This is a genomic window from Janthinobacterium sp. SUN137 (assembly GCF_030587265.1).
GTDB classification, from domain to species: Bacteria; Pseudomonadota; Gammaproteobacteria; order Burkholderiales; family Burkholderiaceae_D; genus Janthinobacterium; species Janthinobacterium kumbetense.
In genome coordinates this window covers 1,538,079-1,652,135 of record NZ_JAPWHZ010000001.1, presented here as the reverse complement: position 1 = coordinate 1,652,135, position 114,057 = coordinate 1,538,079, and the positions used below count along the sequence as shown (strand labels likewise).

Here is a 114,057-nt window from a genome sequence, read left to right as displayed (position 1 = left end):
ACATCCGCATTGCCGAGGAACACGCGCAGATGGCCTTGCCGGAAGCGTCCGTCGGCTTGCTGCCGTGCGCGGGCGGCACGCAGCATTTGCCATGGCTGGTGGGCGAAGGCTGGGCCAAGCGCATGATTTTGTGCGGCGAGCGGGTCGACGCGGCCAAGGCCCTGGCCATCGGCCTCGTGGAGGAAGTCGTGCCAACCGGCAAGGCTGCCGCCACGGCGCTGGCCCTGGCCGCCAAGGTGGCCCGCCAAAGCCCCAGCAGCGTGACGGCGTGCAAGACCCTGATCCAGGGCGCGCGCAGCCATCCGCTCGTCGCTTCCCTGCCCGATGAACGCACCCTGTTCCTCGGCCTGTTCGATACGCAAGACCAGAAAGAAGGCGTGCAAGCGTTCCTGGAAAAACGTCCGGCGGAGTGGAAGAATGGCTGAAAATACTGTGGCTGAAACCTTGGTTGAGACCGTCAAGATAGAGGAACGCGACTGTCCCGGCGGCATGAAGCTGGGCGTCATCACCCTCGATGCGCCAAAATCCTTGCACGCGCTGACCCTGGACATGATACGCGCCATCGATGGCGCCCTCGTGCGCTGGGCCGGTGACGACGCCATCGCCTGCGTGGTGCTGCAATCGTCGACCGACAAGGCCTTCTGCGCGGGCGGCGACGTGCGCAGCCTGCGTTCGGCCGTCGTCGAGCAAGCGGGTGTCGTGCCGAATCCGCAGGCGCTGGCCTTCTTTGCCGAGGAATACCGGCTCGACCACCGCATCCACACGTATGCGAAACCGCTGCTGGTGTGGGGCGGCGGCATCGTCATGGGCGGCGGCCTGGGCCTGATGGCGGGCGCCAGCCACCGCGTCGTGACGGAAGGCACGCGCATCGCCATGCCGGAAATCACGATTGGCTTGTTCCCGGACGTGGGCGGCAGCTGGTTCCTGGGCCGCATGCCGGGTCGCAGCGGCCTGTTCCTGGGGCTGACGGGGGCACCGCTGAACGCGGCTGACGCCTTGTTTGCGGGCCTGGGCGACTATTTCCTGCGCCAGGAAGAGCGGAACATGGTGCTCGACGCGCTGGCGCTGACGCAATGGCAAGCCAGCCCGCAGGCGAACAGCGAGCAGCTGGACCGCCTGCTGCGCGGCTTTTCGGCTCCTGCGTCCTTGCTGCCCGTGTCCGAAGTGCGCGCCAACTTCGACGCCATCGCCGCGCTGACGCAAGCGCCCACCTTGCCCGAAGTGGTGGCCGCCATCGCCGCGTATGACGGCGATTCGGCCTGGCTGCGAAAGGCGGCCCACTCGCTGCACAAGGGCGCGCCCAGTTCCGCCGCCCTGGTCTGGGCCATGCGCGAACGCACGCGTCACATGAGTTTGGCGCAAGTGTTCCAGCTGGAATTGATCGTTGCCGTGCAGTGCTGCGCCCATGCGGACTTCAGCGAAGGCGTGCGCGCCTTGCTGATCGACAAGGACAACGCGCCGCAGTGGCAGCCAGCCAGCCTGGCCGACGTCGGCGACGCGTATCTCAATGGGTATTTCACGGCGCCGTGGGATAGCCATCCTTTGCGCGACCTACATTAAAAGAACAACAGGAGACTTCAAAAATGCAACATATCGCTTTCATCGGCTTGGGCAACATGGGCGCGCCGATGGCCCGCAATCTGGTGGCCGCCGGCTTCCACGTATCCGTATTCGACCTGACGCCGGCGGCAGTGGCGTCGCTCGTCGAGGCGGGCGCCACGGCGGCCGCGTCCGCCAGCGCGGCCGTGCAGACGGCCGACGCCGTCATCACCATGTTGCCAGCCAACAAGCATGTGCAGGAGCTGTACCTGGCGGCGGGCGGCGTACTGGACTCGGCCAAGCCCGGCGCCCTGTTCATCGATTGCAGCACCATCGCCGCCGATGTGGCGCGGCAGGTGGCACAGGCGGCCAGCGAACGGGGCTTTACCATGATCGATGCGCCCGTCTCGGGCGGCACGGCGGGCGCGGCAGCCGGCACCCTGACCTTTATCGTCGGCGGCAGCGAAGCGGCCTTGCAGCAGGCACGTCCCCTGCTGGAAAAGATGGGCAAGAACATCTTTCATGCGGGCGAGGCGGGCGCGGGCCAGGTGGCGAAGATTTGTAACAACATGCTGCTGGGCATCTTGATGGCCGGGACGGCCGAAGCGCTGAACCTGGGCGTGGCGCATGGCCTGGACCCGAAAGTGTTGTCCGACATCATGGCCAAGAGTTCGGGCCGCAACTGGACCCTGGAAGTGTACAACCCGTGGCCCGGCGTCATGGACGGTACGCCCGCGTCGCGCAATTACACGGGCGGCTTTGGCACGGCGCTGATGCTGAAAGACCTGGGACTGGCGCAGCAATCGGCCCTGTCGGCGAACGCGCCCACGCCCTTGGGCGGCCTGGTGCGTCAGATGTACCAGATGCATGCGCAAGCCGGTTATGCGCAGCAGGATTTCTCCAGCATCGTGCAGATGTTGCAGCCGGGCTTGAATAAACCCGCGTGAGAAATTCTGGGCAAAAAAAAGCCCGCTGGTAAAAGCGGGCTAAATCCAATTCTTGGAAGAGTTGGAGGAGACAGATGCATTATGCTGCATCGCCACATATAACTCCAATTTATCTTTGGAATATCAATTATAGATTTCCGTGATATCTCTTCCCGGTAGCCGCCTGGCGGCTACCGTTGCCGCAACTCAGACGGGTTTGCAGGCGATCTTCAGCGCCGTTACATTCCCTTCGCCCATGGTGCCTTTTTCAGTACCTGGCGCCAGCTCGCACTGCAGACCCTTCGGCTGAGCGGAGACGCTGATGGCATAGGTTTCGCCATAGGCGACAAAGCCGCCTATGGTAAAGGTCGTGGCATCCTTGAGCAGCGGTGTTAGTGTACTACCGTTAATCAGTACCAGGCCATCCACGGTCAGGCCGGAAATCGTGCCGCCCACGGTATATCTGTTTTGCGAGCAAGTAACAGCGGCGCTGATATTGATGTAATGACCAGCCGAGCCGGAACCGCCGCTGATGCCGCAAGTCATGTGGGCCGGTTGTTGCTTGACGGTGATGTCATACGCGGTGCCGTAGTCGATGCGCTTGGCAAAGGTGAAGTTTGTTTTCCCCGCAGGAACCGGCAGGGGGTCGCCGCCATTGGCCAGGATCAATCCTTCATTGTTCAAGCCTGAGATCGTGCCGCTGACCTCATACGAGGCCTTGCCGCCGCAAGCGGCCAGTCCCAGGGTCAGCAGCAGCGCGGCGAGTGGGCGCAAGCAGGATAACTTCATGTAATTCTCCAAAAAATAGGTGACGGATCGCAAGGATTACTGCGGCGTGCAGTCAAGTGTGGCCGCGGTCGTGGCGGCAGAGCCCATCGTGCCGACCGTATCGCTGGCGTCGGCACTCTTTGAACCCTGGAAGCGGCACGTCAGGCCCGTTGGCTGAGCCAGTATGGAAATACCGTACGGGGCGCCGTCAGCTACCGATTCGAATGTGTAGGCGGTGGCGCCAGCCGACAGGGTGATGCCGGTGGAGCCCATCACCAGGCGCAAGTTGCCGGCGGTCAGGCCCGTGATCGTGCCTGTCAGCGGGTAGGTGTTGGTCTTGCAGCTCACCACGGCCGTGGTCACGGAGTAGCTCGATGCCTTGCCAACGCCATTGATGATGGTGCAAACGGCGCCCTTGGGCTGTTCCGCGATGGTGATATTGTAGCGATCATCGGTCTTCACCAGCTTGGTGAAGGCAACGTTGGTCTGGCCCGCAGTAACCGGCAAGCGTTCGCCGTCATTCTGGAGAATCAGGCCATCCTTGGCCAGGTCGCTGACTGAGACTTGCAGATACAGGTTGCCGCCGCTGCCGCCGCAGGCTGCCAGTGTGACGGCGCAAGCCGCCGCCAGCATCGAGCGCAGGTACAAATTTTTCATACATTCTCCAAAACGAATTAGGTTGGGTAGCGCAACGCGGACGCTGGCGCCGCATTGGAATGGCGCCTATTTTAGTCTATCTGGCAAGCTCGATGACCTTGCCTTGTATCACCCTGTAACAATTTTTCGCCAGGAAGCGCTGGCCCGGCCCCATTTCACGGGGGCGCAGCCATGCCGGCGGCGGCGATCGGTGCGACAATAGGCGCACCCTGCGCACCGTGACGCAGCATCCCATTGTGAGTCCCATGTCTCTTGCCCCCGTAAAACCCGCCGTGCCGCCCAAGGCCATCCTGTTCGACCTCGACGATACCTTGTGGCCCATCGCGCCCGTGATTGCCGCCGCGGAAACCCTGCTGCACGATTGGCTGGCCACGCATGCGCCCAAGGTGGCGCAGCAGTTTTCCATCGAGGTGCTGCGCCAGCACCGCCTGGCCATGCTCAATGAACAACCGCATTTCCATGGCAACCTGATCGAGTTGCGCCGCGCGGGCTTGCTGGCCGCCTTCGAGGCTGCCGGCGAGGATCCCGCCCTGGTCGACGGCGCTATCCTGCAATTCCTGGCCGCGCGCAACCGCGTCCAGCCCTATGACGACGTCTTGCCGGGCCTGGCCTGGATGCGCCAGCGCATGCTGGTCGGTTCGATCTCGAATGGCAATGCGGACCTTGACATTATCGGCCTGGCGCAGCATTTCAAGGTATCGATCGCCGCCAGCGCTTTTGGCGTGGCCAAGCCCGACGCCAGCATCTTCCTGGCAGCTTGCGCCGCGCTGGACGTCGCGCCCCATGAAGCCGTGTATGTGGGCGACGACCTGTATTTCGACGTGACGGGAGCGCAGGGGGCGGGCATGCGCGCCGTCTGGATGAACCGCAAGGGCAGCGATGCGCACCTGGCCGCCGGCGTGCAGCCCGACGCCATCTGCGCCAACTTTGATGAATTGTTGCTGTGGCTGCAAGGGCAACTGGAAGATTGATCGCCGCAGGCCGGGCGAACGTGCATAATAGGCGCTGTTGATGCACGTTCGGCCGCTTTCGTTGCCGCTTGCTTAACAAAATACTTGCCTAAATAAAACACCATGCAACTCGATACACGTGCCCAAACACTGCTGAAAGCCCTGGTCGAGCGATATATCGCCGACGGCCTGCCGGTCGGTTCGCGCGCCTTGTCGAAAATTTCCGGCCTGGACCTGTCGCCGGCCACGATCCGCAACATCATGGCCGACCTGGAAGAGCTCGGTTATGTGTCCAGTCCGCATACCTCGGCCGGACGCATCCCCACGCCGCGCGGCTACCGCATCTTTGTCGACACCTTGCTGACCGTGCGGCACCTGGACGAGCACCTGGTGGAATCGCGCATGCGCCTGCAGACGCCGCAACCGCAAAAAACCATCGCCAACGCGGCGCAGATGCTGTCGTCGCTGTCGCAGTTTGCCGGCGTCGTGCTCAGTCCGCGCCGCGAATCCGTGTTCCAGCAAATCGAATTCCTGCGTCTGTCGGAAAAACGCATCCTGCTCGTCATCGTCGCCCCAGGCGGCGACGTGCAGAACCGTTTATTGCTGACGGAGGCCGACTATACGCCGGCGCAACTGGTGCAATCGGCCAATTACATCAACCAGAATTATGGCGGCCTGTCCTTCGACGCCGTGCGCGTGCGCCTGCAGGGCGAATTGCGCCAGTTGCGCGACGATATGGGCAGTTTGATGCAGGCGGCCGTGGAAGCGGGCAGCGAAGCGATGGCCGACCATAGCGACGACATGGTGATTTCCGGCGAGCGCAACTTGCTCAGCGTGAGCGATCTGTCGTCGAACATGCATTCGCTGCGCCAGATGTTCGACATGTTCGAGCAAAAAACGGGCTTGATGCAGTTGCTCGACGTGTCGAGCAAGGCGACGGGCGTGCAGATTTTTATCGGCGGCGAATCGAACCTGGTGCCGATGGATGAGATGAGCGTGGTGACGGCGCCGTATGAAGTCAACGGCAAGATCGTGGGAACGTTGGGAGTGATCGGGCCGACGCGCATGGCTTACGAGCGCGTCATCCCGATCGTCGATATCACGGCCAAGCTGCTGTCAAGCGCGCTGAGCCATCATTGATCGTACTGCCTGACGCGCCGGCCGGTCCCTTGCGGAAACGGCCGGCTTGGGTCAGGCGGTTTTGTGCGGGCAAGCCGTCTTGATGCAGTTGCCATAGATGGCCAAAGCGTGTTCGGCGATCTTGAAGCCGCGCTCTTCGGCCACTTTTTGCTGGCGCACTTCGATGTCTTCGTCGAAGAATTCTTCGACCCGGCCACAGTCGAGGCACACCAGATGGTCGTGGTGGGAGCCTTCGTTGAGCTCGAAAATCGCCTTGCCGGTTTCAAAATGGTTGCGATTGAGCAAGCCGGCCTGTTCGAATTGCGTGAGGACGCGGTAGACAGTTGCTAAACCGACATCCATATTGTCGGCCAGCAGAATCTTGTAGACGTCTTCCGCGGTCAGGTGGCGTACCGGGCTACTCTGGAAGATATCGAGTATCTTCAGCCGTGGCAGGGTGGCTTTCAGGCCGCTTGCCTTGAGATCACTAGGATTGTTACTCATGTTTGTTGCTCGTATGTGGGTCAGGTGCTTTATCATATAGCGTTTTGTCGGGGAGTGCCAAAATATGCTTTTTTTTGGCGGGCCGGTCACTCCTGGCGTTTTGTTCATCCAATTGAGGTCATTTATGCGCGTAACACCGGCTGTATTGCCATCTCTCTGGCACCGTATTCCATTTCGAGCACCAGTCTTGGCAGGCATGGTCTGTGTCGCGCTGGCCATGTCCGGCTGCGCCAACCGTGGCATCCTGGGCGAAAAGCCGGCAGCTGCTCAAAAAGAAGGCAAGGAACTGGTTCCCGAACAGGGCGCACAAACGACCACCATTACGCCGCTGCAAAAATTCATGTGGTTTTTCTCGCCCTACCGTCCTGACATTCAACAAGGCAACTTTGTCTCCGAAGAGATGCTGGCCCAGTTGAAAGTGGGCATGACGCGCGATCAGGTGCGTTTCGTCCTCGGCACCTCGCTGCTGACCGATATCTTCCATGCCGACCGCTGGGATTATCCATTCCGCCTGGCACGGGGCAGTGGCGAAACCACCAGCAGCCGCGTGGTCGTGTACTTCGGCAAGGATGGCAAGGTTGAACGTTTCGAAGGCGGTAACTTGCCGACGGAGAAAGAATACATCGACCGCATCGCCGGTCCGTCGCCGTTCGCCAAGGTCGCCAAGGCCGACGCGCCAGCCGCCGCCGTGCCGTCGCCCGTGGCGCCGAGCGCCGTGCCTGTGCCGGCCGATGCCGCCCCTGCCATTCCTGTGAGCAAGCCGGAAGTGACGCCTGCCGCCGAGCCTGCACCTGCACCTGCTGCCGAACCCACCAAATAAGTTGCTGTAAGAGAATAAAATGACTGAACTGAAAATTGCCATCGCTGGCGCCAGCGGCCGCATGGGCCATATCCTGATCGAAGCGGTCAGCAATGCGCCCGACGCCGTGCTGGCCGGCGCGCTCGACCGTGCCGGTTCGCCGTCGATCGGACAGGATGCGGCCGCCTTCCTCGGCAAGCCGGCCGGCGTGCTGACGGAGTCCGACCTGGCGAAGGGCCTGGCGAACGCCGACTTCCTGATCGATTTCACGCGCCCTGAAGGCACTTTGCAGCACCTGGCATATTGCGCCGAGCACGGCATCAAGATGATCATCGGCACCACCGGTTTCGATGACGCTGGCAAGGCCGCCATTGCCGCCGCCGCCGAAAAGACGGCCATCATGTTCGCGCCGAACATGAGCGTGGGCGTGAATGTCACCATGAAACTGCTGGAACTGGCTGCGAAAAGCCTGTCCGAAGGCTACGACATTGAAATTATCGAAGCCCATCACCGCTTCAAGGTCGATGCGCCATCGGGCACGGCCCTGCAAATGGGTGAAGTGGTGGCCGGCGCTCTGGGACGCGACTTGAAGGAATGCGCCGTGTACGGCCGCGAAGGCGTGACGGGCGAACGCGACCCGTCGACCATCGGCTTTGCCACCATCCGCGGCGGCGATATCGTGGGCGACCATACGGTGTTGTTTGCCGGCATCGGCGAGCGCATCGAGATCAGCCACAAGTCGAGCAGCCGCGTCACCTACGCCCACGGCGCCCTGCGCGCCGCGCGTTTCCTGGCCGACAAGCCCACCGGCCTGTTCGACATGCAGGATGTGCTGTCGCTGAAGAACTGAGGAAGACCATGGCCACTGCCATCCTGAATGGAAAAGACATCACCGACGCAGCGAGCTTTCACGCGCAATGCGTGCAAGCCTTCGGTTTCCCCGAGTTTTACGGCAACAGCATGGATGCCTGGGTCGATTGCCTCAGCTACCTGCGCGACGACGAAAACATGACGCAGTTCCGTTTGAAACCGAACGAAGTGCTGGACATCGTGGTGCAGGACGCCGAAAGCATGAAGGCGCAAGTGCCTGATTTACTGGAAGAAATCACGTTTTGTATCGCCGGCATCAACGAGCGCTATGAAGATTACGGTGAAAAGCCGGCGCTGAAACTGGTGCTGAAATAAGGCTGAATCAATAAAAAACGCCGGACAGTGTTGCCACTGCCCGGCGTTTTTCTTTAGACGACCTTGCGTTCGCGCAAGCCGTCGATCTGGCCGCCATCGAGGCCCAGCCACTGCTGCAGCACCTCCTGGGTATGCTGTCCCAGCAATGGCGGCGGCAAGCGGTACTGCACCGGCGAGCCCGACAGGCGCACGGGATTGGCCACCAGCGCCACCGTGCCCGCCGTCGGGTGCGGCATCTCCACTTTCAAGCCACGCGCCACCACTTGCGGGTCGGCAAAGACCTGGTCGATGCGGTTGACGGGGCCGCACGGCACGGCTTGCGCCTCGAAGGCGCTGATCCACTCGGCCGTCGTGCGCATGACCGTGGCCTGGCGCATCAGCGGAATCAGGATCGCCCGGTGCACCACGCGCTGCGGATTGGTGGCGAAACGTTCGTCCTGCGCCCATTCCGGATGGCCGGCGACGGCGCAAAAGCGCGAAAACTGCCCATCGTTGCCGATCGCCAGAATCATGTCGCCATCGGCCGTGGGAAAGTCTTGATATGGAACAATGTTCGGATGCGCATTGCCCATGCGCTGGGGCACCTTGCCGCCGCACAGGTAATTGGCGGCCTGGTTGCCCAGCGCGGCCACTTGCACGTCGAGCAAGGCCAGGTCGATATGCTGGCCCAGGCCCGAGCGTTCCCGTTCTGCCAGCGCCGCCTGCACGGCGATGGTGGCGTACAAGCCCGTCAGGATGTCCGTCTGCGCCACACCCACTTTTTGCGGCCCGGCGCCCGGCTGGCCATCGGGCACGCCCGTGATGCTCATCAAGCCGCCCATGCCCTGGATCAAAAAGTCATAGCCGGCGCGCGCCGCGTACGGCCCATCCTGGCCGAAGCCGGTAATCGAGCAGTAGACGAGGCGCGGGTTGAGTTCCAGCAAGCTGGCCGCGTCCAAGCCGTATTGCTTCAAGCCACCCAGTTTGAAATTTTCCAGAAGCACGTCCGCCTCGGCCGCCAGCCGGCGCACCAGGGCTTGCCCTTCCGGGGCGGCCAGGTCGATGCACAGGGAGCGCTTGTTGCGGTTGGCGCATTGGAAATAGGCGGCCTCGGCGGTGTCGCGGCCATCCTCGTCTTTCAGATACGGCGGTCCCCAGGAGCGCGTGTCGTCGCCGCGGCCTGGTTGTTCAACCTTGACCACGTCGGCGCCCAGGTCGGCCAGCATTTGTCCGGCCCACGGCCCGGCCAGCACGCGCGACAGGTCCAGCACGCGCAAGCCGGTCAGCGGCGCGGGCCGCAAGGTGGAAGCCAAGGCGTCCATTAGTTGAACGCGGCGATGCCGGTGATGGCGCGGCCGATGATCAGCGCGTGCACATCGTGCGTGCCTTCGTAGGTGTTGACCACTTCCAGGTTGACCAGGTGGCGGATGACGCCGAACTCGTCGGAAATGCCGTTGCCACCCATCATGTCGCGCGCCACGCGGGCAATGTCCAGCGCCTTGCCGCAGCTGTTGCGTTTCATGATGGACGTGATTTCCACGGCGGGCGAGCCTTCATCCTTCATGCGACCGAGGCGCAAGCAGCCTTGCAAGCCCATGGTGATTTCCGTCAACATGTCGGCCAGTTTCTTTTGCACCAGTTGATTTGCAGCAAGAGGGCGGCCGAATTGCTGGCGGTCCATCGTGTACTGGCGTGCCTTCAGGTAGCAGTCTTCGGCCGCGCCCAGTGCGCCCCAGGCGATGCCGTAGCGGGCGCTGTTCAAGCAAGTGAACGGGCCTTTCAAGCCGCGCACGTCCGGGAAGGCGTTTTCTTCCGGGCAAAATACTTCATCCATGACGATTTCGCCCGTGATGCTGGTGCGCAAGCCCACCTTGCCGTGGATTTCCGGCGCCGACAGGCCTTTCCAGCCTTTTTCCAGCACGAAGCCGCGGATCGCGCCTTCATCGTCCTTGGCCCAGACGACGAACACGTCGGCAATCGGGCTGTTGGTGATCCACATCTTGGCGCCGGAGAGACTATAGCCGCCCGGCACCTTGCGCGCGCGCGTGACCATGCTGCCAGGGTCGGAGCCGTGATTCGGTTCCGTCAGGCCGAAGCAGCCGATGTATTCGCCCGTCGCCAGTTTCGGCAGGTATTTCTGTTTGGTTTCTTCGTTGCCGAAAGCGTTGATCGGCACCATCACCAGCGACGATTGCACGCTCATCATCGAGCGGTAGCCGGAGTCAACGCGCTCGACTTCGCGCGCCGCCAGGCCGTAGCAGACGTAGTTCAGGCCGGCACCGCCGTATTCCTCGGGAATGGTCGTGCCCAGCAAGCCCAGTTCGCCCATTTCGCGGAAGATGGCAGCGTCCGTGCGGCCATGGCGGAACGATTCAAGCACGCGCGGCACCAGGCTGCCCTGGCAATAGTCGCGGGCCGCTTCCAGCACGGCGCGTTCGTCGCCCGTCAGTTGTTCTTCCAGCAGCAGGGGGGAATTCCAGTCGAATACGGTTTTGCTCATCACAGGCCTCGCAGGTGAGCGCCGGTGATCGGCGCAAGATTGAATATGACTCATGGTAGGTTTTTGCCTAGCCTTGCGCAAACGATTTTTTCGCACCCAGACATGCGTGTTGCGCATATCTTGCGGCATACTGGCGTTCTTTTACCGGCTGGATATTCCCATGTCACGCAAAATCCCCATGCTGCAAGCGCTGAACTGCTTCGAGGCGGCCGCGCGGCACCAGAGCTACACGCACGCGGCGCGCGAACTGTCGCTGACGCAAAGCGCGGTGTCGCGTCAGATTTCATCCCTAGAAACTTTTCTTGGCGTGCAACTTTTCCAGCGCATGCGCCACGGCGTGCTGCTGACCAGCGCCGGCGCCGCGTATGCGCGGCAGATCGCTGCCCGCCTCGATGGCCTGGAGCGCGACACGCTCGACACCATGGCGCGCCAGGGCGGCGGCGGCGCCTTGCAGCTCGCTTCCGTGCCCACGTTTGCCACGCGCTGGCTGATGCCGCGGCTGTCTTCGCTGGCGGACTTGCATCCGGACATCGTCGTGCATATCGATGCGTATACAAAACCGTTTATGTTTGCCGATACGGAATACGATGGCGCCCTGTACGCGGGCACGCCCGAGCAACTGGCGCGCTGGCCCGGCACGCGCGCCACCTTGCTCATGCACGAAGAAATCGTGCCCGTCGCCAGCCCCCGCCTGCTGGCGGCGCGCAGCGACTGGCAGCCGCAGGATTTATTGGAATTAACTTTGTTGCAACAAAGTACGCGCCCGGGCGCCTGGCGCCAGTGGTTTGACGCCATGCAGGTCGAGGGCGAGGGGCGCGACGGGGCGCACTACGGCGCCCGCTATGAACTGTTTTCCATGCTGGCCATGGCGGCCGTGCAAGGGCAGGGCGTGGTCTTGCTGCCACGCATGCTGGTCGAAGCGGAACTGGCGCGCGGCGAATTGCAGATCGCATGCGAGCGCCCACTGCGCGGCCAGCGCGCGTATTACCTGATCACGCCCGAAACGGCACATGAAAAGACGGCCTTGCAGCAGTTCCGGCTATGGCTGCAGGGCGAAGCCGCCTGAGGCAATTCAAACCACCTTGGCCGTGTCGAAATGGGGATTGTCGATCAGGCCGATCTGGTTGCCGAACGGGTCGAGCAATTCCACCGTGCGGATGCCGTCGCCCACGTCCGTGATCGGGTGGTGCAGGGTGCCGCCCAGCGCAACGATGCGCTCGACTTCCTGCTCGATGCCGTCCACGCCCCAATACGTCACGCTGCCCTGCGTGCCCGCTTCGCCGCCCGGCAGCAGGCCCAGCTCGAAGCCGCCGATGGCAAAGCCGACATAGAACGGCTGGTCGAAATACGGCGCCGTGCCAAATACCTGGCTGTACCAGGCCTTGGCTTTGTCCAGGTCGGGGACGGGATAGGTGACGGTGCGCAAGCCCTTGATCATGTTCTGCTCCTGTTGGTTGAAATAGTCGGCGAAATACCTGGCGCCATGATGCCACCGGCGCGCGCCGCGCGATTGGAAAAATGGAAGGTGGTCATGCACGCCGGCCCGACAGCCACGCCTCGGGCGAGCTGCGGGCGAAATCCTGGAAGTCGTGGATCAGGTGCGACTGGTCGAAATAACCATATTGCAAGGCCACTTGCGCCCAGTCCGGCTGTCCCGCCAGGCTTGTCAGGCCCTGGCTGGCGGCGCGAAAACGGCAGATGCGGGCAAACAGCTTCGGGCTGATGCCGACTTGCTGGCGAAATTGCAGCGCCAGGTGCTGGCGCGACACGCCCAGTTGCTGCGCCAGGCCCTCCACGCGCACCTGGCCGGATGCGCGCTCGATGGCCGCGATGGCATGTTCGGCCGCGCCAGCCTGGCGCCGTGGCGGCGCGGTGCGCAGGCGCAGCAGCAGATAATCTTGCAAAATAGAAACTCTTTGCGTATTGGACAAGGGCCCGCTCCACAGGGCGTCACCGAGGCGCGCCGCCAGCTCGCGGCCCCACAGTTGCTGCAAGCCCGTGCGGCCATCGTTGAGTTCGCACAAGGGCAGCTGGAAAAAGCGTGCGGCCGCGCCCGGCTTGAAGCGGGCCGCCACCGTCTGCACGAGACCCTGGCTGACGACGGCAATCGGCGCCGTCATCATGCCGACGGCAAAGCTGGCGTCCTGCTGGTCCTGGCACAGGATGTCGATGCAATTGTCCGGCAAGACCTGGTGCGTGAGGGGCGTGGCGCCCGTCTGCACGCGGCACGTCCAGACGCAGTCCAGCCACGGCCGAAGGGCGGGGATGGGCGGATATTCCTGGTAGACGATCATGGCCGGCGTTGATGCAAAGAACAAGATTGTGGCATATGTATTGTTGCATACGACATAGCATAATTGTGCGCCGGCCGAAATATGCGAGACCGGGCCGCCGGCGCGCCGCGCTATCGGGCGGCGACAACCAGTATAATGCTCGGTTCATATCCACTATTGGCCGCACATCATGCAAGATAAATATAGTCCCGCCGACGTCGAACAAGCCGCCCAATCGCACTGGAAGGCGATCGACGCCTATAAAGCCGTCGAACACGACCCGCGTTTCCCAAAAGGCAAGTATTTTGCCTGCTCGATGCTGCCTTACCCTTCGGGCAAGCTGCACATGGGTCACGTGCGCAACTATACGATCAATGACGTGATGTACCGCTACCTGCGCATGAACGGCTACAACGTGCTGATGCCGATGGGCTGGGATGCGTTCGGCATGCCGGCGGAAAACGCGGCCATGGCCAACAACGTGCCGCCCGCGCAATGGACGTATTCGAACATCGCCCACATGAAGCAGCAGATGGAATCGATGGGTCTGGCCATCGACTGGTCGCGCGAAATGACCGCCTGCAAGCCCGAATACTACAAATGGAACCAGTGGATGTTCCTCAAGATGCTGGAAAAAGGCATCATCTACAAGAAGACCGGTACCGTGAACTGGGACCCGATCGACCAGACCGTGCTGGCCAATGAACAAGTGGTCGACGGCCGCGGTTGGCGTTCGGGCGCGCTGATCGAAAAGCGCGAAATTCCCATGTACTACGCGCGCATCACCGATTATGCGGAAGAATTGCTGGCGTATGTGGATGATAAGCTGCCGGGCTGGCCCGAGCGCGTGCGCACCATGCAGACCAACTGGATCGGCAAGTCGACAGGCGTGCGCTTCGCCTTCCCGCATGACATCAAGGACGCGAATGGCGCCCTGATCGGCGACGGCAAGCTGTATGTGTTTACTACCCGTCCGGACACCGTCATGGGCGTGACCTTCTGCGCCGTGGCCGCCGAGCATCCGCTGGCCATCCACGCCGCGCAAAGCAATCCTGCGCTGGCCGCCTTCAACGCCGAATGCAAGCTCGGTTCCGTGATCGAAGCGGACATGGCAACGATGGAGAAGAAGGGCATGCCGACCGGCCTGTTCGTCACCCATCCGCTGACGGGCGCGCAGGTGGAAGTCTGGGTCGGCAACTACGTGCTGATCACCTACGGCGATGGCGCCGTGATGGGCGTGCCGGCGCACGATGAACGCGATTTCGGCTTTGCCAAGAAATACGACCTGCCGATCAAGCAAGTCATCGAAGTCAAGGGCCAGGAATTCTCGACGGACGCCTGGCAGGAATCGTATGGTAGCAAGGATGGCGTCTGCGTCGCTTCCGGCAAATACGACGGCCTGCATTTCGCCTCCGCCGTCGATGCGGTGGCTGCCGACCTGGCCGAACTGGGCCTGGGCGAGAAGAAAACCACGTTCCGCCTGCGCGACTGGGGCATTTCGCGCCAGCGCTACTGGGGCACGCCGATCCCGATGATCCATTGCGCCGATTGCGGCGTGGTGCCGGTGCCGGAAAAAGACTTGCCGGTGGTGCTGCCGGAAGACTGCGTGCCGGACGGCACGGGCAATCCGCTGAACAAGTACGAAGCCTTCCTGCAGTGCGACTGCCCGCAGTGCGGCAAGCCGGCGCGCCGTGAGACGGACACCATGGATACTTTTGTGGATTCGTCGTGGTATTACATGCGCTATACCTCGCCAGGCTCGAACGATGCCATGGTCGACGCGCGCAACGATTACTGGATGCCGATGGACCAGTACATCGGCGGCATCGAACACGCCGTCATGCATTTGCTGTACGCGCGCTTCTGGACCAAGATCATGCGCGATTTCGGCCTGGTCAAGTTCGACGAGCCATTCGTCAACCTGCTGACGCAGGGCATGGTGCTCAACGAAACCTACTTCCGCAAGGATGCCGCGGGCAAGACCACCTGGTTCAACCCGGACGACGTGCGCCTGTCGCTCGATGACAAGGGCCGTCCGCAATCCGCCATCCTGGTGGCCGACGGCCAGCCGGTGGAAATCGGCGGCACGGAAAAGATGTCGAAGTCGAAGAACAACGGCATCGACCCGCAAGCGCAGATCGAGCAGTACGGCGCCGACACGGCCCGTTTGTTTACCATGTTCGCTTCGCCGCCGGAACAGACGCTGGAATGGTCGGGCAGCGGCGTCGAAGGCGCGAACCGCTTCCTGCGCCGCGTGTGGAACTTCGGCTACGCCCAGTCGGCGACGATTCAAGCCGCGCTGGCCGGCGGCGCCGCACCGGCGACGGGCGACGCGCAGAAAAACCTGCGCCGCGAATTGCACAAGCTGCTGCAGCAAGCCGATTACGACTTGAAGCGCATCCAGTACAACACCGTCGTGTCGGCCTGCATGAAGATGCTCAACACGCTGGAATCGGCCAAGCTGGACGATAGCGCGCAGTCGAAGGCGCTGATCGCCGAAGGTTTCTCCATCTTCCTGCGCCTGCTCAATCCCGTCGCGCCGCACATCACCCATGTGCTGTGGCAGGAACTGGGCTACGCGGGCGTGCACGGCGACCTGCTCAACGTCGCCTGGCCGCAAGTCGACCCGGCCGCATTGGAACAGTCCGAGATCGAGATGATGATCCAGGTGAACGGCAAGCTGCGCGGCTCGATCACGGTGTCCAAGGATGCGGACAAGGCGAGCATCGAAGCGGCCGCGCTGGCGTGCGAAAGTGTACAGAAGTATGTCGAGACCACGCCGAAGAAGATCATCGTCGTGCCAGGCAAGTTAATCAGCATCGTGGTGTAATCATGACGACTTCCTCTTCCGTATCGCTGTTGGGCCGCCGCGCCGTGCTGGCCTTGGGCCTGACTGTTTTGCTGTCGGCCTGCGGCTTTCATTTGCGCGGTTCGAACGGCAGTTTCATGCTGCCGTTCGCGACGATGTACATCGGCTTGCCCGACACGTCGCCGCTGGCGATCGGCCTGAAACGCTATATCCGCGCCATCGGCAGCACGGAAGTGGTGAACACCAGGGATGGCGCCGACGCCGTCCTTGAAGTGCTCAGCGACCCGGAGAGGAATCAGACCAAGACCATTTTGTCGCTGAACAAAAATGGCCGGGTACAAGAGTATCAACTTGGCTATTCGATCAATTTCCGCGTGGTGGACAAGGCCGGCAACCAGTTGCTGGCGCCGACGACCATCAGCCTGGTGCGTCCGATTACCTTCGATGAATCGCAGGTACTGGCCAAGGAAACGGAAGAAGCGGCGCTGTACCGCGACATGCGCAACGACCTGGTGCAGCAGATCATGCGCCGCCTGGCCGCCATCAAGCCGGTGCTGCCGGCCATGTCGGTGGCGCCAGTGGCGCCCGTGACGCCGGTCGCGCCGGCAGCCCCGCAGCAGTAACGGGGACGCCATGCAATTGCGGATAGACGCGCTCGATGGGCATGTGGCCAAGCCGCTGGCGCAGCTGTATGTGATCACCAGCGACGAACACCTGCTGGCGCTGGAAGCGGCCGACAAGATCCGCCGCGCGGCGCGCGCGCAGGGTTACTCCGAGCGCGACGTGCTGACGGTGGAGCGCAGCTTCAAGTGGGGCGAACTGCTGGCGGCGAACCAGGAGCTGTCGCTGTTCGGTGACAAGAAAATGATCGAGTTGCGCATCCCCACCGGCAAGCCGGGCAAGGATGGCGGCGCGGCGCTGCAAAGCTACGCGAAAAACCTCAGTCCAGACAACCTGACCCTGATCACCTTGCCCAAGCTGGATTGGGCCACGCAGAAGGCGGCCTGGGTCGCCAGCCTGCAGCAGGCGGCCGTGTATATCGACATTCCGAATGTGGAACGGGCGCAGTTGCCGGCCTGGATATCCCAGCGCCTGGCCGCGCAGGGACAAAGCGCCGAACGGGCCAGCATCGACTTCATCGCTGAACGGGTGGAAGGCAACTTGCTGGCGGCGCACCAGGAAATCCAGAAACTGGGCTTGCTGCATGCCGCGGGCAAGCTGACATACGAACAAGTGCAGGACGCGGTGTTGAACGTGGCCCGCTATGATGTCTTCAAGCTGTCCGAAGCCATGCTGGCCGGCGACCCGGCGCGCCTGGTGCGCATGCTCGAGGGCTTGAAAGGCGAGGGCGAGGCGCTGCCGCTGGTCTTGTGGGCCGTCTCCGAAGAAATCCGCACGCTGTTAAAATTGAAGGCGGGCATGGCGCAAGGGCGTCCATTGGGCGCGCTGCTGAAGGAATACCGCATCTGGGGGCCGCGCGAGCGGATGATGGAACCGGCCCTGCGGCGCATTTCGCTACCCGTGCTGGAAGCGGCGCTGCAGCAGGCGGCGCAGGTGGACAAGATGATCAAGGGCTTGCGCGCCAAGGGCTACGCGGGCGATGCCTGGGATGCCATGCTGCAGTTGGGCCTGAAGATCGCCCGAGGCTAGTTTTTTACTATATGGATACGAGCATGGACATCACAGAATATATGCAGGACGTGGGCACGCGCGCGCGCGCCGCCTCGCGCGCCATGGCGCGTGCCGACAGCGCCACGCGTAACCGCGCCTTGAGCCTGATTGCCGCCGCCATCGTGCGCGATGCCGACCTGCTGCGCGCGGCCAACCAGCGCGACCTCGATGCGGCGGCCGCCGCCGGCCTGGCGCCGGCCATGCTCGACCGCCTGACGCTATCCGACGCTGCCATTGCCACCATGGTCGAAGGTTTGACGCAGATCGTGTCGCTGGCCGATCCGATCGGCGAAATCTCGAACATGAAGTTCCGCCCGACGGGTATCCAGGTGGGCCAGATGCGCGTGCCGCTGGGCGTCATCGGCATCATCTATGAAGCGCGTCCGAACGTGACGGTGGACGCGGCCGGCCTGTGCATCAAGAGCGGCAACGCGACGATCTTGCGCGGCGGCTCGGAAGCGATTCACTGCAACCGCGCGCTGGCCAAGCTGGTGGCGGAGGGCTTGCAGGGGGCCGGCTTGCCGGCCGATGCCGTGCAAGTCATCGACACCACCGACCGCGCCGCCGTCGGCGCCTTGATCACCATGCCGCAGTACGTGGACGTCATCGTGCCGCGCGGCGGCAAGGGCCTGATCGCGCGCCTGATGGACGAGGCCACCGTGCCGATGATCAAGCACCTCGATGGCATTTGCCACGTCTATATCGACGCCAAGGCCGATATCAGGAAGGCGATCGATATCGGCTTCAACGCGAAGTGCCACCGCTACGGCACCTGCAACACCATGGAAACGCTGCTGGTGTCGCGTGCCGTCGCCGCGACCGTGCTGCCGCAGCTGGCCGAACTGTACCTGACCAAGCAGGTGGAACTACGCGCCGATCCGGAAAGCCATGCGATCCTGGCCGCCGCAGCCTATCCGCACCTTGTGCCCGCCACCGAGGAAGACTGGCGCACCGAATACCTGGCGGCGATCCTGTCGGTGAAGGTCGTCGACGGCATCGACGAAGCGATGGACCACATCAACCAGTATTCATCGAAGCACACGGAATCGATCATCACGGAAGACTACAGCGATGCGCTGCGCTTCCTGCGCGAAGTCGATTCCGCTTCGGTGATGGTGAACGCGTCGACGCGTTTTGCCGACGGTTTTGAATATGGCCTTGGCGCCGAGATCGGCATCTCGAACGACAAGCTGCACGCACGCGGCCCGGTGGGACTGGAAGGCCTGACCTCGCTCAAGTACGTGGTCTTTGGCCACGGCGAAGTACGCAAATAGTCTTTTTCACGGGCTACCCACAAGGCGGTCCGCGCTCTCGTTTCTCTCCACTTCTGACACTGGGAACCCCATGCTCTTTCTCTGGACCAAAGCCTTCCACATCATCTTCGTCATGTCCTGGTTTGCCGGCCTGTTTTATTTGCCGCGCATCTTCGTGAATTTGGCGATGGAGACGGAAACGGTGGCCACCGAGCGCCTGCTGCTGATGGCGCGCAAGCTGTACCGCTTCATGTCCCTGCTGGCGCTGCCGGCCATGGTGCTGGGGCTGGCGTTGATGTGGATGCTGTACGGTGGCGGCGAAGGCCGCATGAAGATGCCGGGCTGGATGCACGCCAAGCTGACGTTCGTGGTGCTGCTGCTCGGTTATCACCATGCCTGCGGCGCCATCCTGCGCAAGTTTGAAAAAGGTCTCAACAAGCGCAGCCACACCTGGTTCCGCTGGTTTAATGAAGTGCCGGTGGTGATGCTGCTGGCCGTCGTCGTGCTGGTCGTGGTCAAGCCTTTCTAAGGGAATCGAGATGAGTGCAAGTCAGAACAAAGTCGTGCAGTATTTCTTCGCGCCCCACTCGCCATGGACTTACCTGGGGCACGCACGCCTGATGGCCATCGCCGCGAGGACGGGCGCACAGATCGACGTGCGGCCCTTCGACTTGGGCAAGGTTTTTAGCGTCTCGGGCGGCCTGCCGCTGGCCAAGCGCGCACCGCAGCGCCAGGCGTATCGCCTGGCCGAACTGGCGCGCTGGTCGGCCTTTTTGCAAGTTCCCCTGACCTTGCAGCCCAAGTTTTTTCCCGTGTCGCCGGAAGCGTCGGCCAAGCTGATTATCGCCACGCGCCTGGCGCACGGCGTGGAGGCATCGCTGAACCTGGCGCACGCCATCATGCGCGGACTGTGGGCCGAAGAGCGCAACATCGGCGACGAGGAAACCTTGGTGCAGATCGCACTCGATGCCGGTTTTGATGGCCGCCAGTTGCTGAAAACGTCGGAGACGGCCAGCGTGCAGGCCGAATACGACGCCAACACGGAGGCAGCGACCGCCGCTTCCGTGTTCGGCTCGCCGTGGTACGTCGTCGATGGTGAAGGGTACTGGGGCCAGGACCGCCTCGATTTTGTCGAACGCGCGCTGGCAGGGTAGTCAAGAAAAAGCAGTTTTTTAAACGTCGTATTTTTTAACGTAGTAAGCAGCGCCTGTAATTTAGCGGGCGTTTAACACAATGGAATAAGGGTACACCAACCATGGCTTCATATTTTTGCCCATGCCCGCGCGGCATGGAAGCGGCGCTGGCCGAGGAACTGGGCGAGATCGCCCAGGATAGTTCGACCATGAAGGTCCATAACCAGGTGCCGGGCGGCGTACACTGCTCGGGCGACCTGCTGGACTCCTACCGCATCAACCTGCATTCGCGCATCGCTTCGCGCGTGCTGATGCGCATGGCCCATTCCGGCTACAAGACGGAAAACGATATCTATGACCTGACCCTGGCGCAATCCTGGGAAGACTGGTTCGGCGTGCACCACACGATCCGCGTCGACGTCACGGCCGTCAAATCGCCGCTGCGCAGCCTGGAGTTCACGACCCTGAAAATCAAGGATGCGATCTGCGACCGCTTCCGCGACCAGTTCAACGAGCGTCCGTCGGTCAACACCAAGACGCCGGACATGCGCATCGTCGGCTTCCTCGATGCGCATACGTTTACCGTGTACCTCGACACCTCGGGCGAAGCCCTGTTCAAGCGCGGCTGGCGCGAAGAGACGGGCGACGCGCCGCTGCGCGAAAACCTGGCCGCCGGCCTGCTGCGCGTGTCGGGCTGGAAGCCTGGCATGGTGCTGTTCGACCCGATGTGCGGTTCCGGCACCATCCTGGCCGAAGCGGCGCAGATGCTGCAGGGGATTCCGCCGGGCGCCTCGCGCCAGTTCGCGTTTGAAAACTTCCACGACTTCGATCCGGCGCCATGGAATGCCATGAAAAATGCCATCAAGGTCAATCCGCTGCCGGCAGAACCGACCATCTTCGGCAGCGACATCTCGGGCGACATGGTCGCCATGACGCGCCATAACCTGCGTTGCGCCGGTGTGCGCTTCGACGTGCCCTTGAAACAGATCGAGGCGCAGGAAGTCAAGCCGCCAAGCGACGTGCCGGGCATCATGCTGACCAACCCGCCGTACGGCGAGCGTATCGGCGTGCGCGGCGACAGCACCATCCCGGAAGACGAACTGTCGACGTCCTTCTATTCGGCCATGGGCACGACCCTGAAGCAGCGCTTTGCCGGCTGGACCGTGTTCCTGTTCACGGCCGACCTGGGTCTGCCCAAGCTGCTGCGTTTGAAAGAAGCGCGCAAGACGCCATTCTTCAACGGCGCGCTGGAATGCCGTCTGTTCCGCTTTGATATGGTCGCCGGCTACAACCGTAGAGAAGAAGCCAAACCGAAAAACATCTGATTAAACCTACTGCGTGTTGCCACTTGCGGCTTGCGATGCTCACCGTACTTTTGTACGGTTGCGCTTCTCGGCCACAATTGGCGGCCGCTCGCTACGGTTTTCTCAGGTGTTTTACGCGCTAAAAATGCAGTATCACGCGCGCGGACCGTAACCGGTCCGCGCGCCACTTTGGATCCGCCATGTTTCCCACCCCTCCGGCCGATGTACCGCCCGACCCGGTTACCCCCGTTCCTCCTCCCACGCCGAGCCACATGGCGCCGCTGAGCCGCGGTGCGCTGGCCATGATGCTGGCCGGGCTGTCGATGCTGGGGCCCCTGTCGATCGACACGTATCTGCCCGCGTTTGGGGCGATCCAGGGTTCGCTGCAAGCGTCGCCGCTGGAAGTGCAGCAGTCGCTGACGTTCTACATGTTGGCCTTTGCCGGCATGGTGCTGTGGCATGGCGCGATCTCGGATACCTTCGGCCGGCGCAACGTCATTCTCGTATCGCTGCTGATGTTTGCCATCGGTTCGCTCGGCTGCGCTTCCGCGCACACGGTGCACTACCTGTGGTTCTTCCGCATCATGCAGGGCGTCTCGGCCGGCGCCGGCGTGGTGATCAGCCGCGCCATCATCCGCGACCTGTATGCCGATGCGGCAGCGGCGCGGCTGCTGTCGCTGGTGACGATGATCTTTTCCATCGCCCCTGCGGTGGCGCCGATTCTTGGTGGCTGGATCGTCATCTGGTTCGACTGGCGCTCGATCTTCCTGTTCCTCGCCTTTTACACGCTGGTGCTGCTGGCGTTCTGCTACTGGCGCCTGCCCGAAACCCTGCCGATGGAAAAGCGCCAGCCGTTCAATCCGCGCTTCCTCGCGTCGAGCTATGGCCAGATCCTGCGCTCGCCCCTGTTCCACATCAAGGCTGGCATCGTCGCCCTCAATTTCGCTGGCCTGTTCCTGTTCATCACGGCCGCGCCGGAAATGCTGCCCAAGCAGCTGGGCCTGGGGCCATCGCAATTCGGCTGGCTGTTCATTCCCTGCGTGAGCGGCATCTTCATGGGTGCCGCGGCGGCCAACCGCATCGCCGGCAAGGTCACGTTCGCGCGCCAGATCGGCATCGGCTTTGCTTTCCTGCTGTGCGCCGCCAGCGTCAACGTCGTGTATCACCTGTTCCTGCCGCCCTCCTTGCCCTGGTCGGTGCTGCCCCTATTCTTCTACACCTTCGGCATGTCGCTGGTGGGGCCGGGCGCGACCCTGCTGGCGCTCGATCTGTTCCCGCATATCCGCGGCACGGTGGCTTCGTGCCAGTCGTTTGCCAGCACCTTGCTGGGCGCCGTGGTGGCCGGCGTGATCTCGCCGCTGCTGTCCGGTTCCGTGCTGTGGCTGGCCTCGGGCCAGTTGGCGTTTACGGGCCTGGCGCTGGCGCTGTGGCTGATATCGCGGCGCTTCCGTCACCGTTTGCTGGGTTCCTTCAAGGCATAAGTTTCCACTGCAGAACGCTAGATTTATTTCAACTTAATTTTCTATATTGCAAGTAATATTCGGCGCTTATGATAAGATGACTTCTTTTCCCGGCATCCTCTCAGGCGACATTTTTTGGGTTACAGGAGTAGAGGATTCCTCTGACGTGGCCGCGCTTCGCTGCTAAGCGCTCATCCTTTTCGAACCGGCAATGCCTGATACGATGCATCAATCTGATCAAGATATTCGCAATCGCCTGCTGATTGCCCGCCTGCCGGCCATGCCGCAGATCCTCATCAAGCTGATCGCCCACCTGCAGGCCGACGATGCCGGCATGCCGGAGCTGGCCGCCCTGATCGCCAAGGATGCGGGCATGACCAGCAAGATCCTCGGCGTGGCCAACAGCTCGGCCTACCATCGCCAGGGCAAGGTCGTCAGCCTGGAGCAATCGCTCGTGTCGTTGGGCACGGACATGATCAAGACCCTGGTCATCAGCGAATCCGTCTTCCAGACCTTCAACAGCTTCCCCCATTCCGGCAGCACGGATTTGCGCGCCTTCTGGAAAAGCTCGCTGTCGGCCGCCGTCATGGCGCGCGCGCTGGCCAAGGCCATGGGCTATCCGCACGCCGAGGAAGCGTATCTGGCCGGCTTGCTGCACAACGTGGGCCGCCTGGCCTTGCTGGCCACGGCGCCAAAGGAATACGCGTTCAATTTCACGGCGCGCGACGATGCCGCCCTGTGCGCGGTGGAGCAGCGCACCTTGCAGATCACGCATGCCGAAGCGGGCGCCTGGCTGATCGAACGCTGGCATCTCGATTCCTTCCTGGCCGACAGCGTGCTGTATCACCACGAACCGCTGGCGCGCTTGGAAGCGAGCCATCCCCTGATCCGCATCGTGCGCCTGGCGCACCTGCTGTGCTGCCATGCCGACGATGCGGAATCGATCACGCAGGCGGCAAGCCTGTGCGCGCTGGACGTCGAGGTACTGCAAGACCTGGCCGGCAGCGTCGCGCGCCAGGTGGCGCAGGCGGCGCAGCATCTGGGCATCGACCTGGCCGGTGCGGACGATATCGCCACGCCGCCCGCGTATGCGCCGCCATCCGTCGATCCGGTGCAACAGCGTCTGTCCGATGAAGTGCGCAATATGGTGCTGGTGTCCGAAGTGGGTCAGACCTTCTCCCGCCAGCAGGGAGAAAGCAGCCTGCTGGAAGCCATCACGCGCTCGGCGCGCATCCTGTTCGATTTCGACACCGCCGTCATCCTGCTGCAAAACCCCACCGGCCATGCGCTCGTCGGCGTGGCGACGGGCGAACATCAGCAGCGTCTGGCCGGCTTCTCGATCCCGCTGGCCAAGGGCGGGCTCCTGGCCGCTTCGGCGCTGGAGTGCCAACTGGCGTTCCTGAAGCGCGACATGCCGGCGCTGGGCATCGTCGAGGAGCAGCTGTTTCGAATTCTTGGTACCGACAGCCTGGTTTGCGTGCCGCTGGTGGCGGGCCAGCGCAGCCTGGGCGTGTTGATTGGCGGCGTGGCGGCGTGGCAGATTCCTGCGTGCCAGAAGCGCGAGGGTTTCCTGCGCGCCTATGCCAACCAGGCCGCCACGGCGCTGGAAACGGCCATCAGCGCGCGCGGCCTGGCACGGCGCCAACTCGATCACGTGGCCGAGGAATACCGTGCCGCATCGCGTCGCGTCGTGCATGAAGTGAATAACCCGCTGTCCATCATCAAGAACTACCTGAGCGTGCTCGATCACAAGCTGGAGAAGCAGGAGCCGGTCACGGGCGAGATGTCGATCCTGAACGAGGAAATCGACAGGGTCGGCCAGTTGATCGGCGGCCTGGCCGATCTGCAGCCGGTGGCGGCCAGTGGCGTGACCGATTGTGCGCGCGTGGTCGACGATGTGCTGCGCCTGTTCCGCGCCACCGACTTCCTGCCGCCGAAGATCGAGGTGGTCACGCGCATGCAGGATGCGCCATGCGAAGTGGAGGCCGATGCCGACATGCTCAAGCAAATCCTGCTCAACCTGCTGAAAAACGCCGTCGAAGCCTTGCCCGATGGCGGGCGCATCGAAGTGGCGAACCGTGGCCACGTCAACCGCGACCGTCGCCTGTACCTGGAACTGTGCGTCAGCGACAATGGTGCCGGCCTGGCGCCGGAAGTGCTGGCCAATCTGTTTTCCCCTGTGCGCAGCAGCAAGGAAGGGGCGCATCACGGCCTGGGCTTGTCCATCGTGCATGACCTGGTCACCCGCCTGCATGGCGTGATCGGCTGCCGCAGCAGCAAGTCCGGCACCTCGTTTGAAATTCTGCTGCCCATTCCCTTGCCGGCGAGTGCTGCGGCCGCGCTGCCCGCGCCCGGCAATACCGCCTTGTCTTCGTAACGTCCATGAACTCCTCCGCCATTCCGTTTGACCTGGAAAACAGCCCGCGCATCCTGCTGGTCGATGACGAGCCCCGTTTGCTCGCCTCCCTCCACGAATTGCTGAAGGACCGCGGCTACCAGCTGTACACGGCCACCTGCGGCAGCGAGGCGCTGGCGCAGTTGTCGAAACTGCGCTTCGACCTGATCCTGCTCGACTTGCGCCTGCCCGACATGAGCGGCCATGAAATCATGGACCACATCAACCGGCGCGGCATCGAGGGCGACGTGATCGTCATGAGCGGCGACGTCGGCATCGAGGCGGCCATCGGCGCCTTGAAGCGTGGCGCCTACGATTACCTGCGCAAGCCGTACAGCCGCGAGGAGCTGCTCAAGACGGTGGAGAACGCGCTGCAGAAGCGCAAGCTGGCGCTGGAAAACGAGCGCATCGCGCTGCAGCTGGAAAACTCGGAAAAGATGTACCGCTACCTGGTCGACAGCTCGCCCGACATCATCTACACCCTGAACCACGAAGGCCGCATCACCTTCATCAACGACCGGGTACACCAGTTGCTGGGCTTTAGCCGCGAAGAGCTGATCGGCAGCCATTATTCGATCCTCGTGCACGATGAAGACCAGGAGCGGGCGCGCTATGCCTTCAATGAGCGCCGCATCGACGAACGCGCGTCGCGCAATGTGGAACTGCGCCTGAAGTGCCATAGCGGCAGCGGCAGCGACCGCACCTTCAACAACACCCTGATGACGATTCCGCTCAACTCGATCGGCATGCACAGCCACGATCACGAAGCTCGGAGGCAGGAATACTTCGGCACCTACGGCGTGGCGCGCGACATCACCGACCGCAAGCGCGCCGAGGAAGTCATTTCCTACCAGGCCTACCACGACATCCTGACGGACCTGCCGAACCGCATGCTGTTCAAGGACCGTCTTGGACTGGCCGTGATCCAGGCGCGGCGCAAGCTGACGGAACTGGCCGTGATGTTCATCGACCTCGATCGCTTCAAATTGGTCAACGACACCCTCGGCCACGTGAAGGGCGACGAGCTGCTGCAGCAGGTGGCGCTGCGCCTGAAGGATTGCCTGCGCCGCGGCGATACCCTGGCGCGCCAGGGCGGCGATGAATTCACCATCGTGCTGCCGGAGCTGCGCGACCGCCAGGATGCGCGCCTGATTGCCGACAAGTTCCTCGAATGCCTGCACCAGCCCTTCGACCTCGATGGCAACCAGGTGCATATTTCGGCTTCCATCGGCATCGCCATCTATCCGGGCGACGGCGAGACCATCGACGAACTGCTGCGCCATGCCGACATCGCCATGTACCAGGTCAAGGCGCTGGGCAAGAATGGCCACAGTTTTTATCACGAGTCCATGCTCGACGTGTCGCACCAGAAGATCGCGCTCGAACAAAGCCTGCGCAAGGCGCTGGAGCTGAACCAGCTGGAGATGTATTACCAGCCGCAGGTGGACGTGATGACGGGCCGCATCGTCGGCGCCGAAGGGTTGATGCGCTGGAACCACCCGCAGCGGGGCTTGTTGACGGCCGGCGAATTCCTGCCGTTCGCCGAGGAGAACGGTTTGATGCTGCCGATCTCGGACTGGATGCTGGGCGCCCTGTGCCGTGACCTGGTGCAGTGGAATGCGGCCGGCGGCGAAGCCGTGCGCCTGTCGCTCAATCTGTCGCCGCAGTACCTGGACCGGGGCGACTTTTTCGAGAAGATGCGCGGCGCGCTGACGCGCTATGGCATCGCGCCGGAAAAGATCGAAGTGGAGATCACGGAAAACATCTGCATCCGCAACCCGCAGTATGCGATCGAGCAGTTGAACAAGCTGTGCCAACTGGGCGTGTCGGTGGCCATCGATGATTTCGGCACCGGTTATTCCTCGCTGTCGTACCTGCACCGCTTCCCCATCCACACCATCAAGATCGACCAGTCGTTTGTGAAGGAAATCCACGACGAGCACGGACACTACCCCGTCATCCTGGCCATCATCTCGATCGCGCGCGGCCTGGGCCTGCACCTGATCGCCGAGGGTGTGGAAACGGAAGGACAGGCGCGCTACCTGCAGGACAAGGGCTGCACCACGATGCAGGGCTATCTGTACCACCGGCCCATTTCGCTGGGCAGTTTCATCGGCGTGCTGCAGGAACAGAACCGCCTGATCGCCGGTGCCGCACCGGGCGAACCGCAGCCGCTGGCCATCGAGGCCTGATCCATGCCGCCTGCAGATCCCCGTTACACGGCCGCTCATTACACGGCTGATTACTTGCGCCTGAAAGGGCTGGCCGAAAAGGGCAATGCGAACGCCCAGCACAGCCTGGGCTTCATGTATTTCAATGGCCAGGGTATCGAGCAAAGCTATGCGCAGGCATTGCACTGGTATGGCCTGGCTGCCGCGCAGGGACTCGAGCACGCGCAATACAACCTGGGTGTGATGAGCCAGAAGGGACAGGGCGTGCCGCAGGATTTCGTGCAGGCCGCGCACTGGTATCAGCAGGCGGCCGAGCAGGGCTACGCGGCGGCGCAGTACAACCTGGGCTGGCTGTATGCCAAGGGCCAGGGTATCGCGCAGGACAGCGGGCAAGCCATGCTGTGGTTCAGCCGCGCGGCGGAGCAGGGCGACGCGGGCGCACAGAACAATCTGGGCATGATGTATGACAATGGCAAGGGCGTGCCGCAGGATTTCGTGCAAGCCATCGCCTGGTACCGCAAGGCGGCCGAACAGGGCTATGCACGGGCGCAGTTCAACCTGGGCCTGCGCTACGATAATGGCCAGGGCGTGCGCCAGGACCGCCAGCAGGCGACGGCCTGGATGCGCAAGGCGGCCGAACAGGGCTATGCGCCTGCCCAGTTCAACCTGGCACTGCGCTATGAAAATGGCGACGTGCTGCCGCAGGACAGCGGACAGGCGATCACCTGGTACCGGCGCGCGGCCGAGCAGGGCCACGCCAGTTCGCAATTCAACCTGGGCTTGATCTACGATAATGGCCAGGGCATGCCCTGCGATAAGCAGGCGGCACTCGAGTGGTATGTGAAGGCGGCTGGCCAGGGGCACGCGGCGGCCCAGCACAACCTGGGCCTGCACCATGAACATGGCGCGCAGGACTATACCCGGGCGCAAGTGTTCTATCGCCAGGCGGCCGGGCAGGGTTTTCCCGCGGCCCAGTATCAGCTGGGACTGTTGCATGAGCATGGGCAGGGCATGCCTGCCGATGCGCAGGAAGCCATCTTCTGGTACCGCAAGGCGGCCGACCAGGGGCATGTGCGGGCCCAGTTCGACCTGGGCCTGCGCTATGAACATGGCCAGGGCGTGCCGCAGGATCTGTCGCTGGCGCTGGAGTGGTACCGCCGCGCCGCCGAGCAGGATTACGCGCCGGCGCAATACATGCAGGGCGTGCTGCACGACCGCGACGATGGTCCGGCGCCAGACAGCCAGCTGGCCTGCGCCTGTTACTGCCGTGCCGCAGCACAAGGCCACAGCCTGGCCCAGTTCGCACTGGGCCTGCGGCATGACAATGGACAGGATGTGCCGCAGGATTATGCCGCCGCCTGGGACTGGTATGCGCTGGCCGCGCGCCAGGGCCATGCGCGGGCGCAAATGAATCTGGGCTTGATGGCGGCCAGCGGCCAGGGTGGCCCGCTCGATTTGCAGCAGGCGTATATCTGGCTGTCGATGGCGGTGGCGGCCGGCGTGGCCGGTGCGGAAAAATCCCTGCGTCAGACGGCGGCGCGCATGCGCGAGACGGATCTGGCGCGGGTGCGTGAACAGTTGGCCGCGATAGCAGCCTAAACTATGCCGCCGGCGTTAGCGTGCGCGGATACAACAGCCGGTGTTGTATAGTCCCTTCCCTCCGCCATCTGTGGCACCACTTGTTTTCCCCAAGACGCAAAAAATTGCTACAGTATTTGCAGTTTTGATGTGCTAAGGTTCCAGCAGAAGGTAGTCTGTCTATTCTCTAGAAAAGGAAAACTATGCGCCTGAACCCTTTCCCTGGCCGTTCGGCCACGCTCCTGTGCGCGCTGGTGTTGCTGTCGTCCGGTGCCGGCGCCGGTCCCCTGGATGCTCTCAGTAACCAGGATGCGAGCAATGGCTTGAAGGCGGCGCTGGAAGCCGGATCGGCCGCCGCCGTTGCCAAGTTGGGCATCGAAAATGGTTTTCTCAATAACGACAAGGTGAAGATCAAGCTGCCCGGCATCCTGGAACAAGCCAAGCCCTTGCTGAAAATGACGGGTCGCGGCCAGCAACTGGACGACCTGGTGGTGTCGATGAACCGTGCCGCCGAGTCGGCCGTGCCCATGGCCAAGCCCTTGCTGCTCGACGCCGTCAAATCGATGAGCGTGAGCGATGCGAAAAATATCCTGTCCGGTGGCGATACCTCCGTCACGGATTTCTTCCGCCAGAAGACCTCGGCACCCCTGGCCGTCAAATTCCTGCCCATCGTGAAATCCGTTACCGACCGTTCCGGCCTGGCCAGCAAGTACAACAGCACCATGAGCCAGATCGGCAAGACGGGACTGGTGCCGCAACAGCAATCGACGGTGGAAGTCTATGTCACGGACCGTGCGCTTGACGGCCTGTACCTGATGATCGGCGAGGAAGAAAAAGCCATCCGCAGCAATCCGCTCGCATATGGCAGCAAGATTATCGGCAAAGTATTTGGCAGTTTGAAGTGATTGTTCAAGCGTGCTGCACGGCTCCATGTGGCGTGTGCGGCGCATGGGCAGGTGTGGCGCTAGGGAAACAAGTTAAGCATTTGCTACAAGAAAACAATGTTAAAATTCTGCGACATATATTCCTGAGGCATGATTAAGCAACGATCAATTGCCGGGAAGTACCGAGTTTTAGTGGCGAACTGATGCGTGGCATTGCAAGATGCCCGTCGGTTGGCCTTTTTTCGTTTCATTCACGTTTCCCCAAGCTCATTGATTTTCTGAATACATTGTCAGGAATTCCAGGTGCAGGATCTTTTAGGTAGCCGGATTTGTTAAGCGTACTCAGAAAATCAATCAAATATACCTGGTGTGGCTGTCTGGTGCTTGGCGCGCCTTCGGTGATGGCCGCGACCCCGAATCATGGTGGCCAGTCCGGGTATATCAATATGCCCAGCGCCGTGGTGGAAACGGATGGCACCTTCAGCGTCGGCTACAGCTACGACAGCCCGTATGGCCAGTTATGGGCGACGGCGAATATCCTGCCTTTCCTGCAAATGACGGGACGTTATGTGTCGATCACGGGCATACCCGGTTTTACCAATGTGCCCGGTGAATATGGCAGTGGCTATGGCCGCTACAAGGATAAAGTCGTCGACGGCAAATTGCGCCTGTGGACGGAAACGGAGTGGATGCCGTCCGTTGCCATCGGCATGACGGATTTGTTCGGTACCGAGCTGTTCAAGGGCCAATATGTGGTTGCCACCAAGACATTTGGCGCCAGCAAGAATATCGAAGCGAGCCTTGGCTACGCCCATAAACGCCCGGACAGCGTGTTTGCCGGCGCGCGCTGGACGCCGACTGCACTGCCGCGCTGGTCCGTGGTGGCCGAGTACGATACAACGAATTACTTGCGCGACTTCCGCGCCAGTGAAACGAATGCGGGCAAGCGCCGCAAAGGCGCCTCCGTGGGCCTGGAATACCGCTGGGGCTGGCTTGCCTTGCAAGCGGCACGCAGCCGCGACCAGTTCAGCGTGAACGCCTTTGTCAGCATTCCGTTTGGCGAGCGCGAATTCGTGCCGAAGGTATATGAACCGCCGTATTTCGTGGACGACAAGAATCCGCCGCCACTGCCGAGCAAGGAAGAATGGCACCGTGACCCCGTGTATGGCGCCGACCTGGTCAATGCGCTGGTCAAACAGGATTACAAGAATATCCGTGTCGAGCAGGAAGGCAATGTCCTGAGCCTGAGCCTGACCAACAGCCGGATCTCGAACATGGGCCGCGCCGTTGGCCGTGCCGCGCGCACCGCAGTCGCCTTCACGCCGAAGGGCGTGACGACCCTGCGCATCACGTATACCAAGCTGGACCAGCCAATCGCCACCTACGAATTCTTTGACTTGCCAAAACTGAACGACTATTTGGCAGGCAAGATCGACCGCAAGGCCTTCCTCGACGTCGTGCTGCTGCGCTATCCTGAAAAAAGCGATGTGATCCGGGACGATCAGCAAGGCTGGCTGCAGGAATTCCTCGACAAGCCGGCACCCGTCGTTGCCGCAGCACCAGTACCTGCGCCCGTGCCGGTACTTGCTGCCGTTTCCGCGACTGCCATGGCGCCAGCGGCGCCTGCTCCCGCCGTTTCCGCACCCGCACCCGCTCCCGCCAAGGCCGCCAATGTCCTCCAGGACGACGGCAAGCTGGCCGTCGGCGTTGGCGTCGATGGCGACGTGGTGCAGATCAAATCGCTGGATCGGGAAGCGAACCGCTTCAAGGTCGCCCCCAAGGTGGGCTTCTTCTTCAACGACCCCAGCGGCGCCTTCCGTTACTCGATTTCGGCCGTGGCCAACTACGACCGCCGCCTGGGCGACGGCCTGTACCTGAATACTGCCGCCAGCCTGCAGTTGCTGGAAACGGTATCGGGCGTCAAGCAGCCATCGAACAGCAACTTGCCGCACGTGCGTACCGATATCGCAGAATATTTGCGTGGCGGGCGTTTCTCGCTGAGCCGCGTCTTGCTGAACAAATACGACAATCCCGCCGAGCGCGTGTATACCCGCATGTCGGCCGGCCTGTATGAAGACATGTTCCGCGGCGTGGGTGGCCAGGTGCTGTACCTGCCGAAAGACAGCCGCTGGGCGGCCGACGTGGCGGTCGATGCCTTGCAGCAGCGGGGATTCAAGGGCTTGCTCGACTCGCGCGACTACAAGACGGTGACGGCGATCGGCTCCCTGCATTACCGCTTGCCGCACGATATTACCGTCACGGCGCGCGCCGGCCGCTTCCTGGCTAAAGACACGGGCGTGCGCATGGAATTCAAGCGCCGCTTCCAGTCCGGCATCGAAGTCGGTGCCTGGTACACGCATACGAACGGCAACGACATCACCAGCCCTGGTACGCCGTCGAAGCCGTACCAGGACCGTGGCATCTTCCTGTCCGTGCCGTTGAACAGTATGCTGCCGATGGATACGCAATCGACGGCCGGCTTCGCCCTTGCGCCATGGACGCGCGACGTGGGGCAGATGGTGGCTTCGCCTGGCGACCTGTACGACATGTTCGAGCGCCCGCGCGCCGACATGCACAGCTACGATGGCCTGGGCAACTTTGCCGAGCGCCCGGACGAACAGCACCTGCCTGCCGTCAATCCGCCGGACCGGCCGTTTGTCAGCCCATGGCCCGCCATGCGCGCACGCCTGGAGCAATCCGCATCTGCGACGCCCAGCGCCCCTGAGTGGCTCAAGGCGACGGCGGTGGTCGGGGGCGTGGTGCTGGCATCAGCCCTCAGCGACAAGCCCGTCGACCGTTTCGTCAAGAAGCACGAGGATTCCAAGGTCTACCGCAACTGGGACAAGCTGGGCAAGGCCATGCCATACGCGGCAGTCGGTGCGGCCGCCGCTGCCTTCGCCCTGGGCGATGAGCGCATGCAAAATACGGGACTCATTTCTCTGCAATCGGTTGCCGTGGCAACGGGCGTGGCAGTGGCCGGAAAATATGCGTTTGGCCGCGCCCGTCCAGAGGAAGACCTCGGAACGTGGAGCCGCGTCGGCAGCGGCAGTTCCCGTGCAAACTCGTCGTTCCCTTCCACGCATGCCGCGATCGGCTTTGCTGCCGTGACGCCATTTGCCAAGGAATACGATGCGCCTTGGCTGTACAGCGTGGCCGCCGTGGGTTCCGCCGGCCGCGTATTCGGCCGCAAGCACTGGGTCTCCGACACGGTTGCCGGCGGCATATTGGGCTACGCCATGGGCAGCTGGCTGTGGCACGCGCAGCGCGACCAGAGCAAATCGGGCCTGTCGATCAGTCCCGGACCGAAAGAAATCAGCGTGACCTGGCAGGGCAAGTATTAAGCGCGCATGGCGCTCCCTTTACTCATACAACATTCATCCAGACAAAGACCAGCATGAAAAAGCAATTTCGTACTCCTCCGCCTTTCGTGAAACACATGATTTTCTCGGCTTTCTTGCTGGGCGCCACTTCTGCCTATGCCGTAGAGCAGGAACCTGGCGCGACTGACATGCCTCGCACGGATATTTCCCGTGCACAGGCGAATGAAATGGGTGGCAGCAGCTTACCCAGTATTCGTAGTGGCCGCGGTGAGCAGCGGCAAATCAAATCTTTGCCAGGCAACACGACCACCAAACGCGGCGTTGCAGATGCTGACGCGCCAGTCGGTGCTTTCGAAGAGTATGTCGATGGCGTGACGGGCAAAAAACTGAGCATCTTCGGCAAGGACCTGTTTAGCGATGTGCCGTCCACCTTTGCGCCGCTCGATGGCGTTCAGGTGAACCAGGAATATGTGATCGGCACGGGCGACGAGTTGCAGGTACGCGGCTGGGGCATGGTCGACATCGACGTCAGCGCCACGGTCGACCGCAGCGGTGCAATTTTTATTCCGCGCGTCGGCTCCATCAAGGTCAGCGGCGTGCAGTACAAGGACTTGCAGGGCTATTTGAAGAAGGCCATCAGCAAGATCTACACCAATTTCGACCTGACAGCGAGTATTGCGCAAACGCGTGCCGTGCAAGTGTACGTGGTTGGCCATGCCGTTCGTCCTGGCACGTATACCCTCAATTCCATGAGCACCTTGCTCAACGCCCTGTTTACCTCGGGCGGTCCGGACGCCACCGGCAGCATGCGCAATATCCAGCTCAAGCGCGGCAAAGATACCGTGACGACGTTCGACTTGTATGACATGCTGGTCAGCGGTGACAAGAGCCGCGATGTCACCTTGCGCGACGGCGACGTGATCTATATTCCTGAAGTGGGCCCGTTGGTGGCCTTGACGGGCAGCGTGAAGCAACCGGCTATTTTCGAATTGAAAGGCAAAGCGACACTGGCCGATGTACTGAGCTGGGCCGGCGGCTTTGATTCGGCGGCGGAAACCAAGCAGATCGTGGTCGAAAAGAACATCGACAATCAATATAAAACCGTGGTGGAACTGACCGCCGATAAAGCCATCAGCAATACCCAGCTGGCCAGTATCGCGATCAAGCCTACCGATATCCTGCGCGTGTTCGCCCCAGGCGCCGTACCTGTGCAGGCACAAATTCAGAACGAATACGTACGTGTGGCTGGCGAAGCAAAGCAGAGCGGTATCTTCCTGTTGAAAAAAGGCGAAACCCTGCGCGAGCTGATCGCCCGTGTTGGCGGCGCTAATGAAAACGGCTACTTGTACGCGACCCAATTGAACCGCGAATCCGTACGCCGCGCCCAGCAGATCAAATTGAACCAGGTGGCCGATCGTTTCGAGCGCGACCTGGAGTCGAACGCCACCCAGCGCATGGCCGCCACCGGCGACAAGGAAAGCGCGGCAAAAACGGCTGCCGAAGTTGAGCAGCAGCGCCGCATCGTGCAAAAATTGCGCACCGTTAAGGCGGAAGGACGCATTGTCCTCGATCTGCCAGGTGTCGACACGCAAGTGAAAAACCTGCCCGACTTGCCGTTGCAGGATGGCGACTCGATTCTGATCCCGCGCCGTCCGGGCACCGTGGATGTGCTGGGTTCGGTATTCCAGCAAAACGCCTTTGTGTATCGTCCACAGCGCACGGTCAACGACTATGTGCAGCAGGCTGGTGGCATCACCGCGAATGCGGATAAATCCGAAATGTATGTGATTCGTGCTGATGGCACGGCGCAAAGCGGCCAAGGCACTGGCTGGTTCAGTGGCCTTGGCGGCACGGCGTTGAATCCCGGTGATACGGTCGTGGTACCTGAAAAAATTGAGCGTAGTACGTTCATGCAGAGCTTGAAGGATTGGACGTCTATCTTTTATCAGTTTGGCTTGGGTGCGGCCGGTTTGAAAGTCTTGAAAGACTAATTTTTTCGTTGGCGTCGGGATTGGTTACATTCACCATAAATGGTGTTCCTTGGTAACATTTCAAATATGTTGGATTGTCCTTTGAAAGAGCAAGATGATTGAAGAATTAAAAGATAAAGTGGATAAAGTGTCGCCAGCAGAGATGAATGATAAAGATGATGAGGTCAGCTTGTTGGATATACTGACTGCGCTGGCTAGGCAAAAAAAGACAATGTTGATTGTTCCCTTGGTAACGGGGATATTGGCGATTGCCATTGCATTCCTGATGGTGCCAAAGTTTTCCGCCACAGCAGTTATTTTGCCACCACAGCAGCAACAGAGTTCTGGCGTTGCAGCCATGCTTGGCCAGTTGGGTGGCCTGGCTGGAGCAGCCGGAAGTATTGCTGGTTTAAAAAACCCCAATGATTTATATGTCGGCATGCTGGAAAGTCGCACAATCGCAGATAAATTGATTAGTCGTTTCGATTTAAAAAAACGCTATGATGTTGAAACGCTTGATGAGGCGCGAAATAAGTTGAAATTATTTTCGACAGTATCTAGTGAAAAAAATGGAACCATTTCCATTTTGGTGGAAGACATAGAAGCAAAATTTGCGGCAGAACTTGCTAATTCTTTCGTCACTGAATTGTCCTATCTGACCAAGGGTCTTGCAATCTCAGATGCTGCACAGCGTCGTCTGTTTTTCGAGAAACAGTTGCTAGCGGTGAAGAATGATCTGGCGGATGCTGAGATTGCACTGCGTAAAACCCAAGAAAGTACGGGCTTGCTTCAACCGGATGGTCAAGTTCAAGGAATTATTCGTAATGTTGCGCAACTGGAAGGAACCATCGCGGCGAAAGAGGTGCAATTGAATTCGATGCGCAGTTTCGCGACAAGCAACAATCCAGACCTGATGCGTCTACAAAGTGAAATTCAAGGATACCGTGCGCAACTTGAAAAATTAAAAGTTGGAAAATTATCTGGCGACGGTGATTTGATGGTGCCAACCGGAAAACTTCCGGAAGTGGGAATCGAATATATACGTAGATTGCGGAATGTAAAATATCAGGAGACGATATTTGAGCTGCTTTCGAAGCAATATGAATTGGCTAAAATAGATGAGGCAAAAGAATCATCGATCATCCAGATTCTTGATGTTGCAGTTCCAGCGGAAAAAAAAGCTAAACCAAAAAGAAGCATCATTATACTGTTGGGTTTTGTTGGTGGTGTATTTTTGGGTATGCTGATCGCATTGATGCGTGATGCTTATGTTCATTCCATGAAAGACGAAAAAAACAGATATCGTTGGAGTGAGTTGCGGATGGCTTGGAAGAATAAAAATAATTAGTTGGAATGCCTTGAGTGGCGTGCGTTAGCACTTTGATGAGTAAGGAAGAAAATGAAAGCTGTTATTCTCGCGGGTGGGCTGGGAACTCGTATTAGCGAAGAAACATCGACGAAGCCAAAGCCAATGGTGGAAATTGGTGGCAAGCCGATTCTGTGGCATATTATGAAGTCTTATTCTGCACATGGCGTCAATGACTTCATTATTTGCTGCGGGTACAAAGGCTATGTCATCAAGGAGTATTTTGCCAATTATTTCTTGCATACCTCGGACGTGACGTTCGACATGCAGAATAATCAGATGGAAGTGCATGCGCGCAACGCTGAACCTTGGAAGGTCACTCTGGTTGACACCGGCGACGAAACCATGACCGGTGGCCGACTGAAGCGTGTCAAACAGTACCTGGAAGGGGAAGAGGCGTTCTGCTTTACCTACGGCGATGGCGTCAGTGACGTCAATATCACTGAATCGATCGCCTTCCACAAGGCGCATGGCAAGCTCGGGACCTTGACGGCGACCCAGCCGCCTGGTCGCTTCGGTGCACTGAACTTGGACGGGCAGAAAATCAATAGTTTCCAGGAAAAACCACAGGGCGATGGCGCTTGGATCAACGGCGGCTATTTCGTGCTGTCGCCCAAGGTCATCGATTACATCGCCGAAGACAGCACTACCTGGGAAAAGCAGCCATTGGAGCGCTTGGCTGAAGAGGGGCAACTCGACGCCTTTTTCCATCGTGGCTTCTGGCAACCGATGGATACTTTGCGCGACAAGGTGCATCTGGAAGAATTGTGGCAATCGGGCAAGGCGCCCTGGAAGGCGGCTTGATGAATCCCGCATTCTGGCAAGGGAAGCGCGTCTTCCTCACCGGCCACACCGGTTTCAAGGGTGGCTGGCTGAGCCTGTGGCTGCAGCAGCTTGGCGCCGACGTGACCGGTTACGCACTGGAAGCGCCTACCACGCCCAGCCTGTTTGAAGTGGCCAATGTCGCGCACGGCATGCAATCGCTCATCGGCGACGTGCGCGATGGCGGCGCCGTCAAGCGCGCCATGGCTGCCACACGTCCGGACATTGTCATTCACATGGCCGCCCAGCCTTTGGTACGCTATTCGTATGTGAACCCGGTGGAAACGTATTCCACCAACGTCATGGGCGTGGTGAATGTGCTCGAAGCCGTGCGCGCCACGCCTGGCGTGCGCGCAGTGGTCAACGTTACCAGCGACAAGTGCTATGAAAACCGCGAGTGGCCGTGGGGCTACCGCGAAAACGAAGCCATGGGCGGTTATGACCCCTACAGCAACAGCAAGGGCTGTGCCGAACTGGTGACAGCCGGCTACCGCAGTTCCTTCTTCCATGCGGACAAATACGCCGAGCACGGTATTGCCCTGGGCAGCGGCCGCGCCGGCAATGTCATCGGCGGTGGCGATTGGGCGCTGGATCGGCTGATTCCAGACATGCTGCGCGCCATTGGCGCCGGTGAATCGGTCATGATCCGCAATCCCCACTCCGTTCGCCCGTGGCAACACGTGCTCGAGCCGCTGAGCGGTTATCTGACGCTGGCGGAAAAACTGTACACGGAGGGGCCCGTGCACGCCGCGGGCTGGAACTTCGGTCCGCACGATACCGACGCCAAGCCCGTCGAATGGATCATCGAGCGCATGACGCAAGAATGGGGCGCGGGCGCCTCTTGGTCGCTCGATGGCCAGGACCATCCACATGAAGCGACTTATCTGAAGCTCGATTGTTCCAAGGCGCGCGGCCAGCTGGGCTGGCATCCACGCTGGGATATCGGCCAGACGATCACCAAGATCGTTGAGTGGCATAAGGCGTGCGACCAAGGGGCCGACATGCGTGCAATGACGCTGGCGCAAATCGTCACCTATCAAAATACCTAATTAATTACCTAATAAATTGAAGGCTGTATCATGAGCGAACAACTGACCCAACAACAAATCCGCGAACAGATCGCCGCCCTGGTGGCGCAATACGGCGCACTGGCCAGCGTGCCAAAACCGTTCGAACCGGGCGTGACGGTGATTCCACCGGCCGGCAAGGTAGTCGGCGCGCCTGAAATGGGTCTGATGGTCGAAGCCTCGCTGGACGCCTGGCTGACCACCGGTCGCTTCAACGATGAATTCGAAAAGCGCCTGGCCAAGTTCATCGGCGTCGAATTCCTGATCACCGTCAACTCCGGTTCGTCGGCCAACCTGGTGGCCTTTTCGGCGCTGACATCGCCAAAACTGGGTGCGCGTGCCATCCAGCCAGGTGACGAAGTCATCGGTGTGGCGGCCGGCTTTCCGACTACCGTCAATCCGATCCTGCAATTTGGCGCCGTGCCTGTCTTTGTCGACGTCGAGCTGGGCACCTACAATATCGACGCCAGCAAGATCGAGGCGGCCATCACCGATAAAACCAAGGCCATCATGCTGGCCCATACCCTGGGCAATCCGTTCAACCTGGAAGTCATCGTTGCGCTGTGCAAAAAATACAATCTGTGGCTGGTGGAAGACTGCTGCGATGCCCTGGGCGCCACCTACAACGGCCAGATGTGCGGCACCTTCGGCGATATCGGCACCATGAGTTTCTACCCTGCGCATCACATCACGATGGGCGAAGGGGGCGCGGTGTTTACCAATAATCCGGAACTGAAAGCGATTGCCGAATCGTTCCGCGACTGGGGGCGCGATTGCTATTGCGCGCCGGGCAAGGACAATACCTGTGGCCAGCGGTTCTGCTGCAAGCTGGGCACGCTGCCGGAAGGTTACGACCATAAGTACACCTACTCGCATCTCGGCTATAACCTGAAGATCACTGACATGCAAGCCGCTTGCGGCTTGGCGCAGATGGACCGCGCGGCTGGCTTTGTACAGGCACGCAAGGACAACTTCGCCTACATGAAAGCTGGCCTGAAAAGCTGCGAAGAATTCCTGATTCTGCCAGAAGCGACACCGAACTCGGATCCATCCTGGTTCGGCTTCCCGATCACTCTGCGTCCTGAGGCTAACGTGGACCGGGTCAACCTGTTGACGTTCCTCGATCAAAACAAGATTGGCACACGCCTGCTGTTCGCTGGCAATCTGACACGCCAGCCCTACATGATCGGACGAAACTACCGCGTCTCGGGCGAGCTGACGAATACTGACCGCATCATGCATGACACGCTGTGGATTGGTGTTTTCCCTGGCTTGACCAAGGAAATGATGGACTTCTCGATCAGCAAAATTGAAGAGTTCTTCGGAGTAAATTTCTAATTATGAGAGTTCTGATTACAGGAGTGACTGGTTTCTTAGGGAGTCATCTCGCAAAATTTTTGACTGAAAATGGTCATTCCGTAATTGGAGTAAAAAGGAGGACATCCTCGCTTGAGCGCTTGAATTCTATCGCGGATCATCTGGATCTCCGTGATATTGAGGATGGATTTGAGGATTTTAATTCTGAAGTAGATGCGATTATTCATACCGCAACCTGTTATGGAAATCAGGGAGAATCCGTTAGTGAGATATTGAATTCTAATGTCATATTTCCTCTTTCATTAATTGAAGCACTGAAAAATAACGAAAATTTGGTTTTTCTGAATGCCAGCACGTTCTTTTGCAAAGCGAAAGAAAATTATAGTTATCTAAAAAGTTATATAAAATCAAAAAATATCTTCCACGATATTGCGAAGGACTATTGTCAGGAGCACGAGATATTTTTTGCAAATATCAACTTGGAACATATGTATGGTCCCGGAGATGCTGAAAATAAGTTTGTCAGCATGGTACTGCGGAAAATTGTTTGCAATGAAAATTCCATTGCCATGACGGATGGTAAACAATTACGTGATTTCATCCATGTATTTGACGTGATATCCGCTTTTGAAAATATTCTGGTGTATGCGAAAAGAAATGCAACTGCTGAAAATAAATATGTAAATTTTGAACTCGGCACAGGGGCCGCAATATCGGTCAGAGATTTTGTCGATACGATGCATAGGTTGGCTGAATCGAAAACAATGCTTAATTATGGCGCCTTGAAACATAGAGAGGGTGAGATTATGCATTCGGAAGCGGATATTCGATGTCTCGTAGAAAAGACAGGTTGGCATCCCAAGGTGAATTTAATAGATGGTCTTGGTAATATGATAGCGGAAATAAAATCCATGTCAGGTAGTAATTGCGCTGCAAAAAAATCAAGAAATTGAAATGAGTAAAGATTATTTGAGCAGATGAAAAATTTAATATACGCAACTGGCTCAAGGGTCCTCCAAATTGTTTGTAGCGCACTGATAATAATCCTGTCTGCAATTTTTCTTACAAAAAGTCACCAAGGATTATTGCTGACGCTAAATAGTATTGCAGCCGTTCAGATATTTTTTGAACTTGGATTTTCTTCAGTTATTCTGCAATATGTAGGTCATGAGCGTAGATATCTGGCTTTTGATAGCGTGTCTGGATTTTCCGGTCCTAGTGAGAAGTTGGAACGGTTAGCAAATATATATAGGCTTGCTAGTACCTGGTTCAACTGGGGAGCAATTGGATGCAGTATATTTTTACTCATCGGTGGTAGTCTATTTTTCTATGATCACGGCAATAGTCAAGACATGCCATGGATGTTGCCGCTTATTTTCCTGTCAATTTGTGTTCCTCTCAGCTTATATTCGCAGCGCTTCTGGGTCGTCTATGAGGGGTTTGGCCATATAAATGAAGTCTATAAATTAAGACTGTGCGCATCAGTTTCAAGTTGCGTGGCTATCATAATTTTATTTTTATATGGTTACGGTTTGTTCGCCCCCATTATTAGTCCATTTTTTAATTTTGTTTTTTCTCAAGTTTTAAGAATAAGAGAATACAGCTTCTGGGTGCGTATTAGTGATATAAAGTTTGCGGCAGCTGCTAAAAAAATTATATTTAAAGAAATTTTGGCATTGCAGTCTAAAATATCAGTATCTTGGCTGTGTGGATTCTTTATGATCCAATCGATAACCCCGATTGTTTATAAATTTAGTGGTCCGGAAAGTGCCGCCGTAGTTGGAATTGGGATGTCGGCGGTATTAATAACCAACGGCCTTTTGAGCGTGTTATTGCAAGTGAAAATTCCAGAATTGCTGGAGCTAATAAAATGCGGAGAGTTATTAAAATATTTCAGTTTTGGAAAAAAATTGGCTATTCAAACTTTTGCTGCATCTCTTGTAGTATCGCTGATTGGCGGGATCTTTATTGCTCTGTTGAATATTTTTAATGTTAATTGGTTATCGAGTAGGCTGCCTGATCTGCACGCGTATACGTTTTTCATGCTGGCAGCAATTGTTAATCAAATTATAGCGACACAAGCGACCCTTACTAGACTGTTTAAAGTTGAACCATATCTCTATCATTCAATTTTAGTCGCAGTATCAACTGTGCTCGTAATAGCATTTGCGGCAAAAGATAGCTCTACAACTGGAATCGCGATCTGCTATTTCCTCATAACATTACTTGTTTCATTACCTTCATCGACATATATTTATTTGTCTGAAAAGAAAAAGAGGATTCCGAGTGCTCACAATTTGCATTCCAACTTATAATCGACCAGATAAAGTCAGGCAACGGATTATTGAATTGTTGCCGCAATTGAGTGAATTTGTAAAAATTTTAATTATTGACAATGCTTCTGTCGAGCCTGTGGTAGATATAATTGGAGATCTAATCACAGGTATTGATAAAGTGAAAGTGGTGAGAAATAAATACAATATTGGCATGTCTGCCAATATTGCAAGATGTATAGAGTATGCCGATACAGATTGGCTGTGGATACTGGGTGACGACGACTTGGTAACCTCGTCCGCGGTTGATCGGATAAAGGCTGATATTGCCGCCGCGGATGAAGATGTATGTTGTCTTAAATATTCATCATATTGCAATGAAAATTCACATGATGAAGTGCTCAACATTAAAGAATTTTTATCGCACAAAGCGATGGGGTTCGATTATGTTTCTAATATTTTTCTAATATCTTCATCAATTATAAAAATAAAAAATATATCAGCATTGGATAAGATGATGGATACCATTAATAGCATGGTTCCACATGTTGTTTTGATTTTTCAATTATTGATAAATGGTGGAAGGATATCATTTATAAAAAATAAAATTGTTGAAAAAACTGATTCTGATATATCCTGGTCCATCATGCAACTAGAGTTTAATTTAAAACTTGCGCCTCAATTCGCTACGAATGTTGACAATGAGACGTTCAGGTTGGTTAAGAGCTTTTTTTGCAATCACATTACATTTTCACCTGCAAGTATTTTTTTACGTGCACATAAAATGTCAAAAAGTAAAAGTCGGGAATATATTTGTTATTTGTATTCTGGAATCGTCCTGCAAAGTTTTTTTTCAAAATATGGATTTTTAAAATTCGTTTCACATGCTTTTTTATATTTTCTATTTCAACTTCATGTTGACAAATTTCTTCCTGTATTTTTTCGTTTGGCAGGGATGAGATTTCATCTGAAATATAATAAATTCATGACAGAAAGTTAAAATCGAAATACTTTTATTGTAATGTATTTTATTTGCAAAGAAAGTTGCAATTTTAAGTTTTTTAAACTTATTAAGTTGTATCGATAAATATAGAAAAGGTAGTATAAATTGAATATTTTAATTACGGGTGGATCGGGATTCATCGGATCAAATCTTGCGCTGAGCTTGATTGAGCAGGGCCATGCAGTGACAATTTTAGACAATTTATCACCACAAATTCATGGTGAAAATCCAGAGAAAACATCGCCTTTGTATCGCAGTATTAAGGACAAAACAAATTTTGTACTTGGTTCAGTTACCAGCCGGGCGGCATGGGAGTCTGTGCTGCCTGGCCAGGATGCCATTGTACATTTGGCTGCCGAAACCGGAACCGGTCAATCGATGTATGAAATATATCGGTATGTTGATGTCAATATCAGCGGTACGAGCTTGATGCTTGATTTATTGGCGAATACAGAATATCAAGTTAAAAAAGTTGTTGTGGCGTCTTCCCGTTCTATATATGGTGAAGGAAAATATTATTCATCCGCATTGGGAATTATTTATCCAGGTGCGCGTAAGGATGAAGATATGCAGGTTGGGCGCTTTGAACCGCTATGTCCCAAAACAGGTGAACCATTGGAGTTGCTGGCAACCGATGAAGAGTCAAAAATTCATCCGTCTTCAGTGTATGGGATTACCAAGCAGAACCAAGAGCAGATGGTCATGACTGTATGCAACTCGCTGGGTATTGGTGCGACTGCACTGCGCTATCAAAATGTTTATGGCCCAGGTCAGTCGTTGAGCAATCCATATACGGGGATCTTGTCAATTTTTTCGACGCGTATTAAAAATGGTAATGGTTTGAGTATTTTTGAAGATGGCAAGGAAAGTCGCGATTTCGTGTTTATTGATGATATCGTTGCTGCGACGACCTTGGCGCTGACAAAGGAAGAAGCCGATGGTGAAGTATTCGGTATCGGTGCTGGTGTTGCAACTGATGTTTTGACGGTTGCACAGACACTGGTTCAGCACTATGGCATCGACGTACCGATCAAGGTTACTGGTGCTTACCGCCTCGGCGATATCCGCCACAACTATGCGGACCTGTCCAAATCGAATCGTTTACTTGGCTTCCAGCCTAAAGTGAGTTTCAGCGAAGGTATCGCACGCTTTACCGATTGGGTTAACGAACAGGCAATTCAGGCCGATACCTACGATGCCAGTATCGCCGAAATGAAGCAGCGGGGACTTTACAAATGACGGTCAAGGTTGGCCTGGTAACAGTGCTGTTCAATAGCGCCGATGTGCTGCCCGGTTTCTTCGAAAGTCTGAGCCGTCAGGATCTTAAAAATTATTGTCTGTATATTATTGACAACAGTTTGGATGACCTTTCCTATAACACATCGATTCAATTGATTGAACAATATGGCATGAAAAATGTCACGTTGATAAAAAATTCCGATAATGTTGGTGTGGCCAAAGGAAATAATCAGGGCATACAATTATCATTGGAAAATAACTGTGAGTATGTACTGCTATTGAACAACGATATTGAGTTCGATGATAGTGCATTAATCAGCAAGATGCTGGCGTTAGCCAAGAATCACAACGAGAAGCTGATTGTGCCAAAAATATATTTTTTTGATTCCGGCAACATCTGGTGTGCAGGCGGTGATATCAGCAATTGGAAGGGTACTACGACACATCGCGGTGAGGGCGAGCCGGATCGCGGTCAGTATGATACGGATGGGCATGTCAACTATGCCCCGACCTGCTTCATGCTGATCCATAAATCGGTATTTGAAAAAATCGGCGTCATGGATGAAAAATATTTCGTTTATTACGATGATACCGACTTTGTCTGGCGTGCAAATCATTCGGGTTTTGGTATTTACTATTGGGCAGCGGGAGAAGTGAAGCATAAGGTCAGCAGCAGCACTGGTGGCTCCGGATCTACATTCACGACATATTATGCTCAGCGTAACCGCCTTTATTTTATTCGGAAAAATTTCGGATTTTCGATGAAAATTATTTCATTGACATATTACTTCTTGACCCGATTGTTTAAATTTGATTTTTTTTCGAAAAAAATGCGTGGGCCTTTTTTTTCGGCAATAAAGGATGGCTTGAAAATGTAGAGAAAGTCTACATGAGTTCATGTACTGCTACTTCAAGTGCAAAAATATGATTTTCTTTTCATATTTTGGTAAATTCGTTTTATGCAATCATGATTGCAGATGTGAAAAGTTGAGAAATTATCATGAAGTTGAGCTATGATCCGCGTTGGTTAGGGCCGACAGGTATTGGTGCTGTTGCTGCCGCTTTGATAAAAAGAAAACCTGTCCATGTAGAATTACTGCCTTTGAAATATGAAGGAAAAATATCAGACCCGCTTTCTCCCCTGAAGCTTGGTGCAGAGTTGCGCAGTTTGAAAACAGATGTTTTTTGGTCCCCGGGTTTCATTGCTCCTTTTCATCCGAGAACTCCTGATGTTGTCACCGTACATGACTTGATACATTTGCATTATTATAGTTGGGGGCATAAAGCATATTACAATTATATATTGAAGAATCTTTATGAAAAATGCTCAAAAATAATAACCGTCTCGGAATGCACAAAAAAAGAACTGATTGCCTGGGGGGGCTTCAAGCCTGAAAAAATCGAGGTTATATACAATGCTGTCGAGCAATCGTTCAATGTTGATGTTATCCCGGTATCATTAGGTTATCCGTATATATTCTATGCCGGAAATCGAAGGGGATATAAAAATATATTCCGGATGATAGAAGCATATGCTCTTTCGAAATTACCGTCGCTGGGTATAAAATTATTGCTTTCTGGTAAATTGGATGATGACCTGAGAAAAATGATGCAGCAGTTCGCTGTAAATGGCATGGTGGAAACATCTGGCTTTATCCAGGATGAGGATTTACCTCGCTACTACAAGGGTGCGACGGCAATAGTCTACATTTCCCTGTATGAAGGGTTTGGCTTGCCAATTCTTGAAGGGATGGCGACCGGTGTCCCGGTGATCACCTCCGATCTCAGCTGCATGCCTGAAATTGCTGGTGGCGCGGCATTGCTGGTCGACCCGCTGGATGTTCGCGCTATCGCCACCGCAATGAACCGAATCGTCGACGACTCTGATTTGAGGGCTAGCTTGATAAATGCTGGCTTAAATCGGGCAAAAGATTTTTCATGGAATCAGTCATCAGAGAAATTCTGGAATATCATCGATGAAGTTGGAAAAAATGAATAGAATTGGTATTGTTGTTCCAACCTATAACCCCGGGCCAATGTGGAACCAGTGGTTGGAGAAAATGAAGTCACAGTCCCTGATGCCAGAGGTTCGTCTTATCATTGACTCTACATCGAACGATGGTACGATGACGTATGAAACGCACCAACTGTTTGAGGTTCAGACGATCTCCAAAAGTGAATTCAATCATGGCGGTACTCGCCAACTGGCGGTTAGTAAAATTGCAGAACAAGTTGATATTGTGATCTTCATGACGCAGGACGCTTTGTTGCATGATGAGCATTCTTTACGTAATTTGGTTCAAGTATTTTCAGAAAATAGTAACGTGGCAGCGGCATACGGACGGCAGTTGCCACACGCTGGCAGCCGGCCGAGTGAAGCGCACGCTCGCATATTTAATTATGCTGAGAAAAGCGTATTGAAATCATTGGCATCTAAAAAAGATCTTGGATTCAAGTCGATATTTATATCCAATTCGTTTTCTGCTTATCGGGTAAAAGACTTGATGGATATTGGCGGATTTCCTACCAATGTCATTTTAGGTGAGGACACTATGGTGGCGGCCAAGCTTCTACTTTCCGGCAAAACCGTTGCTTATCAGGCTGGCGCCATCGTTCACCATTCACACCATTATACCTATGGTGAGGAGTTCAAACGTTATTTCGATATCGGTGTGTTGCACGCGCGTGAGCCATGGTTGCTCATTGAGTTTGGGCAGGTGAGTGGCGAAGGAATGCGATATCTGTGTTCTGAAATGCGTCATGTGATGAGTGATGCCTGGTATTTGATACCATCGACGTTGATTCGCACGTTTTTCAAATATGTTGGCTACAAAATGGGGCGTTATGAAAAATATTTTCCAACCAAATTGAAAAAAAGAATGAGCATGTACAAAGGATATTGGTTAAAGAATAATTAGCAGAAGAATTAAAATTTAATGTGGCTATTCAGCAGAGTCTCTTGCAGACTCAGCTTTATGAAGATTTAAGGTTCTATGCCGTTTTATGCGCAACTTGACTTCGTTTAGCATTGTGGTCTGAGCGATTTTGAGATGGAGAGCCCCCTTATGAATATTGGTGTCGAAGCCTATTTCATGAATGCGTTGGGTCTGTAAGTACCTTGGTCGGTGATCAACGTTAACCTTACGAGTCCTTCGATAGTTAAGAGCATAAGTTATTGATTTATATGGAGCGACTTAAAATTGTTTCAGTTCAGGAGGGTTAATCGAGTCCAGAGTATCGGTTTTTTGATCGTCAGTACTGCAAGGATGTCGGTCTTCTCTTTGTTAATTGACAAAATTCCGGTGGCGGATTCGGTGCCGTTCAGTGTGACGCGGTGGTGCTGAATTGCGCCGCAGTTTTGCCAGTGTGCGCTCCAATCCGCCCAAGTTAAGACATTTCAGTAATTTTTCTGGCTCATGGCCTTGTGTCTTTTCGGCTTCGACTTTGTGGTCTAGAAGATCGGCGTCGGCATGTGCGGTCAGGGAGACGAAGGCCTGTAGGCTATCGCAGACGATTTTGGCGGCAACGTCCTGCGCCACGGCTTGCTGGGGCAATCCGCTGATGTGCTCCAGGTTGAACCGGTGTTTGAGCCGTTTGAACGCCTCTCGAACAAGAACTGACGCTCGCCGCATTGGTGGACGTTGTTGTGTAGGGAGGCCGCTAGTATCAGGTCGAGCCACGGCAAGTCCCGGCCGAACAGGATTTTGTCGGCCAGAGCGGCGCGCTTAATGTGGCTGCTCCGCAGACCAACGCGCACTGTCGAGGTGTGGGCGGCGTCTAGGCTTAGCAAGCACCAGCGCGGCACAAACCTGTTCTTCTCGGCGCGCGCGGGATTCGCTAGTCGTTGAGGGCCGGAATGGCGGTCAGGAACAGCTTGGCACGCATCTGGCTGAACGCATGCCCGGACACCCAGTAGACCAGGTGGGTTTGTTGGCGAAGATGGGCGAAGAAGGTGTCCAGTTTGGCTTGGGCGCTCATCCGTATGCCACTCAGCATGATGGTGACCAGCCTCGCCAAGGGTAGCTTGCGACAGTGCGAAAACGCAGTCGGATGGTCTGCATGGCGCGCATAATGAAGAAATTCTGTTGAAGATAGTCGGACGGCGAAATCTTGAAACGGTATGGTCAGAATGAAGATCCTAGGCAGTGGAAATAAAAATCCACACTGAAAGCCCCGACTTTAATATAATGTCAAGAATATATTTAATGATAGTTAAAATGAAATATTTAAACGCACACAATTCCCTTGTCTTGGGTGGATTGTCCCGTCTTTGAACTCGCTTCGGTTACAATGCGAGATCGTATTTGCTTGCCAGCACCTAGCTTCGCAAAATTTTACCAGGCACATCATGCGCGTCTCGAACCCATTCCCGCCGAAAATTCCCTTGTTACCCTTTGCCAAGTTTTTCACGGTAGTGGAAGATTACAAAGTGCAAAAATTAATACATTTTGGCTAATATGATGATTATATCATTAATAAGTATATTGTTATCTATAATAATGGCTTATTTTTACGTTAAAAAAGATAAAATATTTATATTTTCTCCCGCAATTGTTTTTGTTGCATATAATCTATTTTATATAATTGCACTTATTATTGCATACTATGGCAATGTTGGTATAACCCTATCTCTATTAGGCGATAAAGGTGCTATTAACACTGCGGTGCTTTCATCCTCTTTGGCATTGCCGTTTTTTTTAATTGGCTACGGTTACAGAAACAGCGTTGTTATACACGGTCCTCAAAGGACGCTTCGCTTGGCGCATTTGAATGGATTTTTTCTCTGTTATCTGTTTCTGTGGTTGGGACTGATGGCTTTTGGTAAAGATTTGGGATGGCATGCGATCAGCCACGACAATGCGCATGGCTGGAAGACTGTTGTTTTCGCTTACGCGAAATACTGCTTTGTCGCTATGGCATTACTTTTCATCTATCTAAGAAAAAGCAAGCCACGTGAAATTTTTTTCATATTCGTAACTCAGGTCGCGCTGATGATGGTGGACGGCGGTAGAACTACCTTTTTCGGCTTCTTGGTTGCAGCAGCTTGGATATGGCACCAGAATGGTGGTGTTGTGAAAAAGAAGCACTATATATTTTGTGCACTGGCATTATTTGCAATTCTTAGCGCCAGAGCAATTGTGTTAAATCAAAATTTTGCGGATGCAATTGTTGGCTCTGTTGGAATCGAAGCATATTTTGCCTCATACACTTTGCTGCAGTCAGTTTCAATTGTTGATAATACACGCCATATTTTATACGGTTTAACCTACTTGCTCGATCCTTTTATTTACCTTCTTCCAAGTGGCATCCGAGATGATCACTTAATACTCTTGAAATTTGTGGGAGCAGGTAATACTGACGAACTGTACGCCCCGATGGGAGGATTCTACTATGCCGCTGAGGCCTATGCGAATTTTGGAGTGTTTGGACCATCATTAGTCGCTTTTTTTTATGCACTCCTCTTTCGATATTTTGAAAGACAAGTGAAATACTATCGCTTTGTTGGAATTATTTTCATTGCATCGTTCTCATCCATCGCCTCTAAAGTGAATTTTGCAAATGGGATAAAGGTGTTTTTGGTATACTTACTATTTACTTTAGTGTTTCGCCTTTTCTTCGCTCGACTAGTTCGTCCTATCGTGAACGAAAGGTCCATGGCTGCGCCGACGACCCCTGCATTGTTACAATAATCCACAGTAGCGCTAGATAATTTTTGGTGCAATAACGGGGGGGCCGTCGATAAACTGTTGCGCAAGTCGGACACGGCGGTGGCGATCCAGTACGCGATGAACCTATGGCCGGAGTTGCTGCGCAAATGTGACGAGGGCATCATCGAGATCGACAACTCTGCAGCCGAACGGGGTCGCCATTGGCCGGCGCAACTATCTGTTCGCCGATGCCGACAGCGGTGGCGAGCGTGCTGCCGGCACCTGCTCGCTGATCGGCACCGCCAAGCTCAACGAAGTTGACCCCGAGATCTGGCTGCGCCATGTGCTGAGCAACATCGCCGATCATCTGGTCTACCGTGCGATGACTTCTTGCCCTGCAACTGCACCACGTAGATTCCCTCGGCCTAAAAATACGCCGTTTCTCGGTGGTGTGATGCCATCATCTGGCAATTCCAGGCAGGGTTGAGGGCGGTGCTGGATTTGCGCTTACAAAGAGTCTTTGCGCATGCCCCACAATACCCAGAGACAGCCTTACGGTCCGTGCCCTGCGCCGTAGGCACCATGCGCGACTGGTGTAGCATGTCGTCGCCTCGCACAGCGTCCGTCGCCAGAATGATGCGCGGCTTGGCATTACCAGTGGTGGCGAACGGGTAGTTGCGATTTACTCGCTGATCGGCTCCGCCTGACTGAATAGGGTCGCCCCGGAAACCTGGTTGCATCATGTGCTGGTGGCAGATTGCCGACCGCCCATCAAACATGTTGACGAATCCCTGCTGTGATATTACAACCGGCAGGTCTATTCTGCTTGATCAACATGTTGCTTTCCAGCGGTGTGATACCATCATCGGTCAAATTTACTGGTCGCTCAAGACAGAGGGCGTAGGCTTACTTAGAATCAAACTGGTACAACAGATCGAATACAGCGATGTTATTTTCGATCTTTAGTGGCGCCTTGTTGTTCACATTAAAAGTAGCAATGATAAGCGGCACTTGATTTGATATTTGTGATGAGTCAGGCTTGCACTTGAGTGTCATGTAGGTCTTGTCGGCACACCAAATTTCTGGCCGCAAGGGGTGATCGGAAAATACAATAATTCTGAAATTGTCTCCAAACACCGACTTGGCTCTTTGCGCCACCAGTCCAACTATTGAAGCACCCTCTTTAATGTTGTCAGCATATTCTACACTCAAGGTCTTCAAAGGAATCCCCATTAGCGGGTGTGGCACCTGAAGGTGTGCAAATAGAATTCCTCCTTTTTGCCAAAAAGGTGCTTCCATCAGCGTTTTTTTCATGCCATCACGTAAGGCTAGGAATTTTTTTCTGTCTGACTCGGAGGCTTCGCAACCCAATAATTCCATTTCGTTGATACCAGGGAAGCTGCAAGCCAATTCTGTGCCAGCTGACTTTATTGGAAAGGGAGAAAAAGAGCAGGAACGAAGACCTTGAATGGAGCAATAGCGGTGATAAAAACCCACGATGTCAATATTCTCCGAACTAGCCTTTACTTTGGAAAAATCCAATACTTTGCTTGTACTGCAGATTTGCGTGGGCCCACAGGCCACTGATTGGTCAAAAGGTGTCCTCATCCAAATGGCGGGAATGACGTTGATCGTGTTCTTGCCTGCCGGATCTATATTGGTTGCTGTGACATGTAATCCGGCCGCTTGCAGTTGCTTAACAACAGGCTCGGCTGCGCTGGCACTGAACTCATCTAATAGCAAAACAATCGTGTTTTGCGATGGCATATTTGGAGCCGCTAATGTCGGCGGTTGATGACTTGGGCTTGGCCAGTAGACAGTTGAGGCATTCGTGTTCGCAAGCACCACTGGGAAAAAGATGAAAATCATTCCTCCGACGATTCCAGCCAAGTACAGACGTTTCCAAGTGTCAATACTGATTTTGAAAGTTAACAGACTTGCAGTGATAGCCGATACCACTGCGAGTGCTTTTTGCAAGGCATTGCTTTGCATCGGAATCAATTCCAACTGCTTAAGGTAATTGAACCCGACAAAAGTTAACAACAGGGCTATGCCGACATTTAAAAATTTTATTGTTGTGGCTTGCCCCAATCCACGGCGCAGCAGTGCAACACAAACGATAACAAAGACAACCAGCAGCCCGAAAGCGAGGGTGATTTCGCTTGCTGTGTGATGCTGAAAGTACAGGCTGCTCCAGATCCAGTCAGTCTGTCTAAGCAACAGTAGCGTGAGCAACGCCAAGGTTGCCGCATAAAGCGGCTCCCCTGCCTGTAGTTCGGTCACAGTTTCTTGAGTAGACATAGCGTGCGCAGTGTATTGGGTACGGAATAGCTTGCAACCGTACTGAAATATTGACCAAAGGCCGCCATTTGTACAGCCACAGAAAACTCCTTGGGCTCGCGCTTGCGCTGGCTGCACAGGTGCAAGACCATCGGATCAGTTTCATCGAGTAATTCAACGATCAGGAACTCGCGCGTAATGTGTTCCGCCATCTGCGCAATTTTCCCCATATGAATACCTTCAGATATCGCCAAATGATGAATGAGCGCCAGCATCAACAGCATGTCGGCGCGCTGGTGCAGACGAGTCATCAGCGAAGGAAACTCATCACCACACCAACCGCGCCCGCCAACCATATCCCCTAAATTGGTGACGAGAGGGTGGATATTGGTGGCGTGACTTTGCGAAAGCACCAGCTTTTGAATGGCGTCATGGTCCAGATCGACGGCGATCACGTCGGCACCGGTTCCGGCCGACAGAACCGTAAATTCTCCGGTGTTGCAGCCGAGATCCACCACCCAAGCCGGCGCGGTGTTTTCCAGCCATTCACCTACCTTTTGAAATTTTGCAGTGGAAGCTTCGTCGGTATAGTGATGGCGCGTGTCGGTATAGTCAGCCCAATGGCTACGCGCCTGGTTGGGTTTTCCACCATTGAGCATGGATTGGCAGAAACCGTAGAGACTGCCATGTAGATGTTTACCATCTTTTGTCGGTACTTGAGCGCGAGGTTGGGATTTATTGTTACTTGCCACCATGAGTGGCCAGTATCGCGTCATGTATCGTTTGAAACCAAGCAAAGTACGAGCAACATCTGGTGGAATGCCATCGCGATAGGTGCTGTAACTTTGGTGTGGCTTCAGGCCGCGCTGCTGCGATACTGCAAGAGGCAGCAGAAAATGACGAGTAAACTGGCCAAACGCCCACCATTGCGGCGTAACAATCGGCTGGAACGAAAGGTGATCACAAAACATGGGCTGATTGCCCTGGAAAATTACGTTCCATGCCGAAGCGTCTTTCAATTCATGCCCAGCGCCGAGAATTTCACGCGAGATATCTAACGTGAGTTGCGCTGCCAAATAAAGTTGTGCGTCACACCACTCAAAGGGATAACTGACGAAAGGCAACTTAGGCGACTCGACTGTTTCGGGCGCCGTGAACTCGAACGGAATCAGCCTACCGGCTTCTACGAGCGTCGCAGCAGCTTTCGATAGAAGAAATTGCTTGGCTGTGGCTGTGGGGTGGATGCGGCGAATGACTGTTTGTCCCTGAAATTCAATCGTGCCTTCAGGATCACGCATCGTTATTTTTCTTTCGACTAAACAGTTTGGCGATCATTTGCCGAGGCTTCTTGAGAAATGTTAATGCTGCGCCAATGATGGCAAAAATACTCTGTAGCAGCAGGAGGGCTGAGCCGGGATCAACATAGGCATAAGCCGGGGAAGAAAAAGCCACGCAGATCAGTACCGCACGCAAGACGATCTTTAATTCGATGTAAATAAATTTCATTACTTCTGTACCTTTTCAATGTATTTATCAGTACGGATACCATTGGTGGCGTTCTCAAAAAACAAGTGCAATACCTTCTGCTGTAAAGTGCCGTCACGGCGAAAAGCTACAAAACTTCTTGCCATCTAGAAGTACAGGTCGTCACGGCCATGCGCGATGACCTGTACGCTATTCGAGCTATTGCTAAGCGTCTTTGCCGTTTGGGCAATACGATTGGCCGTAAAATCGGACGCACCCCCGATGGTGGCATCTACGATGTCAACCGGGCGCATTTGCAGTGCCAGGCCCGCCGGATTGAATCGCGGTGGTTGGCCAAACTCCGGGCCGATAGTGTCCTGCCCGAAGTTGTTCGACATCAGCTCAAACTTCTCTGGTTGCCACAGAAAAAACGCAAGAACAGGAGTTCCCATGGCGCGACAACCCTGATGTAACCGTGCGCCACGAGACTATCTACGACGCCATCTACATGCATGCGTGCGGCGAGGCCAAGCGCGAACTTATTGCCTGCCTGAGCCACCACAATCAGGTGCGCGAACCGCGTAGCCGCTGCACCGATCGCCGAGGGTAGATTCTGGACAGCCAGATCATCATATCTGCCCTCTGGCGATCAAGGGCCGCCTTGTCCCCGGCCAATGGAAGGGCGACGTGATAACGGCGCCAGCAAGTGTCTATCGCGTCGGTGGACACGCTGGTCGAATGCGCGACCGGTTTCGTGGCATTGGCCAAAATGGTTAACGCAACCCGTCAAGAGTATCGTCGCCAGCATCGCCAATGCGCCCTCAACAGCGAGCCGGTGATGATGTGCAAAACGATGACGTGCTACCAAGGCTGCGAGATGCTCACTGAGCGCACCGGCGTGCGGACTGACTTCGCCGATCCGCACGCCCCTTGGGAACAGGGGGCAACGAGAACGCCAAGGGGCTGTTGCACCAGTACACCTCCAAAAAGCATCGACTTATCGATTTGCTTCCCTGACGAGTCGAATGCCATTTTGCTGTCGCTCAATTCGCGTTCACGGACCAAGCTTGAATTTGAATAGACGCAGCTCACTTATACTCAACACATAGCATTGCTGCAATACCTAACGAGCACTGTTCATTAATCCTGTGTGGAACGTGGAGTTTGAAATCGCAGGGCGTCAAATATATACCATCTGTCACACTGCAATAATATAGCGGATCCATGGTTTGAGACAGCAGTTTAAGCCATATCGTTATACATGTCGGGGCTCGATGTCCGCGATGTGGCGCTGGTGCAACCGGCTGGCCACGCGAAGGCCGGATTTGTTATCATTATTTAAAGTTGTCTTTGTCCGTTTCGGATAGTCTCGAGAGATAGGGAGGGGTTCGGTTTCGGTGGCATGCAGGAGTAATACGGTAAAAAAGTTTCGTTTACAACTGCTATTTCCGGTGTTTACTCAGGCTGAACAATTCCCATTTTTCATTTCTGTTGACAGGGTAATATTTAATTTTGACACAGCCTTAATGTATCCTGCCAATCCGGAATGCGACAAAAAGTATCCATCAGGCGCTGTGATGACAGTACTGAATTGGTCGGACGCTTCGCTGGTACGGGATAGTCTTTAGCTAATATCGGTTTTAATATTGGTTTTTTGGCAACTGAAGGATGGGCCATGATCGCTTCGGTAAAACTGAACCAGCTGGTCCTTCCCTGCGCCGTCAAATGATACAGACCGGAGCGTGCTTGCCACCATGCTTGCTGGTCGCTTGCCGTCAGGCTTTGCGCCACGATATGCGCCGTGGTATCTGCGATGGTACGGCTCCATGTCGGTGCGCCGAACTGATCGGATACGATACTTAGTTCTTCGCGCTCCTTTGCCAGGCGCAGCATGGTCAACAGAAAGTTTTTGCCATGTGTGCTATAGACCCAACTGGTGCGCAAGATCAGGTAAGGGATGCCGGCGGCCTCGATCGCCTGTTCGCCGGCCAGCTTGCTGCTGCCGTAGACATTGATCGGGCAAGTGGGATCGATTTCGGTGTAGGGACCATCTTTCGAGCCATCAAACACGTAGTCAGTGCTGTAATGGATCATCGCAGCACCCAGCTTTTTCGCCTCTTCCGCCATCACGCCCGGTGCTTCGCCATTGATGCGCAGCGCCAGTTCAGGTTCGCTCTCGGCCTTGTCGACAGCGGTGTACGCGGCCGGGTTGACGATCAGCGTCGGCTTGATGCGGCGGATGACGTCGCGAACCTGGTCCAGGTCGGCCAGGTCCATCTGGCTGCGGTCCACCGCAATGATCTCGCCCAGGCCCTGCAGGCTGCGTTCTAGTTCGTAACCGACCTGGCCGGTTTTTCCTGTGATTAAAATACGGCTCATGAAATAGTTTTGTTCCAGTGTGTCAGATTGGTCGGTAACGGTCAGGAAAAAACGTCGGCGTTGGCCAGCAAGGTACCGACTTTATCTTTGCCAGACAGCAGTGGTTCGCCATCGAGCGGCCAGTCGATACCGATGGCTGGATCGTTCCACAGGAGGCTGCGTTCGAACTCCGGTGCCCAGTAGTCGGTCGTCTTGTACAGGAACTCGGCGCTGTTGCTGGTGACCACGAAACCGTGGGCAAAGCCTTCCGGTATCCACAACTGGCGTTTATTGGCCGCTGATAAGGTCACGCCTACCCAGTGGCCAAACGTCGGCGAGCTTTTGCGCAGGTCGACGGCGACGTCGAAGACTTCGCCAGCGGTCACACGCACCAGCTTGCCTTGCGGTTGCTGGATTTGGTAGTGCAGGCCGCGCAACACGCCCTTTGCCGACTTGGAATGATTGTCCTGCACGAAATCGCGCGTGACGCCGGTCAGTTCGGCAAAGCGCTTCTGGTTGAAGCTTTCGTAGAAAAAGCCCCGGTCATCGCCGAACACGGTGGGTTCAAGGATCAGGACGTCCGGTATGGCGGTGGTTTGAATTTGCATGGTGTGAAATGAGCCGTTCAGGCTTTAGTATATTTTTTCTTCGAGCAGGCGCAGCAGGTATTGACCGTAAGCGTTCTTTTTCAAGGGTTGCGCCAATGCTTCGAGCTTGGCGGCGTCGATGTAGCCACGGCGGTAGGCGATTTCTTCAGGGCAGGCAACTTTCAAACCCTGGCGATTCTCGATGGTGGCGATGAACTGGCCTGCTTCCAGCAAGGATTCATGGGTGCCAGTATCGAGCCAGGCCATGCCACGCCCCATCAACTCCACATTGAGCTCACCGCGCTCAAGATAAACTCGATTTACATCGGTGATTTCCAGTTCGCCGCGCGCTGACGGCGCTATTCTTGCGGCAATTCCACACACTTGACTATCGTAGAAGTACAGGCCGGTGACGGCGTAGTTCGATTTTGGCTTGAGCGGTTTTTCTTCGATGCTGACGGCGTGGCGCTGATCATCGAAGTCGACCACACCATAGCGTTCCGGATCGTGCACGTGATAGGCGAATACGGTCGAGCCGCTGGTGCGTGCCGAGGCCTCGCGCAACTGCGATTCAAAGTCGTGACCGTAATAGATGTTGTCACCCAGAATCAGCGCCGATGGTGCATCGCCGACAAACTCTTTGCCGATGATGAACGCCTGTGCCAGGCCATCCGGGCTGGGCTGCACTGCATAGGTCAGGCTGATACCCCACTGGCTGCCGTCGCCCAGTAATTCCTGGAAGCGCGGTGTATCTTGTGGCGTTGAAATGATCAGGATGTCGCGTATGCCGGCCAGCATCAGGGTGGTCAGCGGATAGTAGATCATCGGCTTGTCATATACGGGCAGCAGTTGCTTCGATACGGCCATGGTGACAGGGTACAGGCGCGTGCCGGAACCGCCAGCCAGGATGATGCCCTTGCGTTCGATGGGTGTTGCCATTATTGTTGCTCCTTGGCCATGTCGCGTGCCGCGTAGTTTTTCTCTACCCACTTGAGGTAGTCGCCCGACTGGACATCGCGTACCCAGGCCTGGTTGTCCAGGTACCATTGAACGGTCTTGCGGATGCCGGTGGCGAAGGTTTCGGCCGGCTTCCAGCCCAGTTCGCGCTCGATCTTACGTGCGTCGATGGCATAGCGGCGGTCGTGGCCAGGGCGATCCTGTACATAGGTGATTTGTTCGCGATAGCTGCCGGACGCCTTGGGATCGAGCGTATCGAGGATGTCGCACAAGGTATGCACGACTTCCAGATTGGCCATTTCATTCCAGCCGCCCACGTTGTAGACCTCGCCCAGACGACCTGCTTCCAGGACGCGGCGAATCGCCGAGCAGTGGTCGCCCACGTACAGCCAGTCGCGCACTTGCATGCCATCGCCATAGATAGGCAAGGCCTTGCCGGCGCGGGCGTTGCTGATGATGAGCGGAATCAGTTTTTCCGGGAAATGGAAAGAGCCATAGTTGTTCGAGCAGTTGGTCGTCAGCACCGGCATGCCATACGTATGGAAATAGGCGCGTACCAGATGATCGGACGCCGCTTTCGATGCCGAATACGGGCTGTTTGGCGCATACGGCGTCGTTTCCGTGAATGGCGGGTCATTCGGCCCCAAGGTGCCATACACCTCGTCGGTCGAGACGTGCAGGAAGCGGAAGCCGTCCTTGGCCTCGCCCGTCAAGCCGATCCAATAGGCGCGCGCCGCTTCGAGCAGGCTGAAGGTGCCGTTGACGTTGGTCGAAATGAATTCGCCGGGGCTATGGATCGAGCGGTCGACATGGCTCTCTGCGGCAAAATGCACGATGGCGCGTGGCTGGTGTTCTGCCAGCAGGCGCGAGACGTGAGCGGTATCGCAAATGTCGCCACGCACAAAGATATGCCGCGGGTCTTGCTCCAGGCTGGCCAGATTGCTGAGATTGCCAGCATAGGTCAGTTTGTCAAAATTGATCACGGGCTCATCGTTGAGCGCCAGCCAGTCGCGTACAAAGTTGGAGCCGATGAAGCCGGCGCCGCCAGTCACTAAAATCATGCTGCTATCCTTTTTTGCTAGAACATCTTCACGATGCATCGTTCTTCTATTTTTGAGATGAAATGATTGAAATTTTATTTGATCATGTACTTAATACGCGCCATCTTTCTTGAAAATGACTTTAACCGTTTTCAGTAGAATAACAATGTCATTGAATAAAGACCAGTTCTTGACATACCATGCATCGAGATAAACGCGGGTATCGTAGCTGACGTCGTTCCTGCCGCTGACTTGCCATAGGCCCGTGACACCGGGTTTCGCTTCCAGGTAATAGTCGACCTGGTTGCCATAACGCTCCAGTTCCGCATCGACAACCGGGCGCGGACCGACCAGGCTCATTTCGCCTTTCAGTACGTTCCATAGCTGCGGCAATTCATCGAGACTGGTCCGGCGCAGGAAGTGGCCGATCGAGGTGATGCGGGGGTCGTGCTTCAGTTTGAAATCACGGTCCCACTCGGCACGGGCTTCAGGGTCGCGCTCCAGCAATTCTTTCAGCAATATGTCCGCATTTACGGCCATAGTGCGGAATTTGTAGCAGAGAAAATGCTTGCCATTCTGCCCCACACGTTTGTGGCCGTAGAAGATGGGACGGCCCGATGCCATGACCTTGGCCGCGATCCACAGCAGGATGGGGGCGCCGACGATCAGCACGCAGATTGAAGCCATCAGATCAAAGCAGCGCTTGATCATTTGTAAACCTGGCCGTGCCAGGTTGTTGCGCATGGTCAGCAGCAGCACTTCATGTGTAAAGAAATGGTTGACCTCCATGCCATACAGGGGCAGGCCGCGTACGGCAGGTACCACTTGCATATTGGCAACGCAACGGCTGACTTGCTGGATCATGCCCTGATAGGCATCGATGCCGCCTTGTTCCAGAGCGACAACTGCATGCGGATCACCCAGCAGTTTGAGCGTTTCCTCAGGATTGACACCAAGCGGAATGCACGGCACCGTCTGTTTGCTGCGGTTCACGTAGTGTTGCTCCAGGCGGCCTTGGCCTTCGGGGATCAGGAACGCAATCAGGCGATAGCCCATCAACGCTTCCTCATCGAAGGCTCGCGCTGTTTGCAAGGCATTGTCACCCCATCCGATGATGACCATGGGGCGTATCCAGCCGCCAGCTTTCATCAGCAGGTATTTGACCATGCCGCGCAGCAGCAGGACACAGCATGGCACCAGCAGCCAGGTTGCCAACAGTGCCTCGCGCGAAGAGTCGCGCTTGTCGAGGAAGACCAGGGCCGCGTCGATCAGGCCCATGACCATGGCGATCTTCAGCAGTTCCTTGATTTCATTCGAGTACGGGCGGCGTTTGGCATGATGGCCCTTCAGCTTGAAGATCGCCACAGTGACCACGGATAGCAGGCTGTAACTGAGCAGGCGTGAGCTATCCAAGCCCCAGTTGTTCAAATCGCCGCCATCGAGGGTCCATGTGCCGGCGAGCCAGAATGCCGTGAACATGGCTAACGCATCGGCAAAGGTGAGGAAATATTTTTCTACCCTGCTGCTGCAATACCATTTTATTTCTTGTACAAAGATGCCTTCGATTGGTTTCATGATGACTTGCTAAACCTTATAAACTTCAGTGTAAATTCTTGTGGTGCCGTATGCATGGTGCTTACGTATCTGCTCGGTCAAGTGCGGCCGTAGCGGTCTTCAAAGCGGACAATGTCGTCTTCTCCAAGGTAGCTACCCGATTGAATTTCAATCAATTCCAGCGGCAGCTTGCCCGGGTTGGCCAGCGAGTGGACGACGCCGAGGGGAATATAGGTAGACTGGTTTTCGGTCAGCAAATATTCCTTGTCGCCATTCGTGATCTGGGCAGTGCCGGAGACCACGATCCAGTGCTCGGCGCGGTGGTGATGCATTTGCAATGACAGCTTGGCGCCAGGCTTGACGGTGATCCGCTTGACCTGGAAGCGCTCGCCATTGCCGATGGAATCATAGGAACCCCACGGACGGAAGACTTCACGGTGCATGGTGGCCTCGGGGCGCTGCCTGTCGACCAATTGCGCGACCATGGTTTTCGTTTGTTGTGCCTGATCCGCATCCATGACCAGCACGGCATCGGCGGTTTCCACGATGACGGTATTGCGCATGCCAATGGCGGTGACCAGGCGGCTAGTGCTGTGTACCAGGCAATCGTTGCAATCCTGGATCAGTACATCGCCCTGGGTGCTATTCTGGCTGGCATCCTTTTCCGCCACGTCGAGTACGGCTTTCCAGGAACCGATATCATTCCAGCCTGCATCGAGGGCGACGGTCGAAGCATGGCTGGTGCGCTCCATGACGGCGTAGGCCACGGCGATATCGGGACTGGCGGCGTAGGCATCCTTGTTCAGGCGAATGAAGTCGAGGTCGCTTTTCGCGGCGCTGATGGCAGCGCGGCAAGCTGCCAGAATAGCGGGTTGGAAGCACGCCAACTCTTCCAGGTAGCGGCTGGCGCGGAACAGGAACATACCGCTGTTCCAGAAGTAGTCGCCGCTGGCGACATATTGTTCCGCGAGCGTCAGGGCCGGCTTTTCCACGAATTCAAGCACGCGTTGGACTTGCCCGCTTGCAGCGCCCTCGACGCGAATATAGCCGTATCCTGTCTCTGGTCCCGTTGGCGTGATGCCGAACGTCAGCAACTGACCAGCCTCTGCTGCAGTACGCGCCAGCGCGACGGCGCGATGGAAGGCCGGGGCGTCCAGAATGACGTGGTCCGAAGGCAGCACCAGCAGGAGCGGATCCTCACCACTCTCCATCGCATGCAAGGCTGCCGAGGCGATTGCTGGAGCCGTATTGCGGCGCATGGGTTCAAGCAGCATGCGGCTATTTTCCAGACCGATCTCACGCACCTGCTCTGCGACAACAAAACGCGAGGATTCGTTGCATACCAGCAGTGCTGGCGACACGGTGTCTATGCCTGCCAGGCGCTGCAGCGTTTGTTGCAGCATGCTGCCCTGAGTGGACAAGCGCAGAAACTGTTTCGGGAATACCTCGCGCGAAAGCGGCCATAAACGTGTGCCGGAACCACCACAAAGAATTACCGGTACGAGGGGAATAGTCATTTATGCTTCAATGTAAATGTAATTATTGCCAATGGGAGCAATATTTTTAATAAATTACAGGAATCTTTGTATTTTCTCCGGACTCCATGGAGCCTGAGAGACACGCACTTTGGCGCGTCCTGTATTGTAGTTTGCTGCCCCGGTATTTTTGCTTAGCACGCAACGTTTTCAAGCAAAAAAGCAACAAACACGCATAGGGCACTGATACTGAGAATGAGCACGGCTCCTGCGGCGCAGTCCTTGACGATCTTGATGCTGGGATGGAGGGCCGGATGAAGGTGATCAATCAGATTTTCGAGAGCGGTGTTGAAGAGCTCCGCCGCGAGGACCATGCCACAGTTGAGCAATAACAAAGCCCACCAGATCATCGCTGGCCGGTACCAGGCAAGTACAAGCAATACCAGGAGGGCGGCAAGGCATTGCAGCCGAAAGCTCGATTCCATGCGGAAGGCGGCACCCAAGCCTTGCAGGGCAAATCCCATGCGTTTATGGAGAGGCTGGTTCTTCATGGCAACTGAAGCGATGGTGCGCAATATTTTACTGACATGAAGGCGGATCTCTCAATGAATAGATGAGGAACGCAGGCATGGCCATACGATATGACATCATTTTTCCACAGCAGAAAGACTGGTGCCAATCTTTTTGATGTTTGATAAAAAGTAAAAAAGCCCGTTTTCAAATGAAAAGGGCTCTTATTGCTATAGTTGGCATATTAAAGTATGTGAACTATTGCGGTGTCAGGCCTTCACCTTTCGACTTTACATCAAGCTGCAGGATGGGCCTACCTGTCGCTGCCTGAGCAGCCAGGTATTAATGGTGGGTTGGGGTCGTGTGCGCGGTGGTCGAGTCCGAGCTAGCTGCACCGGCCACAACGGCAACTGCTGCGCCGATAGCGATCAGGGTGCTAACGCTCAGGCCGGCAACAGTGGCGCCGGCAGCGGCGCCAGCAGCAGCACCAGCAGCTGGTGCCGCTGCGACTGGTACAGGAGCTGGAGCCGATTGAGCCATGGCTTGTGCGGAAGCGAAGCACAGGATTGCCGAAGCGATCAGAATTTTCTTCATGGGATATCCTTTTAGGTTGAACAGCGGGAATGCTAAACTGTCACATGATTGTAGCAACATTTCTCTTGCTAGTCTGCGCCGTACAGTCCGTGGCAACGATAATTTATTCTATTTTAGCTACATACCTGACCAGTCTGCGTGTCTGGCGGCCTGAAGATGTTGTTCTCTATCAACAAAAACGGCACCTTGCCGAGGCTGCGGTCCATGTTTTTGTCAAATATCGCGGGAATTGCTGATGCATTCGAAAGCGCCGCACAAGTTTGCCAAGTCCTCGTCATCCCGCGTAAAATGCAGGCTTCGCGGGTGTAGCTCAATGGTAGAGCAGAAGCTTCCCAAGCTTACGACGAGGGTTCGATTCCCTTCACCCGCTCCATTTTTCGCTGGCGCCTGGCTTGATGCGGCGCAGCCACTTATTTCTCCATTCCCATGTCTTCTGATACCCCAGCAAACGGCCCGGCGCGGCCGATGATGTACGATCCGACCGAACACCGCATCCGCAGTTTCGTGACCCGCGCGGGACGGCTTTCCGTGGCGCAGGCGCGCGCGCTCGAGACCCTGGGCCCGCAGTTCCTGTTGCCTTTCGCCAAAGAACCGATGGATTTCGAGCAGGTGTTCGGCCGCAAGGCGCCCGTCATCCTGGAAATCGGCTTCGGCATGGGCGCGACGACCGCGCATATCGCCAAAGCCATGCCGGAGAAGGATTTCATCGGCGTCGAAGTGCATACGCCTGGTGTCGGCAGTCTGTTGAAGCTGATCGGTGAAGAGTCGCTGACGAATCTGCGTCTGCTGCAGCACGATGCCGTGGAAGTGCTCACGCACATGATTCCCGCCAATTCGCTGGCCGGTATCCACGTTTTCTTCCCCGATCCATGGCACAAGGCGCGCCACAACAAACGCCGCCTGATCCAGTCGCCGTTCGTCAAGCAATTGACCGATCGCCTGGCGCCGGGCGGCTATCTGCATTGCGCCACCGATTGGGAAGATTACGCGGTGCAAATGCTGGAAGTACTGGGCGCCGAGCCGCAGCTGCACAATAGCGCCGATGGCTATGCGCCGCAGCCGGCGTATCGTCCTCTGACCAAGTTTGAAAACCGTGGCTTGAAGCTGGGCCATGGCGTGTGGGATCTGGTGTTCATCAAGAAATAACCTGGCGGTTTGCCCACCCGTGCCGTTTGCACGAGAACAAGCCTGCCGCGGCGACGCCGCAGGCTTTTTTAACGCGCACGCTAGCGTGCGCTGGCTAGGCAGGGCGGGTGAATTACGGTAGTCTTGTCTTTTTTGCATTGATTGATATTATGTCCAAGAAAATACTCGTGACCGGCGCATCCGGTTTCATCGGTTCGCATACCTGTGTCGAATTGCTGGCTGCCGGCTTTGAGGTCGTCGCGGTGGATAACCTGTGTAATAGCGCGCGCGAAGCGATGGCGCGCGTGGAGCGCATCTCCGGCAAAAGCTTGCCCTTCTATGTAGCGGACGTGCGCGACCGCGCGGCCATGGCCGCCGTCCTGCGCGAGCACGCCATCGATGCCGTGATCCATTTCGCGGGCTTGAAGGCTGTGGGCGAATCCGTGGCGCAGCCACTGATGTATATGGACAACAATGTCACGGGCACCGTGGCCTTGCTGGAAGTGCTGGCGGCGGCGAACGTGAAGCGTTTTGTGTTCAGCTCGTCGGCCACCGTGTATGGCGACCCGGAGGCGTTGCCGATCCTGGAAACGTCGCGCCTGTCCGTGACCAACCCGTACGGCCGCTCGAAGCTGATGGTCGAGCAGATCCTGGCGGATCTCGTGCATGCTGATGCCCAGTGGCAAGTCGGCGTGTTGCGCTACTTCAATCCGGTCGGTGCGCATGCCAGCGGCTTGATCGGCGAAGATCCGGCCGGCATCCCGAACAACCTGATGCCCTTCATCGCCCAGGTGGCCGTGGGCCGCCGCGAGCGCCTGGCCGTCTTCGGCAACGACTACGCCACGCCGGATGGCACGGGCGTGCGCGACTATATCCACGTGGTCGACCTGGCGCTGGGCCACGTGGCCGCGTTGAACCGCCTGTTTGCCACCGAGGGTGGCTTTACCGTCAACCTGGGCACGGGCCACGGCTACAGCGTGCTCGACACCGTTCGCGCCTTCGAAGCCGCCAGCGGCCGCCAGGTACCGTACGACATCGTGCCGCGCCGCCCCGGCGACATCGCCAGCTGCTACGCCTCGGCCGACAAGGCGAAGGAATTGCTGGGCTGGCAAGCACAGAAAAACATCGACGACATGTGCCGCGACCACTGGCGCTGGCAGCACCAGAATCCGCAAGGCTACGCGGCGTAAAAAATCTGCCAGATACAAAAAATCCCGCTCACACGCAAGTGTGGCGGGATTTTTTAGAGCGCCATCAACCCAATGGCGCCTGAAAAATGCCCGGGGCTAGGCACGGCAACAACGCCCCGGGCTTTTTCTCAGGCAGCCATTATGGGTACAGGCCGCGCACTTCGCGAGCCTGGAGAACACGGGTGCACGCCAGGATGAAGGTCGCGGTACGCATCGACACTTTCTTCTCTTGCGACACTTGCCATACGGCGTCGAACGCTTCGCGCATGATGCGGGTCAGGCGGCTGTTGATTTCTTCTTCCGTCCAGAAGAAGCTCGAGAAGTTCTGCGCCCACTCGAAGTAGCTGACGGTCACACCGCCGGCGTTGGCCAGCACGTCCGGCACGATCAAGACGCCACGGTCGGTCAGGATGTCGTCCGCTGCCGGCAGGGTCGGGCCATTGGCGCCTTCCAGGATGATCTTGGCGCGGATGACTTGAGCGCGTTCAGCCGTGATCTGCTGTTCCAGCGCGGCCGGGATCAGGATGTCGCAATCGATGCCCCAGAAATCTTCGCGTGGCACGAATGCCTCGGCGCCCGGGAAACCTTCGACGCTGCCCACTTCGGCCACGTGTGCCAGCAGTTGCGGGATGTTCAAGCCGCCAGCGTGCACGACGGTGGTCTTGTGGTCTTGTACCGCCACCACTTTCGAGCCGGCTTCAGCGAACATGCGTGCAGCGACGCCGCCCACGTTGCCGAAACCTTGCACGATGACTTTCGCGCCTTCGAGCGACATGCCGACCTTGGCGGCCGCATCGCAACCGACGACGAACACGCCGCGGCCCGTCGCATCGCGGCGGCCCAGGCTGCCGCCCAGCGAGATTGGCTTGCCCGTTACCACGCCGGTCGACATGTTGCCGCCGATCATGGCGTAGCTGTCCATCATCCACGCCATGACTTGCTCATTCGTGTTGACGTCCGGCGCCGGAATATCCTTGTTCGGTCCGATGATCATGCTGATCTCGCTCGTGTAGCGGCGGGTCAGGCGTTGCAGTTCGTTGCGCGACAGGGTCTTCGGATCGACACGGATACCGCCCTTGGCGCCGCCGTATGGCACGTTGACGGCGGCATTCTTGACCGTCATCCAGGCCGACAGGGCCATCACTTCCGACAACGTCACGTCCTGGTGGAAGCGCACGCCGCCCTTGCCCGGGCCGCGCGACAGGTTGTGCTGCACGCGGTAGCCTTCGTAGTGGGCAATGGTGCCGTCATCGCGCTCGATAGGCACGTCGACCGTCAGGATGCGCTTTGGACGCTTCAGCGTTTCCACCCAGCGCGACAGGTTGCCCAGGTACGGCGTAACGCGGTCGATCTGCTCGAGGTAGACGCCCCATGGGCCAAGGTCTTCAGGATTCAGGTAGGAAGGAAGTGCGTGCTTGCTGGTCATGCTTGATAAGCTCCTGGACAATACGAATACGTTAGAGGCACAGCCGATATGCAGCTGCGCGCAGCGGAACCGCATCGTAGGCGATAGCCTCATGCCCCGGCCAATGCTTTGTGCGCATCCGGTTATGCATTTATTGCATAGTTGTGTTGCCAGGATTGCCAGTCAGAACTGGGTGGCCTCGGTGGCGCGTTTGCGGCGCTTGCCCATGCGTGCCTTGCCATCCTGCGACTGCACCAGGTATTGCCACAGGCTTTCGACGATCTGCTTGCCGGGACGCAGGCTCGATGGACGTTCGCGGTACAAACGGATTTCCAGCTCGATTTCCCAGCCCGGCGCGCCGCCGTCGGCGCGCGCCAGGTGTTTGTATTTGACGTCGCGCATGACGGCCGATTCGGGCAGGAAGGCGATGCCGCGGCCTTCCAGCGCCATCATCTTCAAGCCTTCGGCCATGTCCGTTTCATAGCAGGTTTCCAGGAACAGCGGCGCCTTGGCGTCGGCCACCAGCAATTCCACCATGCGCCCCAGGTAGGCGTTGCTGGTGTAGGAAAGGAAGGGCAGCGGCTCCTTGGCGCTGCCGGGCAGGACGAAGTCCGGCACCTTGTCCTGGCCGCAGCGCGCATAGGCGCGCAGGGTTTCGCGGCCCATCACCAGCATGTCGTAGCGGCCCGGGTCCAGCTGCACCGGCTGGCGCGGATGGTGATAGCACAGCAGCAGGTCGCAGCCGCCGTCGACCAGCTGCAGCACGGCGTCGTGCACGTTCAGGGCCATCAGGCGGCTGTTGATCGGCGCAAAACCTTCTTCCAGCGCCGTCAGCCATTTCGGCATGAAGGTCAGCGACAGGGTATGCGGCACGGCGAAATCGACGCTCGTTTGCGTGGCCGCGCGCTTGCCGCGCAACAGGGCGCGCACGCCGTTGATCTGCCCCAGCATTTCCAGCGCCTGCTCGTAGAACACGGCGCCGGCCGGCGTCAGTCGCGTCGGGTAGGACGTGCGGTCGACCAGGTCGATACCGAGCCAGTTTTCCAGCGACTGGATGCGCCGCGAGAATGCTGGCTGAGTGACGTGGCGCAGGGCCGCGGAACGGCTGAAGTTATGCGTTTCAGCGAGCGAGATGAAGTCTTCCAGCCATTTGGTTTCCATCGCGGCAGCATTCCGTTATCAAGGGCAGAGGCAAGGTAAAGTGGTCAGGGCGTATCGGGCGATGCCGCCGGCTGGTACAGGGCGGCGGGCAGGCCAAAGAAGGATGGCGGGCCCAGGGTCGTGCCTTCGAGCGAGCCGCCCGCATTCAATCCCTTGTTGATGGCCGACAGCAAGGAGCTGCGGTTGGCCAGGTTTTGTATCAGCGCGCGCGGGCCGTTGTGGAAAGTGTGCTGGGCGATATCCGCGGCGACGACAAAGATCGGCTCGCGGCGCATGGGAAACTCCACCCATTCGCCGTCCTCGTCCTGGGCGCAGAAGGTATGGGGCAGGGTCATGTTTTCGGCGCCGGGCAGGTGCGACGCCAGCACCAGGCCGAAGGCTTCCGGCACCACGTCGGCCAGGCGGCGCACGGTGAGATCGTCCTGCACCAGTAACCGTACTTGCGCTTCCACCTCGTCTTCGGCGTCGGGCTGGGCGCCGAGAATTTTCACGGCCTGATAGATCAGGTCGGACGAGAGTGCTTCCATCAAATCTTCCATCAAATCATCTCCAGGATCATGGCGACGATTTCGTCGCCGTACGAGGCCAGTTTTTTCTCGCCCACGCCGCTCACGCCGCGCATCTGCTCGAGCGAGGTGGGCTTGGCCTTGGCGATTTCGCGCAGGGTGGCGTCGACAAAAATCACGTAGGCCGGCACGTTGTGCGTGCGCGCCGTCTCCACGCGCCACCAGCGCAGCTTGTCGAAAATCGCCTGTTCGCTGGTGGACAGATCCGTCTCGACATAGCCCTTCGCCACGCTGGTGCTGCGCTTGCTGGTTTTCACCGGTTTCTGGTACTGGCGCAGCTGCACTTTCTGGCCGCCCTTGAGCACGGGGCGCGAGGCATCCGTCAGTTTCAGCGAGCTGTATTGTTCATGGTCGACCGAGACGAGGCCCAGCGCGATGGCTTGGCGCAGAATCGATTTCCATTCCGCTTCGCCCAGGTCCGAGCCGATGCCGAAGACGGACAGCGAGTCGTGGTGCCAGGTCTTGATGCGCTCCGATTCCACGCCGCGCAGCACGTCGATCACGTGGCCGCCGGCGAAGCGCTGGTCGACGCGGTAGATGGCCGACAGCAGTTTCTGCACGGGCACGGTGCCGTCGAACGAGATTGGTGGCACCAGGCAGGTGTCGCAATTGCCGCACGGCGAAGCCGGTTCGCCGAAGTATTCGAGCAATCGCATGCGGCGGCAGCTGAGTGTTTCGCACAGGCCCAGCATGGCGTCGAGTTTGACGCCCAGCACGCGCTTGAAGGTGTCGTCCGCCTCCGATTCGTCGATCATGCGCCGCTGCAGCACCACGTCCTGCAAGCCGTACGCCATCCACGCGTTGGCGGCCATGCCGTCGCGGCCCGCGCGCCCCGTTTCCTGGTAATAGCCCTCGATGCTTTTCGGTAGATCCAGGTGGGCGACGAAACGCACGTCGGGCTTGTCGATGCCCATGCCGAAGGCGATGGTGGCGACCATGACGATGTTTTCTTCGCGCAGGAAGCGCGCCTGGTTGGCGCTGCGCTTCGCGTACTCCATGCCGGCGTGATAGGGCAGGGCGCGGATGCCGCTCTGGTTCAGAAATTCCGCCGTCTCTTCGACTTTCTTGCGCGACAGGCAGTAGACGATGCCGCAGTCGCCCGCGTGTTCCGTGTTGATGAAGTCGAGCAACTGCTTGCGGCCATTCGCCTTTTCCACGATCTGGTAGCGGATGTTCGGGCGGTCGAAGGACGAGACGAACTGGCGCGCGTCTTCCAGCTGCAGGCGCAGGGCGATTTCGGCGCGCGTCTGCGGATCGGCCGTGGCCGTGAGTGCGATGCGCGGCACGTCCGGAAACTGCTCGTGCAGCACCGACAGCTTGATGTATTCGGGGCGGAAGTCGTGGCCCCATTGGGCCACGCAGTGTGCCTCATCGATGGCGAACAGGGAGATCTTCGAGGCCTGGAACAGGTCCAGGCAACGCTGCGTCATCAGGCGTTCTGGCGCCACGTAGACGACGTCGATGCCGCCCGTGCGCACCAGGCGCTCGATGCGGCTCGCTTCCTCGTAGGTTTGCGTGGAATTGAGGAAGGCGGCACGCACGCCGACTTCTTCCAGCGCGTCCACCTGGTCCTGCATCAGCGCGATCAGTGGCGAGACGACGACGCCGACGCCGTCGCGCAGCAGGGCGGGAATCTGGTAGCACAGCGATTTGCCGCCGCCCGTGGGCATCAGCACCAGCGCGTCGCCGCCATGGCTGACGTGGTCGACGATGTCGGCTTGCTGGCCGCGGAAGGCCGGGTAGCCGAAAACCGTTTGCAGCAGGTGCAGCGCGCGCTGGTTAAGATCTTGATTCATAGTGCCTTATTCTGCCCAAACAACCCAGCCGTAGTGGGCGCTGGCCAACACCAGCAAGCCGAACACAATGCGGTACCAGGCAAAAAACGTGAAGTCGTGCGAGCTGATGTAGCGCAGCAGCCAGCGCACGCACAGGAAGGCGGAAATGAAGGCGGCCACGGTGCCCAGGCCGAACAGGGGCACGTCGGTGGCCGACAGGATGTCGCGCGCTTTGTACAGCGAGTAGAAGGTGGCCGCGAACAAGGTCGGGATGGCCAGGAAGAACGAGAATTCGGTGGCTGTCTTGCGCGACAGGCCCAGCAGCATGCCACCGATGATGGTCGAGCCGGAACGGCTGGTGCCAGGGATCAGCGCGAATGCCTGCGCGCAGCCCACTTTCAGGGCGTCGAACGGCGTCATTTCATCGACCGAGTTGACGCGCACGGTGACGGGATTGGTGCGCGCGCGGCGCTCCACCAGCAAGATGATGATGCCGCCGATGATGAAGGCCATGGCGACCGGTACTGGCTTGAACAGCGCATGCTTGATCATCTTGCCGATGGCCAGGCCGATGACGGCCAGCGGAATGAAGGCGATGGCCACGTTCAGCACGAATTTGCGCGACTTGGCTTCGGTGCCGAAGGTGGACAGCACGCTGCCGATGCGCTGGCGGTATTCCCAGCACACGGCCAGGATGGCGCCGGCCTGGATGGCGATCTCGAAGACATCCATGACTTCTTTCGAGACATCCTTGGTAAAGTCGAGCAGGCTGCCGGCCAGGATCAGATGTCCCGTGGACGAAATCGGCAAGAATTCGGTAAAACCTTCGACCAGCCCCATGATGATGGCTTTTAACGCAAGAATGAGATCCATAGATGTATAAACGGGTATAAGTGACAGGATGGGGTGACCGCGTGGCGCCAGCAATGTGTGCGGGGTCGAAGCTTACCATGCCGCAGGCCCGTGGACCTTATTTGGGCGCAGTTGGGCGGCGCTTTTTTAGCGCCGTCCGCCAGGCAGGAGGAAGGATCAGGATACTTGTTTTGCCTGCGCCACCAGGCGCGCGCTGGCCGCCACCAGCAGCAGGGCGGCGCCCAGCATGGCGAAGGCGATGTTCAGGCTGGTGGCGTGGGCGACGAAGCCGATCACGGCCGGGCCGGCCAGGATGCCCGCGTAGCCGATGGTGGTGATGGCCGCCACGGCTAGGCTGGCCGGCATGGCATGCTGGTTGCCTGCCGCCGTAAACAGGATGGGCACGATATTTGCCGCGCCCAGGCCGATCAGCACGAAGCCTAGCATGGCCAGGCTGGCGTGCGGCGCCAGTACGGCCAGGAAGAAGCCTGCCGCTGCGCACAAGCCGCCAAAAGTGAGCACGCGCTTGCCGCCAAAGTGGCTGACCACCTTGTCGCCGGTGAAACGGCCCACCGTCATGGCGATGGCGAAGGCGGCGTAGCCGAGGCCGCCCTTGGCTTCTTCCACGCCGCGCGTGGTGGTGAGGAACAGGGCGCTCCAGTCGAGGATGGCGCCTTCGGCCAGGAAGACGATAAAGCACAACAGGCCAATGAAAATGACGGCGCCATGCGGCATGACGAACAGCGGCGTCTTTTCGCCGGAGGCGGACGCCGTCGGCAGCAGATGGCCTTGCGCCGCGCCCAGGACGCCGCACAGCAGCAGCATCACCACCACGCAGGACCAGGCCGGCGTCAGGCCCAGCCACAACAGCAGGGCCATGCAGGCCGCACCGGCGAAGCCGCCCACGCTGAACAGCGCATGAAAGCCCGACATCATGGCGCCGCCGTTGGCTTTTTCGATGATCACGGCCTGGATATTGATGGCCACGTCAAACGTGCCCATGGCCGCGCCGAACACCAGCAACACCAGGCCCAGTTGCAGCGGCGTGGCGGCCAGCGCCAGGCCGGGCAGGATGGCGGTCAGCAGCAGGCCGGCGCCGACGATGACCTTGCGGCAGCCGAAGCGTGCCGTGAGCATGCCCGTAAACGGCATCGCGCACAGCGAGCCAGCGCCCAGGCACAGCAGCAAAATGCCGAGGGTGGCTTCATCGAGGCCCAGGCGCGACTTGGCGTAGGGAACCAAGGGAGCCCAGGCGGCCATGCCGAGGCCGGCGGCGAAGAAGACCAGGCGCGTGGCGCGTTGTTGCAGGGTGCCGGTGAGATGCATGGGGGAGCTTTTCAAAGTCGGGGTGGATAAAATCAGGCGCGGGCGCGCAACACTTGCACGCCCAGCCGTTCAAAGGCGGCCACGTGGGCAGCGTCGGCATCGGCTTCCAGCACCAGGTGCTGCAGCAAGCCCGTGGCCAATACGCCAAAGGGTGCGGCGGTGCCCAGCTTGTCGCTGGTGACGGCCACGACCACCGCCTTGCTGGCGCCGGCGATGCTGCGCTTGAATTCCGCCTCGTCGTAATTGAAGGCTGTCACGCCCGCGTCCGCATCGGCTCCGCAAGCGCCGAGGAAGCACAGGTCGGGATGCATGCGCTCGACGGTGCGCAGCGCCTGCGGTCCCAGGCTGGCGCCGGCGCGGCGGTCGACCCTGCCGCCAGCCATGATCAACTCGATTTCCGGGCGTTCCATCAAGGCTATGGCAATGGCTGGTGCGTTGGTGATGACAGTGAGCGCTAACTCTGGCAGGGCGCTGGCGATAGCCAGGTTGGTCGAGCCCGCGTCGAGAAACAGCACCTGGCCCGCGCGCACGAGGGAGACGGCGGCCTGCGCCAGGCGCGCCTTGCGTTCCGGCGCTTCCTGCTTGCGCTGGCTCAAGGTGCCGCCGTCCGGCGCCAGCGGCAAGGCGCCGCCATACACGCGCTGGCACAGGCCGGCCGCCGCCATCTCGCGCAGATCGCGCCGTATCGTATCTTCGGATACGTCGAGCTGGCGCGCCAGGTCCAGCGCCAGCACGCGACCGTCGGCATGCAATTGTTGCTGGATCAGCGCGTGGCGTTGTTTGAGGAGCAGGGTGGAGGACATGGTGAACCTATAAACGTGCAAGAATGTGCATGAATATACGCAAACGTGCAAACAGAGTCAAGCGTACGCAGGTTTCCGTCAAATATTGCCGAAAAGATATAAGTTCTGTTAGTGTTGTAAAAAATGGAATGAAATAAGGGAAGCCATGTTTTCAAGTACCTCTTTCAAGGCAAGCTTGCCGGGCCGTGCCCTGCGCCGCAGTGGATGGTTGATCCTGGGCATGATGATCGTGTTGAATGCGCTGCATTGGATGCGTCATGGCACGCTGGGCTGGAGCGATGCACGCGATTCCGTGTGCCTTCTGCTGATCTATCTGGGGATTGCCACCTTGCTGGAATACAAGCGGCAGCGCGACGCCGAGGAAGCGGAAGACGCGCGCTAAGGGCGACGCAAGCAGGGACGCCGTGCGCGCCGCCGCTCAGGGCGCCGTCAGCCGTTCCAGCTCGGCCAGCCAGTGCACCGCGTGTTCGCGGCTGTCGCCGCACATCTCCTCGGATGGCTGCAAGCCGCCGCAAAACGCGGGCCGTTCCGGCTGGCCAAAGATCTTGCAACGGTTGTCATCGGCCAGCTGCACGCAGCGCACGCCCGCCGGTTTTCCCTCCGGCATGCCGGGAATCGGGCTGGTGATGGACGGTGCGGTGCAGCAGGCGCCGCACGAGGGACGGCATGCCAGGGTGGCAGATGGTGACATGGGAGTTCAGACGGGCGGGTGAGGAGCCGACAGTATAGCAAGCCGGCTCCCATGTGTTGCCCGGGCGCGTTCAGCGCACGATGCTGACGCGCTTGCCCGACAAAGTGCGGCGCGCCGGATCGCCATGCACGGTGATGCGGCCGGAACCGCTGGCGCGGGCGTTGACCTCATTCTGGACGGTGACGTCGATGTCGCCGGAGCCGTTGCTCGCCAGATAGGCAACGTCGCTGCGCAGCGACGCCAGGTTGACATCGCCCGAGCCATTCACGTTGGCGTCGAGGCGCTGCACGGCGCCGTTGGCGCTGATGCTGCCCGAGCCGTTGACGGCCACGTTGATGCGTTCGCCGTGCACGCTGCCCAGCTGGATGCTGCCGGAACCGTTCTGCACCGCGTCCGTGTTGCCGCTGGCGAGGGCCGCTGCGTTAATGCTGCCCGAGCCATTGTTGGCCACGTCGAAGCGTCCCGTCGTGCCCGACAATTCGCTCTTCATCGACCCGCGCTGTTCCAGGCTGAAATCGTCGCCATTCAGGCCGCTGACCACCAGGCGGCCCGAGCCGGAGATGTTGATCTTCCTCAATTGCGGTGTCGTATAGATGACGTGGATACCATTGCTGCTGCGAATGTTCGTGTCGCTCCACAGGCGCAGCGTATTGCCGTTCACGTCGCTATGGATCAGCGGTTGCAGATTGCTGTCCGCTTCGATCACCAGCGATGCCGTCGGGCCGACGCGCACGTCGATCTTGATGTCGATGCGCTTCATGTTGTCGATGTCGAGCGCGCTGATGGTGCTGACCTGGCGCACGTCGCGGCTCACTTGCCCATTGCCCTGGATGACATTGCTGCTGGAATCGGCATAGCGTACTTCGCCATCGTTGGGGTTGATGACGATGGCGCAACCGCCAAGGGCAACGGCACAGCACAGGGCCAGCAAGGTACGCATGGTGTTTCCTTTATGATTGTTTTAGTTCGGGACAAGAAAAGAGCCGGCTGCCGCGCCGCGGCTGCCGTGCTGTCGATGAGAAGATAGCAAAGCGGTGCGCTGGCTGGCAGGGAAATGCGACGAACTGCGCAAAATGGGGGCTGAAACGCATTCTGCTTCACCCGGCGCCGCAGTCCGGCTCCAGAGGGAGGTGCCGCCAACGCCGGCGCGGAGCGTACAATGCCGGTGTTCGGTGTGCCGAACGATGTCCCGCGCCGCGCGCATGGGAAGCGCTTGACCTTGACGGTAGACCGGTCTACCATTAATGACTCAAAAGTAAGTTACTTGGAAAGACACATGCAAGCCCCGATTGATACCAAGCCCCGCTGGGAGCGGCGCAAGGATGCCCGCCCGCAGGAATTGCTCGCCGCCGCCCTCGACCTGTTTGTCGAACGGGGCTTCGCATCGACGCGCCTGGAGGATGTGGCCAAGCGGGCCGGCGTGTCGAAAGGCACCCTGTACCTGTACTTTGAGAACAAGCAAGAGCTGTTCAAGGCCGTGGTGCGCGACAATATCGTGCATTCCATCGGCGAGGCGGAAGACAGCATGGCCGCCTCGGACAGCTCCAGTGCCGAGTTGTTGCGCAGCATGATGATGCAATGGTGGGAAGAATTCGGCGCCACCAAGCTGGCCGGTTTGACCAAGCTGATGTTGGCCGAAGCGAACAATTTCCCGGAACTGGCGCAGTTTTACAACGAAGAGGTGGTCACGCGCGGCAATGCGCTGATCGCCACCTTGCTGGAACGGGGCATGCAGCGCGGCGAATTCCGCCAGGTCGATCCCGTGCTGGTCAGCACCATCCTCAGCGCGCCCGTCACCATGCTGATGATGTGGACGCACTCCTTCCTGCCGTGCGAGGTCAAGAACATCGATCCCGTCGCCTACATGGATGCCTTTATCGACATGAGTTTGCGCAGCTTGCAGGTGGAGGCGCCCGGGAAAAGTTGATATGTAGAGCTTGCCTCTACCGTTCAGTTGCCCCTTTTCCAAGGTTCGCCCCCCCAAATCTGCAGATCGTCGCAAATTTCCTCCATTCCCCGCCTTTATGGTTAACATGTGCTTTCAGCCAGTTCAACGATAAAATGGCGGATTATTACTTCACTTACCGAGTCCAAAGATGAATATCGAACAAGCCCGCTTCAATATGATCGAACAGCAGATCCGTCCATGGGACGTACTGGATATCGACGTATTGGAGCTGTTGAACGTGGTCAAGCGTGAAGATTTCGTGCCGGCCGCCTATAAGAACCTGGCCTTCGTCGATACCGAAATTCCACTGGGCGGTGGCGAATGCATGTTGACGCCGAAGCTGGAAGCGCGCATTTTGCAAGACGTAGCCGTCAAGAAGCATGAAAATGTGCTGGAAATCGGCACCGGCAGCGGCTACATGGCCGCGTTGCTGGCGCACAAGGCACGTCATGTGACGAGCGTGGAAATCGTTCCCCAATTGAAAACCCTGGCCGAGCAGACCCTGGCCGCCAACGGCGTGACGAATGTCACCGTGGAACTGGGCGACGGCGCCCAGGGCTGGAGCAAGGGCGCACCGTATGATGTGATCGTCGTGTCTGGCGCGCTGGCCGTGTTGCCGGAAGCACTGTTGCAACAAGTGAAAGTCGGCGGCCGCATCCTGGCCATCATCGGCGAAGCGCCGATCATGTCGGCGCACCTGATCACGCGCAGCTCGGACAAGGCCTACGACACGCGCAAGCTGTTTGAAACCAATGTCACGCCGCTGCAAGCCGTGGCACCGTCGCATTTCCAGTTCTGAGGCGACCGATTCGATGGAGCATTTGAGTGCACCGCAGCTGGCCGCCTGGCTGGCTGACCCTTCCCGCCCGCGCCCCTTGTTGCTGGACGTGCGGGAACAGTGGGAGTTCGACCTGTGCCACCTCGACGGTGCCACCCTGATGCAGATGAATTCGATTCCTGCGCGCATCGATGACCTCGATGAAGACGCCGAAATCGTCTGCATCTGCCATCACGGCATGCGCAGCATGCAAGTGGCAGCCTTCCTGGAGCGCAATGGTTTTGGCAAGATCAGTAATTTGACGGGCGGCGTGCATGCCTGGGCGCTGCAAGTCGACAGCGCGATGCCTAAATACTAAGTTATTTTGCAGTAGATGCACCCAGGCATGTTTTCCTGCATGCCTGCGGAGGCCTGTACCCCGCTCACCCGGCGGGCGCAAGGCAAGCGGTAGCAGATTTTTGATTCCATCAACTTTTGACGACTCCAACGGAGAAATGCAATGCGGAAACCCCTTATCGCCGTGCTGATGACCAGCGCCTTTGTCTCGATGACATACTCGCTGCAAGCGCAGGCGGCCGATCTCATCCAGGTGTACCAGCAGGCGCTGGCCAATGACGCGCAGTACGCCAGCGCGCGCGCGGCCCTGTCGGCCGGGATGGAGCGGGTTCCGCAGGGATTGGCAGGCTTGCTGCCGCAAATCTCCGCGTCGGGCAGCAATACGCGTGGCAATCAGGAACAGATCGCCCAGAACAATGGCGGCAACAAGATCACCTCGCCGTCCGTGAATGTGCGCACGAATGCCTACAATTTGACACTGGCGCAACCGCTGTTCCGCTGGGATCGCTGGGAAACCTATCAGCAAAGCAAGCTGGCGCAGGCGATTGCCGAAGCGCAATTTGCACAAGTGCAGCAAGACCTGATCACCCGCGTGGCGCAGGCGTATTTCGATGTGCTGAGTGCGCAGGACAACCTGGGCGCCACGCAGGCGCAAAAGGTCGCCACGACGGAGCAACTGGCATCGGCCAAGCGCAACTTCGAAGTCGGCACGCAAACGATTACCGACACGCACGAAGCGCAAGCGGCTTACGACCTGGTGGTGGCGCAGGAATTTGCCGCCATCAATGACCTGGCCAACAAGCGCAGCGCTTTGCAAACCATCATCGGCGAAGCGCCGACCACCCTGGCGCCGATGCGCACGGGCGTGGTCATCAGCGCGCCCGAACCGGCTGCCGTCGAGCCGTGGGTGTCGTCCGCCGAAGAGCAGAACTACGGCGTCGTCACGGCCCAGTTCAATGTGGAATCGGCCAAGCGCGACATCGGCCGCAACCGCGCCGGCCACTACCCGACCGTGGACCTGATCGCCAACGCTGGCCATACCTATTCTTCGGGCGGCGGCAATGGCAACGGCAATAACAATAATGCCATCGGCGTGCAGTGGAGCATTCCGATCTTCAGCGGCTTTGCCGTCACCAGCAAGGTGCGCGAATCGATCGCGCTGGAAAACAAGGCCCGCAACGACCTGGAAACGGCACGCCGCACGGCCTCGCAAGGCGCGCGCCAGGCTTTCCTGGGCGTCAATAGCGGTCTGGCGCAAGTCAAGGCGCTGGAAGCGGCGGAAGTGTCGAGCAAATCGGCGCTGGAGTCGAACCAGCTCGGCTATCAAGTGGGCGTGCGCATCAATATCGACGTGTTGAATGCGCAGAAACAATTGTTCTCGACGCAAAAAGACCTGTCGAAAGCCCGCTACGACACCATCATGAACGGCTTGCGCCTGAAGGCGGCGGCCGGCACCCTGAAGGAAACGGACTTGATGCCCGTCAATGCCTTGCTGGACAAATAATCCAGTATTGCGCACGATCAAAACCAGCCCCGGCGACGGCGCTGGTTTTTTTTCGTCTTGCCGTGTTATCACACGGCGCGGCTGTTGGCCACTTGCGTCAGGATCACGCCCGCCACCACCAACCCCGCACCGGCCCAGTGCAGCGGAGAAATTTGCTTCACGGCAAAGCCCAGCAAGCCGTAGCGGTCGATGGCCAGCGCGGCCAGCATTTGCCCGCCGATGACGGCCGCCATGAAGGGGCCGGACCCCATGCGCGGCGCCAGCATCAGCGCGGCCGTAATATAAAACACGCCGGCCGCGCCGCCCAGCCAGGACCAGCCCGGTCCGCGCATGGCGAGGCTGACATCGGGCGCCGGCACCCGCCAGAGCAGCATCACGAGGGACGCGAGCACGGCGCTGACGGCCAGCGAGGCGAGGGTGGCCCACAGCGGGTGGCCCAGGTTGCGGCCCAGCGCGGCATTCGCGCCCGCCTGGAAGGGAACGACGGCGCCGGCCAGCATGGCCAGCGGGGCAAATACGGTGATCCATCCATGCATGTATGACTCCCACTGTTGAGTTGATGGGATCATCGTATTATGCTGTCATGATTAAATCCAATTCGTAGTTTGTCATCCAACTATGCATGAAATGAATAATCTGCGCGCCGTCGATTTGAACTTGCTGGTGATCCTGGATGCGTTGCTCAGCGAGCGCCATTTGTCGCGCGCGGCCGAACGGTTACATATGAGCCAGCCTGCCGTCAGCCATGCGCTGGCCCGCTTGCGCCACCTGCTCGGCGACCCGCTGCTACTGCGCGGCAAGGGCGGCTTCCAGCCGACGGCGCGCGCACTGGAATTGGCGCGGCCCTTGGCCGAAGCCCTGCAAAGCGTGCGTTCCGTGCTGGGCGGCGCCGTCTTCGAGGCGGCCACGGCGCAGCGCGTGTTTCGTCTGGCCATGTCGGATTACGGCGCGGCCTTGCTCTTGCCCGCTTTGCTGCGGCGTTTGCGCGCGGACGCGCCCGGCATCGACCTGGCTGTCAGCTACGCCAGCCGTCCGGCCGTGATCGCTGGCGTGCAGGATGGCGAGATCGACCTGGCGCTCGGTGTATTCCCGCAACTGCCCGAGCAGCTACACAGAGAAACTTTATTTGAGGAAACGTTCGCGTGCGCGCTCGATCCGGCCAGCCTGGCGGCCGGTGAAATGCTGAGTTTGGACACCTATCTGGCGCGCCCCCATGTGCTGGTGGCATCCAGCGAAGGCGGCATGGCGGCCGAAGTCGACGCGGCCCTGGCCCAGCTGGGACAGACGCGCCGCATCGCCGTGCGCGTGCCGTACTGGACGGTCGCACCGGATGTCGTGAGGGGGACGGACTTGATCCTGACGGTGGCGCGGCGCGCCTTGCAGGGCAGCGCGGCGCAAGGGCTGGCGCAGTACGCTGCGCCGTTTGCCATTGCGCCGTTTGCGTTTGAAGTGATACGGCACCGCCGCACGGACGGCGATGCGGGCATCGCCTGGCTGCGCGCGGCCATTGCACAGGCCGCCGAGCCAGGCTGAGGTACTACAGGCCGCCGCCCTGGCCGTCGAACTTGCGCTCGATCAATTCGATCTTGTAGCCGTCCGGGTCGGTGATGAAGGCGATGACCGTGTTGCCGCCTTTCACGGGGCCCGGTTCGCGCGTGACGTTGCCGCCATTCGCGCGTGCCGCGTCGCAAGCGGCGACGATGTCGTCGGCCGAGATGGCGATGTGGCCATACGCCGTGCCCAGCTCGTAGCTGGTGGTGCCATAGTTATACGTCAGTTCCAGTTCCGCATGGTCGGGATTCGATCCATAGCCGACGAAGGCCAGCGTGTACTGGTATTCCGGGTTGTCGCTGGTGCGCAGCAATTTCATGCCCAGGACCTTGGTGTAAAAATCGATGGAGCGCTGCAGGTCGCCGACCCGTAACATGGTGTGCAAAATACGCATCGTAAATCCTTGAGGGTGATAGGGGAATGGCAGGATTTTATGCGTTTTACGGCTTTCTTGCCGAGGCCGCCCCTGCCGTCCGGTGAGGGGACGGCAGCGGACGGCATGCCGGCATTACTCCAGATGGGCGTCCAGGGTGATTTCCGTGGCCAGCAATTTGGACACGGGGCAGCCGAGCTTGGCGCGCAGGGCCGCGTCCTGGAACGCTTCGTCGGTGGCGCCGGGGATGGTGGCCACGAGGGTCAGGTGCACGGCCGTGATGGCATAGCTGCCATCGATTTTTTCCAGGCTGACGTCGGCCGTGGTTTTCAGGGCCGTGGCGCGCAAGCCCGCCTCGCCTAGCTGGCCGGACAGGGCCATGGTGAAGCAGGCTGCATGGGCGGCGCCAATGAGTTCTTCCGGATTGCTGCCGGGACCGTCTTCGAAGCGTGTGTTGAAGCCATAGGCTACGTTGTCGAGCGCGCCGCTTTGGGTGGAAATAAACCCTTTGCCATCTTTAAGGCCGCCACTCCAGACGGCTGATCCTGTTTTTTTCATGATGTACTCCTTGCGTGGTTCGAGCGTCCATCATGCGCGCCGGGGCTTGCCGCTTCCGTTCGTTGCGTCACACTGCGGGAGCATGCGCGGCCCACGACAGTTCGACTCAGCGCGCCTTCTTTGGTTCCAGTTCTGCGTCGGGACGCGCCTGTTTCGGTTCGGCCGGCTTGACCTTTTCCACGCCGGGCTGGGCCCGCCGGTCCGTATCCACCAGGCCTTGCTCCAGGTCGCTGGCTGCCTGCTGCATGATCTTGCGCGGGTGCACGTTTTGCGCATCGGGCGATTCGTCGCGCTCGTGCGGCAGGCGGTCGACGCCGTCATTGCTGACTTTTTCATCGGTATTGATCTTGCGCTCGCTTGGCTGGGTAGCCATATGGCCTCCTGACAGTAAAAATGATGTGCCATCAGTGTCCTGCCGTGCCGGGCCGCCCGCAAGCGGATTTGTCAGGGCAGGGAGCGCTGGCGCACGCATGGACGATTCTTTTTCTGCGCTACACTGCGTGCAACACCAAGAACGCCCCTTGCAGGCACGCGGCAGCCGCACTATACTGTGCATATATACAGTATAGTGCGATGCCGGCGTGCGATGCGACAGCCTGGGGCGGTTTGCCACCGAATTCACTACCGAGACTCTTATGCCCGTCGATACACACGCCGAACAGCCAGCCGCGACCTTGCCAGCCCCGGGAGAGCGCTTCAACCTGGGCGCCAAGACCATCGCCCTGGTCGTGCGCCAGAATACGGATGGCATTGCCGAGCCCGTGAAAAGCATCGTCGATTTCCTGCAAGTGCTGGGCCACACGGTGGTCTTCGAGGCGGAGACGGCCGCGCACCTGAACCTGGCGTTTCCCGGCGTGCGCGCCATGTCGCCGGCCGAGATCGGCGCCGCCGCCGATTGCGCCATCGTCATGGGCGGCGACGGCACCATGCTGGGCATTGCGCGCCAGCTGGCGCCATTCGACGTACCTTTGATCGGTATCAATCAGGGGCGTTTGGGTTTCATGACGGATATTCCGCTCGAGCGCATGCTGCCCGTGCTGGCGCAAATTCTCGGCGGCCGCTTCAAGGCCGAACGCCGCACCTTGCTCGAAGGCAGTGTGCTGCGTGACGGCGTGTCGATACACGTGGGCATGGCCGTCAACGATGTCGTCGTTTCGCGCGGCGGCGGCGCCGGCATGGCCGAATTGCGCGTCGAGGTCGATGGCCACTTCATGTACAACCAGCGCTCGGATGGCTTGATCATTTCCACGCCTACGGGCTCGACCGCGTACTCGCTGTCGGCCGGCGGCCCCTTGCTGCATCCGACCCTGGGCGGCATCGTGCTCGTGCCCATCGCCCCGCATGCGTTGTCGAACCGCCCCATCGTCCTGCCCGACTCCAGCCAGATCGTTGTGGAAATCGTGCGCGGGCGCGATATCAGCGTCAATTTCGACATGCAGACCTTTGCCAGCCTGGTGCAGCAAGACCGCATCCTCATCCGCCGTTCGCCGCATGCGATTACCTTCCTGCATCCGGAAGGGTGGAGTTACTACAACACCCTGCGTGAAAAATTGCACTGGAATGAGTATCCGTCGGGCGAGGGCAAGCTCAGCTAACATTTTCTCCACGTCAACCCGCGGTGCGCCGCCCAACCACAGAAGCCATGCTCCATACACTGTCCATTCGCGATTTTGTCATTGTCGATACCATTGAACTGGAATTTTCCGCCGGCTTCAGCGTGCTGACGGGGGAGACGGGCGCCGGCAAGTCCATCCTCATCGATGCGCTGACCCTGGCGCTGGGCGGGCGCGGCGACGCCAGCGTGGTGCGCGAAGGCGCGCCCAAGGCCGACATCACGGCCGATTTTTCCGTCAGCGAGGTGGCGCAAGCGTGGCTGGCCGCCAATGAGTTCGCCAACGACGAGGGCGGTGCCCTGTTGCGCCGCGTAATCGACAACGCGGGCCGTTCGAAGGCGTATATCAACGGCATCCCCGCCACGGCCGCGCAGCTGCGCGAGCTGGGCGACATGCTGGTCGACATCCACGGCCAGCATGCGCACCAGTCCTTGCTGAAAAGCGAAGCGCAGCGCGCCTTGCTCGACGGCCAGGCGACGGCGCGCGAAGCGGGCGCGGAACAGGATGCGCGGCAAGTTGCCACCCTGCACAAGCGCTGGCGCGCCCTCGTGCGCCAGCGCGAGGAATTTGAAACCAACGCCGCCAACGTGCTGTACGAGCGCGAACGCCTGGAATGGCAAGTGGGAGAACTGGAAAAACTGGCCGCCAAGCCCGGCGAATGGACGGAGATCACGAACGAGCACAGCCGCCTGTCGCACGCGGCCAGCCTGCTGGAAGGGGCGCAGGAAGCCTTGTCCATCATTTCTGAGCAGGAAGACCATCCGATCGTGTCGCAACTGTCGGCCCTGAACCAGAAGCTGGGCAAGCTGGTGTCCGTCGATGCGGAATTGCAACCGATTGTCGACCTGATCGAATCGTCGCGCATTCAATTGCAGGAATCCGTGTACGCGCTGAACAATTACCTGGACCGGGTCGAGCTGGACCCGGAGCGCTTGCACCAGCTCGACGCGCGCATGGAAGCCATGCACAGCACGGCGCGCAAATTCCGCGTCACGCCGGAAGAATTGCCCGAGGAACACGCAAAGCTGTCGGAAAAGCTGCAGCACCTGGCCGACGCCTCCGACATCGAGGGCTTGCTGCGCCAGGAAGCGAAAATCGAGGCGGAATACCGCGGCGTGGCCGAACGGTTATCAAACACGCGGCGCGCCGCCGCCCTGGAACTGGGCCATGCCGTCACGCGCGCCATGCAGGAGCTGAGCATGACGGGCGGCAGCTTTGAAATCGCCCTGCACCCGTGCGAACCGGCCGCGCATGGCCTGGAGCAAGTGGAATTCCTCGTCGCCGGCCATGCGGGCACGGCGCCCCGCTCGCTGGCGAAAGTCGCGTCCGGCGGCGAACTGGCGCGCATCGCGCTGGCCATTTCCGTCATCACCTCGCACGCCACCACCACGCCGACCCTGATCTTCGACGAGGTCGACAGCGGCATCGGCGGCGCCGTCGCCGAAGTGGTGGGCCGCCTGTTGAAACGCCTGGGGCAGGGACGGCAAGTGCTGTGCGTAACCCACTTGCCGCAAGTGGCCAGCCAGGCAAATCAGCATTTCCAGGTGGCAAAAAGCACCCTGGACAATGGCAAGACGGCGTCGCGCATCGACATGCTCGACGCCAAGGCCAGGGTGGAAGAAGTGGCGCGCATGCTGGGCGGCCTGGAAATCACGGCCACCACGCGCAAGCATGCACGCGAATTGCTGGCTATCTAGTACACCTAACCAAACCTACTGCGCGTCGCGGGTCGCGGCCTGCGATGCTCACTGTGCATTCGCACAGCTCCGCTTCTCAGCCACAACTCGCTGCCGCTCGCTACGGTTTTGTTAGGTGTTGTTAGCGTAAACCGGTCTGGTGAGAATGGCAGTTAGCCTTATGCCGTTCCTTTCCATCTTTCCCGATGTTGACGCAATGTAACTATAATGGTCGGCTAATCCATCCAACGCATTCGAAGAGCTTTCATGTCATTTCAAACAGAACCGCCGTACACGCATGGCAGTATCGACCGCAGCGCCGTGGTGCTGGTCAACCTGGGCACGCCCGATGCGCCGACCTCGTCGGCCGTGCGGCGCTACCTGAAGCAATTTTTGTCGGACCCGCGCGTGGTGGAGATTCCTCGTCTCGTCTGGTGGTTCATTTTGAACCTGATCATTTTGCCTTTCCGCTCCGGCCAGTCGGCCAAGAAATACGCGTCGATCTGGACGCGCGACGGTTCGCCCCTGAAAGTGCACACGCAAAAGCAGGCGAAATTGCTGGCCGGCGCCCTGGCCGAGCGGGGTCACGACGGCGTCACCGTCGCCATGGCCATGCGCTACGGTTCGCCTTCCCTGCCGGAGGTGCTGGCCAGGCTGAAAAGCGAAGGCTGCGAGCGCATCGCCATCCTGCCTGCCTATCCGCAATACTCGGGCACGACGACGGGTTCCATTTACGACGCCGTGTTTGCCCATTACGCCACGGTGCGCAATGTGCCGGAATTGCGCTTTATCAAGCAGTATCACGAGCACGACACGTATATCGACGCCTTGCGCGATTCCGTGCTGAACCATTGGGAAGCGCATGGCCGTCCCGAAAAACTGGTGATGAGCTTTCATGGCGTGCCCAAGCGCACCTTGCTGCTCGGCGATCCCTACCACTGCCAATGTCTGAAAACGGCGCGCTTGCTGGCGGAAAAGTTAAAATTAAGTAAAGATCAATACGTGGTGACCTTCCAGTCGCGCTTTGGCAAGGCTGAATGGCTGCAGCCGTACACGGCGCCCACCCTCGTGTCGCTGGCGCAACAGGGTGTCAAGCGCGTCGACCTGCTGTGTCCGGGCTTTACCAGCGATTGCCTGGAAACCCTGGAAGAGATCGCCATGGAAGCCAAGCATGACTTCGAAGCGGCAGGCGGCCAGCAATTTCATTACATCGCTTGCCTGAACGAAACGCCAGCCTGGATCGCGGGCCTGGCGGAAATTGCCGAACAGCACATGATTGGCTGGCCGACGATGAAGACGGCGGCGCAGCGCGAAGCGGACAAGAAGGCGGGCGAGCAGGCGCGCACGGCGGCCCTGGCCCTGGGCGCGTCGAATTAAAGGAAATTATTTTTTGACAATAAAAAGCCGCGCTTGCGCGGCTTTGTCATGTCTGGCGCAGCCAAGGGGTTTTCCGAATAGCAACATCGCCAGTGGCGATGGCTGCGGCGGGGCTGGTAGAATGCCCGCTTTGCCGTGGGAAGCCTGGAAAATCAAGGGGGCGCGCACGGATCGCTGCCTGAAATGGGAAGTGCTTTGTAATAAGCTGTAACATGGATCGCTGTAATTCCGGTTTTGCCATGCATACCCCTTGAAACAATAGGATATAGCCCCATCTGCCCGTTAGTGTTGTAAAGATAGTTAGACTAACTCATTTAAGTCATTGATTGTAGGAGCTTTTCAGATGCAAGATCAGGAAAACCAAGCTGTACCTAATCCGCAAGCGGACGCCGCGGCGACTGCCCCATCGACTCCCGCAGAGCCTACTTTGGAAGAGCAGCTGGCGAGTACCGAAGCGCGTCTTGCAGAGATGCACGATGCCTTCATGCGTGCCAAGGCCGATGGCGAAAATATCCGCCGCCGCGCGCAGGAAGATGTTGCTAAAGCGCATAAATTCGCAGTGGAAAGCTTTGCCGAAGCCATGGTGCCGGTGAAAGACAGCCTGGAAACGGCGCTGACGGTGGAAACACCGACCATCGACTCGCTGAAAGAAGGCGTCGAGATGACCCTGAAGCAACTGAACGCCGCGTTCGAGCGCAACCGCCTGGTGGAAGTGTTGCCGGTGCAGGGCGAGAAGCTCGATCCGATGAAACACCAGGCTGTTGCCGTGGTGCCAGCGGACCAGGAAGCCAATACCATCGTGTCAGTCCTGCAAAAGGGCTATATGATTGCGGACCGCCTGCTGCGTCCAGCCATTGTAACGACCGCGCAAGCAAAATAATCAGAGGGCGGCATCAAGCAAGCCTTGAAACCATGCCGCTTTGCCACATATAAGAACCATCTGAAATCTAGCAAATAAAAGGAAAAAAATCATGGGTAGAATTATCGGTATCGATCTGGGAACCACGAATTCCTGCGTTTCCATCATGGAAAACGGTCAACCAAAGGTAATCGAAAACGCTGAAGGCGCACGCACGACGCCGTCGATTATTGCTTATCAAGAAGATGGCGAAATTCTCGTCGGCGCGCCGGCGAAACGCCAGGCTGTGACCAATCCGAAAAACACGCTGTACGCAGTCAAGCGTTTGATCGGTCGCAAGTTCGACGAAAAAGAAGTGCAAAAAGACATCGCGCTGATGCCGTACCAAATCATGAAAGCCGACAACGGCGATGCATGGATCGGCGTACGCGACAAAAAACTGGCGCCGCCGCAAATTTCGGCTGAAGTCCTGCGCAAGATGAAGAAAACGGCAGAAGACTACCTCGGTGAAGAAGTCACCGAAGCCGTCATCACCGTGCCTGCGTACTTCAACGACTCGCAGCGTCAAGCCACCAAGGATGCCGGCCGTATCGCTGGCCTGGACGTCAAGCGCATCATCAACGAGCCAACCGCGGCAGCGCTGGCGTTCGGCCTGGACAAGACCGAAAAAGGCGACCGTAAAATCGCCGTGTATGACTTGGGTGGCGGTACGTTCGACGTGTCGATCATCGAAATCGCGGATGTTGATGGTGAGAAACAATTTGAAGTGCTGTCGACCAACGGCGACACCTTCCTGGGCGGCGAAGACTTCGACCAGCGCGTCATCGATTACATCATCGACGAGTTCAAGAAGATCAACGGCATCGACCTGAAAAAAGATCCGATCGCCCTGCAGCGCATCAAGGCTTCGGCCGAGCGCGCGAAGATCGAATTGTCGTCGTCGCAACAAACCGAGATCAATGAGCCGTACATCGCCATGGCGAATGGCGCACCGGTCCACTTGAACCTGAAGATGACCCGCGCCAAGCTGGAGTCCTTGGTGGAAGAGCTGATCACGGCCACGATGGAACCATGCCGTACCGCCATCAAAGATGCTGGCGTGAAAGTGTCGGACATCGATGACATCATCCTGGTCGGCGGCATGACGCGTATGCCGAAGGTACAGGAAAAAGTGAAGGAATTCTTCGGCAAGGATCCACGCAAGGACGTGAACCCGGACGAAGCCGTCGCCGTGGGCGCAGCGATTCAAGGTTCGGTCCTGTCGGGCGAACGCAAGGATTTGCTGTTGCTGGACGTCACCCCTCTGTCCCTGGGTATCGAAACCCTGGGCGGCGTGATGACCAAGATGATCCACAAAAACACGACGATTCCGACCAAGTTCAGCCAGGTCTTCTCGACGGCCGACGACAACCAGCCTGCGGTGACCATCAAGGTCTTCCAGGGTGAGCGCGAAATCGCCGCCGGCAACAAGGGTCTGGGCGAATTCAATCTGGAAGGCATCCCGCCAGCATCGCGCGGCACGCCACAGATCGAAGTGACCTTCGACATCGACGCCAACGGCATCTTGCATGTCGGCGCGAAAGACAAGGCCACCGGCAAGGAAAACAAGATCACGATCAAGGCCAATTCCGGCTTGACCGAGGCTGAAATCCAGAAGATGGTGAAAGACGCCGAGTTGAACGCGGAAGAAGACAAGAAGGTCAAAGAATTGGCCGAGTCGCGCAACCAGGCCGATGCTCTGGTACACTCGACCCGGAAATCCTTGACCGAATACGGCGACAAGCTCGATGCGGGCGAGAAAGAGAAGATCGAAGCGGCGATCACCGACCTGGAAGCAAGCATCAAGGCGGGCGACAAGGCTGAGATCGACGCCAAGGTGGAAGCACTGTCGAGCGCATCGCAGAAACTGGGCGAAAAAATGTATGCCGACATGCAAGCGCAGCAAGCTGCCGGCGGCGCGGAAGGTGCACAGCAAGCTGCTGGCGCATCGGACGCAGGCGCCAAGCAAGACGACGTTGTTGACGCTGACTTCAAAGAAGTCAAAGACAGCAAGTAATTGTCTTGCGCTCCCATGAACTGGGGGTAGCCGGGCTGAACGCTACATCGCGGGATTAGCCGCGAAGACCGGCCGAGCCGAGTCGCTGCGCCTAGCGCAGCACTCGACTCGGCTTTTTCGTGTAATTTTTACATCAGTAGATAGACTGCAAGGTGCCGACAACATGGCAAAGCGTGATTTTTACGAGACACTCGGTGTCGCAAAAAATGCTTCGGAAGAAGAGATCAAAAAGTCTTACCGTAAACTGGCGATGAAATACCATCCGGACCGCAATCCGGATAGCAAGGAATCGGAAGAAAAGTTTAAGGAAGTCAAAGAAGCCTACGAGATGCTGACCAATCCGGAAAAGCGCGATGCGTATGACCGTTACGGTCACGCTGGCGTGGACCCGAACATGGGCGGCGGTGGCGGCTTCGGCGGCGGTGCTGGCGGCTTTGCCGACAGCTTCGGCGATATCTTCGGCGACATCTTTGGCGGTGGCGGTGGACGCAGCCGCAATGCGGGTCCACAGGTGTACCGTGGCGCCGACTTGCGCTACAACCTGGAAATTACACTGGAGCAAGCTGCTCACGGCTTCGACACGACCATCCGCGTGCCGAGCTGGGACAAGTGCGACACTTGCCACGGCAGCGGCGCCAAGCCGGGCACTTCGCCCACCACCTGCGGTACGTGCGGTGGTCACGGCCAGGTGCGCATGCAGCAAGGTTTCTTCAGCATCCAGCAAACCTGCCCGAAATGCCATGGCAGCGGCAAGGTCATCACTGACCCGTGCACGCCATGCGGCGGTGCCGGTCGCATCAAGCGCAACAAGACCCTGGAAGTGAAAATTCCAGTCGGTATCGACAACGGCATGCGTATCCGTTCGTCCGGCAACGGCGAACCGGGCACGAATGGCGGTCCGTCGGGCGACCTGTATGTGGAAATCCACATCAAGCCGCACGCGGTGTTCCAGCGCGAAGGCGACGACTTGCATTGCGAAATGCCGATCTCGTTCGCCAAGGCGGCCTTGGGCGGCGAAATCGAAGTGCCTACCCTGAACGGCAAAGTGTCGTTCACGATTCCCGAAGGCACCCAGTCGGGCAAGACCTTCCGCCTGAAAGGCAAGGGCATCAAGGGCGTGCGCTCCGGTTACGCGGGCGACCTGTTCTGCCACGTGGCCATCGAAACGCCGGTGAAACTGACGGAAAAACAGAAAGACCTGCTGCGCGACTTTGAAAAGTCGACGACCGAGGGCGGTGCCAAGCACAGTCCGCAAAGCAAGACCTGGAAAGACAAGGTCAAGGATTTTTTTGAGTAAGCACACGTAATACCATGCGCCGGGATGCTGAAACATCCCGGCGTTTTTTTCACCACGACTGAGAAATATGCGCGCATCGCCGGCCTATGGGCGCGATCTGCCGCCAACTCAGTCGTACGCACACAATGGGAGCGATATGACCGAACCGAAAAATGGCCTGGCCCTGGCGGAACTGCTGCAGCGTAACCGCCGCTGGGCCGACTCGATGGTGGCGAAAGACCCGAACTTCTTCAAGAATCTGGAAGCGCAAACGTCGCCCGAATACCTGTGGATCGGCTGCTCCGACAGCCGCGTGCCCGCCAACGAACTGCTGGGCATGGCGCCTGGCGATGTGTTTGTGCACCGTAATATTGCCAATGTGGTCGTGCATTCCGACCTCAATTGCCTGTCCGTCCTGCAATTTGCCGTGGACGTGCTGAAAGTCAAACATGTCATCATCGTCGGCCATTACGGCTGCAAGGGCGTGCATGCGGCCATGACGGGCACGCGCATCGGCCTGGTCGACAACTGGCTGCGCCACGTCCAGGACGTGGGCCAGAAGCACGAGCGCTACCTGGGCGACGTGCTGACCAGCCGCCAGCGCGGCGACCGCCTGTGCGAACTGAACGTGGTGGAACAAGTCTTGAACGTGTGCCAGACCACCATCGTGCAAGATGCGTGGGAACGCGGACAGGAACTCAGCGTCCATGGCTGGGTCTATGGCTTGAAGGATGGCTTGCTGAACGACCTGGAAGTGACCGTCAAGGCCGGCCACGAACTGGCGCCGCGCATGGCGGCCCGCCTGGCCCGCTACGAAGCGACTGCGTAAGCCAGCAATGCTGGCGCGGCGCTAAGGTGCCGCGCCTTCCAGGCGGCCCAGGTAGTCGGCCGCCTCCCGCACGCCCTCTTGCGCCGCCTGGCGCAGCCAGGTCTTGGCCTGGGGAATGTCCTGCGGCGTGCCCCGGCCTTCGGCCAGCGCCACGCCATAGTGGTAGCGCGCCAGCCGCGCGTAGGCGGCGTCATCATTCGTATGCGCGCCGCGCCGCATCAGCGCCGTCGCCTGCGCCAGGTCCTTGGTCACACCGATGCCCGTTTCATACAGCTGGGCCAGCCAAATCATCGAATACACATCGTTCCAGCGCCGGATGCAATCTTCAAAGATGGCGACGGCGGCCGCATGGTCGCCCGTCTTGTCGGCCGCATAGCCGTACAAACACTTGATGCGCTTGTCGCTGTGCACATAGGCTTTGTAGCTGAGATCACTTTCACCCTGGCTATCCTGGGCATGGACGGGAACAGTCAACAGCAAGGCGAGCAGCAGGGCGTAGGTGGGCATGGCTTTCCTGGGGCTAGGGTTAAAGCTTAGTAGATAAGCAAGTTTCGTGCTAGCACCATGCCCGGGCAAGGCCGGTGCTGCTGTGCCAATTCGTGACAGCCGCTGTGGCAGCGTGGCGCAACGCGCCGCGCATATCCATATAGTAAATGCTTCGTTTGCAAGCAAGGCTGGCCGGCATACAGTGGACTTCCCCTGACTCTAGTCGAGTTCCCATGTCGGCCGTCCTGAAACCCGCGTTTTCTTCCAGCCCGTTCCGTATCGAGACTTTCGATGCGCCGCTCGGCGCGCAAGTGCTGGGGCTGGACCTGGCGCAGCCGCTGTCGCTGGGCGACTTCCAGCGCCTGCACCACGCCCACCTCGACCATCACGTGCTGGTGTTCCGCGACCAGCGCATCACGCCGCAGCAGCAAGTCGATTTCAGCCGCCGCTTCGGCCCCCTGCAAATCCACGTGCTGCGCCAGTTCCAACTGCCCACGCAGCCGGAAGTGCTGATCATCTCGAACATCGTCGAGGATGGCCAGCCCATCGGCCTGGGCGACGCGGGCCATTTCTGGCATTCCGACCTGTCGTACAAGGAAGTGCCCAGCCTCGGTTCCATGCTGCATGCGCAAGAGTTGCCGCAGGACGGAGGCGATACCGTGTTTGCGAATATGCACCTGGCGTGGGAAAGTTTGCCGGCCGCGCTGCGCCACGCCGTGCGCGGCGCCCGTGCCGAGCATAGCTACCTGAGCCAGTACGAGGAATTGCGCCGCCGCAACCCATGGCGGCCCGCCCTGACCCAGGCGCAGGTCGATGAAGTCAAACCCGTGACGCACCCCGTCGTGCGCGTGCACCCGGAAACGGGCCGCCGCGCCCTGTTTGTCAGCGAACACTTCACCACGCGCATCGTCGGCTTGCCCGACGATGAAAGCCGCGCCCTGCTCGATGAACTGTTTGCCCACAGCGTGCGCCCGGAGCACCTGTACGTGCACCGCTGGCAGCCGCACGACCTGGTGTTCTGGGACAACCGCTCGCTGATGCACCTGGCGACGGGCTGCCCGCCCGACCAGCGCCGCAAGTTGTATCGCACCACCATCGAAGGCGATGCGCCGTACTGATTTTTTTGATTGTTGATCTGACTCAAGGAGTGTCCATGTTGCCGATCTTTAGCTTTGCCCGCCGCCTGCTCGCCACCATCGCCCTGCTGTGCATGGCCATGCCCATGGCCCGGGCCGAAGGGCAGATTCGCATCGCGGGCCAGCATGGCATCACCTTCTTGCTGCTCAATATTGCGCAGGAACAAAAGCTGATCGAAAAGCATGGCAAGCAGCAGGGCGTCGATGTCAAAGTCGATTGGATCACCCTGTCCGGCGGGCCGGCGATCAATGATGCTTTGTTGTCGGGCAACATCGATATCGCGGGGGCCGGGCTGGGGCCGCTGCTGACCATCTGGGACCGCACCAAGGGAAGGCAGAACGTGCGCGGCGTGGCTTCGCTGGGCAATTTTCCCTACTATTTGATCAGCAACAACCCCAAGGTAAAAACCCTGGCGGACTTGACGGACAAGGACCGCATCGCCTTGCCCGCCGTGTCCGTTTCCGTGCAGGCGCGCATCTTGCAAATGGCGGTGGCGAAGCAGTGGGGCGACAAGGAATTCGCCCGCCTCGATAAGATCACGCAAACCCTGCCGCACCCGGACGCGGCGGCCGCCATCATCGCCGGCGGCACGGAGCTGACCGGCCACTTCGGCAATTCGCCGTTCCAGGAACAGGAACTGGCGCAAAACCCGAACGCCCACATCATCCTGAACTCGTACGACGTGCAAGGCGGGCCAAGCTCGTCGACCCTGCTGTATGCGACGGAAAAGTATCGCAAGGACAATCCGAAGACTTACCGCGCCTTCATCGCCGCCTTGGCGGAAGCGGCGCAGTATGCGAGCAGCAATCCGCAAGGCGCGGCCGACATCTATATCAAGGTCAACAAGAGCAAGGTAGACCGCAACCTGCTGCTGAAAATCTTTGCGAATCCGCAAGTGCAATTCAAGATCTCGCCGCAAAACACCCATGGCCTGGCGCAATTTTTGCACCGCGTGAACGCCATCCGCAACCTGCCTGACAGCTGGCGCGACTACTTCTTTGACGACCCTGCCATTACGCAAGGAGGCTGACATGAACGCACCCGCTTTTCACCTGGTACGTCCGCCAGTCGCCTTACAGCCTTTGCTCAGCGTCAAGAATGTCAGCCTGGAATATCGGACCGAACAGCGCACCGTGCGCGCCACGCATGACGTCAGTTTCGACGTATTCCGCGGCGACCGTTTTGTGCTTCTGGGGCCATCCGGCTGCGGCAAATCGTCCTTGCTGAAAGCCGTGGCTGGCTTCATCGCGCCGCGTGCGGGCAGCATCGCCATGCAGGGCCAGCCCATCCAGAAACCGGGGCCGGACCGTGTCGTCGTGTTCCAGGAATTCGACCAGTTACCGCCATGGAAGACCGTGCTGGAAAACGTCATGTTCCCCTTGCTGGCCAGCAAGCGCCTGGACAAGGTGGCGGCCCGCGAGCGTGCCCATCACTGGATCGCCAAGGTGGGCCTGGCCGGTTTCGAGGATGCCCATCCGCATACCTTGTCGGGCGGCATGAAGCAGCGGGTGGCCATCGCCCGCGCCCTGGCCATGCAGCCGGAAGTGCTGTTGATGGACGAGCCGTTTGCCGCCCTCGACGCCTTGACGCGGCGCAAGATGCAGGAAGAGCTGAGCCGCTTGTGGGAAGAGCTGCGTTTTACGCTCGTGTTCGTCACGCATTCGATCGAGGAAGCCTTGGTCGTGGGCAACCGCATCCTGCTGCTGTCGCCACATCCGGGCCGCGTGCGCGCCGAACTGAACAGTCACCAGTTCGGCCTGCACAGCGCCGGCAGCGCGGAATTCCAGGCTGCCAGCAGCCGCATCCATGGTTTGCTGTTCGATGAGGACGTTGCTCCCGCCCAGCAAGCTGACGCGGCACGCAGGGAGGCCGTATGAGCGCGCTGTTGGAACCGCCCATCCGCCAGGAATTCGTCTACGCGGCGCCGCCGCCGGCCGGCGTTACCGTCGAGCGGCCGCTGTCGCGCTGCCAGCGCCTGGGCCAGCATGCGTTATGGCGCAAGGCCTTGATTTTGCTCAGCCTGGCCTTGCTGTGGGAAGGCGCGGCGCGCTGGACGCACAACGATTTATTGTTGCCCAGTTTTTTGCAGACGGCGCAGGCATTCATCGGCGGCATCGCCAGCGGCGAATTGCTCACGCGTACGGCCGCATCCCTGGTCGTCTTGCTGCAGGGCTATGCCATGGGCGTGCTGGCTGCCTTTGTGCTGACCTTGCTGGCCGTGTCCAGCCGCATCGGGCGCGACGTGCTGGAAACCCTGACGGCCATGTTGAATCCCTTGCCAGCCATCGCCTTGCTGCCGCTGGCCTTGCTGTGGTTCGGCCTGGGGCGCGCCAGTTTGATCTTTGTCATCGTCCATTCCGTGATGTGGCCGCTGGCCCTGAACACGTACGCGGGCTTCCAGGGCGTGCCCGACACCCTGCGTATGGCGGGCCGCAATTACGGCTTGAACGGCTTGCGCCTGGTGCTGCACATCCTCGTGCCGGGCGCCTTGCCCTCGATTGTCTCGGGCCTCAAGATCGGCTGGGCGTTTGCCTGGCGCACCCTGATCGCGGCCGAGCTGGTATTCGGCACCACGTCGGGCCAGGGCGGCCTGGGCTGGTACATTTTCCAGAACCGCAACGAGCTGTACACGGACAAGGTGTTCGCGGGACTGGCAGCCGTCATCGTCATCGGCTTGCTGGTGGAAAACATCGGCTTTCGCAGCCTGGAACGCGTGACTCTCAAGCGCTGGGGCATGCAGCGATAGCTATTTCAGCATGCTGCGTGCCGCCGCGACGATTTGCCGCGACAGCTGCTCCAGGCGCGGCGACTGCACCTTCCACGTATGCCAGTACAGGGCCACGTCGGCCGGGGTCTTGGGCGTGAGCATTTCCACCAGCTCGCCATCCGTATTCGCTTTCAGCAGCAGCTCAGGCACCATGCCGTAGCCGAGGCCGTAGCGGATGGCGTTGAAGTGCGAGGTGGCGCCCGGCACGTAATGGCAGGGGTAGGCCCCTTCGGGCAAGCCCAGCGCCTCTTGCAGGAACGACGATTGCAGGGTGTCCTTGCGCGTGTAGGCGACGACGGGCGCCGTGCGCGCCGCCTTGCGCGTCAGCCCGTGCGCGAACCACTGCTGGCGGAACGCTGGCGTGGCCACCAGCCAGTAGCGCATCACGCCCAGCGGCTCGGCCGTGCAGCCGCGCATGGGCTTGGGCTCCGTGCTGATGCAGCCGATCGCCATGCCCGTTTCCAGCAAGGTGTAGGTGTGGTCCTGGTCTTCCACGGTCAAGTCCAGCAGCACGCGCTCGCGTATCAGCACCTCGGACAGGGCTGGGAAGAACCAGGTGCCCATCGAGTCCGCGTTCAGCGCCAGCACCAGGGTCAGCGGGGCATCCTGCTGCACCGCCAGTTCCGCCTGCAAGTCCGCTTCCAGCAGCTTGGCCCGCTTCAGATACTGCATCAGCCGCTGGCCCATGCGCGTGGCGCGAGCGGGACGGCTGCGCACGATCAGGGCGTTGCCCAGCTGGCTTTCCAGCGCCCGCACCCGCTGCGAAATGGCGGGCGACGTCAGATGCAGCCGCAGCGCCGCCTGCTCGAAGCTGCCCGTTTCGACGACGGCGCGGAACGCTTCCGTGTGCTTGGGATTGAGGTCCATGGTGCGCGCCTAACATAAGAAAAATTTATCAATACTAAATAATACTTACTTTTTATAAGGATAGGTGTGTTGCAGTGCACAATACCTCTTTGATGGAGTGCCGCGCGCCAGCGTGCGGCCTCCTGGCAGCAAAGGAATGACAATATGGAAACGCAAGATACGGCGCAAGACAGCTCGCAAGACAGCGGCAAAGACGGCGCCACGGCGCGCAAGCCGCCATCCAAGCTGGCGCGCAATCTGAAATTCGGCCTGGGACTGACTCTGGGCCTGGGCTTGTCCGCAGCCATGGCGGGCGGCTGGTGGCTGCGCCAGGCGTGGCAGGATTTGCCCGCCGTCGAGCACCTGGCCCAGTACAAGCCCGCGCTGCCGCTGCGCATTTTCTCCAGCGAAGGTGAGCTGCTGGCCGAATACGGCGAAGAGCGCCGCGAATTCCTGCCCTTGAAGGAGATCCCCCTGCGCATGCGCCAGGCCCTGCTGGCCATCGAGGATGCGCGCTTCTACGAACACGGCGCCGTCGATTTCTATGGCCTCACGCGCGCCACGCTCGCCAATGTCGTCACGGGCCACCATGCGCAGGGCGCCAGCACCATCACCATGCAGGTGGCGCGCGACTTCTTCCTGTCGCGCGAAAAGACCGTGCAGCGCAAGCTGACGGAGATGCTGCTCGCCTACAAGCTGGAACAGCACTATGGCAAGGACAAGCTGCTGGAACTGTATATGAACCAGATTTACCTGGGCGAACGCTCCTACGGTTTTTCCGCTGCCTCGAACATCTATTTCGACAAGCCGCTGGCCGACGTCAGCATCGCCGAAGCAGCCATGCTGGCCGGCTTGCCGAAGGCGCCGTCGGCCTACAACCCCGTCGCCAATCCGCAGCGCGCCACCGTGCGCCAGCACTACATCCTGCAGCGCATGCGCGAACTCGGTTACATCACGCCAGCCGAATACACGGCCGCCGTGGCGGAAAAACTGGCCCTGAACAAGGACCGCAACAGCTCCGTGCACGCGGCCGCGTATGCGGTCGAAGAAGCGCGCCAATTGATCCTGCAAAGCTATCCCGAGGGCGCCTACAGCATGGGCCTGGACGTGACGACGACCATCCGCATGGCGCCGCAGCGGGCGGCCGACAGGTCGCTGCGCGATGGTTTGCTGAATGCGCAGGCACGGCGCGGCTACCGTGGCCCGGAAGCGCGCCTGGCCGCCTCCGAAGACAGCGTGGCGCGCCAGCTGGCCGCCTATCCGGACAGCGGTGAATTGCGCGCCGCGCTGGTGCGCAAGGTGGAGACGAGCGGCACGCGCCAGGTCAAGGCGCAGCTGCGCAATGGCGACGAGATCGTGCTGACGGCATCGGATGCGCGCCTGGGCGGCAAGCTGCAGTGGGATGGCAAGCGCGCCATCGTCGAGGGCAGCGTGATCCGCGTGGTGCACGACGCGGCAAAGAACCGCTGGCTGGTGAGCCAGTTGCCCGAGATGGAAGGCGCACTGATTTCCGTCGAGGCGCACAGCGGCGAAATCGTCGCCATGGCGGGCGGCTTCGATTTCTACCGCAACCACTACAACCACGCCATGCAAGCCTACCGCCAGCCCGGTTCCAGCTTCAAGCCCTTCGTGTATTCGGCGGCGCTGGAAAAGGGATATTTCCCCGGCACGGCCGTGGACGATACGCAGCGCCTGCTGCTGCCGCAGGAAACGGGCGCGCAGCCTTGGCGTCCGCGCAATTACGGCAATAACTATGAAGGCTTCATCAGCGTGCGGCGGGGCCTCGTGCGCTCGAAAAACCTGGTGGCCGTCAGCCTGATGCAGGCGGCCGGTCCAGGCTATGTGCAGCACTATGCCACGCGCTTCGGTTTCGAGAGCGCGCGCAATCCCGTTTCCTTGCCGCTGGCGCTGGGCGCGGGTGCCGTCACGCCGCTGCAGCTGGCGCAATCGTATGCCGTGTTCGCCAATGGCGGCATGCAGATGTCGCCGAAATTGATCAAGGAAGTGCGCAGCCGCAGCGGAGAAGTGCTGTTCAGCGATGCGGCGCCACGCGCCAAGGGAGAACCGGCGCCGGGCAGGCAAGTCATCACCACGCGCAATGCCTACGTCATGGACAGCATGCTGCGCGACGTCGTCAAGAGCGGCACGGGCCGTGGCGCGCTGGCACTGGGACGCGGCGACGCGGCCGGCAAGACGGGAACATCCAACAACGCGTATGACGCCTGGTTCGCCGGCTATTCCTCGGGCCTCGTCTCCGTCGTCTGGCTCGGCTACGACCAGCCCAAGAGCCTGGGCAACGCCACCGGGGGTACCCTGGCGCTGCCTGTCTGGCGCGATTACATGCAGGTGGCCGTGCAGGGACGCCGCGAACAGGTGCTGGCCGAACCGGCAGGCCTGTCCCTGCTCGACGGCGATTACGTGTATGCCGAATACCTGGCCGGCGACTGCCTGAAGGATAACTTTGCCTTTATCCACAGCAGCGTCAGCTGCGGCAGCCTGGGGGCGGATACACGCATGGCGCACGACGATGCTGGCAACGGCGGCTCCAGTACGGGCACGAACGAGGCGCGCACCCTGAGCGAAGCGCGCGAACGCGAACAAATTCTCAAATCATTTTCGGAAGAGTAAGAGCATGCTGTTATATACGATTTACCTGGTGGCGATTGTCGCCGAAGCGATGTCCGGCGCCATCATGGGCATGCGGCGCGGCATGGATTTGTTCGGCATCTGCATGATCGGCACCGTCACGGCGCTCGGTGGCGGCACGGTGCGCGACGTGCTGCTGGGGCACTATCCACTGGGCTGGATCGCGCATCCCGAGTACCTGCTGTTTACCATCGGCGCGGCCGTCGTCACGGCCTTTGTCGCGCGCTACCTGCACCATCTGCGCGCCGTCTTCCTGCTGGTCGATGGCTTGGGCCTGGTGGCGTTTTGCGTGATCGGTTGCGACATCGCTATGTCGGCCAAGATGCATCCTGCCATCGTCGTGCTGGCGGGGATGATCACGGGCGTTTTCGGCGGCCTGCTGCGCGATATCCTGTGCAACCAGATTCCCCTCGTGCTGCAGCGTGAAGTGTATGCCACCGTGGCCCTGTTTACGGGCAGCCTGTATGTCGGCCTGCTGTACTTCAAGGTCGACAGCTCCGTGGCGCAACTAGCATCCATCGGCGCCGGTTTCCTGTTCCGTTTCCTGGCGTTGCACTTCGAGTGGCGCCTGCCGAATTTCAATGGCGACCGGATTCGCGGATTTGAATAGGGCGCTGGCTTCCTGAATATTTTTACGCGCATTTAACCCCTTTTTCTCCGCCGCTGCGTTTCATGTTGGACACCCCAGCCAACCGGAGAAGAAGCGATGTCCAGCGCCCTCAAGATCACATTGATACTGTCCCTGCTGCTGTCGGCGGGCTGCCACGCCGCCGGCATGGCGCCGCGCAAGACCCTGGCGCCGTTTGCCAGCGAGCAGGCCTTGAGCAGCTACCTGCAGCAGTTGCAATCGCGCCAGGCGGCACAGCAAAGGGAACAGCAGAAACTGCAGGGCGCCACGGCGCAGTACATGTCGGCGCCACCGCCTGCGCCGATGGTGGCGAAAGCCGCGCCGGCAGCGTCGGCAGAAGCGGCGGAATCCGTCACCAATGTGCAGACGGCGGGCGTGGACGAAGGCGGCATCGTCAAGCTGCATGGCAAGCACCTGGTGATGCTCAGGCGCGGCAAGCTGTTCACCGTGCAGGTGGGTGGCAAGGCCCTGCAGCCTGTCGCCTCGCTCGACGCGTTCGCGCCGGGCAGCGACCCTTCCGGCAGCTGGTATGACGAGATGCTGATCGATGGCGACACGGTGGTGGTGATCGGCTACAGCTACAGCCGGGGCGGCACGGAGATCGGCCTGTTCGACATCGATGGGGACGGCAAGCTGGCCTACCGTGCCACCTACCACTTGCGCTCCAACGACTATTACTCGTCGCGCAATTACGCGAGCCGCTTGATCGGCAGCAAGCTGGTGTTTTACTCGCCCCTGTCGCTGAACTTGCGCCGTGGCGACCCGTTCGGCGGCTTTCCCGCCCTGCGCCGCTGGCGTCCCGACGCCGTACCATCGGACTTCAAGCGCATCGCCCCAGCCACGCGCATCTACCGCACCGACGAAGACCCCGAGATGGGCGCCGGCCTGACCCTGCATACGGTCACCGTGTGCGACCTGGCGCAGCGCGACATGCGCTGTGAAGCTACCGCCGTGATGGGACCGCAGGGGCGCGTGTTCTATGTGTCGGGCGAATCCGTCTTTGTCTGGACCACGCGGCGCGGCAGCGACTCGGGCGTGTTCCGCATCCCCCTCGATGGCACGGCGCCCAGCGCCCTGAAGGTGGCGGGCGCGCCCGTCGACCAGTTCTCGTTCCTGGAAAGCGCGGATGGCCACCTGAACGTCCTGCTGCGCGCAGAAGGCCAGGGCGACGCCATGTGGGATGGCACGCGTGGCCGAGGCGACATGGCCTTGCTGCGCGTGCCATTGGCGTCGTTTTCCGATGGCCGCGACAGTGCGCCAGCCAGCAGCTACAAGGCGCTGCCCGGTGGCGGCGGCTACGGGCTGCAGAACCGTTATGTGGGCGCCTATCTGTTGTACGGTAATCCGGGCAATCCCGGACGCCGCAAGGCCGACCAGGCCTGGCCGCGCCAGCCCCTGTATGCCGTACGCTGGGCCGATGGGGGCAGCGTGCAAGCCTTGTCCCTGCCGCACGGCGTGGAACGCATCGAGGCGCTGGGCGATGACGCCGTGGTGATCGGCGCGCAGGGCAAGGATCTGCACTTCAGCAGCATTCGCCTGGGAGCGCAGGCGGCGGTTGCCGCGCGCTATATCCGCGCCGATGCGGCGCAGGGCGAATCGCGCAGCCACGGCTTTTTCTACAAGCCGCAAGCGGCGGGGGAGGGGATGATCGGCCTGCCCATCCTGGGCGCGGACGAACGGCCAGGCTTGAACAAGTCATCGGCTTCCGTGCTGTACCTGCGCAACAGCGGCTTGCAATTGACGGAACTGGGCGCGCTGGCGGCGCGGCCCGGTCAGCCCCCGGACGACGGCTGCCGCGCGTCCTGCGTGGACTGGTATGGCAATGCGCGCCCCCTGTTCCTGCAGGGGCGGGTCTTCGCCCTGCTCGGCTATGAACTGGTGGAAGGAGCGCTCAAGGAAGGGCAGGTCCGCGAAGTGCGCCGCATCAGCTATGCGCCCATTGCATCCGCTTTACGCTGAAGGAGCAGGGAAATTGGCGCTGCCGCGTAGTTCGGCTACACTGCTTCGCATGCCCGACACCCTCATTACCGCGACGGATGAAGACCTGATGCTGCGTTATAGCGCCGGCGACCTGCCGTCGTTTCGCGAATTGTACCGGCGCCATAGCCTGGGACTGTACCGCTTCGTGGCCTGGCGCGCGCCGCGCCGCGCGTGGGTGGACGAGATCGTGCAGGATGCGTGGGCCAGCCTGCATGCGGCGCGCGCCGGCTACCAGCCGCAGGCCGCGTTTCGCACCTATCTGTACCAGATCGCGCGCAACCGCCTGATCGACCTGCTGCGCCAGCGGGAAGGACAGGAACACGACGACGTGGGCGAACTGATGGACGAGGGGGCATCGCCGCTGCAATCGCTGGAGCAGAAACAGCAGCACGCGTTGCTGCATGCGGCCATCGCCGCGCTGCCGGCCGAGCAAAAGGAAGCGCTAGTGCTGCAGCAGTTCAGCGGCATGAGCATTCTCGAGATCGCCGTGGTGACGGGGGCGGAAGCGGAAACCGTCAAGAGCCGGCTGCGCTACGCCATGCAGAAGTTGCGCGCGGGCTTGGACAGCGCCGCTGGCGCGGGAGGACAGGCATGAATACGCACAATCAAGATAACGACGAACGGCACGACGAGGAATTGAACGCGCTGCTGGCCAGCCTGCCGCAGCCCGCGCCTTCCAGCGCGCTCGATACGGTCATTCTGGCGGATGCGGAAAGAGCCTTGCAGCAGCCGGCGGCCGCGAACGACAGCGCCGATGGCGTGCTGCGCACCTTGCCCGCCAAGCAAGCACCGGACTACCTGCAGCGCTGGCGCGTTCCGCTGGGACTGGCCGCGGCCGTGCTGTTGACGGTCAACCTGATCGGCGTGGACTGGTTCGGCTCGAAGCCGGCGCAATTTCCCGTGGTCGGGGAACCGGTCACGCAGGAAGTGATGCCTGCCGCGGCGCCGGTGCCGCAGGCAGTCGTCTCCAGTCCACCCGCGCAGGCACCGGCGCCTGCGCCTGCACCGCGCGCCATGGCGGTAGCCAAGTCAGCGCCGACGGCTGAACTGGCAGCATCGCCGCCACCGCCGCCACCCACGGACATGCATCAGGCGATGGAGCCGCAAGCCGCCATGCAGGCCGAGGCCAGCATGCAGCGCGCGCTGGCCAAGCCCGCGCCCGTCGCGGCCCGCTCCGCGCCGATGCCGCCGCCCGCAAAGCTCGACGCTTCCGTGTGGCTGGTGAAGATCGACGCCCTCTTGAAGGCCGGCGAAGGCGCATTGGCACACGAGGAGTGGACGGCGTTCCGGCAGGCGTATCCCGATTATCCGGTGGCCGAGGAATTGCAGCGGCGCCTGGAAAAGAAGTAGCGGAAGTTAAACGATCCCCTTCCTGCGTTCCCACACGGCGCTGCCCACGAAAATGGCGGCGCACACCCACATCACGGCCGGCAGGGCGTTCACGCCCACCGATTGCATCAGGATTCCCGTCAGCAGGGGGCCGCCACCGCTGGTCACGCCCCAGGTGGCGTTGACGATGGCGCTGGCGCTGGTCAGTGACAGGCCCGTAAAACGCTCGCCGCACGCCACCAGCGCCAGCATGTAGATGCCGCCCGCCGCCGCGCCCAGCAACAGCAGCAAGGTCCACCACAGCCACGGCGTGCCGACGGCGAACGGCAGCAGCGGCAGCAGCAGGCAGACGGCCACGCCGCAGCCCGCGTGGACTTTGGCGCGGCCGAAGCGGTCGGCCATCCAGCCCAGCGCGAATTGCAGGCCCGTGTCGCCCACCAGTACCACGGTGGCCGACAGCAGGGCCAGGTCCGTGCCGATGCCGTGCTCCATCGCGTACAGGGGCAGCAAGCTTAATGCCAGCGTGTCGAACAGGGCGAAGAAGGCGGCGCCCAGCACGATCATCGGCATGCGCGGCAGGATCAGGGTCCATTTCACGCCATGTTCCTCCGGTTCGCGTTCCGGGCCGCTGTTCGAGATCAGCATCAATCCCGGCACGGCCAGCAAAAACAGCAGGCCGCAGGCGGCGAAGCTCCAGCTGATCTTGTCGTTGAACAGGGCCACGAGGGCGGGGCCGATCAGCTGGAAGAAGGTAAAACTGGTGGTGTACATGGCCACCACGCGTCCCCGCGAATTGTCGGGCGCCAGGCGGTTCACCCACGCTTCGCCGATGGTAAACAGCACGCCCATGGCGCCGCCGAACAGGAAGCGCAACACGCTCCACGCCAGCAGGTGGTCGGTGAACTGCATGGCGATCGTCGCCAGCGATGCCACCCACACGGCGCCCAGCATGGTGGCGCGCGCGCCGAAGCGTCCTACCCAGCGCGAGACGAACGGCGAGGCTGCCAGGATGCCGAGGGCGCTGACGGCCGTGATCATGCCGATGATGTCCGTGCCCACGCCGCGCTGGTGCAGGGTCAGCGCGGTGAGCGGCATGGTGGCGCCCAGGCCCAGGCCCACCACGCCGATGCTCACCACGAGGGCGAAGAAGTCGCGCCACGGCATGTGCTTCATGGTTGCTCCCATAGAGTGGAACAGGTATTTGGAAAGGCTGGAAAACGGTGTGGATGCATGGGAAAGTAAGAAGACTTTGCCGGTGGCGCTGGTATTTGGCGCCGGACGGGCATATGATGATTTTAACAAAGACAATATTGCAAAGCCGTAGTGTAGGCGATGTGTGCCGCCGCTGGCCACGGCCATCGGTGTGGCCGCCACTGCCGGCTCTGCTGTACAGTGAAGCGAGCGGCAGCGCCGTCATGGGCTGTCATTGGATCGTCACGCCAGCGAGGTAGCACTCTATGCGCCGTCCCATCGTTCTCGTCCCCGCCTGCCAGCGCCAGCTTGGCAGCCACATCTGGCACATGGCGCAGGACAAATACCTGCACGCCGTGCTGCGCGGCGCCGGCTGCATGCCGCTGCTGCTGCCCGCCCTGGGTGCGGATGCGGACCTGGAAGCGGCGCTGCACATCGCCGACGGCGTCATGCTGACCGGTTCCGCCTCGAACGTCGACGCGCGCCTGTATGGCGAAGACATCCTGCATCCCGACCTGCCGCAAGATCCCGCGCGCGACGCCACCACCTTGCCCCTGATCCGCGCCGCGCTGGCGCGCCAGCTGCCACTGCTGGCCATCTGCCGCGGCTTCCAGGAAGTCAACGTGGCCCTTGGCGGCAGCCTGCACCAGGCCGTGCACGTCGTGCCGGGCATGCAGGACCACAGGGAGAATGTGCTCGATCCCCTGGCGCGCCAGTACATGCCCGCGCACCGCATCAAGCTGATGCCCGAAGGCCTGCTGTCACGCCTGCTGGGCGGCGAGAGCGAGATGATGGTCAATTCCTTGCATGGCCAGGGCGTCGCCCGGCTGGCCGATGGCTTGCTGGTGGAAGCACTGGCCGACGACGGCCTGGTGGAAGCGTATAGCGTGGCCAGTGCCGCCGGTTTTACGCTGGCCGTGCAATGGCACCCGGAATGGCAGGTGGAAGACAACCCGCAGTCGATGCGGCTATTCGGCGCCTTTGGCCAGGCGTGCCGCGATTTCCAGGAACAGCAGCACAGGAATAAAGAATGACAGGCGCGCCGCACCGGCACCATGCGGCGCTTAATCAGGAAAAGCGCAAGACCAACGAGAGGGAAACATGGCAATACGCGAAAATTTCACCTATACGGATATGGATTTGTGGCTCAATGAAAAGCGCGTCACGGAAATCGAATGCCTGGTGCCCGATTTGACGGGCGTGGCGCGGGGGAAGATCCTGCCGCGCGGGAAATTTACCCAGGAGCGCGGCATGCGCATCCCGGAAGCGGTACTGGGCATGACGGTGACGGGCAATTACCCGGTCGATGATGGCGGCTATGACCGTGCCATTTCCAGCACCGACCGCGACATGATCTTGAAGGCTGATCCCACCACCATCACGATGGTACCGTGGGCCACGGATCCCACCGCGCAAGTCATCCACGACTGCTATTTTGCCGACGGCATGCTGGTCGATTTCGCGCCGCGCTCCGTGCTGCGCCGCGTGCTGAAACTGTATGCGGACAAGGGCTGGAAACCCGTGGTGGCGCCGGAACTGGAGTTCTACCTGACGGCGAAAAACACGGACCCGGACTTGCCCTTGAAGCCGCCCATCGGGCGCAGCGGCCGTGCCGAGACGAGCCGCCAGGTGTACAGCATCGACGCTGTCAACGAGTTCGATCCCCTGTTCGAGGATATCTACGACTATTGCGAATTGATGAACCTTGACGTCGATACCCTGATCCACGAGATCGGCGCAGGGCAAATGGAAATCAACTTCCTGCACGGCGATCCGCTGGGCCTGGCCGACAAGGTGTTTTTCTTCAAGCGCACCTTGCGCGAAGCTGCCCTGAAACACGATATGTATGCCACCTTCATGGCCAAGCCCATGGCGGGCGAACCGGGTTCCGCCATGCACGTGCACCAGAGCGTTGTCGATGCGAAGACGGGCCTGAACATTTTCAGCAACGAGGACGGTTCGGCTGCGCCCATCTTCAAGCATTACATCGCGGGCCTGCAGCGCTACATGCCATCGGCCATGGCCATCGTCGCGCCCTACGTGAATTCCTACCGTCGCATCGTGCGCCACACGGCCGCGCCCATCAACATTCAGTGGGGCCTGGATAACCGTACGGTGGGCTTCCGCGTGCCCGAATCGGGCGTGCAGGACCGGCGCGTGGAAAACCGCATCATCGGCGCCGACGCCAATCCCTACCTGGCGCTGGCCGTGACTCTGGCCTGCGGATACCTCGGCATGACGGAGCAGCTGGAAGCGACGCCGATGATGGTGGGCAGCGCCTACGACATGAAGTTCGAACTGCCGCAAGGCTTGCCCGAGGCTCTCCAGTTGCTGCGCGCGGAAGACAAGCTGCGCACGGTACTGGGCGAGCGCTTCATCGACGTGTATGCGGCCATCAAGGACCTGGAGCACCAGGAATTCATGACGGTGATCAGCCCGTGGGAGCGCGAACATCTTCTGCTCCACGTTTAAGAAAGGATCGCAATGAGCACAACCAACCATCCGCTGGCGCCGAGCGCCGCTTTTGTATCCTCCGTGGCGCAGAAAAACGCGGTGCCGCAGGTGTACGACACGGCCGCCATCCAGCAGATGGACTCGGCCCATTACCTGCACCCGTTCACCGATTTCCAGGACCTCGCCAGCAAGGGGGCGCGCGTGATCGTGCGCGGCGACGGTGTCTACCTGTGGGATAGCCAGGGCAAGAAAATCGTCGATGGCATGTCGGGCCTGTGGTGCGTGAACGTGGGTTATGGCCGCACGTCGATTTCGCAAGCCGTGTACCGGCAGATGGAAACGCTGCCCTTCTATAACAGCTTCTTTGGCACGACCAACGTGCCGGCCGCGCAGCTGGCGGCCAAGCTGGCGCAAATATCACCGTCGCATTTCCAGCACGTGTTCTTCACCAGCTCCGGCTCCGAGGGCAATGACACGAATTTGCGCATGGTGCGCCGCTACTGGGACATTCTTGGCCACAAGGAGCGCCACACCATCATCAGCCGCCACAATGCGTATCACGGCAGCACGGTGGCTGGAGCGTCGCTGGGCGGCATGGATGGCATGCATGCGCAGGGCGGTTTGCCCATCCCTGGTATCGCGCATATCGGCCAGCCGAATTACCTGGAATCGGGTCACGGCTTGAGTCCCGAGGAATTCGGTATCAAGGCGGCCGGCTGGCTGGAAGACAAAATCCTGGAAATCGGCGCCGACAAGGTGGCCGCTTTCATCGGCGAACCGGTACAGGGCGCCGGCGGCGTCATCATCCCGCCATCGACCTACTGGCCCGAGATTCAGCGTATCTGCGACAAGTACGGCATTTTGCTCATCGCCGATGAAGTCATCTGCGGATTCGGCCGCCTGGGGCGCTGGTTCGGCTCCGAACTGTTCGGCATCAAGCCCGACCTGATCACCTTTGCCAAGGGCGTCACCTCGGGCTATGTGCCGCTGGGCGGCGTGCTGGTGGGCGACAGGGTGGCCAAGGTGCTGATCGAGCAGGGAGGCGAATTCACGCACGGCTTCACGTATTCCGGCCACCCCGTGGCCTGCGCTGCCGCGCTGGAAAACATCCGCATCATCGAGGAGGAGCAACTGGTGGCGAAGGTGGCCGAGGATACGGGGCCGTACCTGAAACAGTGCTTCGCCAGCCTGGGCGAACACCCGCTGGTTGGCTATGCGGACAGCTGCGGCCTCGTCGCGGGCCTGAACCTGGTGCGTAAAAAGGGCGCCACCGTGCACGACAACGAGCTGTTCGACGAGGGCCAGGGCGTGGGCATGATCTGCCGCGGCCACATGTTCGACAACGGCGTCATCATGCGCGCCGTGGGCGAGCGCATGATCGTCGCGCCGCCCCTGGTCATGACGCGCGCGCAGATCGACGAGATGGTGGGCTTGATACGGGTGTGCCTCGACAAGACCTATGCGGACGTGAAAGCAAAGGGCTAGGTGTAGGTTTTTGCCCCATTTTGCCGCCATCTGCGCATTTTTTGGACCAGAATCGCGGCAGTTCCGCTAAACTTCTATCCTGGCCGCTCTTTGTAGCGGCCAGTTTTTCATTTTGACACCCTCTTACCCAGAAGCTACCCACAATGACGATAGCAACACCAGCCGCGTCGGCCAGTGACGCCCCAGCGCCTTTTTTGCTGATTGATCAACTGGTCAAGGAATTCGATGGCGTGCGCGCCGTCAATGACATTTCCGTGACGATCAACAAGGGCGAGATCTTCGCCTTGCTGGGCAGTTCAGGTTGCGGCAAGTCGACCCTGCTGCGCATGCTGGCCGGTTTCGAGACGCCGACGTCGGGCCGCATCGCCCTGGCGGGCAGCAGCATCGTCGATGTGCCGCCGCACCAGCGCCCCATCAACATGATGTTCCAGTCGTATGCGCTGTTCCCCCATTTGTCCGTGTGGGACAACATCGCCTTCGGCCTGCGCCGCGATGGATTGCCGAAAGTGGAGGTGGCGGCGCGCGTCGAGCAGATGCTGGCGCTGGTGCAGTTGGGCCAATACGCGAAGCGCAAGCCGCACCAGCTGTCGGGCGGCCAGCAGCAGCGCGTGGCGCTGGCGCGCAGCCTGGCCAAGCGGCCGCAATTGCTGCTGCTCGACGAGCCGCTGGGCGCGCTGGATAAAAAACTGCGCGAACGCACGCAGATGGAACTGGTGAACATCATCGAGCAGGTGGGCGTCACCTGCGTGATGGTCACGCACGACCAGGACGAGGCCATGAGCATGGCCACGCGCATCGCCGTCATGAGCGAAGGACGCATCCTGCAGGTGGGTGCGCCAGGCGAAATCTATGAAACGCCGAACTGCCGTTTCGTGGCCGACTTCATCGGCAGCGTGAACCTGTTCGATGGCCGCATCACGGAAGACGAACCGGATCACGTGATCATCGACACGCCCGACGGCCGCCAGTATGTCGCGCATGGCATCACGGGCAACCTGGGCATGGATGTCTCGGTGGCCGTGCGCCCCGAAAAAATCGGCATCCAGATCGAGCCTCCCGCCCTGGAGGAGCGCGCGTCGCCAGCGGAACATGGTTACAACTGCGCCCAGGGCGTGATCGTCGCCATGGCGTATTTTGGCAATGAAACCAGTTACCACGTGCGCCTCGACAGCGGCAGTGTGGTGAAAGTCTCGCGCACCAACGCGGCCCGCCACGATGTCTCGCGCCTCGAGCGCGAGCAGCGCGTGTGGGTCTGGTGGGATGGCGCCGACATCGTCGTGCTGACCAGCTGAGGCCATCATGACGCCTATTTTGCAATTGCTGCGCAATCTCGTCACCCTGCGCTGGATAACGGGGAAAAATGCGGGCCGCAACGTCGTCATCGCCGTGCCGTCGCTGTTCCTGGCGGCCGCTTTTCTGGTGCCCTTCCTGATCGTGTTGCGCATCAGCCTGTCCGACATGGACACAGCGGGCAGCCCGTTCGGCGGCTTGCTGTCGTATGTCGACGGCATCGTCGTGCTGAAGGTGAAAATCGCCAACTACCTGTTCATCGCCGCCGATGAACTGTATCTGCTCACCTATCTCAGTTCCATCAAGTACGCGGCCATTACCACGGCCATCTGCCTGTTTATCGGCTACCCGTTCGCCTACTTCATGGCGCGCGCCAAACCGTCGATCCGCCCCGTGCTGATGATGCTGGTGATGTTGCCGTTCTGGACTTCGTTCCTGCTGCGCGTGTATGCGTGGAAGGGCATCCTGGCCAATCACGGCTTGCTCAACGACTTGCTGATCGCGCTGGGCGTGGTGAGCGAACCGCTGCACATGATGAACACCTCGTTTTCCCTGGTGGTCGGCATGGTGTACGCCTATTTGCCCTTCATGATTTTGCCCCTGTACGCCAATCTGGTGAAAATGGACATGCGCTACCTGGAAGCGGCGGCCGACCTGGGCGCCACGCCATTGCAGGCGTTCTGGCGCATCACGGTGCCGCTGTCGAAGTCGGGCATCATCGCCGGCGCCATGCTGGTGTTCATCCCGTCCGTGGGCGAATACGTGATCCCCGAGCTGCTGGGCGGCCCGGAAACCCTGATGATCGGCAGGGTGCTGTGGGATGAGTACTTCACCAATAACGACTGGGCCATGGCTTCGTCGGTAACGGTGCTGGTGATCCTGCTGATCCTCGTGCCGATGGCCATTTTTAACAAATACAAGACGGACCAGGACGCGGAGGAGCGCACATGAACGGACGTAATTTCCTGCAGCGCTGGTTCGGGCGCGGCTGGCTCTCGCTCGGCTATCTGTTCCTGTACCTGCCCATCATCGTGCTGATCGTCTTTTCGTTCAACAGCTCGCGCCAGGACATGGTGTGGAGCGGCTTCTCGCTGCGCTGGTACAGCGAGCTGATGAGCGACACGGAAATCATCTCGGGTTTCGGTTTGTCCTTGAAGATCGCCTTCATGTCGGCGACATCTTCCGTCATCCTCGGCACGTTCGCCGCCTTCGCCTTGACCAGCTATCAGCGCTTCCGTGGCCGCACCGTGTTTTCCGCCATGGTCAGCGCGCCGCTGGTGATGCCGGAAGTGATCATCGGCCTGTCCCTGCTGCTGATGCTGGTGTCCATGCAAAAGGTCTTCGGTTTCCCCGAGCGGGGCGTGCTGACCATCTGGCTGGGCCACACCCTGCTGGGCATGGCGTATGCTGCCGTGGTGGTGCAGTCGCGCCTGCAGGAAATGAGCAAGTCGCTGGCCGAAGCGGCGATGGACCTGGGCTGCCGCGCGCACCAGGTGTTCTTCCTCGTGACCCTGCCGAACATTACGCAAGCCCTGGCATCGGCCTGGCTGCTGACATTTACCCTGTCGCTCGATGACGTGGTGCTGTCAGCCTTTTTGTCCGGCCCCGGCTCGACGACGATGCCGCTGGTGATCTTCTCTCGCGCGCGCCTGGGGCTCGATCCGCGCGTCAACGCCATCGCTGCGCTGACCATCCTCGTCGTGACGCTCGCCGTGATCGCGTATGCCGTGATGCTGGCGCGCGCCGACCGACGCCGCCGCAAGCAACTGTCTGCGGCGTATTCGGCGGACTAGGAGTAAGCTGGCGTTTTCATCTTGCAGGAGACGACCATGACGGAAAACATCAGCTGGCATGCACGTGCCGCAGAGATCAAGATCGATGGCCGTGCCTTCATCAATGGCGAGCGGGTCGCGGCCAAGTCCGGCCAGACCTTCGGCAATCTGTCGCCCATCGATGGGCGTTTGCTGGGACAGGTGGCGCGCTGCGATGGCGCGGACGTGGATACGGCCGTGCAGGCCGCGCGTGCCGCTTTTGACGACCGCCGCTGGGCAGGGAAATCGCCCGCGCAGCGCAAGCGCGTGCTGATCAAGTTCGCCGACCTAGTGCAGAAATACGGTCCCGAACTGGCCCTGCTGGAAACCCTGGACATGGGTAAACCGATCAAATACAGCCAGAGCGTGGACGTGGGAGCTACGGCCAACTGCCTGCGTTGGTATGGCGAAGCGATCGACAAGGTCTACGATGAAATCGCCCCCACCCCTGCCAACAGCCTGGCCCTGATCACGCGCGAACCGGTGGGTGTCGTCGCCGCCATCGTGCCGTGGAATTACCCGATGATCATGGCCGCCTGGAAGATCGCGCCCGCCCTCGCCGCCGGCAACAGCGTGATATTGAAACCGTCCGAAAAATCGCCGCTGACGGCCCTGCGCCTGGCCGACATCGCGCTGGAAGCGGGCGTGCCTGTGGGAGTGTTCAACGTGCTGCCCGGCTACGGCCACGAGGCGGGCGCCGCGCTGGCACTGCACATGGATGTCGATTGCATCGGCTTTACGGGTTCCACGCGCACGGGCAAATTGATCGTGCAGATGGCGGGCCAGTCGAATCTGAAACGGGCGTGGACGGAACTGGGCGGCAAGTCCGCCAACATCGTTTGCGCCGATTGTCCTGACCTGGACAAGGCCGTGGCGGCCGCCGTCGGCTCCATCTTTTTCAACCAAGGCGAAAGCTGCAATGCGCCCTCGCGTTTGTTCGTGGAAGAATCGATCAAGGACGAATTCATGGCCAAGGCATTGGCTATGCTGCCCCGCTTTCAGCCGGGCGACCCGCTCGATGAAGCCACCGTCATGGGGGCGATTGTCGACGCCACGCAGATGAAGACCGTGATGGACTATATCGCTTCCGGCAAGCAGGAAGGCGCGCAGCTGCTGGGCGGCGGCGAGGCCGTGCGCCTTGATACGGGGGGCTACTATGTGCAGCCCACCGTCTTCGGCGTGGACGCCGGCATGACGATCGCGCGCGAAGAGATATTCGGGCCCGTCTTGTCCGTGCTGGGCTTTACGGATATTGCCGAGGCGGTGAAACAGGCCAACGCCACGCCGTACGGCTTGCAGGCGGCCGTGTGGACCTCCGACATCACCAAGGCCATCCAGACGGCGCGCGCCCTGCGCGCGGGCACCGTGCACGTCAACCAGTACGACGGCGACGATATCACCGTGCCGTTCGGCGGTTACAAGCAGTCGGGCAACGGGCGCGACAAATCATTGCACGCGCTGGACAAGTACACGGAGTTGAAGACGACGTGGATACAGGTGGGGTAAAGCGAAGCGCTGTCGGCCTGGCGCGCAGCGCGCAGGCCGACAGGCGGAATGACATCAGAAGCAGTGTTCCAGCGCCGGGAAGCTGCCATCCTTGACGGCTTTGACATAGCCGATGACGGCGTCGTCGATGCTGGCCGCGCCTTCCATGAAGTTGCGCACGAAGCGTGCCTTGCGGCCTGGGAAGACGCCCAGCATGTCGTGCATGACGAGGACCTGGCCCGAGCAATCGGGACCGGCGCCGATGCCGATCGTGGGGATCGTCAGCATCTCGGTCACTTCCTTGCCCAGTTGCGACGGCATCGCTTCCATCAGCACGATGGCGGCGCCCGCGTTTTGCAGCGTCAGCGCGTCGTTCTTCAGCTCCGTGGCGCTTTCCGTGCTCTTGCCCTGCACTTTATAGCCGCCCAGCTGGTGCACGAATTGCGGCGTCAGGCCGATGTGGGCGCAGATGGGGATGCCGCGCTCCGTGAGGAAACGGACGATCTCGGCCAGCCAGGCGCCGCCCTCGATCTTGATCATGTGCGCGCCAGCCTGCATCAGGATGACGGCGTTGGCATAGGCTGTCTCGGGCGTGCCATAGGCGCCGAACGGCAGGTCGGCGAGGATCATGGCGGACTTGCTGCCGCGCGCCACGGATGCCGTGTGGTAGGCCAGTTCGGCCACGGTGACGGGCAGGGTGGAGCTGTGGCCGTTGCAGACCATGCCGAGCGAATCGCCGATCAGCAGGATTTCCACGCCGCAGCGGTCCATCAGGGACGCGAAGCTGGCGTCATAGCAGGTCAGCATGGTGATCTTTTCGCCGGCGGCGCGCAGCGTGGCCAGCGTATGGATGGTCACGGCCTTGTTGACGACAGGCTTGGATGGCGCCGGCGCCGGTGTGGCGGCCTTGTCTTTGGCGGCCAGATCTGTTCCTTGCAAATAAGCGGACATAGGTATTCTCTAGAGTGAAAGGGGGTGATGCGATTGCGACGCCGCTAGTGTAGTACTTTATGCGGCGTGCTGCAGGAGCGGCATTGTAGAGGATGGGAGCGAGATGGGTCAGAGCCGGGGTCAGAGCTGGCTGATGGCCTGGTCGGCCACGCTTGCCAGGTAGTCCTGCGCCGGGCCGAGGCCGGGCACGACGATGGCTGGCGCCAGGGCCAGCAGCGGCACCAGCACGAAGGCGCGCTCGGTGATGCGCGGATGCGGCACCGTCAGGGTGGCGCTGGCGATCCGTGCATCGCCATACAGCAGCAAGTCCAGGTCCAGGGTGCGTGGAGCGTTACGGTAGGGCCGTTCGCGCCCGTGCGCCGCTTCGATGGCGTGCAGGGCTTGCAGCAGTTCCTCTGCCGGCACGGTGGTGCTGATGCGCGCCACGGCGTTGATGTAGTCGTCGCCGCTCGAATCGATGGGCGCCGTGCGGTAGCTGGCCGAGGCGTCCAGCAAGCTGGCGCCGGGCAGGCGCGCCAGGCGCGCCAGCGCATCCTGCACATTGGCGCGCGCGTCGCCCAGGTTGGCCCCGATGCCGATATAAGCGATAACTTCCGTTGCTGTCTGCATGGCTGCGTTTACTCGCCGCTGGTGCTGCCGGTGGTCGAGCCGCCCGTGCCCGTCTTGCTGCGCGTGCTGCGGCGTGGCGGACGTTTCTTCTTGACGGCGCCCGGCGCGGCATTGGCGCTGACGAGCAGCGCTTCGCGCGTTTCCTCGTCGCCTTCGTAGAAGGCCGTCCACCATTCGCCGATGTCCATGTCGATCTCGCCCGAGGCGCAGCGCAGCAGCAGGAAGTCGTAGCCGGCGCGGAAGCGCAGGTGTTCCAGCAGCTTGTACGGGGCCTTGCCGACCCTGCGCTCGAAGCGCGGCTGCATCGACCAGATGTCGCGCATGTCGGAACCGATCTTGCGCTGCAAGGCCAGTTTTTCCGTTTGCGAATCGAGCACGTCGTCGGCCGCCAGGTGCAGCGCGGGGATGGTCGACTCGCCGGCGGCGCGGTAGGCCGTCCATTTTTCCAGCACCTGGTGCCACAGCAGCGAGGCAAACAGGAAGCCCGGCGAGACGGTCTTGCCGGCGGCGATGCGGGCGTCTGTGGCGTCCAGCGCCAGGGTGACGAATTTCGCGCCCAGCGGCTGCTCCAGCACCACGTCGAGCAGCGGCAGCAGGCCGTGATGCAAGCCTTCCTTACGCAGTTGCTGCAGG

At 59.3% G+C, this 114,057-nt stretch carries 105 protein-coding genes, 1 tRNA gene and 1 pseudogene (2 of these 107 running past the window's edge); 68 read left to right on the top strand and 39 right to left on the bottom strand.

Annotated elements, in window-relative coordinates; all coding sequences use genetic code 11:
• The 3 genes in view from O3298_RS07530 to mmsB are tightly spaced (at most 23 nt apart) and all read left to right on the top strand, a layout consistent with a single transcriptional unit that may run on beyond the window.
• Positions 1 to 425, top strand: partial view of an enoyl-CoA hydratase gene (locus O3298_RS07530; protein WP_305058908.1) — the 3' portion only. It extends 361 nt beyond the left edge of the window; only the last 425 of its 786 coding nucleotides appear in the window; the start codon falls outside the window, past its left edge; it ends in the stop codon at positions 423 to 425.
• Entirely contained in the window at positions 418 to 1,560 is a 1,143-nt protein-coding gene (locus O3298_RS07525) for an enoyl-CoA hydratase/isomerase family protein (protein ID WP_305058907.1), read from the top strand. Before O3298_RS07530 ends, O3298_RS07525 begins: the two co-directional genes overlap by 8 nt.
• Before the next feature lie 23 nt (positions 1,561 to 1,583).
• The gene (gene mmsB / locus O3298_RS07520; protein WP_289907309.1) at positions 1,584 to 2,486 is read left to right on the top strand and encodes a 3-hydroxyisobutyrate dehydrogenase; all 903 of its coding nucleotides are present in this window, start codon (positions 1,584 to 1,586) and stop codon (positions 2,484 to 2,486) included.
• Positions 2,487 to 2,672: 186 nt separating this feature from the next.
• Here the strand turns inward: mmsB and O3298_RS07515 are convergent, their stop codons facing one another.
• Together O3298_RS07515 and O3298_RS07510 are read right to left on the bottom strand one after the other, a co-directional pair.
• The gene (locus tag O3298_RS07515; protein WP_305058906.1) at positions 2,673 to 3,254 is read right to left on the bottom strand and encodes a hypothetical protein; all 582 of its coding nucleotides are present in this window, start codon (positions 3,252 to 3,254) and stop codon (positions 2,673 to 2,675) included.
• Positions 3,255 to 3,290: 36 nt separating this feature from the next.
• Positions 3,291 to 3,890, bottom strand: coding sequence for a hypothetical protein (locus tag O3298_RS07510; protein WP_289917725.1), 600 nt, complete (start codon positions 3,888 to 3,890; stop codon positions 3,291 to 3,293).
• A gap of 245 nt (positions 3,891 to 4,135) precedes the next feature.
• Between O3298_RS07510 and O3298_RS07505 the strand changes: the two genes are divergently transcribed.
• Both O3298_RS07505 and hrcA read left to right on the top strand, forming a co-directional pair.
• Positions 4,136 to 4,861: an HAD family hydrolase gene (locus tag O3298_RS07505; protein WP_305058905.1), complete on the top strand. Its 726-nt coding sequence runs from the start codon at positions 4,136 to 4,138 to the stop codon at positions 4,859 to 4,861.
• Between the two features lie 102 nt (positions 4,862 to 4,963).
• Entirely contained in the window at positions 4,964 to 5,980 is a 1,017-nt protein-coding gene (hrcA, locus tag O3298_RS07500; RefSeq protein WP_034745713.1) for a heat-inducible transcriptional repressor HrcA, read from the top strand.
• Between the two features lie 51 nt (positions 5,981 to 6,031).
• On the opposite strand, the gene fur is transcribed toward hrcA, so the two are convergent.
• Positions 6,032 to 6,463 (bottom strand): ferric iron uptake transcriptional regulator, encoded by a 432-nt coding sequence (gene fur / locus O3298_RS07495; RefSeq protein ID WP_034778781.1) that lies wholly within the window; start codon positions 6,461 to 6,463, stop codon positions 6,032 to 6,034.
• 196 nt (positions 6,464 to 6,659) lie between these two features.
• Here fur and O3298_RS07490 point away from each other — a divergent pair, with 196 nt between their 5' ends.
• The 3 genes from O3298_RS07490 to O3298_RS07480 are packed head-to-tail and all read left to right on the top strand — an operon-like array spanning position 6,660 to position 8,447.
• Complete coding sequence (locus O3298_RS07490; protein ID WP_305058904.1) at positions 6,660 to 7,283, top strand: outer membrane protein assembly factor BamE; 624 nt, start codon at positions 6,660 to 6,662, stop codon at positions 7,281 to 7,283.
• Positions 7,284 to 7,302: 19 nt separating this feature from the next.
• Positions 7,303 to 8,112: a 4-hydroxy-tetrahydrodipicolinate reductase gene (gene dapB, locus O3298_RS07485; RefSeq protein WP_077408775.1), complete on the top strand. Its 810-nt coding sequence runs from the start codon at positions 7,303 to 7,305 to the stop codon at positions 8,110 to 8,112.
• A gap of 8 nt (positions 8,113 to 8,120) precedes the next feature.
• Positions 8,121 to 8,447, top strand: coding sequence for a barstar family protein (locus O3298_RS07480; RefSeq protein WP_099666271.1), 327 nt, complete (start codon positions 8,121 to 8,123; stop codon positions 8,445 to 8,447).
• A 53-nt stretch (positions 8,448 to 8,500) separates the two neighbouring features.
• On the opposite strand, the gene O3298_RS07475 is transcribed toward O3298_RS07480, so the two are convergent.
• Both O3298_RS07475 and O3298_RS07470 read right to left on the bottom strand, forming a co-directional pair.
• Positions 8,501 to 9,748 (bottom strand): CaiB/BaiF CoA-transferase family protein, encoded by a 1,248-nt coding sequence (locus tag O3298_RS07475; protein ID WP_305058903.1) that lies wholly within the window; start codon positions 9,746 to 9,748, stop codon positions 8,501 to 8,503.
• Positions 9,748 to 10,926, bottom strand: a complete 1,179-nt coding sequence (locus O3298_RS07470; RefSeq protein ID WP_034745726.1) for an acyl-CoA dehydrogenase — start codon at positions 10,924 to 10,926, stop codon at positions 9,748 to 9,750. Before O3298_RS07470 ends, O3298_RS07475 begins: the two co-directional genes overlap by 1 nt.
• A gap of 160 nt (positions 10,927 to 11,086) precedes the next feature.
• On the opposite strand from O3298_RS07470, the gene O3298_RS07465 reads away from it, so the two are divergent.
• Positions 11,087 to 11,992, top strand: coding sequence for a LysR substrate-binding domain-containing protein (locus tag O3298_RS07465; protein WP_305058902.1), 906 nt, complete (start codon positions 11,087 to 11,089; stop codon positions 11,990 to 11,992).
• Between the two features lie 6 nt (positions 11,993 to 11,998).
• Here the strand turns inward: O3298_RS07465 and O3298_RS07460 are convergent, their stop codons facing one another.
• Both O3298_RS07460 and O3298_RS07455 read right to left on the bottom strand, forming a co-directional pair.
• Positions 11,999 to 12,364 (bottom strand): VOC family protein, encoded by a 366-nt coding sequence (locus O3298_RS07460; protein ID WP_305054195.1) that lies wholly within the window; start codon positions 12,362 to 12,364, stop codon positions 11,999 to 12,001.
• A 91-nt stretch (positions 12,365 to 12,455) separates the two neighbouring features.
• The gene (locus O3298_RS07455; protein ID WP_305058901.1) at positions 12,456 to 13,244 is read right to left on the bottom strand and encodes a helix-turn-helix domain-containing protein; all 789 of its coding nucleotides are present in this window, start codon (positions 13,242 to 13,244) and stop codon (positions 12,456 to 12,458) included.
• A 145-nt stretch (positions 13,245 to 13,389) separates the two neighbouring features.
• Here O3298_RS07455 and leuS point away from each other — a divergent pair, with 145 nt between their 5' ends.
• The 25 genes from leuS to O3298_RS07330 all read left to right on the top strand — a co-directional run bounded on the left by leuS (position 13,390) and on the right by O3298_RS07330 (position 47,152).
• On the top strand, positions 13,390 to 16,029 hold the full coding sequence (gene leuS, locus O3298_RS07450) for a leucine--tRNA ligase (protein WP_289917720.1): 2,640 nt from the start codon (positions 13,390 to 13,392) through the stop codon (positions 16,027 to 16,029).
• A gap of 2 nt (positions 16,030 to 16,031) precedes the next feature.
• Complete coding sequence (gene lptE, locus O3298_RS07445) at positions 16,032 to 16,631, top strand: LPS assembly lipoprotein LptE (RefSeq protein WP_289912764.1); 600 nt, start codon at positions 16,032 to 16,034, stop codon at positions 16,629 to 16,631.
• Between the two features lie 10 nt (positions 16,632 to 16,641).
• Positions 16,642 to 17,658, top strand: a complete 1,017-nt coding sequence (gene holA / locus O3298_RS07440; RefSeq protein ID WP_034778765.1) for a DNA polymerase III subunit delta — start codon at positions 16,642 to 16,644, stop codon at positions 17,656 to 17,658.
• Positions 17,659 to 17,681: 23 nt separating this feature from the next.
• Positions 17,682 to 18,953 carry a glutamate-5-semialdehyde dehydrogenase gene (locus tag O3298_RS07435; RefSeq protein ID WP_289907325.1) on the top strand — a complete coding sequence of 424 codons (1,272 nt, stop codon included), beginning with the start codon at positions 17,682 to 17,684 and terminating at the stop codon, positions 18,951 to 18,953.
• Between the two features lie 70 nt (positions 18,954 to 19,023).
• Positions 19,024 to 19,461 carry a CopD family protein gene (locus O3298_RS07430; RefSeq protein WP_099666278.1) on the top strand — a complete coding sequence of 146 codons (438 nt, stop codon included), beginning with the start codon at positions 19,024 to 19,026 and terminating at the stop codon, positions 19,459 to 19,461.
• Between the two features lie 10 nt (positions 19,462 to 19,471).
• Complete coding sequence (locus O3298_RS07425; protein ID WP_305058900.1) at positions 19,472 to 20,086, top strand: 2-hydroxychromene-2-carboxylate isomerase; 615 nt, start codon at positions 19,472 to 19,474, stop codon at positions 20,084 to 20,086.
• A 134-nt stretch (positions 20,087 to 20,220) separates the two neighbouring features.
• A complete protein-coding gene (locus O3298_RS07420) occupies positions 20,221 to 21,390 on the top strand; it encodes a class I SAM-dependent RNA methyltransferase (RefSeq protein WP_289900338.1) in 1,170 nt (389 codons plus the stop codon).
• A 179-nt stretch (positions 21,391 to 21,569) separates the two neighbouring features.
• Complete coding sequence (locus O3298_RS07415) at positions 21,570 to 22,850, top strand: multidrug effflux MFS transporter (protein ID WP_218965298.1); 1,281 nt, start codon at positions 21,570 to 21,572, stop codon at positions 22,848 to 22,850.
• Between the two features lie 202 nt (positions 22,851 to 23,052).
• The gene (locus tag O3298_RS07410; protein WP_305058899.1) at positions 23,053 to 25,206 is read left to right on the top strand and encodes an HDOD domain-containing protein; all 2,154 of its coding nucleotides are present in this window, start codon (positions 23,053 to 23,055) and stop codon (positions 25,204 to 25,206) included.
• 5 nt (positions 25,207 to 25,211) lie between these two features.
• A complete protein-coding gene (locus O3298_RS07405) occupies positions 25,212 to 27,416 on the top strand; it encodes an EAL domain-containing protein (RefSeq protein ID WP_305058898.1) in 2,205 nt (734 codons plus the stop codon).
• A gap of 3 nt (positions 27,417 to 27,419) precedes the next feature.
• A complete protein-coding gene (locus O3298_RS07400; RefSeq protein WP_305058897.1) occupies positions 27,420 to 28,994 on the top strand; it encodes an SEL1-like repeat protein in 1,575 nt (524 codons plus the stop codon).
• Positions 28,995 to 29,176: 182 nt separating this feature from the next.
• Positions 29,177 to 29,878, top strand: coding sequence for a DUF4197 domain-containing protein (locus O3298_RS07395; protein ID WP_305058896.1), 702 nt, complete (start codon positions 29,177 to 29,179; stop codon positions 29,876 to 29,878).
• A gap of 380 nt (positions 29,879 to 30,258) precedes the next feature.
• Positions 30,259 to 33,198 carry a YjbH domain-containing protein gene (locus tag O3298_RS07390; protein ID WP_305058895.1) on the top strand — a complete coding sequence of 980 codons (2,940 nt, stop codon included), beginning with the start codon at positions 30,259 to 30,261 and terminating at the stop codon, positions 33,196 to 33,198.
• Positions 33,108 to 35,168, top strand: coding sequence for an SLBB domain-containing protein (locus tag O3298_RS07385; protein WP_305058894.1), 2,061 nt, complete (start codon positions 33,108 to 33,110; stop codon positions 35,166 to 35,168). Before O3298_RS07390 ends, O3298_RS07385 begins: the two co-directional genes overlap by 91 nt.
• Positions 35,169 to 35,262: 94 nt before the next feature.
• Positions 35,263 to 36,495 (top strand): Wzz/FepE/Etk N-terminal domain-containing protein, encoded by a 1,233-nt coding sequence (locus tag O3298_RS07380; RefSeq protein ID WP_305058893.1) that lies wholly within the window; start codon positions 35,263 to 35,265, stop codon positions 36,493 to 36,495.
• Between the two features lie 51 nt (positions 36,496 to 36,546).
• The gene (rfbF, locus tag O3298_RS07375; protein WP_128141717.1) at positions 36,547 to 37,317 is read left to right on the top strand and encodes a glucose-1-phosphate cytidylyltransferase; all 771 of its coding nucleotides are present in this window, start codon (positions 36,547 to 36,549) and stop codon (positions 37,315 to 37,317) included.
• Positions 37,317 to 38,384, top strand: a complete 1,068-nt coding sequence (gene rfbG, locus O3298_RS07370) for a CDP-glucose 4,6-dehydratase (RefSeq protein WP_305058980.1) — start codon at positions 37,317 to 37,319, stop codon at positions 38,382 to 38,384. Before rfbF ends, rfbG begins: the two co-directional genes overlap by 1 nt.
• Positions 38,385 to 38,414: 30 nt before the next feature.
• On the top strand, positions 38,415 to 39,740 hold the full coding sequence (gene rfbH, locus O3298_RS07365) for a lipopolysaccharide biosynthesis protein RfbH (RefSeq protein ID WP_305058892.1): 1,326 nt from the start codon (positions 38,415 to 38,417) through the stop codon (positions 39,738 to 39,740).
• A gap of 2 nt (positions 39,741 to 39,742) precedes the next feature.
• Positions 39,743 to 40,672 carry an NAD(P)-dependent oxidoreductase gene (locus O3298_RS07360; protein ID WP_305058891.1) on the top strand — a complete coding sequence of 310 codons (930 nt, stop codon included), beginning with the start codon at positions 39,743 to 39,745 and terminating at the stop codon, positions 40,670 to 40,672.
• Positions 40,673 to 40,696: 24 nt separating this feature from the next.
• Complete coding sequence (locus tag O3298_RS07355; protein WP_305058890.1) at positions 40,697 to 42,034, top strand: hypothetical protein; 1,338 nt, start codon at positions 40,697 to 40,699, stop codon at positions 42,032 to 42,034.
• Positions 42,006 to 42,992 (top strand): glycosyltransferase family 2 protein, encoded by a 987-nt coding sequence (locus O3298_RS07350; RefSeq protein ID WP_305058889.1) that lies wholly within the window; start codon positions 42,006 to 42,008, stop codon positions 42,990 to 42,992. The genes O3298_RS07355 and O3298_RS07350 overlap by 29 nt, the downstream gene beginning before the upstream one ends.
• A 108-nt stretch (positions 42,993 to 43,100) precedes the next feature.
• Positions 43,101 to 44,234 carry an NAD-dependent epimerase/dehydratase family protein gene (locus O3298_RS07345; RefSeq protein ID WP_305058888.1) on the top strand — a complete coding sequence of 378 codons (1,134 nt, stop codon included), beginning with the start codon at positions 43,101 to 43,103 and terminating at the stop codon, positions 44,232 to 44,234.
• Complete coding sequence (locus O3298_RS07340) at positions 44,231 to 45,112, top strand: glycosyltransferase family 2 protein (protein WP_305058887.1); 882 nt, start codon at positions 44,231 to 44,233, stop codon at positions 45,110 to 45,112. The genes O3298_RS07345 and O3298_RS07340 overlap by 4 nt, the downstream gene beginning before the upstream one ends.
• Positions 45,113 to 45,234: 122 nt before the next feature.
• Positions 45,235 to 46,233 (top strand): glycosyltransferase family 1 protein, encoded by a 999-nt coding sequence (locus O3298_RS07335; protein ID WP_305058886.1) that lies wholly within the window; start codon positions 45,235 to 45,237, stop codon positions 46,231 to 46,233.
• Complete coding sequence (locus O3298_RS07330; protein WP_305058885.1) at positions 46,211 to 47,152, top strand: glycosyltransferase family 2 protein; 942 nt, start codon at positions 46,211 to 46,213, stop codon at positions 47,150 to 47,152. The genes O3298_RS07335 and O3298_RS07330 overlap by 23 nt, the downstream gene beginning before the upstream one ends.
• A 919-nt stretch (positions 47,153 to 48,071) precedes the next feature.
• On the opposite strand, the gene O3298_RS07325 is transcribed toward O3298_RS07330, so the two are convergent.
• Positions 48,072 to 48,212, bottom strand: a complete 141-nt coding sequence (locus tag O3298_RS07325; RefSeq protein WP_305058884.1) for a hypothetical protein — start codon at positions 48,210 to 48,212, stop codon at positions 48,072 to 48,074.
• Positions 48,213 to 48,691: 479 nt separating this feature from the next.
• On the opposite strand from O3298_RS07325, the gene O3298_RS07320 reads away from it, so the two are divergent.
• A complete protein-coding gene (locus tag O3298_RS07320; protein ID WP_305058883.1) occupies positions 48,692 to 49,924 on the top strand; it encodes a hypothetical protein in 1,233 nt (410 codons plus the stop codon).
• Between the two features lie 54 nt (positions 49,925 to 49,978).
• Positions 49,979 to 50,369: pseudogene (locus O3298_RS07315) on the top strand (transposase); the annotation flags it as partial.
• Between the two features lie 419 nt (positions 50,370 to 50,788).
• Here O3298_RS07315 and O3298_RS07310 read toward each other — a convergent pair.
• From O3298_RS07310 to O3298_RS07255, 12 genes are all read right to left on the bottom strand, one after another.
• Complete coding sequence (locus O3298_RS07310) at positions 50,789 to 52,183, bottom strand: hypothetical protein (protein WP_305058882.1); 1,395 nt, start codon at positions 52,181 to 52,183, stop codon at positions 50,789 to 50,791.
• The gene (locus tag O3298_RS07305) at positions 52,162 to 53,460 is read right to left on the bottom strand and encodes a class I SAM-dependent methyltransferase (RefSeq protein ID WP_305058881.1); all 1,299 of its coding nucleotides are present in this window, start codon (positions 53,458 to 53,460) and stop codon (positions 52,162 to 52,164) included. Before O3298_RS07305 ends, O3298_RS07310 begins: the two co-directional genes overlap by 22 nt.
• A complete protein-coding gene (locus O3298_RS07300; RefSeq protein ID WP_305058880.1) occupies positions 53,453 to 53,668 on the bottom strand; it encodes a hypothetical protein in 216 nt (71 codons plus the stop codon). The genes O3298_RS07305 and O3298_RS07300 overlap by 8 nt, the downstream gene beginning before the upstream one ends.
• A gap of 125 nt (positions 53,669 to 53,793) precedes the next feature.
• A complete protein-coding gene (locus O3298_RS07295) occupies positions 53,794 to 54,078 on the bottom strand; it encodes a hypothetical protein (protein WP_305058879.1) in 285 nt (94 codons plus the stop codon).
• A 1,054-nt stretch (positions 54,079 to 55,132) separates the two neighbouring features.
• Positions 55,133 to 56,005 carry a dTDP-4-dehydrorhamnose reductase gene (gene rfbD / locus O3298_RS07290; RefSeq protein ID WP_305058878.1) on the bottom strand — a complete coding sequence of 291 codons (873 nt, stop codon included), beginning with the start codon at positions 56,003 to 56,005 and terminating at the stop codon, positions 55,133 to 55,135.
• A 41-nt stretch (positions 56,006 to 56,046) separates the two neighbouring features.
• Positions 56,047 to 56,592: a dTDP-4-dehydrorhamnose 3,5-epimerase gene (rfbC, locus tag O3298_RS07285; RefSeq protein ID WP_305058877.1), complete on the bottom strand. Its 546-nt coding sequence runs from the start codon at positions 56,590 to 56,592 to the stop codon at positions 56,047 to 56,049.
• 24 nt (positions 56,593 to 56,616) lie between these two features.
• A complete protein-coding gene (rfbA, locus tag O3298_RS07280; protein WP_305058979.1) occupies positions 56,617 to 57,510 on the bottom strand; it encodes a glucose-1-phosphate thymidylyltransferase RfbA in 894 nt (297 codons plus the stop codon).
• Entirely contained in the window at positions 57,510 to 58,589 is a 1,080-nt protein-coding gene (gene rfbB, locus O3298_RS07275) for a dTDP-glucose 4,6-dehydratase (RefSeq protein ID WP_305058029.1), read from the bottom strand. Before rfbB ends, rfbA begins: the two co-directional genes overlap by 1 nt.
• Positions 58,590 to 58,679: 90 nt before the next feature.
• Positions 58,680 to 60,143, bottom strand: coding sequence for an undecaprenyl-phosphate galactose phosphotransferase WbaP (gene wbaP, locus O3298_RS07270; RefSeq protein WP_305058876.1), 1,464 nt, complete (start codon positions 60,141 to 60,143; stop codon positions 58,680 to 58,682).
• A gap of 77 nt (positions 60,144 to 60,220) precedes the next feature.
• Complete coding sequence (locus tag O3298_RS07265) at positions 60,221 to 61,639, bottom strand: mannose-1-phosphate guanylyltransferase/mannose-6-phosphate isomerase (RefSeq protein WP_305058875.1); 1,419 nt, start codon at positions 61,637 to 61,639, stop codon at positions 60,221 to 60,223.
• Between the two features lie 152 nt (positions 61,640 to 61,791).
• Positions 61,792 to 62,148: a diacylglycerol kinase gene (locus tag O3298_RS07260; protein WP_099668335.1), complete on the bottom strand. Its 357-nt coding sequence runs from the start codon at positions 62,146 to 62,148 to the stop codon at positions 61,792 to 61,794.
• A gap of 301 nt (positions 62,149 to 62,449) precedes the next feature.
• Complete coding sequence (locus tag O3298_RS07255) at positions 62,450 to 62,701, bottom strand: hypothetical protein (RefSeq protein ID WP_305058874.1); 252 nt, start codon at positions 62,699 to 62,701, stop codon at positions 62,450 to 62,452.
• Between the two features lie 299 nt (positions 62,702 to 63,000).
• On the opposite strand from O3298_RS07255, the gene O3298_RS07250 reads away from it, so the two are divergent.
• The 3 genes from O3298_RS07250 to galE all read left to right on the top strand — a co-directional run bounded on the left by O3298_RS07250 (position 63,001) and on the right by galE (position 65,016).
• Positions 63,001 to 63,074 (top strand) — tRNA-Gly (locus tag O3298_RS07250).
• A gap of 92 nt (positions 63,075 to 63,166) precedes the next feature.
• Complete coding sequence (gene trmB, locus O3298_RS07245) at positions 63,167 to 63,847, top strand: tRNA (guanosine(46)-N7)-methyltransferase TrmB (RefSeq protein WP_099394995.1); 681 nt, start codon at positions 63,167 to 63,169, stop codon at positions 63,845 to 63,847.
• A 149-nt stretch (positions 63,848 to 63,996) separates the two neighbouring features.
• A complete protein-coding gene (galE, locus tag O3298_RS07240) occupies positions 63,997 to 65,016 on the top strand; it encodes a UDP-glucose 4-epimerase GalE (protein ID WP_305058873.1) in 1,020 nt (339 codons plus the stop codon).
• A 139-nt stretch (positions 65,017 to 65,155) separates the two neighbouring features.
• Here the strand turns inward: galE and O3298_RS07235 are convergent, their stop codons facing one another.
• The 7 genes from O3298_RS07235 to O3298_RS07205 form a co-directional block, all read right to left on the bottom strand.
• Positions 65,156 to 66,442, bottom strand: coding sequence for a Glu/Leu/Phe/Val dehydrogenase (locus O3298_RS07235; RefSeq protein ID WP_034785857.1), 1,287 nt, complete (start codon positions 66,440 to 66,442; stop codon positions 65,156 to 65,158).
• Between the two features lie 162 nt (positions 66,443 to 66,604).
• Positions 66,605 to 67,582, bottom strand: a complete 978-nt coding sequence (locus O3298_RS07230) for a LysR family transcriptional regulator (RefSeq protein WP_305058872.1) — start codon at positions 67,580 to 67,582, stop codon at positions 66,605 to 66,607.
• A 44-nt stretch (positions 67,583 to 67,626) separates the two neighbouring features.
• Positions 67,627 to 68,121, bottom strand: coding sequence for a hypothetical protein (locus O3298_RS07225; RefSeq protein WP_305058870.1), 495 nt, complete (start codon positions 68,119 to 68,121; stop codon positions 67,627 to 67,629).
• Positions 68,121 to 69,944: a DNA helicase RecQ gene (recQ, locus tag O3298_RS07220; RefSeq protein ID WP_287775263.1), complete on the bottom strand. Its 1,824-nt coding sequence runs from the start codon at positions 69,942 to 69,944 to the stop codon at positions 68,121 to 68,123. The genes O3298_RS07225 and recQ overlap by 1 nt, the downstream gene beginning before the upstream one ends.
• Positions 69,945 to 69,950: 6 nt before the next feature.
• A complete protein-coding gene (locus tag O3298_RS07215) occupies positions 69,951 to 70,796 on the bottom strand; it encodes an undecaprenyl-diphosphate phosphatase (protein WP_305058869.1) in 846 nt (281 codons plus the stop codon).
• Positions 70,797 to 70,952: 156 nt separating this feature from the next.
• Positions 70,953 to 72,101 (bottom strand): MFS transporter, encoded by a 1,149-nt coding sequence (locus O3298_RS07210; RefSeq protein WP_305058868.1) that lies wholly within the window; start codon positions 72,099 to 72,101, stop codon positions 70,953 to 70,955.
• 32 nt (positions 72,102 to 72,133) lie between these two features.
• A complete protein-coding gene (locus O3298_RS07205) occupies positions 72,134 to 72,904 on the bottom strand; it encodes a DeoR/GlpR family DNA-binding transcription regulator (RefSeq protein ID WP_305058867.1) in 771 nt (256 codons plus the stop codon).
• Between the two features lie 145 nt (positions 72,905 to 73,049).
• Here O3298_RS07205 and O3298_RS07200 point away from each other — a divergent pair, with 145 nt between their 5' ends.
• Positions 73,050 to 73,286, top strand: coding sequence for a hypothetical protein (locus tag O3298_RS07200; RefSeq protein ID WP_077408729.1), 237 nt, complete (start codon positions 73,050 to 73,052; stop codon positions 73,284 to 73,286).
• Positions 73,287 to 73,322: 36 nt separating this feature from the next.
• Here O3298_RS07200 and O3298_RS07195 read toward each other — a convergent pair whose 3' ends face one another.
• Together O3298_RS07195 and O3298_RS07190 are read right to left on the bottom strand one after the other, a co-directional pair.
• Positions 73,323 to 73,595: a YkgJ family cysteine cluster protein gene (locus tag O3298_RS07195; protein ID WP_289903266.1), complete on the bottom strand. Its 273-nt coding sequence runs from the start codon at positions 73,593 to 73,595 to the stop codon at positions 73,323 to 73,325.
• A gap of 70 nt (positions 73,596 to 73,665) precedes the next feature.
• Complete coding sequence (locus O3298_RS07190) at positions 73,666 to 74,535, bottom strand: head GIN domain-containing protein (protein ID WP_305058866.1); 870 nt, start codon at positions 74,533 to 74,535, stop codon at positions 73,666 to 73,668.
• A 336-nt stretch (positions 74,536 to 74,871) separates the two neighbouring features.
• Here O3298_RS07190 and O3298_RS07185 point away from each other — a divergent pair, with 336 nt between their 5' ends.
• The 4 genes from O3298_RS07185 (at position 74,872) to O3298_RS07170 (ending at position 78,161) form a co-directional block, all read left to right on the top strand.
• Positions 74,872 to 75,522, top strand: coding sequence for a TetR/AcrR family transcriptional regulator (locus O3298_RS07185; protein WP_077408726.1), 651 nt, complete (start codon positions 74,872 to 74,874; stop codon positions 75,520 to 75,522).
• A gap of 169 nt (positions 75,523 to 75,691) precedes the next feature.
• Positions 75,692 to 76,342: a protein-L-isoaspartate O-methyltransferase gene (locus O3298_RS07180; RefSeq protein WP_034788761.1), complete on the top strand. Its 651-nt coding sequence runs from the start codon at positions 75,692 to 75,694 to the stop codon at positions 76,340 to 76,342.
• A gap of 13 nt (positions 76,343 to 76,355) precedes the next feature.
• Complete coding sequence (locus tag O3298_RS07175; protein WP_034745954.1) at positions 76,356 to 76,679, top strand: rhodanese-like domain-containing protein; 324 nt, start codon at positions 76,356 to 76,358, stop codon at positions 76,677 to 76,679.
• A 141-nt stretch (positions 76,680 to 76,820) separates the two neighbouring features.
• Positions 76,821 to 78,161, top strand: a complete 1,341-nt coding sequence (locus O3298_RS07170) for a TolC family outer membrane protein (protein ID WP_099666320.1) — start codon at positions 76,821 to 76,823, stop codon at positions 78,159 to 78,161.
• 68 nt (positions 78,162 to 78,229) lie between these two features.
• Here the strand turns inward: O3298_RS07170 and O3298_RS07165 are convergent, their stop codons facing one another.
• Positions 78,230 to 78,697 carry a DMT family transporter gene (locus tag O3298_RS07165; RefSeq protein WP_099666321.1) on the bottom strand — a complete coding sequence of 156 codons (468 nt, stop codon included), beginning with the start codon at positions 78,695 to 78,697 and terminating at the stop codon, positions 78,230 to 78,232.
• A 91-nt stretch (positions 78,698 to 78,788) separates the two neighbouring features.
• Here O3298_RS07165 and O3298_RS07160 point away from each other — a divergent pair, with 91 nt between their 5' ends.
• Complete coding sequence (locus O3298_RS07160) at positions 78,789 to 79,694, top strand: LysR substrate-binding domain-containing protein (RefSeq protein WP_289900117.1); 906 nt, start codon at positions 78,789 to 78,791, stop codon at positions 79,692 to 79,694.
• Between the two features lie 4 nt (positions 79,695 to 79,698).
• Here the strand turns inward: O3298_RS07160 and gloA are convergent, their stop codons facing one another.
• From gloA to O3298_RS07145, 3 genes are all read right to left on the bottom strand, one after another.
• Positions 79,699 to 80,106, bottom strand: coding sequence for a lactoylglutathione lyase (gene gloA / locus O3298_RS07155; RefSeq protein WP_010401713.1), 408 nt, complete (start codon positions 80,104 to 80,106; stop codon positions 79,699 to 79,701).
• A 114-nt stretch (positions 80,107 to 80,220) separates the two neighbouring features.
• Complete coding sequence (locus tag O3298_RS07150) at positions 80,221 to 80,643, bottom strand: OsmC family protein (protein WP_035828320.1); 423 nt, start codon at positions 80,641 to 80,643, stop codon at positions 80,221 to 80,223.
• A 106-nt stretch (positions 80,644 to 80,749) separates the two neighbouring features.
• The gene (locus O3298_RS07145) at positions 80,750 to 81,016 is read right to left on the bottom strand and encodes a hypothetical protein (protein WP_305058865.1); all 267 of its coding nucleotides are present in this window, start codon (positions 81,014 to 81,016) and stop codon (positions 80,750 to 80,752) included.
• A gap of 262 nt (positions 81,017 to 81,278) precedes the next feature.
• Here O3298_RS07145 and O3298_RS07140 point away from each other — a divergent pair, with 262 nt between their 5' ends.
• The 7 genes from O3298_RS07140 to can all read left to right on the top strand — a co-directional run bounded on the left by O3298_RS07140 (position 81,279) and on the right by can (position 90,329).
• Positions 81,279 to 82,238, top strand: a complete 960-nt coding sequence (locus O3298_RS07140; protein WP_289903282.1) for an NAD kinase — start codon at positions 81,279 to 81,281, stop codon at positions 82,236 to 82,238.
• Between the two features lie 47 nt (positions 82,239 to 82,285).
• Positions 82,286 to 83,953: a DNA repair protein RecN gene (gene recN / locus O3298_RS07135; RefSeq protein ID WP_305058864.1), complete on the top strand. Its 1,668-nt coding sequence runs from the start codon at positions 82,286 to 82,288 to the stop codon at positions 83,951 to 83,953.
• 246 nt (positions 83,954 to 84,199) lie between these two features.
• A complete protein-coding gene (hemH, locus tag O3298_RS07130; RefSeq protein ID WP_305058863.1) occupies positions 84,200 to 85,309 on the top strand; it encodes a ferrochelatase in 1,110 nt (369 codons plus the stop codon).
• Between the two features lie 343 nt (positions 85,310 to 85,652).
• A complete protein-coding gene (gene grpE, locus O3298_RS07125) occupies positions 85,653 to 86,189 on the top strand; it encodes a nucleotide exchange factor GrpE (protein ID WP_251350097.1) in 537 nt (178 codons plus the stop codon).
• 91 nt (positions 86,190 to 86,280) lie between these two features.
• Positions 86,281 to 88,224, top strand: coding sequence for a molecular chaperone DnaK (gene dnaK, locus O3298_RS07120; protein ID WP_070290878.1), 1,944 nt, complete (start codon positions 86,281 to 86,283; stop codon positions 88,222 to 88,224).
• A gap of 163 nt (positions 88,225 to 88,387) precedes the next feature.
• Positions 88,388 to 89,521, top strand: coding sequence for a molecular chaperone DnaJ (gene dnaJ / locus O3298_RS07115; RefSeq protein WP_086147258.1), 1,134 nt, complete (start codon positions 88,388 to 88,390; stop codon positions 89,519 to 89,521).
• A gap of 136 nt (positions 89,522 to 89,657) precedes the next feature.
• A complete protein-coding gene (gene can / locus O3298_RS07110; protein WP_099666328.1) occupies positions 89,658 to 90,329 on the top strand; it encodes a carbonate dehydratase in 672 nt (223 codons plus the stop codon).
• Positions 90,330 to 90,350: 21 nt separating this feature from the next.
• On the opposite strand, the gene O3298_RS07105 is transcribed toward can, so the two are convergent.
• Positions 90,351 to 90,836 carry a tetratricopeptide repeat protein gene (locus tag O3298_RS07105; RefSeq protein ID WP_251350098.1) on the bottom strand — a complete coding sequence of 162 codons (486 nt, stop codon included), beginning with the start codon at positions 90,834 to 90,836 and terminating at the stop codon, positions 90,351 to 90,353.
• Between the two features lie 212 nt (positions 90,837 to 91,048).
• Between O3298_RS07105 and O3298_RS07100 the strand changes: the two genes are divergently transcribed.
• From O3298_RS07100 to O3298_RS07085, 4 genes are read left to right on the top strand one after another with little or no spacing between them, the layout of a single operon-like run.
• On the top strand, positions 91,049 to 91,933 hold the full coding sequence (locus O3298_RS07100) for a TauD/TfdA family dioxygenase (RefSeq protein ID WP_099666330.1): 885 nt from the start codon (positions 91,049 to 91,051) through the stop codon (positions 91,931 to 91,933).
• A 35-nt stretch (positions 91,934 to 91,968) separates the two neighbouring features.
• Positions 91,969 to 92,982 carry an ABC transporter substrate-binding protein gene (locus O3298_RS07095; protein WP_369811501.1) on the top strand — a complete coding sequence of 338 codons (1,014 nt, stop codon included), beginning with the start codon at positions 91,969 to 91,971 and terminating at the stop codon, positions 92,980 to 92,982.
• A 1-nt stretch (position 92,983) separates the two neighbouring features.
• Positions 92,984 to 93,829: an ABC transporter ATP-binding protein gene (locus O3298_RS07090; protein WP_305058862.1), complete on the top strand. Its 846-nt coding sequence runs from the start codon at positions 92,984 to 92,986 to the stop codon at positions 93,827 to 93,829.
• Positions 93,826 to 94,698, top strand: a complete 873-nt coding sequence (locus O3298_RS07085) for an ABC transporter permease (protein WP_305058861.1) — start codon at positions 93,826 to 93,828, stop codon at positions 94,696 to 94,698. Before O3298_RS07090 ends, O3298_RS07085 begins: the two co-directional genes overlap by 4 nt.
• Here O3298_RS07085 and O3298_RS07080 read toward each other — a convergent pair whose 3' ends face one another.
• Entirely contained in the window at positions 94,699 to 95,586 is an 888-nt protein-coding gene (locus O3298_RS07080) for an HTH-type transcriptional regulator ArgP (protein ID WP_099666334.1), read from the bottom strand.
• Positions 95,587 to 95,730: 144 nt separating this feature from the next.
• On the opposite strand from O3298_RS07080, the gene O3298_RS07075 reads away from it, so the two are divergent.
• From O3298_RS07075 to O3298_RS07055, 5 genes are all read left to right on the top strand, one after another.
• Positions 95,731 to 98,193, top strand: a complete 2,463-nt coding sequence (locus O3298_RS07075) for a penicillin-binding protein 1A (RefSeq protein WP_305058860.1) — start codon at positions 95,731 to 95,733, stop codon at positions 98,191 to 98,193.
• A 4-nt stretch (positions 98,194 to 98,197) separates the two neighbouring features.
• A complete protein-coding gene (locus tag O3298_RS07070) occupies positions 98,198 to 98,821 on the top strand; it encodes a trimeric intracellular cation channel family protein (protein ID WP_099376350.1) in 624 nt (207 codons plus the stop codon).
• 96 nt (positions 98,822 to 98,917) lie between these two features.
• Positions 98,918 to 100,798: a beta-propeller domain-containing protein gene (locus tag O3298_RS07065; protein WP_305058859.1), complete on the top strand. Its 1,881-nt coding sequence runs from the start codon at positions 98,918 to 98,920 to the stop codon at positions 100,796 to 100,798.
• Between the two features lie 49 nt (positions 100,799 to 100,847).
• Positions 100,848 to 101,414: a sigma-70 family RNA polymerase sigma factor gene (locus tag O3298_RS07060; RefSeq protein WP_289917619.1), complete on the top strand. Its 567-nt coding sequence runs from the start codon at positions 100,848 to 100,850 to the stop codon at positions 101,412 to 101,414.
• Positions 101,411 to 102,169 (top strand): hypothetical protein, encoded by a 759-nt coding sequence (locus tag O3298_RS07055; RefSeq protein WP_289917618.1) that lies wholly within the window; start codon positions 101,411 to 101,413, stop codon positions 102,167 to 102,169. The genes O3298_RS07060 and O3298_RS07055 overlap by 4 nt, the downstream gene beginning before the upstream one ends.
• A 6-nt stretch (positions 102,170 to 102,175) precedes the next feature.
• Here O3298_RS07055 and O3298_RS07050 read toward each other — a convergent pair whose 3' ends face one another.
• Complete coding sequence (locus tag O3298_RS07050) at positions 102,176 to 103,321, bottom strand: MFS transporter (protein ID WP_289917616.1); 1,146 nt, start codon at positions 103,319 to 103,321, stop codon at positions 102,176 to 102,178.
• A gap of 284 nt (positions 103,322 to 103,605) precedes the next feature.
• Here O3298_RS07050 and O3298_RS07045 point away from each other — a divergent pair, with 284 nt between their 5' ends.
• From O3298_RS07045 to O3298_RS07015, 7 genes are all read left to right on the top strand, one after another.
• Positions 103,606 to 104,373, top strand: coding sequence for a gamma-glutamyl-gamma-aminobutyrate hydrolase family protein (locus O3298_RS07045; protein ID WP_289903295.1), 768 nt, complete (start codon positions 103,606 to 103,608; stop codon positions 104,371 to 104,373).
• Between the two features lie 67 nt (positions 104,374 to 104,440).
• Positions 104,441 to 105,811 (top strand): glutamine synthetase family protein, encoded by a 1,371-nt coding sequence (locus O3298_RS07040; RefSeq protein ID WP_034788700.1) that lies wholly within the window; start codon positions 104,441 to 104,443, stop codon positions 105,809 to 105,811.
• Between the two features lie 12 nt (positions 105,812 to 105,823).
• Positions 105,824 to 107,278, top strand: a complete 1,455-nt coding sequence (locus O3298_RS07035) for an aspartate aminotransferase family protein (protein ID WP_305058858.1) — start codon at positions 105,824 to 105,826, stop codon at positions 107,276 to 107,278.
• A gap of 143 nt (positions 107,279 to 107,421) precedes the next feature.
• Positions 107,422 to 108,570, top strand: coding sequence for an ABC transporter ATP-binding protein (locus O3298_RS07030; protein WP_305058857.1), 1,149 nt, complete (start codon positions 107,422 to 107,424; stop codon positions 108,568 to 108,570).
• Between the two features lie 7 nt (positions 108,571 to 108,577).
• Complete coding sequence (locus O3298_RS07025) at positions 108,578 to 109,519, top strand: ABC transporter permease subunit (protein ID WP_251350108.1); 942 nt, start codon at positions 108,578 to 108,580, stop codon at positions 109,517 to 109,519.
• Positions 109,516 to 110,361, top strand: coding sequence for an ABC transporter permease (locus O3298_RS07020; RefSeq protein ID WP_305058856.1), 846 nt, complete (start codon positions 109,516 to 109,518; stop codon positions 110,359 to 110,361). The genes O3298_RS07025 and O3298_RS07020 overlap by 4 nt, the downstream gene beginning before the upstream one ends.
• A gap of 36 nt (positions 110,362 to 110,397) precedes the next feature.
• Positions 110,398 to 111,885 carry an aldehyde dehydrogenase gene (locus O3298_RS07015; protein ID WP_305058855.1) on the top strand — a complete coding sequence of 496 codons (1,488 nt, stop codon included), beginning with the start codon at positions 110,398 to 110,400 and terminating at the stop codon, positions 111,883 to 111,885.
• Between the two features lie 54 nt (positions 111,886 to 111,939).
• On the opposite strand, the gene panB is transcribed toward O3298_RS07015, so the two are convergent.
• From panB to pcnB, 3 genes are all read right to left on the bottom strand, one after another.
• Complete coding sequence (gene panB / locus O3298_RS07010) at positions 111,940 to 112,815, bottom strand: 3-methyl-2-oxobutanoate hydroxymethyltransferase (protein WP_305058854.1); 876 nt, start codon at positions 112,813 to 112,815, stop codon at positions 111,940 to 111,942.
• 120 nt (positions 112,816 to 112,935) lie between these two features.
• Complete coding sequence (gene folK / locus O3298_RS07005) at positions 112,936 to 113,424, bottom strand: 2-amino-4-hydroxy-6-hydroxymethyldihydropteridine diphosphokinase (protein WP_289903302.1); 489 nt, start codon at positions 113,422 to 113,424, stop codon at positions 112,936 to 112,938.
• Between the two features lie 8 nt (positions 113,425 to 113,432).
• Positions 113,433 to 114,057: the final stretch of a polynucleotide adenylyltransferase PcnB gene (gene pcnB / locus O3298_RS07000; RefSeq protein ID WP_305057301.1), read on the bottom strand. The gene runs 749 nt beyond the window's last position; only the last 625 of its 1,374 coding nucleotides appear in the window; its start codon lies beyond the right edge, outside the window — the gene reads right to left on this strand; it ends in the stop codon at positions 113,433 to 113,435.

Excerpts from the sequence above, each read along its gene's own strand:
- O3298_RS07525 (WP_305058907.1), top strand. The coding sequence starts at position 418 with ATGGCTGAAAATACTGTGGCTGAAACCTTGGTTGAGACCGTCAAGATA.
- mmsB (WP_289907309.1), top strand. The coding sequence starts at position 1,584 with ATGCAACATATCGCTTTCATCGGCTTGGGCAACATGGGCGCGCCGATG.
- O3298_RS07515 (WP_305058906.1), bottom strand. The coding sequence starts at position 3,254 with ATGAAGTTATCCTGCTTGCGCCCACTCGCCGCGCTGCTGCTGACCCTG.
- O3298_RS07510 (WP_289917725.1), bottom strand. The coding sequence starts at position 3,890 with ATGAAAAATTTGTACCTGCGCTCGATGCTGGCGGCGGCTTGCGCCGTC.
- O3298_RS07505 (WP_305058905.1), top strand. The coding sequence starts at position 4,136 with ATGTCTCTTGCCCCCGTAAAACCCGCCGTGCCGCCCAAGGCCATCCTG.
- hrcA (WP_034745713.1), top strand. The coding sequence starts at position 4,964 with ATGCAACTCGATACACGTGCCCAAACACTGCTGAAAGCCCTGGTCGAG.
- fur (WP_034778781.1), bottom strand. The coding sequence starts at position 6,463 with ATGAGTAACAATCCTAGTGATCTCAAGGCAAGCGGCCTGAAAGCCACC.
- O3298_RS07490 (WP_305058904.1), top strand. The coding sequence starts at position 6,660 with ATGGTCTGTGTCGCGCTGGCCATGTCCGGCTGCGCCAACCGTGGCATC.
- dapB (WP_077408775.1), top strand. The coding sequence starts at position 7,303 with ATGACTGAACTGAAAATTGCCATCGCTGGCGCCAGCGGCCGCATGGGC.
- O3298_RS07480 (WP_099666271.1), top strand. The coding sequence starts at position 8,121 with ATGGCCACTGCCATCCTGAATGGAAAAGACATCACCGACGCAGCGAGC.
- O3298_RS07475 (WP_305058903.1), bottom strand. The coding sequence starts at position 9,748 with ATGGACGCCTTGGCTTCCACCTTGCGGCCCGCGCCGCTGACCGGCTTG.
- O3298_RS07470 (WP_034745726.1), bottom strand. The coding sequence starts at position 10,926 with ATGAGCAAAACCGTATTCGACTGGAATTCCCCCCTGCTGCTGGAAGAA.
- O3298_RS07465 (WP_305058902.1), top strand. The coding sequence starts at position 11,087 with ATGTCACGCAAAATCCCCATGCTGCAAGCGCTGAACTGCTTCGAGGCG.
- O3298_RS07460 (WP_305054195.1), bottom strand. The coding sequence starts at position 12,364 with ATGATCAAGGGCTTGCGCACCGTCACCTATCCCGTCCCCGACCTGGAC.
- leuS (WP_289917720.1), top strand. The coding sequence starts at position 13,390 with ATGCAAGATAAATATAGTCCCGCCGACGTCGAACAAGCCGCCCAATCG.
- lptE (WP_289912764.1), top strand. The coding sequence starts at position 16,032 with ATGACGACTTCCTCTTCCGTATCGCTGTTGGGCCGCCGCGCCGTGCTG.
- holA (WP_034778765.1), top strand. The coding sequence starts at position 16,642 with ATGCAATTGCGGATAGACGCGCTCGATGGGCATGTGGCCAAGCCGCTG.
- O3298_RS07435 (WP_289907325.1), top strand. The coding sequence starts at position 17,682 with ATGGACATCACAGAATATATGCAGGACGTGGGCACGCGCGCGCGCGCC.
- O3298_RS07430 (WP_099666278.1), top strand. The coding sequence starts at position 19,024 with ATGCTCTTTCTCTGGACCAAAGCCTTCCACATCATCTTCGTCATGTCC.
- O3298_RS07425 (WP_305058900.1), top strand. The coding sequence starts at position 19,472 with ATGAGTGCAAGTCAGAACAAAGTCGTGCAGTATTTCTTCGCGCCCCAC.
- O3298_RS07420 (WP_289900338.1), top strand. The coding sequence starts at position 20,221 with ATGGAAGCGGCGCTGGCCGAGGAACTGGGCGAGATCGCCCAGGATAGT.
- O3298_RS07415 (WP_218965298.1), top strand. The coding sequence starts at position 21,570 with ATGTTTCCCACCCCTCCGGCCGATGTACCGCCCGACCCGGTTACCCCC.
- O3298_RS07410 (WP_305058899.1), top strand. The coding sequence starts at position 23,053 with ATGCATCAATCTGATCAAGATATTCGCAATCGCCTGCTGATTGCCCGC.
- O3298_RS07405 (WP_305058898.1), top strand. The coding sequence starts at position 25,212 with ATGAACTCCTCCGCCATTCCGTTTGACCTGGAAAACAGCCCGCGCATC.
- O3298_RS07400 (WP_305058897.1), top strand. The coding sequence starts at position 27,420 with ATGCCGCCTGCAGATCCCCGTTACACGGCCGCTCATTACACGGCTGAT.
- O3298_RS07395 (WP_305058896.1), top strand. The coding sequence starts at position 29,177 with ATGCGCCTGAACCCTTTCCCTGGCCGTTCGGCCACGCTCCTGTGCGCG.
- O3298_RS07390 (WP_305058895.1), top strand. The coding sequence starts at position 30,259 with ATGGCCGCGACCCCGAATCATGGTGGCCAGTCCGGGTATATCAATATG.
- O3298_RS07380 (WP_305058893.1), top strand. The coding sequence starts at position 35,263 with ATGATTGAAGAATTAAAAGATAAAGTGGATAAAGTGTCGCCAGCAGAG.
- rfbF (WP_128141717.1), top strand. The coding sequence starts at position 36,547 with ATGAAAGCTGTTATTCTCGCGGGTGGGCTGGGAACTCGTATTAGCGAA.
- rfbG (WP_305058980.1), top strand. The coding sequence starts at position 37,317 with ATGAATCCCGCATTCTGGCAAGGGAAGCGCGTCTTCCTCACCGGCCAC.
- rfbH (WP_305058892.1), top strand. The coding sequence starts at position 38,415 with ATGAGCGAACAACTGACCCAACAACAAATCCGCGAACAGATCGCCGCC.
- O3298_RS07360 (WP_305058891.1), top strand. The coding sequence starts at position 39,743 with ATGAGAGTTCTGATTACAGGAGTGACTGGTTTCTTAGGGAGTCATCTC.
- O3298_RS07355 (WP_305058890.1), top strand. The coding sequence starts at position 40,697 with ATGAAAAATTTAATATACGCAACTGGCTCAAGGGTCCTCCAAATTGTT.
- O3298_RS07340 (WP_305058887.1), top strand. The coding sequence starts at position 44,231 with ATGACGGTCAAGGTTGGCCTGGTAACAGTGCTGTTCAATAGCGCCGAT.
- O3298_RS07335 (WP_305058886.1), top strand. The coding sequence starts at position 45,235 with ATGAAGTTGAGCTATGATCCGCGTTGGTTAGGGCCGACAGGTATTGGT.
- O3298_RS07330 (WP_305058885.1), top strand. The coding sequence starts at position 46,211 with ATGAAGTTGGAAAAAATGAATAGAATTGGTATTGTTGTTCCAACCTAT.
- O3298_RS07325 (WP_305058884.1), bottom strand. The coding sequence starts at position 48,212 with ATGAGCGCCCAAGCCAAACTGGACACCTTCTTCGCCCATCTTCGCCAA.
- O3298_RS07320 (WP_305058883.1), top strand. The coding sequence starts at position 48,692 with ATGATGATTATATCATTAATAAGTATATTGTTATCTATAATAATGGCT.
- O3298_RS07310 (WP_305058882.1), bottom strand. The coding sequence starts at position 52,183 with ATGTCTACTCAAGAAACTGTGACCGAACTACAGGCAGGGGAGCCGCTT.
- O3298_RS07305 (WP_305058881.1), bottom strand. The coding sequence starts at position 53,460 with ATGCGTGATCCTGAAGGCACGATTGAATTTCAGGGACAAACAGTCATT.
- O3298_RS07300 (WP_305058880.1), bottom strand. The coding sequence starts at position 53,668 with ATGAAATTTATTTACATCGAATTAAAGATCGTCTTGCGTGCGGTACTG.
- O3298_RS07295 (WP_305058879.1), bottom strand. The coding sequence starts at position 54,078 with ATGGGAACTCCTGTTCTTGCGTTTTTTCTGTGGCAACCAGAGAAGTTT.
- rfbD (WP_305058878.1), bottom strand. The coding sequence starts at position 56,005 with ATGAGCCGTATTTTAATCACAGGAAAAACCGGCCAGGTCGGTTACGAA.
- rfbC (WP_305058877.1), bottom strand. The coding sequence starts at position 56,592 with ATGCAAATTCAAACCACCGCCATACCGGACGTCCTGATCCTTGAACCC.
- rfbA (WP_305058979.1), bottom strand. The coding sequence starts at position 57,510 with ATGGCAACACCCATCGAACGCAAGGGCATCATCCTGGCTGGCGGTTCC.
- rfbB (WP_305058029.1), bottom strand. The coding sequence starts at position 58,589 with ATGATTTTAGTGACTGGCGGCGCCGGCTTCATCGGCTCCAACTTTGTA.
- wbaP (WP_305058876.1), bottom strand. The coding sequence starts at position 60,143 with ATGAAACCAATCGAAGGCATCTTTGTACAAGAAATAAAATGGTATTGC.
- O3298_RS07265 (WP_305058875.1), bottom strand. The coding sequence starts at position 61,639 with ATGACTATTCCCCTCGTACCGGTAATTCTTTGTGGTGGTTCCGGCACA.
- O3298_RS07260 (WP_099668335.1), bottom strand. The coding sequence starts at position 62,148 with ATGAAGAACCAGCCTCTCCATAAACGCATGGGATTTGCCCTGCAAGGC.
- O3298_RS07255 (WP_305058874.1), bottom strand. The coding sequence starts at position 62,701 with ATGAAGAAAATTCTGATCGCTTCGGCAATCCTGTGCTTCGCTTCCGCA.
- trmB (WP_099394995.1), top strand. The coding sequence starts at position 63,167 with ATGATGTACGATCCGACCGAACACCGCATCCGCAGTTTCGTGACCCGC.
- galE (WP_305058873.1), top strand. The coding sequence starts at position 63,997 with ATGTCCAAGAAAATACTCGTGACCGGCGCATCCGGTTTCATCGGTTCG.
- O3298_RS07235 (WP_034785857.1), bottom strand. The coding sequence starts at position 66,442 with ATGACCAGCAAGCACGCACTTCCTTCCTACCTGAATCCTGAAGACCTT.
- O3298_RS07230 (WP_305058872.1), bottom strand. The coding sequence starts at position 67,582 with ATGGAAACCAAATGGCTGGAAGACTTCATCTCGCTCGCTGAAACGCAT.
- O3298_RS07225 (WP_305058870.1), bottom strand. The coding sequence starts at position 68,121 with ATGGAAGATTTGATGGAAGCACTCTCGTCCGACCTGATCTATCAGGCC.
- recQ (WP_287775263.1), bottom strand. The coding sequence starts at position 69,944 with ATGAATCAAGATCTTAACCAGCGCGCGCTGCACCTGCTGCAAACGGTT.
- O3298_RS07215 (WP_305058869.1), bottom strand. The coding sequence starts at position 70,796 with ATGGATCTCATTCTTGCGTTAAAAGCCATCATCATGGGGCTGGTCGAA.
- O3298_RS07210 (WP_305058868.1), bottom strand. The coding sequence starts at position 72,101 with ATGCATCTCACCGGCACCCTGCAACAACGCGCCACGCGCCTGGTCTTC.
- O3298_RS07205 (WP_305058867.1), bottom strand. The coding sequence starts at position 72,904 with ATGTCCTCCACCCTGCTCCTCAAACAACGCCACGCGCTGATCCAGCAA.
- O3298_RS07200 (WP_077408729.1), top strand. The coding sequence starts at position 73,050 with ATGTTTTCAAGTACCTCTTTCAAGGCAAGCTTGCCGGGCCGTGCCCTG.
- O3298_RS07195 (WP_289903266.1), bottom strand. The coding sequence starts at position 73,595 with ATGTCACCATCTGCCACCCTGGCATGCCGTCCCTCGTGCGGCGCCTGC.
- O3298_RS07190 (WP_305058866.1), bottom strand. The coding sequence starts at position 74,535 with ATGCGTACCTTGCTGGCCCTGTGCTGTGCCGTTGCCCTTGGCGGTTGC.
- O3298_RS07185 (WP_077408726.1), top strand. The coding sequence starts at position 74,872 with ATGCAAGCCCCGATTGATACCAAGCCCCGCTGGGAGCGGCGCAAGGAT.
- O3298_RS07180 (WP_034788761.1), top strand. The coding sequence starts at position 75,692 with ATGAATATCGAACAAGCCCGCTTCAATATGATCGAACAGCAGATCCGT.
- O3298_RS07175 (WP_034745954.1), top strand. The coding sequence starts at position 76,356 with ATGGAGCATTTGAGTGCACCGCAGCTGGCCGCCTGGCTGGCTGACCCT.
- O3298_RS07170 (WP_099666320.1), top strand. The coding sequence starts at position 76,821 with ATGCGGAAACCCCTTATCGCCGTGCTGATGACCAGCGCCTTTGTCTCG.
- O3298_RS07165 (WP_099666321.1), bottom strand. The coding sequence starts at position 78,697 with ATGCATGGATGGATCACCGTATTTGCCCCGCTGGCCATGCTGGCCGGC.
- O3298_RS07160 (WP_289900117.1), top strand. The coding sequence starts at position 78,789 with ATGAATAATCTGCGCGCCGTCGATTTGAACTTGCTGGTGATCCTGGAT.
- gloA (WP_010401713.1), bottom strand. The coding sequence starts at position 80,106 with ATGCGTATTTTGCACACCATGTTACGGGTCGGCGACCTGCAGCGCTCC.
- O3298_RS07150 (WP_035828320.1), bottom strand. The coding sequence starts at position 80,643 with ATGAAAAAAACAGGATCAGCCGTCTGGAGTGGCGGCCTTAAAGATGGC.
- O3298_RS07145 (WP_305058865.1), bottom strand. The coding sequence starts at position 81,016 with ATGGCTACCCAGCCAAGCGAGCGCAAGATCAATACCGATGAAAAAGTC.
- O3298_RS07140 (WP_289903282.1), top strand. The coding sequence starts at position 81,279 with ATGCCCGTCGATACACACGCCGAACAGCCAGCCGCGACCTTGCCAGCC.
- recN (WP_305058864.1), top strand. The coding sequence starts at position 82,286 with ATGCTCCATACACTGTCCATTCGCGATTTTGTCATTGTCGATACCATT.
- hemH (WP_305058863.1), top strand. The coding sequence starts at position 84,200 with ATGTCATTTCAAACAGAACCGCCGTACACGCATGGCAGTATCGACCGC.
- grpE (WP_251350097.1), top strand. The coding sequence starts at position 85,653 with ATGCAAGATCAGGAAAACCAAGCTGTACCTAATCCGCAAGCGGACGCC.
- dnaK (WP_070290878.1), top strand. The coding sequence starts at position 86,281 with ATGGGTAGAATTATCGGTATCGATCTGGGAACCACGAATTCCTGCGTT.
- dnaJ (WP_086147258.1), top strand. The coding sequence starts at position 88,388 with ATGGCAAAGCGTGATTTTTACGAGACACTCGGTGTCGCAAAAAATGCT.
- can (WP_099666328.1), top strand. The coding sequence starts at position 89,658 with ATGACCGAACCGAAAAATGGCCTGGCCCTGGCGGAACTGCTGCAGCGT.
- O3298_RS07105 (WP_251350098.1), bottom strand. The coding sequence starts at position 90,836 with ATGCCCACCTACGCCCTGCTGCTCGCCTTGCTGTTGACTGTTCCCGTC.
- O3298_RS07100 (WP_099666330.1), top strand. The coding sequence starts at position 91,049 with ATGTCGGCCGTCCTGAAACCCGCGTTTTCTTCCAGCCCGTTCCGTATC.
- O3298_RS07095 (WP_369811501.1), top strand. The coding sequence starts at position 91,969 with ATGTTGCCGATCTTTAGCTTTGCCCGCCGCCTGCTCGCCACCATCGCC.
- O3298_RS07090 (WP_305058862.1), top strand. The coding sequence starts at position 92,984 with ATGAACGCACCCGCTTTTCACCTGGTACGTCCGCCAGTCGCCTTACAG.
- O3298_RS07085 (WP_305058861.1), top strand. The coding sequence starts at position 93,826 with ATGAGCGCGCTGTTGGAACCGCCCATCCGCCAGGAATTCGTCTACGCG.
- O3298_RS07080 (WP_099666334.1), bottom strand. The coding sequence starts at position 95,586 with ATGGACCTCAATCCCAAGCACACGGAAGCGTTCCGCGCCGTCGTCGAA.
- O3298_RS07075 (WP_305058860.1), top strand. The coding sequence starts at position 95,731 with ATGGAAACGCAAGATACGGCGCAAGACAGCTCGCAAGACAGCGGCAAA.
- O3298_RS07070 (WP_099376350.1), top strand. The coding sequence starts at position 98,198 with ATGCTGTTATATACGATTTACCTGGTGGCGATTGTCGCCGAAGCGATG.
- O3298_RS07065 (WP_305058859.1), top strand. The coding sequence starts at position 98,918 with ATGTCCAGCGCCCTCAAGATCACATTGATACTGTCCCTGCTGCTGTCG.
- O3298_RS07060 (WP_289917619.1), top strand. The coding sequence starts at position 100,848 with ATGCCCGACACCCTCATTACCGCGACGGATGAAGACCTGATGCTGCGT.
- O3298_RS07055 (WP_289917618.1), top strand. The coding sequence starts at position 101,411 with ATGAATACGCACAATCAAGATAACGACGAACGGCACGACGAGGAATTG.
- O3298_RS07050 (WP_289917616.1), bottom strand. The coding sequence starts at position 103,321 with ATGAAGCACATGCCGTGGCGCGACTTCTTCGCCCTCGTGGTGAGCATC.
- O3298_RS07045 (WP_289903295.1), top strand. The coding sequence starts at position 103,606 with ATGCGCCGTCCCATCGTTCTCGTCCCCGCCTGCCAGCGCCAGCTTGGC.
- O3298_RS07040 (WP_034788700.1), top strand. The coding sequence starts at position 104,441 with ATGGCAATACGCGAAAATTTCACCTATACGGATATGGATTTGTGGCTC.
- O3298_RS07035 (WP_305058858.1), top strand. The coding sequence starts at position 105,824 with ATGAGCACAACCAACCATCCGCTGGCGCCGAGCGCCGCTTTTGTATCC.
- O3298_RS07030 (WP_305058857.1), top strand. The coding sequence starts at position 107,422 with ATGACGATAGCAACACCAGCCGCGTCGGCCAGTGACGCCCCAGCGCCT.
- O3298_RS07025 (WP_251350108.1), top strand. The coding sequence starts at position 108,578 with ATGACGCCTATTTTGCAATTGCTGCGCAATCTCGTCACCCTGCGCTGG.
- O3298_RS07020 (WP_305058856.1), top strand. The coding sequence starts at position 109,516 with ATGAACGGACGTAATTTCCTGCAGCGCTGGTTCGGGCGCGGCTGGCTC.
- O3298_RS07015 (WP_305058855.1), top strand. The coding sequence starts at position 110,398 with ATGACGGAAAACATCAGCTGGCATGCACGTGCCGCAGAGATCAAGATC.
- panB (WP_305058854.1), bottom strand. The coding sequence starts at position 112,815 with ATGTCCGCTTATTTGCAAGGAACAGATCTGGCCGCCAAAGACAAGGCC.
- folK (WP_289903302.1), bottom strand. The coding sequence starts at position 113,424 with ATGCAGACAGCAACGGAAGTTATCGCTTATATCGGCATCGGGGCCAAC.